This window comes from Streptomyces sp. SLBN-118 (genome assembly GCF_006715635.1).
Taxonomy (GTDB): Bacteria; Actinomycetota; Actinomycetes; order Streptomycetales; family Streptomycetaceae; genus Streptomyces.
Genome location: NZ_VFNP01000002.1, coordinates 910,896 through 1,022,370 on the forward strand (window position 1 = coordinate 910,896; position 111,475 = coordinate 1,022,370).

General features: G+C 69.9%; 107 protein-coding genes, 4 pseudogenes and 1 riboswitch (2 of these 112 only partly in view). Of the genes and pseudogenes, 56 read left to right on the forward strand and 55 right to left on the reverse strand.

Annotated features, from left to right (window positions below; all coding sequences use genetic code 11):
* Positions 1 to 1,233: the 5' portion of an ABC transporter ATP-binding protein gene (locus FBY35_RS22665; protein WP_142215828.1), read on the reverse strand. 579 nt of this gene lie to the left of the window's left edge; only the first 1,233 of its 1,812 coding nucleotides appear in the window; it begins with the start codon at positions 1,231 to 1,233; its stop codon lies off the left edge, out of view.
* 132 nt (positions 1,234 to 1,365) lie between these two features.
* Here FBY35_RS22665 and FBY35_RS22670 point away from each other — a divergent pair, with 132 nt between their 5' ends.
* Positions 1,366 to 1,809, forward strand: coding sequence for a MarR family winged helix-turn-helix transcriptional regulator (locus tag FBY35_RS22670; protein ID WP_142215829.1), 444 nt, complete (start codon positions 1,366 to 1,368; stop codon positions 1,807 to 1,809).
* Between the two features lie 139 nt (positions 1,810 to 1,948).
* On the opposite strand, the pseudogene FBY35_RS22675 reads toward FBY35_RS22670, so the two are convergent.
* Positions 1,949 to 2,177: pseudogene (locus FBY35_RS22675) on the reverse strand (peptide-N4-asparagine amidase); the annotation flags it as partial.
* Between the two features lie 156 nt (positions 2,178 to 2,333).
* On the opposite strand from FBY35_RS22675, the gene FBY35_RS22680 reads away from it, so the two are divergent.
* Together FBY35_RS22680 and FBY35_RS22685 are read left to right on the forward strand one after the other, a co-directional pair.
* A complete protein-coding gene (locus FBY35_RS22680; protein WP_142215830.1) occupies positions 2,334 to 4,142 on the forward strand; it encodes an ABC transporter ATP-binding protein in 1,809 nt (602 codons plus the stop codon).
* On the forward strand, positions 4,139 to 5,920 hold the full coding sequence (locus FBY35_RS22685) for an ABC transporter ATP-binding protein (protein ID WP_142215831.1): 1,782 nt from the start codon (positions 4,139 to 4,141) through the stop codon (positions 5,918 to 5,920). Before FBY35_RS22680 ends, FBY35_RS22685 begins: the two co-directional genes overlap by 4 nt.
* Before the next feature lie 13 nt (positions 5,921 to 5,933).
* On the opposite strand, the gene FBY35_RS22690 is transcribed toward FBY35_RS22685, so the two are convergent.
* A complete protein-coding gene (locus FBY35_RS22690; RefSeq protein WP_142215832.1) occupies positions 5,934 to 6,458 on the reverse strand; it encodes a hypothetical protein in 525 nt (174 codons plus the stop codon).
* Between the two features lie 63 nt (positions 6,459 to 6,521).
* Between FBY35_RS22690 and FBY35_RS22695 the strand changes: the two genes are divergently transcribed.
* The gene (locus FBY35_RS22695) at positions 6,522 to 7,139 is read left to right on the forward strand and encodes an RNA polymerase sigma factor (RefSeq protein WP_260848788.1); all 618 of its coding nucleotides are present in this window, start codon (positions 6,522 to 6,524) and stop codon (positions 7,137 to 7,139) included.
* Complete coding sequence (locus FBY35_RS22700; RefSeq protein WP_142215833.1) at positions 7,132 to 7,794, forward strand: hypothetical protein; 663 nt, start codon at positions 7,132 to 7,134, stop codon at positions 7,792 to 7,794. The genes FBY35_RS22695 and FBY35_RS22700 overlap by 8 nt, the downstream gene beginning before the upstream one ends.
* Before the next feature lie 41 nt (positions 7,795 to 7,835).
* Here FBY35_RS22700 and FBY35_RS22705 read toward each other — a convergent pair whose 3' ends face one another.
* A complete protein-coding gene (locus FBY35_RS22705) occupies positions 7,836 to 8,627 on the reverse strand; it encodes a metal-dependent hydrolase (protein WP_142215834.1) in 792 nt (263 codons plus the stop codon).
* Positions 8,628 to 8,748: 121 nt separating this feature from the next.
* Here FBY35_RS22705 and FBY35_RS22710 point away from each other — a divergent pair, with 121 nt between their 5' ends.
* From FBY35_RS22710 to FBY35_RS22720, 3 genes are read left to right on the forward strand one after another with little or no spacing between them, the layout of a single operon-like run.
* On the forward strand, positions 8,749 to 11,262 hold the full coding sequence (locus tag FBY35_RS22710) for an RNA helicase (RefSeq protein WP_260848789.1): 2,514 nt from the start codon (positions 8,749 to 8,751) through the stop codon (positions 11,260 to 11,262).
* A 38-nt stretch (positions 11,263 to 11,300) separates the two neighbouring features.
* A complete protein-coding gene (locus tag FBY35_RS22715; protein WP_142215836.1) occupies positions 11,301 to 12,176 on the forward strand; it encodes an acyl-CoA thioesterase II in 876 nt (291 codons plus the stop codon).
* A 31-nt stretch (positions 12,177 to 12,207) separates the two neighbouring features.
* Complete coding sequence (locus FBY35_RS22720; protein ID WP_142215837.1) at positions 12,208 to 12,696, forward strand: glutathione peroxidase; 489 nt, start codon at positions 12,208 to 12,210, stop codon at positions 12,694 to 12,696.
* Positions 12,697 to 12,756: 60 nt separating this feature from the next.
* Here the strand turns inward: FBY35_RS22720 and FBY35_RS22725 are convergent, their stop codons facing one another.
* Positions 12,757 to 13,983 (reverse strand): acyl-CoA dehydrogenase family protein, encoded by a 1,227-nt coding sequence (locus tag FBY35_RS22725; RefSeq protein ID WP_142218112.1) that lies wholly within the window; start codon positions 13,981 to 13,983, stop codon positions 12,757 to 12,759.
* 185 nt (positions 13,984 to 14,168) lie between these two features.
* Between FBY35_RS22725 and FBY35_RS22730 the strand changes: the two genes are divergently transcribed.
* Positions 14,169 to 14,828, forward strand: a complete 660-nt coding sequence (locus tag FBY35_RS22730; protein WP_142215838.1) for a TetR family transcriptional regulator — start codon at positions 14,169 to 14,171, stop codon at positions 14,826 to 14,828.
* Between the two features lie 59 nt (positions 14,829 to 14,887).
* On the opposite strand, the gene def is transcribed toward FBY35_RS22730, so the two are convergent.
* Positions 14,888 to 15,424, reverse strand: a complete 537-nt coding sequence (gene def / locus FBY35_RS22735) for a peptide deformylase (protein ID WP_142215839.1) — start codon at positions 15,422 to 15,424, stop codon at positions 14,888 to 14,890.
* A gap of 115 nt (positions 15,425 to 15,539) precedes the next feature.
* On the opposite strand from def, the gene FBY35_RS22740 reads away from it, so the two are divergent.
* The 5 genes from FBY35_RS22740 (at position 15,540) to FBY35_RS36500 (ending at position 19,998) form a co-directional block, all read left to right on the forward strand.
* Complete coding sequence (locus tag FBY35_RS22740) at positions 15,540 to 16,778, forward strand: MurT ligase domain-containing protein (RefSeq protein WP_142215840.1); 1,239 nt, start codon at positions 15,540 to 15,542, stop codon at positions 16,776 to 16,778.
* Positions 16,779 to 16,807: 29 nt separating this feature from the next.
* Positions 16,808 to 17,536, forward strand: a complete 729-nt coding sequence (locus FBY35_RS22745) for a type 1 glutamine amidotransferase (RefSeq protein ID WP_142215841.1) — start codon at positions 16,808 to 16,810, stop codon at positions 17,534 to 17,536.
* A gap of 153 nt (positions 17,537 to 17,689) precedes the next feature.
* On the forward strand, positions 17,690 to 18,715 hold the full coding sequence (locus tag FBY35_RS22750; RefSeq protein ID WP_142215842.1) for a 6-phosphofructokinase: 1,026 nt from the start codon (positions 17,690 to 17,692) through the stop codon (positions 18,713 to 18,715).
* A gap of 97 nt (positions 18,716 to 18,812) precedes the next feature.
* A complete protein-coding gene (locus FBY35_RS22755) occupies positions 18,813 to 19,766 on the forward strand; it encodes a cytochrome c oxidase assembly protein (protein ID WP_142215843.1) in 954 nt (317 codons plus the stop codon).
* Positions 19,767 to 19,839: 73 nt separating this feature from the next.
* Complete coding sequence (locus FBY35_RS36500; RefSeq protein ID WP_186357038.1) at positions 19,840 to 19,998, forward strand: hypothetical protein; 159 nt, start codon at positions 19,840 to 19,842, stop codon at positions 19,996 to 19,998.
* A 297-nt stretch (positions 19,999 to 20,295) separates the two neighbouring features.
* Here the strand turns inward: FBY35_RS36500 and FBY35_RS37390 are convergent, their stop codons facing one another.
* The gene (locus tag FBY35_RS37390; protein WP_260848790.1) at positions 20,296 to 20,838 is read right to left on the reverse strand and encodes an ATP-binding protein; all 543 of its coding nucleotides are present in this window, start codon (positions 20,836 to 20,838) and stop codon (positions 20,296 to 20,298) included.
* A 294-nt stretch (positions 20,839 to 21,132) separates the two neighbouring features.
* Here FBY35_RS37390 and FBY35_RS22765 point away from each other — a divergent pair, with 294 nt between their 5' ends.
* Complete coding sequence (locus tag FBY35_RS22765) at positions 21,133 to 21,840, forward strand: 1-acyl-sn-glycerol-3-phosphate acyltransferase (RefSeq protein WP_142215844.1); 708 nt, start codon at positions 21,133 to 21,135, stop codon at positions 21,838 to 21,840.
* Positions 21,841 to 21,962: 122 nt separating this feature from the next.
* Here the strand turns inward: FBY35_RS22765 and FBY35_RS22770 are convergent, their stop codons facing one another.
* The 8 genes from FBY35_RS22770 to FBY35_RS22805 all read right to left on the reverse strand — a co-directional run bounded on the left by FBY35_RS22770 (position 21,963) and on the right by FBY35_RS22805 (position 28,773).
* Positions 21,963 to 23,540 (reverse strand): alpha/beta hydrolase, encoded by a 1,578-nt coding sequence (locus FBY35_RS22770; RefSeq protein WP_260848791.1) that lies wholly within the window; start codon positions 23,538 to 23,540, stop codon positions 21,963 to 21,965.
* 147 nt (positions 23,541 to 23,687) lie between these two features.
* Positions 23,688 to 24,431 (reverse strand): urease accessory protein UreD, encoded by a 744-nt coding sequence (locus tag FBY35_RS22775; protein WP_142215845.1) that lies wholly within the window; start codon positions 24,429 to 24,431, stop codon positions 23,688 to 23,690.
* Entirely contained in the window at positions 24,428 to 25,105 is a 678-nt protein-coding gene (ureG, locus tag FBY35_RS22780; RefSeq protein WP_142215846.1) for an urease accessory protein UreG, read from the reverse strand. Before ureG ends, FBY35_RS22775 begins: the two co-directional genes overlap by 4 nt.
* A gap of 19 nt (positions 25,106 to 25,124) precedes the next feature.
* Positions 25,125 to 25,859, reverse strand: a complete 735-nt coding sequence (locus FBY35_RS22785; RefSeq protein ID WP_142215847.1) for an urease accessory protein UreF — start codon at positions 25,857 to 25,859, stop codon at positions 25,125 to 25,127.
* A 2-nt stretch (positions 25,860 to 25,861) separates the two neighbouring features.
* Positions 25,862 to 27,583 carry an urease subunit alpha gene (locus tag FBY35_RS22790; protein WP_142215848.1) on the reverse strand — a complete coding sequence of 574 codons (1,722 nt, stop codon included), beginning with the start codon at positions 27,581 to 27,583 and terminating at the stop codon, positions 25,862 to 25,864.
* Positions 27,576 to 27,887 (reverse strand): urease subunit beta, encoded by a 312-nt coding sequence (locus tag FBY35_RS22795; RefSeq protein ID WP_142215849.1) that lies wholly within the window; start codon positions 27,885 to 27,887, stop codon positions 27,576 to 27,578. Before FBY35_RS22795 ends, FBY35_RS22790 begins: the two co-directional genes overlap by 8 nt.
* 13 nt (positions 27,888 to 27,900) lie before the next feature.
* Positions 27,901 to 28,203 carry an urease subunit gamma gene (locus FBY35_RS22800; protein WP_142215850.1) on the reverse strand — a complete coding sequence of 101 codons (303 nt, stop codon included), beginning with the start codon at positions 28,201 to 28,203 and terminating at the stop codon, positions 27,901 to 27,903.
* 288 nt (positions 28,204 to 28,491) lie between these two features.
* Positions 28,492 to 28,773, reverse strand: a complete 282-nt coding sequence (locus tag FBY35_RS22805; RefSeq protein WP_142215851.1) for a type II toxin-antitoxin system Phd/YefM family antitoxin — start codon at positions 28,771 to 28,773, stop codon at positions 28,492 to 28,494.
* Between the two features lie 71 nt (positions 28,774 to 28,844).
* Between FBY35_RS22805 and FBY35_RS22810 the strand changes: the two genes are divergently transcribed.
* The 3 genes from FBY35_RS22810 (at position 28,845) to FBY35_RS22820 (ending at position 30,777) form a co-directional block, all read left to right on the forward strand.
* Positions 28,845 to 29,480, forward strand: coding sequence for an ATP-dependent Clp protease proteolytic subunit (locus FBY35_RS22810; protein WP_142215852.1), 636 nt, complete (start codon positions 28,845 to 28,847; stop codon positions 29,478 to 29,480).
* A 7-nt stretch (positions 29,481 to 29,487) separates the two neighbouring features.
* Positions 29,488 to 29,796 (forward strand): hypothetical protein, encoded by a 309-nt coding sequence (locus tag FBY35_RS22815; protein WP_142215853.1) that lies wholly within the window; start codon positions 29,488 to 29,490, stop codon positions 29,794 to 29,796.
* 345 nt (positions 29,797 to 30,141) lie between these two features.
* Positions 30,142 to 30,297: riboswitch (cyclic di-AMP (ydaO/yuaA leader) on the forward strand.
* Between the two features lie 3 nt (positions 30,298 to 30,300).
* Positions 30,301 to 30,777: a C40 family peptidase gene (locus FBY35_RS22820; RefSeq protein ID WP_142215854.1), complete on the forward strand. Its 477-nt coding sequence runs from the start codon at positions 30,301 to 30,303 to the stop codon at positions 30,775 to 30,777.
* A gap of 25 nt (positions 30,778 to 30,802) precedes the next feature.
* On the opposite strand, the gene FBY35_RS22825 is transcribed toward FBY35_RS22820, so the two are convergent.
* Positions 30,803 to 31,432: a LysE family translocator gene (locus FBY35_RS22825; RefSeq protein WP_142215855.1), complete on the reverse strand. Its 630-nt coding sequence runs from the start codon at positions 31,430 to 31,432 to the stop codon at positions 30,803 to 30,805.
* Positions 31,433 to 31,515: 83 nt separating this feature from the next.
* Here FBY35_RS22825 and FBY35_RS22830 point away from each other — a divergent pair, with 83 nt between their 5' ends.
* The gene (locus tag FBY35_RS22830) at positions 31,516 to 32,421 is read left to right on the forward strand and encodes a LysR family transcriptional regulator (protein ID WP_142215856.1); all 906 of its coding nucleotides are present in this window, start codon (positions 31,516 to 31,518) and stop codon (positions 32,419 to 32,421) included.
* Positions 32,422 to 32,477: 56 nt separating this feature from the next.
* Here the strand turns inward: FBY35_RS22830 and FBY35_RS22835 are convergent, their stop codons facing one another.
* Together FBY35_RS22835 and FBY35_RS22840 are read right to left on the reverse strand one after the other, a co-directional pair.
* A complete protein-coding gene (locus tag FBY35_RS22835; protein ID WP_142215857.1) occupies positions 32,478 to 32,909 on the reverse strand; it encodes an ATP-binding protein in 432 nt (143 codons plus the stop codon).
* Between the two features lie 223 nt (positions 32,910 to 33,132).
* Positions 33,133 to 34,278 (reverse strand): 8-amino-7-oxononanoate synthase, encoded by a 1,146-nt coding sequence (locus tag FBY35_RS22840; protein ID WP_142215858.1) that lies wholly within the window; start codon positions 34,276 to 34,278, stop codon positions 33,133 to 33,135.
* A 145-nt stretch (positions 34,279 to 34,423) separates the two neighbouring features.
* Here FBY35_RS22840 and bioB point away from each other — a divergent pair, with 145 nt between their 5' ends.
* From bioB to FBY35_RS22865, 5 genes are all read left to right on the forward strand, one after another.
* The gene (gene bioB, locus FBY35_RS22845) at positions 34,424 to 35,605 is read left to right on the forward strand and encodes a biotin synthase BioB (RefSeq protein ID WP_142215859.1); all 1,182 of its coding nucleotides are present in this window, start codon (positions 34,424 to 34,426) and stop codon (positions 35,603 to 35,605) included.
* Positions 35,598 to 36,893 (forward strand): adenosylmethionine--8-amino-7-oxononanoate transaminase, encoded by a 1,296-nt coding sequence (locus FBY35_RS22850; protein ID WP_142215860.1) that lies wholly within the window; start codon positions 35,598 to 35,600, stop codon positions 36,891 to 36,893. The genes bioB and FBY35_RS22850 overlap by 8 nt, the downstream gene beginning before the upstream one ends.
* 238 nt (positions 36,894 to 37,131) lie before the next feature.
* Entirely contained in the window at positions 37,132 to 37,845 is a 714-nt protein-coding gene (gene bioD / locus FBY35_RS22855; protein ID WP_142215861.1) for a dethiobiotin synthase, read from the forward strand.
* Positions 37,846 to 37,850: 5 nt separating this feature from the next.
* Entirely contained in the window at positions 37,851 to 38,189 is a 339-nt protein-coding gene (locus FBY35_RS22860) for a VOC family protein (RefSeq protein ID WP_142215862.1), read from the forward strand.
* 49 nt (positions 38,190 to 38,238) lie between these two features.
* The gene (locus FBY35_RS22865; protein WP_142215863.1) at positions 38,239 to 38,925 is read left to right on the forward strand and encodes a class I SAM-dependent methyltransferase; all 687 of its coding nucleotides are present in this window, start codon (positions 38,239 to 38,241) and stop codon (positions 38,923 to 38,925) included.
* On the opposite strand, the gene FBY35_RS22870 is transcribed toward FBY35_RS22865, so the two are convergent.
* Together FBY35_RS22870 and FBY35_RS22875 are read right to left on the reverse strand one after the other, a co-directional pair.
* Positions 38,926 to 39,297, reverse strand: a complete 372-nt coding sequence (locus FBY35_RS22870; protein WP_142215864.1) for a fic family toxin-antitoxin system, toxin component — start codon at positions 39,295 to 39,297, stop codon at positions 38,926 to 38,928.
* A 34-nt stretch (positions 39,298 to 39,331) separates the two neighbouring features.
* Positions 39,332 to 39,622, reverse strand: a complete 291-nt coding sequence (locus FBY35_RS22875; protein ID WP_260848792.1) for an antitoxin — start codon at positions 39,620 to 39,622, stop codon at positions 39,332 to 39,334.
* A gap of 146 nt (positions 39,623 to 39,768) precedes the next feature.
* Between FBY35_RS22875 and FBY35_RS22880 the strand changes: the two genes are divergently transcribed.
* From FBY35_RS22880 to FBY35_RS22900, 5 genes are all read left to right on the forward strand, one after another.
* Entirely contained in the window at positions 39,769 to 40,569 is an 801-nt protein-coding gene (locus FBY35_RS22880) for an ABC transporter ATP-binding protein (protein WP_142215865.1), read from the forward strand.
* A gap of 7 nt (positions 40,570 to 40,576) precedes the next feature.
* On the forward strand, positions 40,577 to 43,141 hold the full coding sequence (locus tag FBY35_RS22885) for an ABC transporter permease (RefSeq protein ID WP_142215866.1): 2,565 nt from the start codon (positions 40,577 to 40,579) through the stop codon (positions 43,139 to 43,141).
* Positions 43,142 to 43,223: 82 nt separating this feature from the next.
* Positions 43,224 to 43,652, forward strand: a complete 429-nt coding sequence (locus FBY35_RS22890) for a GNAT family N-acetyltransferase (protein ID WP_142215867.1) — start codon at positions 43,224 to 43,226, stop codon at positions 43,650 to 43,652.
* 167 nt (positions 43,653 to 43,819) lie between these two features.
* Complete coding sequence (locus FBY35_RS22895; protein WP_142215868.1) at positions 43,820 to 45,157, forward strand: hemolysin family protein; 1,338 nt, start codon at positions 43,820 to 43,822, stop codon at positions 45,155 to 45,157.
* On the forward strand, positions 45,154 to 46,167 hold the full coding sequence (locus FBY35_RS22900) for a hemolysin family protein (RefSeq protein ID WP_142215869.1): 1,014 nt from the start codon (positions 45,154 to 45,156) through the stop codon (positions 46,165 to 46,167). The genes FBY35_RS22895 and FBY35_RS22900 overlap by 4 nt, the downstream gene beginning before the upstream one ends.
* On the opposite strand, the gene FBY35_RS38115 is transcribed toward FBY35_RS22900, so the two are convergent.
* Complete coding sequence (locus FBY35_RS38115) at positions 46,164 to 46,517, reverse strand: holin (protein WP_222123180.1); 354 nt, start codon at positions 46,515 to 46,517, stop codon at positions 46,164 to 46,166. The two genes, FBY35_RS22900 and FBY35_RS38115, sit on opposite strands and share 4 nt — an antisense overlap.
* Positions 46,493 to 47,497 (reverse strand): maleylpyruvate isomerase family mycothiol-dependent enzyme, encoded by a 1,005-nt coding sequence (locus FBY35_RS22910; protein WP_142215870.1) that lies wholly within the window; start codon positions 47,495 to 47,497, stop codon positions 46,493 to 46,495. The genes FBY35_RS38115 and FBY35_RS22910 overlap by 25 nt, the downstream gene beginning before the upstream one ends.
* A gap of 59 nt (positions 47,498 to 47,556) precedes the next feature.
* Here FBY35_RS22910 and FBY35_RS22915 point away from each other — a divergent pair, with 59 nt between their 5' ends.
* The 3 genes from FBY35_RS22915 to mug are packed head-to-tail and all read left to right on the forward strand — an operon-like array spanning position 47,557 to position 50,374.
* Positions 47,557 to 48,336: an SGNH/GDSL hydrolase family protein gene (locus FBY35_RS22915; protein WP_142215871.1), complete on the forward strand. Its 780-nt coding sequence runs from the start codon at positions 47,557 to 47,559 to the stop codon at positions 48,334 to 48,336.
* A 59-nt stretch (positions 48,337 to 48,395) separates the two neighbouring features.
* Positions 48,396 to 49,829: an adenylosuccinate lyase gene (purB, locus tag FBY35_RS22920; RefSeq protein WP_142215872.1), complete on the forward strand. Its 1,434-nt coding sequence runs from the start codon at positions 48,396 to 48,398 to the stop codon at positions 49,827 to 49,829.
* Positions 49,826 to 50,374, forward strand: coding sequence for a G/U mismatch-specific DNA glycosylase (gene mug, locus FBY35_RS22925; RefSeq protein ID WP_142215873.1), 549 nt, complete (start codon positions 49,826 to 49,828; stop codon positions 50,372 to 50,374). Before purB ends, mug begins: the two co-directional genes overlap by 4 nt.
* 32 nt (positions 50,375 to 50,406) lie before the next feature.
* On the opposite strand, the gene FBY35_RS22930 is transcribed toward mug, so the two are convergent.
* Positions 50,407 to 50,835, reverse strand: coding sequence for a hypothetical protein (locus FBY35_RS22930; protein ID WP_142215874.1), 429 nt, complete (start codon positions 50,833 to 50,835; stop codon positions 50,407 to 50,409).
* Positions 50,836 to 51,103: 268 nt separating this feature from the next.
* Here FBY35_RS22930 and FBY35_RS22935 point away from each other — a divergent pair, with 268 nt between their 5' ends.
* On the forward strand, positions 51,104 to 52,261 hold the full coding sequence (locus tag FBY35_RS22935; RefSeq protein WP_142215875.1) for an ROK family transcriptional regulator: 1,158 nt from the start codon (positions 51,104 to 51,106) through the stop codon (positions 52,259 to 52,261).
* 46 nt (positions 52,262 to 52,307) lie between these two features.
* On the opposite strand, the gene FBY35_RS22940 is transcribed toward FBY35_RS22935, so the two are convergent.
* Both FBY35_RS22940 and FBY35_RS22945 read right to left on the reverse strand, forming a co-directional pair.
* Positions 52,308 to 53,072, reverse strand: a complete 765-nt coding sequence (locus FBY35_RS22940; protein ID WP_142215876.1) for a GntR family transcriptional regulator — start codon at positions 53,070 to 53,072, stop codon at positions 52,308 to 52,310.
* 248 nt (positions 53,073 to 53,320) lie between these two features.
* Positions 53,321 to 54,205 (reverse strand): RNA polymerase sigma-70 factor, encoded by an 885-nt coding sequence (locus tag FBY35_RS22945; protein WP_142215877.1) that lies wholly within the window; start codon positions 54,203 to 54,205, stop codon positions 53,321 to 53,323.
* 173 nt (positions 54,206 to 54,378) lie between these two features.
* Here FBY35_RS22945 and FBY35_RS22950 point away from each other — a divergent pair, with 173 nt between their 5' ends.
* Positions 54,379 to 55,209, forward strand: coding sequence for an alpha/beta fold hydrolase (locus FBY35_RS22950; RefSeq protein ID WP_142215878.1), 831 nt, complete (start codon positions 54,379 to 54,381; stop codon positions 55,207 to 55,209).
* A 36-nt stretch (positions 55,210 to 55,245) separates the two neighbouring features.
* Here FBY35_RS22950 and FBY35_RS37395 read toward each other — a convergent pair.
* Positions 55,246 to 56,085, reverse strand: a pseudogene (locus FBY35_RS37395) (DMT family transporter); the annotation flags it as partial.
* Between the two features lie 46 nt (positions 56,086 to 56,131).
* Here FBY35_RS37395 and FBY35_RS22960 point away from each other — a divergent pair.
* The 3 genes from FBY35_RS22960 (at position 56,132) to FBY35_RS22970 (ending at position 59,711) form a co-directional block, all read left to right on the forward strand.
* Positions 56,132 to 57,580, forward strand: a complete 1,449-nt coding sequence (locus tag FBY35_RS22960; protein ID WP_142215880.1) for a PLP-dependent aminotransferase family protein — start codon at positions 56,132 to 56,134, stop codon at positions 57,578 to 57,580.
* A gap of 300 nt (positions 57,581 to 57,880) precedes the next feature.
* Positions 57,881 to 58,219, forward strand: a complete 339-nt coding sequence (locus FBY35_RS22965; RefSeq protein WP_142215881.1) for a hypothetical protein — start codon at positions 57,881 to 57,883, stop codon at positions 58,217 to 58,219.
* 76 nt (positions 58,220 to 58,295) lie between these two features.
* Entirely contained in the window at positions 58,296 to 59,711 is a 1,416-nt protein-coding gene (locus FBY35_RS22970) for a GNAT family N-acetyltransferase (RefSeq protein ID WP_142215882.1), read from the forward strand.
* On the opposite strand, the gene FBY35_RS22975 is transcribed toward FBY35_RS22970, so the two are convergent.
* The gene (locus FBY35_RS22975; RefSeq protein ID WP_142215883.1) at positions 59,647 to 60,846 is read right to left on the reverse strand and encodes a PLP-dependent aspartate aminotransferase family protein; all 1,200 of its coding nucleotides are present in this window, start codon (positions 60,844 to 60,846) and stop codon (positions 59,647 to 59,649) included. The two genes, FBY35_RS22970 and FBY35_RS22975, sit on opposite strands and share 65 nt — an antisense overlap.
* 59 nt (positions 60,847 to 60,905) lie before the next feature.
* On the opposite strand from FBY35_RS22975, the gene FBY35_RS22980 reads away from it, so the two are divergent.
* Positions 60,906 to 61,409, forward strand: a complete 504-nt coding sequence (locus tag FBY35_RS22980) for an Lrp/AsnC family transcriptional regulator (RefSeq protein WP_142215884.1) — start codon at positions 60,906 to 60,908, stop codon at positions 61,407 to 61,409.
* A 38-nt stretch (positions 61,410 to 61,447) separates the two neighbouring features.
* Positions 61,448 to 63,130 carry a DUF885 domain-containing protein gene (locus FBY35_RS22985; protein WP_142215885.1) on the forward strand — a complete coding sequence of 561 codons (1,683 nt, stop codon included), beginning with the start codon at positions 61,448 to 61,450 and terminating at the stop codon, positions 63,128 to 63,130.
* A 110-nt stretch (positions 63,131 to 63,240) separates the two neighbouring features.
* On the opposite strand, the gene FBY35_RS22990 is transcribed toward FBY35_RS22985, so the two are convergent.
* Entirely contained in the window at positions 63,241 to 63,609 is a 369-nt protein-coding gene (locus FBY35_RS22990) for a rhodanese-like domain-containing protein (protein WP_142215886.1), read from the reverse strand.
* A gap of 20 nt (positions 63,610 to 63,629) precedes the next feature.
* On the opposite strand from FBY35_RS22990, the gene FBY35_RS22995 reads away from it, so the two are divergent.
* The 4 genes from FBY35_RS22995 to FBY35_RS23010 are packed head-to-tail and all read left to right on the forward strand — an operon-like array spanning position 63,630 to position 69,440.
* Positions 63,630 to 65,078 (forward strand): site-specific integrase, encoded by a 1,449-nt coding sequence (locus tag FBY35_RS22995; protein ID WP_222123162.1) that lies wholly within the window; start codon positions 63,630 to 63,632, stop codon positions 65,076 to 65,078.
* Positions 65,075 to 66,937, forward strand: coding sequence for a hypothetical protein (locus tag FBY35_RS23000; RefSeq protein WP_142215887.1), 1,863 nt, complete (start codon positions 65,075 to 65,077; stop codon positions 66,935 to 66,937). Before FBY35_RS22995 ends, FBY35_RS23000 begins: the two co-directional genes overlap by 4 nt.
* Complete coding sequence (locus FBY35_RS23005) at positions 66,934 to 69,048, forward strand: hypothetical protein (RefSeq protein WP_142215888.1); 2,115 nt, start codon at positions 66,934 to 66,936, stop codon at positions 69,046 to 69,048. Before FBY35_RS23000 ends, FBY35_RS23005 begins: the two co-directional genes overlap by 4 nt.
* A complete protein-coding gene (locus FBY35_RS23010) occupies positions 69,015 to 69,440 on the forward strand; it encodes a hypothetical protein (protein ID WP_142215889.1) in 426 nt (141 codons plus the stop codon). Before FBY35_RS23005 ends, FBY35_RS23010 begins: the two co-directional genes overlap by 34 nt.
* 46 nt (positions 69,441 to 69,486) lie before the next feature.
* Here FBY35_RS23010 and FBY35_RS23015 read toward each other — a convergent pair whose 3' ends face one another.
* Both FBY35_RS23015 and FBY35_RS37400 read right to left on the reverse strand, forming a co-directional pair.
* Positions 69,487 to 70,470, reverse strand: a complete 984-nt coding sequence (locus FBY35_RS23015; protein ID WP_142215890.1) for a phosphotransferase family protein — start codon at positions 70,468 to 70,470, stop codon at positions 69,487 to 69,489.
* A 268-nt stretch (positions 70,471 to 70,738) separates the two neighbouring features.
* Positions 70,739 to 70,867: pseudogene (locus tag FBY35_RS37400) on the reverse strand (rhodanese-like domain-containing protein); the annotation flags it as partial.
* 26 nt (positions 70,868 to 70,893) lie between these two features.
* Between FBY35_RS37400 and FBY35_RS23025 the strand changes: the two are divergent.
* Positions 70,894 to 71,052 (forward strand): annotated as a pseudogene (locus FBY35_RS23025) (Lrp/AsnC ligand binding domain-containing protein); the annotation flags it as partial.
* Here FBY35_RS23025 and FBY35_RS23030 read toward each other — a convergent pair.
* The 3 genes from FBY35_RS23030 to FBY35_RS23040 are packed head-to-tail and all read right to left on the reverse strand — an operon-like array spanning position 71,042 to position 76,014.
* Entirely contained in the window at positions 71,042 to 74,182 is a 3,141-nt protein-coding gene (locus tag FBY35_RS23030; protein WP_142215891.1) for an AAA family ATPase, read from the reverse strand. The pseudogene FBY35_RS23025 and the gene FBY35_RS23030 overlap by 11 nt on opposite strands.
* The gene (locus tag FBY35_RS23035; protein WP_142215892.1) at positions 74,179 to 75,345 is read right to left on the reverse strand and encodes an exonuclease SbcCD subunit D; all 1,167 of its coding nucleotides are present in this window, start codon (positions 75,343 to 75,345) and stop codon (positions 74,179 to 74,181) included. Before FBY35_RS23035 ends, FBY35_RS23030 begins: the two co-directional genes overlap by 4 nt.
* Positions 75,346 to 75,387: 42 nt before the next feature.
* Positions 75,388 to 76,014, reverse strand: coding sequence for a YigZ family protein (locus FBY35_RS23040; protein ID WP_142215893.1), 627 nt, complete (start codon positions 76,012 to 76,014; stop codon positions 75,388 to 75,390).
* Between the two features lie 76 nt (positions 76,015 to 76,090).
* Here FBY35_RS23040 and FBY35_RS23045 point away from each other — a divergent pair, with 76 nt between their 5' ends.
* Together FBY35_RS23045 and FBY35_RS23050 are read left to right on the forward strand one after the other, a co-directional pair.
* Complete coding sequence (locus FBY35_RS23045) at positions 76,091 to 76,498, forward strand: CoA-binding protein (RefSeq protein WP_142215894.1); 408 nt, start codon at positions 76,091 to 76,093, stop codon at positions 76,496 to 76,498.
* A gap of 144 nt (positions 76,499 to 76,642) precedes the next feature.
* Positions 76,643 to 77,506 (forward strand): alpha/beta fold hydrolase, encoded by an 864-nt coding sequence (locus FBY35_RS23050; protein ID WP_260848793.1) that lies wholly within the window; start codon positions 76,643 to 76,645, stop codon positions 77,504 to 77,506.
* A gap of 6 nt (positions 77,507 to 77,512) precedes the next feature.
* Here FBY35_RS23050 and fxsT read toward each other — a convergent pair whose 3' ends face one another.
* The 5 genes from fxsT to FBY35_RS23075 form a co-directional block, all read right to left on the reverse strand.
* Positions 77,513 to 81,490, reverse strand: coding sequence for an FxSxx-COOH system tetratricopeptide repeat protein (gene fxsT, locus FBY35_RS23055; protein WP_142215896.1), 3,978 nt, complete (start codon positions 81,488 to 81,490; stop codon positions 77,513 to 77,515).
* The gene (locus tag FBY35_RS23060; RefSeq protein WP_142218115.1) at positions 81,487 to 82,809 is read right to left on the reverse strand and encodes a TIR-like protein FxsC; all 1,323 of its coding nucleotides are present in this window, start codon (positions 82,807 to 82,809) and stop codon (positions 81,487 to 81,489) included. The genes fxsT and FBY35_RS23060 overlap by 4 nt, the downstream gene beginning before the upstream one ends.
* Before the next feature lie 106 nt (positions 82,810 to 82,915).
* Positions 82,916 to 85,195: an FxsB family cyclophane-forming radical SAM/SPASM peptide maturase gene (locus FBY35_RS23065; protein ID WP_142215897.1), complete on the reverse strand. Its 2,280-nt coding sequence runs from the start codon at positions 85,193 to 85,195 to the stop codon at positions 82,916 to 82,918.
* Between the two features lie 449 nt (positions 85,196 to 85,644).
* Entirely contained in the window at positions 85,645 to 86,208 is a 564-nt protein-coding gene (locus FBY35_RS23070) for a YbaK/EbsC family protein (protein WP_142215898.1), read from the reverse strand.
* A 44-nt stretch (positions 86,209 to 86,252) separates the two neighbouring features.
* On the reverse strand, positions 86,253 to 86,825 hold the full coding sequence (locus FBY35_RS23075) for a helix-turn-helix domain-containing protein (protein WP_142215899.1): 573 nt from the start codon (positions 86,823 to 86,825) through the stop codon (positions 86,253 to 86,255).
* A 110-nt stretch (positions 86,826 to 86,935) separates the two neighbouring features.
* On the opposite strand from FBY35_RS23075, the gene FBY35_RS23080 reads away from it, so the two are divergent.
* Positions 86,936 to 87,802: a DMT family transporter gene (locus tag FBY35_RS23080; RefSeq protein WP_142215900.1), complete on the forward strand. Its 867-nt coding sequence runs from the start codon at positions 86,936 to 86,938 to the stop codon at positions 87,800 to 87,802.
* A 15-nt stretch (positions 87,803 to 87,817) separates the two neighbouring features.
* Here the strand turns inward: FBY35_RS23080 and FBY35_RS23085 are convergent, their stop codons facing one another.
* Entirely contained in the window at positions 87,818 to 88,555 is a 738-nt protein-coding gene (locus tag FBY35_RS23085) for a DapH/DapD/GlmU-related protein (RefSeq protein WP_142215901.1), read from the reverse strand.
* A gap of 333 nt (positions 88,556 to 88,888) precedes the next feature.
* Complete coding sequence (locus tag FBY35_RS23090; protein WP_160159315.1) at positions 88,889 to 91,705, reverse strand: LuxR C-terminal-related transcriptional regulator; 2,817 nt, start codon at positions 91,703 to 91,705, stop codon at positions 88,889 to 88,891.
* A gap of 139 nt (positions 91,706 to 91,844) precedes the next feature.
* Here FBY35_RS23090 and FBY35_RS23095 point away from each other — a divergent pair, with 139 nt between their 5' ends.
* Complete coding sequence (locus FBY35_RS23095) at positions 91,845 to 92,324, forward strand: ATP-binding protein (protein WP_260848794.1); 480 nt, start codon at positions 91,845 to 91,847, stop codon at positions 92,322 to 92,324.
* 40 nt (positions 92,325 to 92,364) lie between these two features.
* On the opposite strand, the gene FBY35_RS23100 is transcribed toward FBY35_RS23095, so the two are convergent.
* The 3 genes from FBY35_RS23100 to FBY35_RS23110 all read right to left on the reverse strand — a co-directional run bounded on the left by FBY35_RS23100 (position 92,365) and on the right by FBY35_RS23110 (position 94,140).
* Positions 92,365 to 92,898 carry a gamma carbonic anhydrase family protein gene (locus tag FBY35_RS23100; RefSeq protein WP_142215903.1) on the reverse strand — a complete coding sequence of 178 codons (534 nt, stop codon included), beginning with the start codon at positions 92,896 to 92,898 and terminating at the stop codon, positions 92,365 to 92,367.
* Between the two features lie 59 nt (positions 92,899 to 92,957).
* Positions 92,958 to 93,605, reverse strand: coding sequence for a DedA family protein (locus tag FBY35_RS23105; protein ID WP_142215904.1), 648 nt, complete (start codon positions 93,603 to 93,605; stop codon positions 92,958 to 92,960).
* Positions 93,606 to 93,702: 97 nt separating this feature from the next.
* A complete protein-coding gene (locus tag FBY35_RS23110; protein ID WP_142218117.1) occupies positions 93,703 to 94,140 on the reverse strand; it encodes a DUF4442 domain-containing protein in 438 nt (145 codons plus the stop codon).
* A gap of 109 nt (positions 94,141 to 94,249) precedes the next feature.
* Between FBY35_RS23110 and FBY35_RS23115 the strand changes: the two genes are divergently transcribed.
* Positions 94,250 to 95,287: a hypothetical protein gene (locus FBY35_RS23115; protein ID WP_142215905.1), complete on the forward strand. Its 1,038-nt coding sequence runs from the start codon at positions 94,250 to 94,252 to the stop codon at positions 95,285 to 95,287.
* A gap of 22 nt (positions 95,288 to 95,309) precedes the next feature.
* On the opposite strand, the gene FBY35_RS23120 is transcribed toward FBY35_RS23115, so the two are convergent.
* From FBY35_RS23120 to FBY35_RS23135, 4 genes are all read right to left on the reverse strand, one after another.
* A complete protein-coding gene (locus FBY35_RS23120; protein WP_142215906.1) occupies positions 95,310 to 96,155 on the reverse strand; it encodes a spermidine synthase in 846 nt (281 codons plus the stop codon).
* A 4-nt stretch (positions 96,156 to 96,159) separates the two neighbouring features.
* The gene (locus tag FBY35_RS23125; RefSeq protein WP_142215907.1) at positions 96,160 to 96,999 is read right to left on the reverse strand and encodes a patatin-like phospholipase family protein; all 840 of its coding nucleotides are present in this window, start codon (positions 96,997 to 96,999) and stop codon (positions 96,160 to 96,162) included.
* 265 nt (positions 97,000 to 97,264) lie between these two features.
* Complete coding sequence (gene tuf / locus FBY35_RS23130) at positions 97,265 to 98,434, reverse strand: elongation factor Tu (RefSeq protein ID WP_142215908.1); 1,170 nt, start codon at positions 98,432 to 98,434, stop codon at positions 97,265 to 97,267.
* A 298-nt stretch (positions 98,435 to 98,732) separates the two neighbouring features.
* Complete coding sequence (locus tag FBY35_RS23135) at positions 98,733 to 99,443, reverse strand: DNA alkylation repair protein (RefSeq protein WP_142215909.1); 711 nt, start codon at positions 99,441 to 99,443, stop codon at positions 98,733 to 98,735.
* A 48-nt stretch (positions 99,444 to 99,491) separates the two neighbouring features.
* On the opposite strand from FBY35_RS23135, the gene FBY35_RS23140 reads away from it, so the two are divergent.
* The 4 genes from FBY35_RS23140 (at position 99,492) to FBY35_RS23155 (ending at position 102,705) form a co-directional block, all read left to right on the forward strand.
* Complete coding sequence (locus FBY35_RS23140; RefSeq protein WP_142215910.1) at positions 99,492 to 100,196, forward strand: TVP38/TMEM64 family protein; 705 nt, start codon at positions 99,492 to 99,494, stop codon at positions 100,194 to 100,196.
* A gap of 179 nt (positions 100,197 to 100,375) precedes the next feature.
* Positions 100,376 to 101,251 (forward strand): undecaprenyl-diphosphate phosphatase, encoded by an 876-nt coding sequence (locus FBY35_RS23145; protein WP_142215911.1) that lies wholly within the window; start codon positions 100,376 to 100,378, stop codon positions 101,249 to 101,251.
* A gap of 53 nt (positions 101,252 to 101,304) precedes the next feature.
* Positions 101,305 to 101,484: a hypothetical protein gene (locus tag FBY35_RS23150; RefSeq protein ID WP_142215912.1), complete on the forward strand. Its 180-nt coding sequence runs from the start codon at positions 101,305 to 101,307 to the stop codon at positions 101,482 to 101,484.
* Positions 101,485 to 101,547: 63 nt separating this feature from the next.
* On the forward strand, positions 101,548 to 102,705 hold the full coding sequence (locus tag FBY35_RS23155) for a methyltransferase (RefSeq protein WP_142215913.1): 1,158 nt from the start codon (positions 101,548 to 101,550) through the stop codon (positions 102,703 to 102,705).
* Between the two features lie 15 nt (positions 102,706 to 102,720).
* Here the strand turns inward: FBY35_RS23155 and FBY35_RS23160 are convergent, their stop codons facing one another.
* Complete coding sequence (locus tag FBY35_RS23160; RefSeq protein ID WP_142215914.1) at positions 102,721 to 103,344, reverse strand: flavin reductase family protein; 624 nt, start codon at positions 103,342 to 103,344, stop codon at positions 102,721 to 102,723.
* Positions 103,345 to 103,473: 129 nt separating this feature from the next.
* Here FBY35_RS23160 and FBY35_RS23165 point away from each other — a divergent pair, with 129 nt between their 5' ends.
* Positions 103,474 to 103,932, forward strand: coding sequence for a nuclear transport factor 2 family protein (locus FBY35_RS23165; RefSeq protein ID WP_186357039.1), 459 nt, complete (start codon positions 103,474 to 103,476; stop codon positions 103,930 to 103,932).
* A gap of 134 nt (positions 103,933 to 104,066) precedes the next feature.
* Positions 104,067 to 105,683: an apolipoprotein N-acyltransferase gene (gene lnt / locus FBY35_RS23170; protein WP_142215915.1), complete on the forward strand. Its 1,617-nt coding sequence runs from the start codon at positions 104,067 to 104,069 to the stop codon at positions 105,681 to 105,683.
* Here lnt and FBY35_RS23175 read toward each other — a convergent pair.
* Complete coding sequence (locus FBY35_RS23175; RefSeq protein ID WP_142215916.1) at positions 105,607 to 106,512, reverse strand: Gfo/Idh/MocA family protein; 906 nt, start codon at positions 106,510 to 106,512, stop codon at positions 105,607 to 105,609. The genes lnt and FBY35_RS23175 overlap by 77 nt on opposite strands.
* A 31-nt stretch (positions 106,513 to 106,543) precedes the next feature.
* Positions 106,544 to 106,729: a hypothetical protein gene (locus FBY35_RS23180; protein ID WP_142215917.1), complete on the reverse strand. Its 186-nt coding sequence runs from the start codon at positions 106,727 to 106,729 to the stop codon at positions 106,544 to 106,546.
* A 64-nt stretch (positions 106,730 to 106,793) separates the two neighbouring features.
* Between FBY35_RS23180 and FBY35_RS23185 the strand changes: the two genes are divergently transcribed.
* The gene (locus tag FBY35_RS23185) at positions 106,794 to 107,252 is read left to right on the forward strand and encodes a hypothetical protein (protein ID WP_260848795.1); all 459 of its coding nucleotides are present in this window, start codon (positions 106,794 to 106,796) and stop codon (positions 107,250 to 107,252) included.
* Between the two features lie 183 nt (positions 107,253 to 107,435).
* On the opposite strand, the gene FBY35_RS23190 is transcribed toward FBY35_RS23185, so the two are convergent.
* The 5 genes from FBY35_RS23190 to fabG form a co-directional block, all read right to left on the reverse strand.
* On the reverse strand, positions 107,436 to 107,909 hold the full coding sequence (locus tag FBY35_RS23190; protein ID WP_142215918.1) for a hypothetical protein: 474 nt from the start codon (positions 107,907 to 107,909) through the stop codon (positions 107,436 to 107,438).
* A 133-nt stretch (positions 107,910 to 108,042) separates the two neighbouring features.
* Positions 108,043 to 108,726: a uracil-DNA glycosylase gene (locus FBY35_RS23195; RefSeq protein ID WP_142215919.1), complete on the reverse strand. Its 684-nt coding sequence runs from the start codon at positions 108,724 to 108,726 to the stop codon at positions 108,043 to 108,045.
* A 68-nt stretch (positions 108,727 to 108,794) separates the two neighbouring features.
* Positions 108,795 to 110,375, reverse strand: a complete 1,581-nt coding sequence (locus tag FBY35_RS23200; RefSeq protein WP_142215920.1) for an ABC transporter substrate-binding protein — start codon at positions 110,373 to 110,375, stop codon at positions 108,795 to 108,797.
* 116 nt (positions 110,376 to 110,491) lie between these two features.
* Positions 110,492 to 111,253: an SDR family oxidoreductase gene (locus tag FBY35_RS23205; RefSeq protein WP_142215921.1), complete on the reverse strand. Its 762-nt coding sequence runs from the start codon at positions 111,251 to 111,253 to the stop codon at positions 110,492 to 110,494.
* Between the two features lie 17 nt (positions 111,254 to 111,270).
* Positions 111,271 to 111,475, reverse strand: the 3' end of a protein-coding gene (gene fabG, locus FBY35_RS23210) for a 3-oxoacyl-ACP reductase FabG (protein WP_142215922.1). 557 nt of this gene lie beyond the right edge of the window; only the last 205 of its 762 coding nucleotides appear in the window; its start codon lies off the right edge, out of view; it ends in the stop codon at positions 111,271 to 111,273.

Here is a 111,475-nt window from a genome sequence, read left to right on the forward strand (position 1 = left end):
GTCGTACAGCCGCGGGACAAGGTAGCTGAGCGTGGACTTGCCGGAGCCGGTCGGGCCGACGACGGCGAGGCTTCCGCCCGCCGGGACGGCCACGTCGATCCTGTCGAGCGTCGGCCGCGCCTGCTTGTCGTCGTACACGAAGTCGACCTCCTCGAACCGGACTTCGCCGCGGATCTTCTCCAGCCGGACCGGCTTCTCGGGTTCGGTGATGTCCACCGGCAGGTCGAGATACTCGAAGATCCGCTGGAAGAGCGCGAGCGAGGTCTGCATCTGCACTCCGGTGGAGAGCAGGCTCACGGCGGGGCGGAACAGGCCCTGCTGGAGCGAGACGAAGGCGACGAGCGTGCCGATCGATATGGCGGGCCCGCCCGACTGGACGGCGAGTCCCGCGGCCCAGTAGACGAGGGCGGGCATGGCGGCCATGACGATGCCGATGGTGGACATCCGCCACCGCCCGGCCATGCTGGAGCGCACTTCGAGGTCGACGAGCCGTTCGGACTCCTCGGCGAACGACCGGGTGAGCGAGTCGGCCCGGCCCATGGTGCGGCCGAGCAGGATGCCGCTGACGGAGAGGGACTCGGTGACGGTGGCGGCCATGGCGGCCATCTGCTTCTGGCGCTGCGTGGTGATCTTCTTGCGCTCACGGCCGACCCGGCGGCTGATCCAGACGAACAACGGCAGCAGGAGCAGCGAGACGGTGGTGAGCCGCCAGTCGAGCGCCAGCATCGCTACGACGGTGGCGACCACGGCCGTGAGGTTGGAGACCAGGGAGGTCGCCGTCGAGGTCACGGTCGCCTGCATTCCGCCGATGTCGTTGGCGATGCGCGACTGGACCTCTCCGGTGCGGGTTCTGGTGAAGAACGCGAGCGGCATGCGCTGGAGCTGGGCGTAGACGGCGGTGCGCAGATCGTGCATGACACGCTGGCCGACGGTGGTGGAGATCAGCGTCTGGAGCACGCCGAAGACGCTCGTCGTCACCGCGGTGAGGATCATGCCGAGGGCGAGCAGGCTGAGCAGCCCGGTGCGGCCCTGCGGAATGGCGGTGTCGAGGATCTCGCGCAGCAGGAACGGCGAGGCGACCGAGACGAGCGAGGCGGCTCCGACGAGCAGGCCGACGAGGGCGAGACGGCCGCGGTAGGGGCGGAAGAGCCGCAGGATACGCCGCACTTCGGCGGGCGGTTGCTCCCGATCGCGGGGTGGTGGTGTCCAGTTGGACTCGGCGTCGATACGCATGGGCTCCTTTGACCAGGGGCGAGACGGCAGGGACGGTGAGACAGCGGATGAGCAGATACAGCAAAGATTTCGAGAGCATAGCTCACTGTTACCTGTATTCACAATGAGCCCTGTCCTGATATTGTCCCCGCCATGAGCACCGACCCCGACGGCCTGCTGGCCGAGCAGCTCCTGCGGCTGACCCGACGGCTGCACCGCAGCCAGAAGCGCCAGCTGGAGTCGGCCGACATCGCGATCACACCCGCCCAGTCCCGCCTCCTGCGCACCCTCGCGCATTACGACGAGCCGCCCCGCATGGCCGATCTCGCGGCCCGGCTGGAGGTGGTCCCGCGCGCCGTGACCAGCCTGGTCGACGGCTTGGAGGCAAGCGGCTGCGTCCGCCGCGCACCCGACCCGACCAATCGCCGGGTGATCCGGATCGAGCTCACCGACACCGGCCTGGCCACGCTCCGGGCGCTGCGCAGCGCGCGCCGGGCGGCGGCCGAGGACGTTCTGGCTCCCCTGACCTCCGACCAGCGCGAGGTGCTCGGCGGACTGCTGTCCACCCTGGTCGACGGGGCGGGACCACGCTGCTGACGAGCCGCAGCCGCTGCGGCGGACTGCGCGCCGGGCGATCCGCGAGGTGGCGGCTCCCGTCGCGGCGCGCAGCCCGCTCGTGCTTCCGGAACCCAAGCGGGTGATCCGCCGCTGTCCGAGCGACGAGAGCGTCACCAGCGGTGGGCATGTACAGCGTGAAATCGCGGAACTGCGCCTCGGCGAGCGTCACATGACAGGACTTCGTGTCCGGGTGGTCGACGGGTGGCGCGGCGGTCACCGGATCGTGTTCAGTCGGTTCCGAATTCTACAGGTGGCTCATCGGCCGCGGCGGCGGGCCCGGCGCCGAGCAGCGATCCGGCCGCCAGCACGAGACCGGCGAGCATGGACATGATCTGTCGTTGTCTCATGCGCCAGGAGTGAAGCCTGCGGCGGGTCCCAGGGCCATAGCCCGTGTTCGATCTTGGCGGGTTGTGTGTGCTGCCGCACGAAAATCGATTGCGGGGCGGGGCTCCGAAAGGCGAACCTTGCACGGTTTCTGCCGCACTTTCGAGCTCTGGGACATCATGCAGATTCGCGATCTTCCATATCCCGACCCTGGTGTGGCCGATGCCAGGTCCGGGCCGCGTTTCCTGCTCTGGCTCGGGCGGAATCAGCTGGGCGGACAATTCAAGGCGCTGGCCTGGGGTCTGCTGCACTTCTGCGGTGTCGCTGGACTGCCGCTGGGCGTCGGCCGGGCCGTCCAGGCGGTCGTGGACCGCTCCGGCAGTGCCCTGGCAGTCGCAGGTGCGCTGATCGTCCTGTGCGGCGTTGCGATCACCTTCGGCGACACGATGCTGCACCGCGCCGCCGTCACCAACTGGATCACGGCCGCCGCACGGGTCCAGCAACTGCTGGCCCGTAAGGCGGCCGAGCTGGGCTCGGCGCTGACCCGACGGGTCGCGGCCGGCGAGGTGGTCGCGGTCTCCACGGGCGACGTGGAGAAGATCGGCTGGTTCGTCGAGGCGGTCTCGCGCTTCGCTGCCGCCGCCCTCACGGTGCTTCTGGTCTGCGTCGGCCTCGTCCTGTACGTACCGGCGCTGGGCACGGTAGTCGCGATCGGTGTCCCCGTGCTGGCTCTGGCGGTGCTGCCGCTGCTCCCGCGCGCCACCCGGCGCGCCGACATCCAGCGCGAGAAGGCGGGCAGGGCCACCGAGCTGGCCTCGGACACTGTCGCGGGACTGCGGGTCCTGCGGGGCATCGGCGGCGAGGAGCTGTTCCTCGGCCGCTACCGTCAGGCCTCCCAGGAGGTGCGCCGAGCGGCTGTCCGCAGTGCCCGCATGTGGTCGCTGATCTCGGCGATCCAGGTGCTGCTGCCGGGCCTGCTGCTGATCGCGGTCGTCTGGTACGGAGCCGGGCTCGCCCGGGACGGCCGGATCGAGGTCGGTGAACTGGTCACCGCCTTCAGCGCGGTGACGCTCCTGATGTACCCGTTGCGGCACTTCGAGGAGATCGCCATGTCGTACTCCTTCTCGCGGCCGTCCGCGAAACGGGCCGCGCGAGTGCTGTCACTGCGGCGGGCGACCGAACCCTCCGGCGTGGAGTACGGCCGGCCGAGCGGCGACCTGTACGACCCCGCCACCGGCGTCCTCGCGCCCGCGAGCCGGTTCACGGCCGTGGTGTGCGGCGACCCGGACGCGGCCGGACTGCTCGCCGAACGACTCGGCGGGCATCCGGCGGCCGACGTGGCGGGCGCGCCGTCCGTGCTGCTCGGCGGAGTGCCGCTGGACGACCTGGCGCTGGACGAGGCCCGTGCCGCCGTCCTCGTCCAGGACAAGGATCCGGTGCTGCTCTCCGGCACACTGCTGGAGCTCCTCGACGTCCCCTCGTCCGGGAAGGTGTCCGCCGAGGACGCCCTGCGGGCCGCGCAGTGCGGCGATGTGCTGGACGCGCTCGCCCAGGCGTCCGCCGACACCGACGGCGACCCGATGCGCACGCGGATCACCGAGCGCGGACGGTCGCTGTCCGGCGGGCAGCGCCAACGGCTCGCCCTGGCCCGGTCCCTGGTCAGCGACCCCGAAGTACTGGTCCTCGACGAGCCCACCTCCGCCGTGGACTCGCACACGGAGGCGCGGATCGCTGAGGGCATCAGGCGGCTGCGTACTGGCCGCACCACGGTTGTGTTCGCCTCCTCACCGCTGCTGCTGGACCGCGCGGACCGGGTGGTGTTCGTGCACGACGGCACGGTGGCCGCGGTCGGTCCGCACCGCGAACTGCTGCACACCGCGGCCGGCTACCGGGCGGTCGTCACCCGCGAGACCGAGGAAGAACAGCTCGGCGGCATCACCGCCACCGACGAACTGGAAGCACTGGAAGAGATCGAGGAGTCGGCATGATCGGCGTGGCGCCACCGGCGTACGACCCGGCGGCCCCGGAGACGGCTGCGACCCTGCCCGTCGGCACACCGGCGACCGTTCGGGCGTACGTCCGCGAACTGCTGCGACGGCACCGCAGGGACTTTGTGCTGCTGGTCTCGGTCAACGCCGTCGCGGTGATCGCCTCGATGGCCGGTCCCTATCTGCTGGGCCGGCTCGTCCAGGACCTGACGGACGGGGTGCGCGATCTCCATCTGGAGCGCACCGCCGCACTGTTCGCACTCGCGCTGGTCGTCCAGACCGTGTTCGTGCGGCTGATGCGGCTGCGCGGCGCGATGCTCGGCGAGGAGATGCTGGCGGACCTGCGCGAGGACTTCCTCGTGCGGTCGGTCGGGCTGCCCCCCGGTGTGCTGGAGCGGGCCGGTACGGGTGATCTGCTCTCCCGTATCACCACCGACATCGACCGGCTGGCCAACGCCATGCGCGAAGCCGTGCCGCAGCTGGCGATCGGTGTGGTCTGGGCTGCGCTGCTGATCGGCGCGCTCACCGTGACCGCGCCACCGCTGGCGCTCGCGGTGCTCGTCGCCGTTCCGGTGCTGGTGATCGGCTGCCGCTGGTACTTCAGGCGGGCGCCCTCGGCGTACCGCTCGGAGGCCGCCGGGTACGCGGCGGTGGCCGCGACACTGGCCGAGACCGTCGACGCCGGGCGGACCGTCGAGGCGCACCGACTCGGCGGGCGCCGGGTGGCACTGTCCGAGCAGCGGATCAGGGAGTGGACCGCCTGGGAGCGCTACACCCTCTACCTGCGGTCGGTGCTCTTCCCCGTCATCAACGTGACTCATGTGACGATCCTCTGCTCCGTGCTGCTGATCGGCGGCGCCTTCGTCCTTCAGGACTGGATCAGCGTCGGGCAGCTGACGACGGGCGCTCTGCTCGCGCAGATGCTGGTCGACCCGGTCAACCTGATCCTGCGCTGGTACGACGAACTCCAGGTCGCCCAGGTGTCGATCGCGCGGCTCGTCGGCGTGCGCGACATCGAACCGGACGCGGGCGATGCGTGCGTCGTGCCGGACGGCCGCGATGTCCGGGCGGACGAGGTGCACTTCGGCTACCGCGAAGGCGTGGACGTCCTGCACCAGGTGTCCCTGGCGGTGCCGCCGGGCACCCGGCTCGCCCTCGTCGGCCCTTCCGGCGCGGGCAAGTCGACGCTGGGCCGTCTGCTCGCGGGCATCTACGCCCCGCGGGCCGGACAGATCACGCTCGGCGCCGCCGAGCTGTCCCGGATGCCCGCCGAGCGCGTCCGGGAACATGTCGCCCTGGTCAACCAGGAGCACCACGTCTTCGTGGGCTCCCTCCGCGACAACCTGCTGCTGGCCCGTAGGGGCGCGTCCGACGCCGAGCTGCTGGCGGCGCTCGGCGCGGTCGACGCGGACTCGTGGTCGCAGGGACTGGACGACGGCCTGGACACCGAGGTCGGCTCGGGCGGCTTCGCCCTCACCCCGGCCCAGGCCCAGCAGATCGCGCTGGCCCGCCTGGTGCTCGCGGACCCGCACACGCTGGTCCTGGACGAGGCGACGTCACTGCTCGACCCGCGGGCGGCCCGCCATCTGGAGCGCTCGCTGTCGCGTGTCCTGGACGGTCGCACGGTGGTGGCCATCGCCCACCGCCTGCACACCGCGCACGACGCGGACGTGATCGCGGTGGTGGAGGACGGCCGGATCAGCGAACTGGGCAGCCATGACGCGCTGGTGGCGGCGGACGGGGCGTATGCGGCGCTGTGGCGGTCCTGGCACGGGTGAGCGGGGCCTCGGGTCAGTAGCCGTATTCGCCCTGACTAGGGGATGCAGGTGCCTTCTTGACCGCGTTGCCCTGCGCGTCGATGACATACCAGACCTTGGCGATGCCCTGACCCTTCACGTCTCCGGCCGAGTCGTCGCGCGCGTAGTAGTAGAGGGGGTGACCGGCGTACGTCGCCTGGGCCTTCCCGGCCACGTCCGTGGTGTTGATCAGGCTCTCTTTGGCGCCGGCACCTGCCTTGGGCTTGCCCTCCAAGGGGGGCCACAGTTTCAGGCACTGTGCGTCGCACTTCATCGAGTTCGTGTTCTTGCCGTCCGCGGTGAACAGATAGAGGGTGCGGCCCTTGCCGTCGACGAGGATGTCGCCGAGCGAGGTTTCGGCGATCTTGACGGTGGATGTGCCGCTGACCGTGGAGGTCCCCCTGACCGTGGAGGTGTCGCCGGCGCTCGATCCGCTGCCGCCGCCCCCGTTCCCGCAGGCAGCGAGTCCGACAGACGCAGCGAAAACGAGCGCGACCGCCGCGATGGTGCTCCTGCTCATGGTGTGCCGTCCCTTCCTTGACCCTCGTTGTACGCAGGGGCGGGGGCAACGGATTGCGCGGCGGTGCAATCCCTTCCCGGCGCGGTGACGTATCTATGCGATGTGGAGCTGTTCTCGCGCGCGGACCGTACGGACGACGCCTCACTGCTCGCCGGGCTCGCCATCGGCGACGAGGCGGCGTCGACCGCCTTCGTACGCCGCTTCCAGGGCGCGGTGTACGGCCTCGCGCTGTCGGTGACGGCTGAGGCGGGTCTGGCCGAGGACATCAGCCAGGAGGTGTTCGTACGGGCCTGGCGCGCCGCCGGGAGCTACGACGCACGGCGCGCTTCGGTGCTGACCTGGCTGCTGACCATCACGCGCAACGCCGCGATCGACGCGGTGCGGATCCGGCGGCCGACTCCCGTTCTGGACGACACCCTCGATCGGCTGATCGGTGCGACGCTTCAGGCCGAGGGCCCGGAGCAGCTCGCCCTCCGTGCCGTCGAGAGCAGACACGCCGCCGAACGGCTCCGCTCGCTGCCCACCGAGCAGGCCCGGGCCGTTGTGCTCGCCGTCATCGGCGGGTGCACCGCCGCCGAGGTCGGACGGCACGAGAACGTTCCGCTCGGCACCGCCAAGACCCGTATCCGTACGGGCCTGCGCAGGCTGCGTGACTCGCTCAGGGAGGAGAGCCGTGACTGACAGCCACCTGGGCGAGGAACAGCTGGTCGCCCTCGCGCTCGGCGATCTTCCGGACGAGCAGACGGCGATGCTGGAGCATCTGCGCGCCTGCCAGGTGTGCCGGACGGCGTACGAGGAGATCTCGGGTGCCGTGGACGCCGTGCTGCCCGCCGCGCCGGCCGTCCCACCCCCCGCGGGCTTCGACGCCAGGGTTCTGGAACGGCTCGATGTGAAGGGCCGCGCCGGCCCCGCGAGCCCCGTGCCGCGCCGCTCGCGCCGGATCGCGCTGCTGGTCGCCGCGGCCGCGGCGGCCGTCGGGCTCGGCGTCGGCTCGGCGGTCACGGCGAGCCTCGTCGACCGGGACCAGGCTTCCGTCGCGGTGAGCGAGGACGGCGCACGGCTCGTGACCCGCACCGGGTCCACGGTCGGCACGGTCGAGCCGAGCCGGGCCGGGGCCGAGCGGGTCGTCGTCATGCATGTCACCGACGCGCCACCTGGCATGCACTACTCGTGCCGACTCGTGCTGAAGGACGGCACGGCCCGTGCCGCGGGCTCCTGGTGGGTGCCCGACTCCGGTCGCGCGACATGGATCGCCTACGGCTCGGCGAACGCGATCGACCGCGTGGAGCTGGTCGCCGACGACGGCAGCGTGTGGTCCCACGCCGACCTGAACTGAATGAGCGAACTCACCGGACAGCTCGCCGGACAATGAGCTCGCTAGATGTAGCCCAGCGCGGCCGCGCCGCCCGCTCCGCCGAGCACCATGAACACCGGCATCAGCACCTTCAGCTCGATCCAGCTCCCGGCCCGGAACCGCATCGCCTTCGGCGGGCCCAGCGGGTACCAGCGCTTGCGGCCGACGGGGATGGGCCACAGGATCGGGCAGCCCGAGACCGTCAGCGCGTCGCCGATGTCGTGCACGAGCGCGCCCAGCACGATCGGCAGGCCCAGCCACAGGTACTCCTGGCCGGGGGCCGTGAACAGCCAGTCCGCGCCATTGCCCGGCTTGTCGAGCACTCCCGCCAGGATCCACGCGCTCGTGGCGCCGAGCAGCCAGACCAGTACATCGCTGGAGACCCGTGCCGCCCGCCACAGCAGGCCCTCCACCGCGAGCACCAGATGGATGAAGAGGATCACGAGGACCGCCCACCGGCCTCCGAAGATGGCCAGCGCCGAGGTGCCCCCGCCGATCAGGACCGCCCACAGCCAGGTGTGCGTGAGCGTGCGATGGCCGCCGGTCCTGCGCTTGTCGCCCTGCATCCTTGTCGCTTTGTAGACGGCGTACGACAGCTTGTCGACGACCTCGCACAGTCCGCGCGAGAGGGGCCCGAAGGCCCGCGAGATCGTTGCCGCCTTGTGGTCGAGATCCGGCGCCAGCGCCGCGCCGGCGCATATCAGCGCTCCGACGACGAGGACCGGCCACGGCATCGGATGGCCGGCGGCGGCTGTCGCCGCGCCCACCCCCAGCCAGGCAGCCGCCCCGGACAGTGAGTGCGCCGGTCCCATCATGTGCGTTTCCCGCCCCATTGCTCTTGTGGTGAAGCCCAGTTGACAGGGCAGCGTATCGCCCGTGATCTTGCCGTCGGCGTCCGGTTCCCTGATCCGGGGTGAAGGCAGGCAAGATGGGGGCGTGACCCTCATCGATCAGCTGCCGCCGGACAACAATCCCGATGTCCTCTTCGAAGCCTTCTCCTCATGGGCCGAAGGCCAGGGCATCACGCTCTATCCGGCTCAGGAGGAGGCGCTGATCGAGGTGGTTTCCGGGGCGAATGTGATCCTTTCGACCCCCACCGGCTCCGGTAAGAGCCTTGTTGCGGCGGGCGCGCACTTCACCGCTCTCGCAGGCGACCAGGTGACCTTCTACACCGCACCGATCAAGGCGCTGGTCTCCGAGAAGTTCTTCGACCTGTGCAAGCTCTTCGGCACGGAGAACGTCGGGATGCTCACGGGCGACGCGTCCGTCAACGCGGACGCCCCGGTCATCTGCTGCACCGCCGAGGTGCTGGCCTCCATCGCCCTGCGCGACGGCAAGCACGCCGATATCGGCCAGGTCGTGATGGACGAGTTCCATTTCTACGCCGAGCCGGACCGCGGCTGGGCCTGGCAGATCCCGCTTCTGGAGCTGCCGCAGGCACAGTTCATCCTGATGTCGGCGACCCTCGGCGACGTCTCCATGTTCGAAAAGGACCTGACCCGCCGCACGGGCCGCGAGACGGCCGTCGTACGGTCCGCGACCCGGCCCGTGCCGCTCTCGTACGAGTACGTCACGACGCCCATCACGGAGACGCTGACCGAACTGCTCGAAACCAGGCAGGCGCCGGTCTACATCGTGCACTTCACGCAGGCCCAGGCGGTCGAGCGCGCGCAGTCGCTGATGAGCATCAACATGTGCACGCGCGAAGAGAAGGACAAGATCGCTGATCTGATCGGCAGTTTCCGCTTCACCACCAAGTTCGGGCAGAACCTGTCCCGTTACGTACGCCATGGCATCGGTGTGCACCACGCAGGCATGTTGCCCAAGTACCGCCGTCTGGTAGAAAAGCTCGCGCAGGCAGGCTTGTTGAAGGTCATCTGCGGTACCGACACGCTCGGGGTCGGAGTCAACGTCCCCATCCGCACGGTGCTGTTCACCGCGCTCACCAAGTACGACGGCAATCGGGTGCGGACACTTCGCGCCCGCGAGTTCCATCAGATCGCCGGTCGCGCCGGGCGGGCCGGCTTCGACACCGCCGGTTTTGTGGTCGCCCAGGCTCCCGAGCACGTCATCGAGAACGAGAAGGCGCTCGCGAAGGCCGGCGACGATCCCAAGAAGCGCCGCAAGGTGGTCAGGAAGAAGGCCCCCGAGGGCTTTGTCGCCTGGTCGGACACCACGTTCGAGAAGCTGATCGCCTCCGAGCCGGAGCCGCTGACCTCCCGCTTCCGGGTCACCAACATCATGCTGCTCTCGGTGATCGCCCGGCCCGGGAACGCCTTCGAGGCGATGCGCCGCCTGCTCGAGGACAATCACGAGCCGCGCAAGGCGCAGCTGCGTCACATCCGCAGAGCCATCGCCATCTACCGCTCGCTGCTCGACGGCGGAGTGGTGGAGCAGTTGGACAAGCCCGACGCCGAGGGCCGCACCATCCGGCTCACCGTCGACCTCCAGCAGGACTTCGCGCTCAACCAGCCGCTGTCGACCTTCGCGCTGGCCGCCTTCGACCTGCTCGACCCGGAGTCCCCGTCCTACGCCCTGGACATGGTCTCCGTCGTCGAGTCGACGCTCGACGACCCCCGCCAGATCCTCGCCGCCATGCAGAACAAGGCACGCGGAGAGGCGGTCGGCCAGATGAAGGCGGACGGCATCGAGTACGAGGAGCGCATGGAGCGGCTCCAGGACATCTCGTACCCCAAGCCGCTGGAAGAGCTGCTGTGGCACGCGTACAACGTCTACAAGAAGTCTCACCCCTGGGTCGCCGACCACCCGGTCTCGCCGAAGTCCGTCATCCGTGACATGTACGAACGGGCGCTGACCTTCACGGAGTTCACCTCCTGGTACGAGCTGGCGCGCACCGAGGGCATCGTGCTGCGCTATCTCGCCGGCGCGTACAAGGCGCTCGACCACACCATCCCCGACGACCTCAAGACCGAGGATCTCGAAGACCTGATCGCCTGGCTCGGCGAGATGGTGCGGCAGGTCGACTCCAGTCTGCTCGACGAGTGGGAGCAGCTCGCCAACCCGGAGATCGAGACCGCCGAGCAGGCCCAGGAGAAGGCCGACCAGGTCAAGCCGGTCACCGCGAACGCACGCGCCTTCCGGGTGCTGGTGCGCAACGCGATGTTCCGCCGGGTGGAACTCGCCGCGCTCGACAGGGTCGACGACCTCGGGGAGCTGGACGCCGAGTCCGGCTGGGACGAAGACGCCTGGGGCGAGGCGATGGACGCGTACTGGGACGAGTACGACGAGCTGGGCACGGGGCCCGACGCCCGCGGGCCCAAGCTGCTGCTGATAGAGGAAGACGCCGAGCACAGTCTGTGGCGCGTCCGGCAGGTCTTCGCCGACCCGAACGGCGACCACGACTGGGGTATCAGCGCGGAGGTCGATCTGACGGCTTCGGACGAGGAAGGCCGGGCCGTCGTGCGCGTCACGTCCGTCGGGCAGCTCTGACACCGGCCCAACCACTGGGGAACACAGGAGGACACCCGATGACGAACCCGGCCGAGCGCCTGGTAGATCTGCTCGACCTGGAGCAGATCGAGGTCAATATCTTCCGCGGCCTGAGCCCCAACGAATCCCTGCAACGGGTCTTCGGCGGGCAGGTGGCCGGCCAGGCGCTGGTCGCGGCCGGCCGCACCACCGACGGCGAGCGGCCGGTCCACTCGCTGCACGCGTACTTCCTGCGGCCGGGCATCCCGGGCGTGCCGATCGTCTATCAGGTCGAACGGGTCAGGGACGGCCGCTCCTTCACCACCCGCCGGGTCACCGCGATCCAGCAGGGCAAGACGATCTTCAATCTGACCGCCTCCTTCCACCGGCCGGAGACGGGCAGCATCGAGCACCAGTTGCCGCCGCGGCTGGATTTTCCGGACCCCGAGACACTCCCCACGGTCGCCACGGAGATCCGTGAACACCTGGGTGCGCTGCCCGAGGCGCTGGAGCGGATGGAGCGGCGCCAGCCCTTCGACATCCGCTACGCCGACCGGCTGCGCTGGACGCCGGAGGAGCTCAAGGACGCGGACCCGCGCAGCGCGGTGTGGATGCGCGCGGTCGGCCCGCTGGGCGACGATCCGCTGGTGCACACCTGCGCGCTCACCTACGCGAGCGACATGACCCTGCTGGACGCGGTCCGTATCCCGGTGGAGCCGCTGTGGGGCAGGCGCGGCTTCGACATGGCCTCGCTCGACCACGCAATGTGGTTCCACCGGCCCTTCCGCGCGGACGAGTGGTTCCTCTACGACCAGGAGTCCCCGATCGCCACGGGCGGCCGTGGTCTGGCGCGCGGCCGTATCTACGACCTGGCGGGCAATCTGCTGGTTTCGGTCGTGCAGGAAGGTCTCTTCCGTCCGTGGGGTTCACAATGAACGTCGATTGCCCGCCCATGAGGAGATTTCCGTGACCCTGTACGACATCCCGCTGCGCACGCTCAACGGAGAGCCGACGTCCCTGGCCGACTACGAGGGCAAGGCCGTCCTGCTGGTGAACGTGGCCTCCAAGTGCGGTCTGACCCCGCAGTACGCCGGTCTGGAGCGGCTGCAGAAGCAGTACGGCGAGCAGGGCTTCAGCGTCGTCGGCGTGCCGTGCAACCAGTTCGCGGGCCAGGAGCCGGGCAGCGCGGAGGAGATCGAGTCCTTCTGCTCGGCGACGTACGGCGTGACCTTCCCCATGCTGGAGAAGACGGATGTGAACGGGGCCGGCCGGCACCCGCTCTACACGGAGCTGACGAAGGTCGCGGACGCCGAGGGCGAGGCCGGGGATGTCCAGTGGAACTTCGAGAAGTTCCTGATCGGCAAGGACGGCCAGGTCGTGTCCCGCATCCGCCCGCGCACGGAGCCGGAGGACCCGGCGGTCACGGCCGCGATCGAGGCGCTGCTCTCCGCGTAACGCGGTCGGGCGCCGGACGGGCTCGGTCGAGCGCGTCCGGCGCCGGAGCGGGGGAGAAACCTAGCGGATCGGCATGCCCGACAGGGTGCGGGCGATCACCAGACGCTGGATCTCGCTGGTGCCCTCGAAGATCGTGTAGATCGCGGCGTCGCGGTGCATGCGCTCCACCGGGTATTCGCGGGTGAAGCCGTTGCCGCCCAGGATCTGGATGGCCTGGGCCGTGACCTTCTTCGCGGTCTCGGAGGCGAACAGCTTCGACATCGAGCCCTCGGCCGACTCGAAGGGCCTGCCCGCCGCCGCCATCCACGAGGCGCGCCAGACCAGCAGCCGTGCCGCATCGATCTGGGTGCGCATGTCGGCCAACTGGAAGGCGACGCCCTGGTTGTCGATGATCGGGCGGCCGAACTGGCTGCGGGTCATGGCGTAGTCGAGCGCGACCTCGTACGCGGCACGGGCGGTGCCGACCGCCATCGCGCCGACGGCCGGGCGGGACGCCTCGAAGGTGGCCATCGCCGCGTTCTTCACGCGCTCGCCGCCCTTCTTCACGCTCTCGCGCCCCCGGGCGAGACGCTCGTCCAGCTTCTCCTTGCCGCCGAGCAGGCAGTGGCCGGGGACGCGGACGTCCTCCAGGACCACCTCGGCGGTGTGGGAGGCGCGGATGCCGTGCTTCTTGAACTTCTGGCCCTGCGAGAGGCCGGGGGTGTGCGGCGGGACGATGAAGGAGGCGTGGCCCTTGGAGCCGATCTCCGGGTCGACGACGGCGACGACGACATGGACATTGGCGATGCCGCCGTTGGTGGCCCACGTCTTGGTGCCGTTGAGCACCCACTCGTCCGTGGCCTCGTCGTAGACGGCGCGGGTGCGCATGGACCCGACGTCGGAGCCCGCGTCGGGCTCGGAGGAGCAGAAGGCCGCGAGCTTCACGTCGTCAACGTCGCCGTACATCTGTGGAATCCACGTGCCGATCTGCTCCTCGGTGCCGTTGGCGAGGACACCGACGGCCGCGAGTCCCGTGCCGACGATGGACAGACCGATGCCCGCGTCGCCCCAGAACAGCTCCTCCATGGCCACGGGGATGCCGAGTCCGGTGGGGTCGAAGAACTGCTGGGCGTAGAAGTCGAGGGAGTAGATTCCGACCTTGGCCGCCTCCTGGATCACCGGCCAGGGGGTCTCCTCGCGCTCGTCCCATTCCGCGGCGGCCGGGCGCATCACGTCCTTGGCGAACCCGTTCAGCCAATCGCGGACCTGCTTCTGATCATCGTTGAGCTCGAACGTGAACTCGGCCATGTTCCCCTCCAGCACTGCGGTGACGCTCGGCATGTTACTTGCGGTAACCAGAGTGTGTTACCGGCAAGTAGCCCGTGTCAACCGGCCATGGCCCGATCCCCTGGCCGGAGCGGCATGGTGTTACGTTGCGCAGGCGCCACGCAATCCCAGGCGTCGCGCAATCGCTCGGGCGGGGAGAAACATCTATGGAGACCACACAGCAGGCGGCGGGCCAACAGCGGACTGCCGACCAGCGGCGCCGGGAGCTGCTGGAGGCGGCCGACCGGGTGGTGCTCCGGGACGGGCCACAGGCGTCGATGAACGCCATCGCCGCGGAAGCGGGCATCACCAAGCCCATCCTGTACCGGCACTTCGGCGACAAGGGTGGCCTGTACCGCGCCCTTGCCAAACGCCACACCGACGCGCTGCTCGACGCGCTGCGGGCCGCAGTTGACGCCCCGGCCGACCGGCGCGAACGAGTCGAGGCCACGCTCGACACGTATCTCGCGGCGATCGAGGCGCGGCCACAGGTGTACCGCTTTCTGATGCACCCGTCCGAGGACCACCAGCCCGCGGACGCGGTCTCGGACGCGGTCTTCGACGTGGGCCGCCACTCGGCGCCGCTGCTGCGCCGGCTCGGTGAGGAGCTGGCGAAGGTCATCCACGACCGGGTCGACCTCGGACCGGGCAGCGAACAGCTGGCCCGGGTGTGGGGCCACGGCATCGTCGGCATGATGCACGCGGCCGGGGACTGGTGGCTGGGTGAACGCCCGTGCTCCCGGGCGGAGTTGGTCCGCTGCCTGGCGGACCTGCTCTGGGGCCGCCTGGCCGCGGCGGCCGACCGCGCTGGGGGGCCCGGTTTCTGACTGGGGCGAGGACATGCTGCCCAAGGCCGCATATGAGATCTGGGGGCCTGCCCCCGGACCTACCCCCACTTCGCCCGCCGCGCCGCCCGCAGCGCCCTCGCCCGGCGCCACCCCGTCAGCCGGTCCGTGTACACCAGCCCTTCCAAGTGGTCGCACTCGTGCTGAAGACACCGCGCGAAGAACCCGGTGCCGGCCACCCGCACCGGCTCGCCGTCCACCGTGACGCCCTCCACCACCGCGTGGTCGAAACGCTCCGTCCCGGCTTCGAGGCCGGGCAGCGAGAGACAGCCTTCCGGTCCGCGCACGGTGACCCCGTCAGCCTCCACCAGACGCGGGTTGACGATGTGTCCGAGATGGCGGACGTCCTCGTCGTCGGGGCAGTCGTAGACGAACACCCGCAAAGGGACGCCCACCTGGTTCGCGGCGAGGCCCACACCCTGCGCCGCGTACATCGTCGCGAACATGTCCTCGACCAGCTGCTTCAGCGCGGGCGAGAAGTCGGTGACGGGCTCACAGGGGGCGTGCAGCAACGGATCCCCGAGCAGGCTCATGGCCTTGACGAGTCCAGAACTGCCGGGGATGGGCCGGTTTCGCATGGCCGTAAGAGTACGGTCCGCCACGACCTCCACATTCTCCGGCGGTGCCGCCGTACGGGCGCCTGGCCGGACCTCGATAGGCTGGGCCGGACCGATGCAAGGAGGATCAAGGACGATGTCAGGCAACTCGGAGCCCCTGACGCCGCGCGCCAAGCTGGCCGTGACGGCAGGCAAGGCCGCCGCGGCGGTGTCGCGCGCCGCCGGACGCGGCAGCGGATCGGTGATCGGCGGCCGGGTCGCGCTCAAGCTCGACCCCGATCTGCTGGGGCGGCTGGCGCAGCACCTGGACGTCGTCCTCGTGTCGGCGACCAATGGCAAGACCACGACGACCCGGCTGATCGCCGAGGCCCTCCGGGCCAGCGGACCGGTCGTCTCCAACGCGCTCGGCGCCAATATGCCCGCGGGCATCACCTCGGCGCTGGCCGGTGGCTCCGACGCCAAGTTCGGTGTGATCGAGGTCGACGAGAAGTACCTCGCGGGCGTGGCCCGAGATGTGACGCCCAAGGCGATCGCGCTGCTCAATCTGTCGCGTGACCAGCTGGACCGCGCGGCCGAGACCCGGATGCTGGCCGAGAGGTGGCGTGAGGGTCTGGCCGGTACGAAGGCCATGGTCATCGCCAACGCCGACGACCCGCTGATCGTGTGGGCCGCCTCCTCCTCGCCCAACGTCGTATGGGTGGCCGCCGGCCAGGAATGGAAGGACGACGCCTGGTCCTGCCCGTCCTGCGGCGGTGTGATGCAGCGCCCCGGCGACGACTGGTTCTGCGGCGCGTGCGGGTTCCGCCGTCCCGCCCCCAGCTGGGTGCTCAGCGGCGACCATGTCCTCGACCCGCACGGCTCGGCCTGGCCGATCCACCTCCAGCTGCCCGGCCGCGCCAACAAGGCGAACGCCGCCACCTCGGCCGCGGTCGCCGCCTGCTTCGGCGTGCCGCCGCAGGTGGCCCTGGAGCGCATGTACTCCGTGCAGGCCGTCGCGGGACGCTATGACGTCGTCTCCTTCCTCGGCCGCGACCTGCGGCTGCTGCTGGCGAAGAACCCGGCGGGCTGGCTCGAAACGTTTTCCCTGATCGACCCGCCGCCGACCCCGGTCATCCTCTCGGTCAACGCCCGCGGCGCCGACGGCACGGACACCTCCTGGCTCTGGGACGTCGACTACACCCGGCTCGCGGGTCACCCGATCTTCGTGATCGGCGACCGCCGGCTGGACCTGGCGGTGCGACTCGAAGTCGCGGGCCTGGACTTCCGGGTGTGCGAGAGCGTCGATGAGGCCGTGCAGCTCTCCCCGCCCGGGCGGATCGAGCTGATCGCCAACTACACCGCCTTCCAGGACGTGCGCCGCCGCGTCGGCAACTGACCCGCGGACCCCGAAAAGGACTTATGAGCATGAGCGACAACAGCCTGCGTCTGGTCTGGGTCTACCCGGACCTGCTCAGCACCTACGGCGACCAGGGCAACGCGCTGGTCGTCGAGCGCCGGGCCCGGCAGCGCGGCCTGGATGTGATGCGCATCGACGTACGCAGCGACCAGCCGGTCCCCACCTCCGGCGACATCTATCTGATCGGCGGCGGCGAGGACCGGCCGCAGCGGCTCGCGGCCGAGCGGCTGCGCCGCGACGGCGGGCTGAGCCGGGCCGCGTCCAACGGCGCGATCATCTTCTCTGTCTGCGCGGGCTACCAGATCCTCGGCCACGAGTTCATCAACGACCTCGGTGAGCGCGAGGCCGGCCTGGGCCTGATCGATGTGATCTCCACGCGCGGCGAGGGCGAGCGGTGCGTCGGTGACGTACTGGCCGACATCGACCCGCGGTTGGGTCTGCCGCAGCTGACCGGTTTCGAGAACCACCAGGGAATCACGCATCTCGGGCCGACGGCCCGCCCGTTCGCCCGCACCGTCCTGGGCCGCGGCAACGGCACCGGCGACGGCACCGAGGGCGCGTACAACGAGACCGTCTTCGGCACGTACATGCACGGCCCCGTGATGGCCCGCAATCCGCAGATCGCGGATCTGCTGCTCAAGCTGGCCCTCGACGTGAACGCGCTGCCGCCGACGGACGACCGGTGGTACGAGGCGCTGCGCGCCGAGCGCATCGCGTCCGCGACCCAGCCCGCCTGACCGCAACCCTCTGACAGCCGGGCTGACAGAAAGCTGACGTCCACCAGTCGGACATCCGGTTCGGCCCCGTCACCCAGCGCCGGTAGGGTGGCGGGGATCCGACCGGACGACGTGGTCCGGGACTCTGCCCACGTTGTAAAGGTATTTCGGGCTATGCGCATTGGTGTGCTCACCTCCGGCGGCGACTGCCCCGGTCTGAACGCCGTCATCCGCTCCGTCGTACACCGCGCGGTCGTCGACCACGGCGACGAGGTCATCGGCTTCCACGACGGGTGGAAGGGCCTTCTGGAATGCGACTACCGCAAGCTGGACCTTGACGCGGTCGGCGGCATCCTGGCCCGTGGTGGCACGATTCTCGGCTCCTCCCGCGTCCAGCCCGCGCATCTGCGCGACGGTGTGGAGCGGGCCAAGGGGCATGTCGCCGAGCTCGGTCTCGACGCGATCATCCCGATCGGCGGCGAGGGCACCCTCAAGGCCGCCAACCTCCTCTCCGAGGGCGGGCTGCCGATCGTGGGCGTACCGAAGACCATCGACAACGACATCGCGTCGACGGACGTCACCTTCGGTTTCGACACGGCCGTCGGCGTCGCCACCGAGGCCCTCGACCGGCTGAAGACCACCGCCGAGTCGCACCAGCGGGTGCTGATCGTCGAGGTCATGGGCCGCCACACCGGCTGGATCGCACTTCACTCCGGCATGGCCGCGGGCGCGCACGCCATCGTGGTGCCCGAGCGTCCCTTCGACATCGGCGAACTGACCAAGCGGGTCGGCGAACGCTTCGAGGCGGGCAAGCGCTTCGCGATCGTCGTGGTCGCCGAGGGCGCCAAGCCGCGTGAGGGCTCCATGCAGTGGGACGAGGGCGGCAAGGACGTCTACGGCCACGAGCGCTTCGCGGGCGTCGCCCGGCAGCTGTCCATCGAGCTTGAGGAGCGCCTCGGCAAGGAGGCCCGTCCGGTGATCCTCGGCCATGTCCAGCGCGGCGGAACTCCGACCGCGTACGACCGTGTGCTCGCCACCCGCTTCGGCTGGCATGCTGTGGAGGCCGCGCACCGCGGCGAGTTCGGCATGATGACGGCGCTGCGCGGCACGGACATCACGATGGTGCCGCTTGCCCAGGCCGTGGAGACGCTGAAGACCGTCCCGGCCGAGCGCTATGCCGAGGCCGAGTGCGTGATGTGACGCACGAGCGTACGACTGGAACCGCCCCCGGCCGCAGCAGCGGCCGGGGGCGGTTCTAGTCTGGTCCGGACAACAGGCGCGAATCGGGAGCGGACGGATGGATCACAGCGGGCACGGCATGACGATGGATCTGCCGCCGTTCACGCTGGGGCGGGGACTCGAGTACTCACCGGACCCGTTCTTCCTCGTCGGCTCCGTGCTGGCTCTCGCGCTGTACGGCTGGGGCGTACTGCGGCTGCGAAGGCGCGGGGACAGCTGGCCGGTCGGCCGGACGATCTGCTTCACGGTCGGCGTGCTGAGCGTGGCCCTGGTGATGTGCACCAAGCTCAATGACTACGGCATGGTCATGTTCAGCGTGCACATGGTGCAGCACATGGTCATCAGCATGCTCTCCCCCATCGTGCTGCTGCTCGGGGCGCCGGTGACGCTGGCGCTGCGCGCCCTGCCGGTCGCGAGCCGTCGCGGCAGCAAGGGGCCGCGCGAACTGCTCCTGGCCCTGCTGCACAGCCGATACATGCGGATCGTCACGCACCCCGCCTTCACGATCCCGCTGTTCATCGCGAGCCTGTACGGGCTCTACTTCAGCCCCCTCTTCGACTTCCTGATGGAGTCGAAGACCGGGCATGTGGCGATGATGGTGCACTTCCTCGTGGTGGGCCTCGTCTTCTTCTGGCCGATCATGGGTATCGACCCGGGTCCGCACCGGCCGGGGTATGTGATCCGGATGCTGGAGCTCTTCGCGGGCATGCCGTTCCACGCCTTCTTCGGGATCGCTCTGATGATGGCGACCGAGCCGATGATCAGCGCGTACAGGAATCCGCCGGCCTCCCTCGGCATCGACGCGCTCACCGACCAGAACGCGGCCGGCGGTATCGCCTGGGCCTTCAGCGAGATCCCGTCCGTACTGGTGCTGATCGCTCTGGTCTTCCAGTGGTACGCCTCCGAACAGCGGCAGGCCAAGCGCACGGACCGGGCCGCGGACCGGGACGGCGACAAGGATCTCGAGGCGTACAACGCGTATCTCGCCTCGCTCCAGGCACGCGGACAGTAACCGGGCAGTAGCGCGATGACCGCCTCACGGGTGACCATGAGGTCGACGGCCGGGCCGTCGGAGGAGGGCGCGCATGTCCGGATCCACGAAGGCGATGGGAGTGCTCACCGTCGGGACCCTGGTGGTCGTGACGGCCTATACGGCGGCACTCGGAAGCAATGGCTGGCTCTGGTTCGGCTGGGTCTTGCTCGGCCTGGTGACGATCGGAGTGATCGCTTCACGCGGCAACTGACCCGGCGCACCGGGGACGGAACCGCTCAGAAGCGGAAGACGTCCCCGGTCGCGCGTCGAGTTCGGATGCGCCGGCGCACTTGTGCCGTGCCATTGCGCGGCCTCGCCAGGTGCTGCTGCGGCAAGGACTGCACTGCGGTGCGTCCGGGCTCCTGGGACTCGTGACCCGACGCAGGGGCCGGGCCGGACAGAGGCCAGGACAACCGCGGAGGCCGGCGAGGACAAGGGGCCGCGTTGGCGGAGCGCGCGTACGGGCGGTGCGAATCGCCCGTACGGCTCTTGCGCATGGCCCCTGCTGTCATCCGACCCCGGCGGCCGCGATCGCGCGGTCCGGCTCGCGTACCTCCTGCGGCACCGCGGCGTCCTCGCCCTCCGGTAGCGCCAGGCTCCTCGGCAGCGGCTTGAACTCGCGGACAGGGGGCATCGGAGCGCCTGCGGAAAGCAGGACGCGCTGGACTTCCTTGACGCGTCGGCTGAACCAGATCACCTTGCCGGTGGCGGTACCGCACGTGCCCCAGCTGTCGCTGAGCACGGCGACCGTGGCCAGTCCGCCCTTCGCGGGGGAGGAACTGGTCACCCGCGGCATCCTGCGGTCCTTGTCCGCGACGGATGCGATCAGGTGCCTTCCCGTCCAGCGCAGCTCCACCACGCACGCCTTGTCGCCCTTCACATGCTGGACGACGTTGCCGACGAGTTCGTCGACCGCGCGGCAGACTGGTGCGATGTGGTCCTCGAGACTCCAGTGCCGAAGATGCGCTGCGAGAATGCGCCGGATCTGGGGAATCCGTTCTGTCGATGCCTGCACTTCCAAGGTGTAGCGGCAGGCGGCCGTGACATGCATGACCGTTACTCCTCACCGCGACCTGGTCAGCTCTTCGGCTAGGGACCCCCGAGTGCGAAGAGTGAGCAAGTGTCGCTTCTGGGTCACCAACAAGATTGACCTCGGGCGGCCGAGACCGCAACACATCGCCCGACCGGAGCAAGAGACGGCGGTGGGCATCCCGTCATCACCAGTCCGAGTCAGACGCTTACGCCCGGTAAGACCTGCACCTAGACTGATCACCCCCGGCGTGCCCGATGACCTGGCACAACGCAGCCCCGAAGCCGATCCGGACCAAGTGAGGAGCACCCTCAATTGTTCTATTACGTGCTCAAATACGTCATTCTGGGGCCGCTGTTGCGGTTGCTGTTCCGGCCCAGGATCGAGGGACTCGAGCACATCCCCGCGGAGGGCGCGGCCATCGTCGCGGGCAATCACCTGTCGTTCTCGGACCACTTCCTGATGCCCGCGATCACCAAGCGGCGCATCACCTTCCTCGCCAAGGCGGAGTACTTCACCGGGCCGGGCCTGAAGGGCCGTCTGACCGCCGCCTTCTTCCGCAGCGCCGGACAGATCCCGGTCGACCGCTCCGGCAAGGAAGCGGGCCAGGCGGCGATCCGCGAGGGGCTCGGGGTGCTGAGCAAGGGCGAGCTGCTGGGGATCTACCCCGAAGGAACGCGTTCGCACGACGGCAGGCTCTACAAGGGCAAGGTCGGCGTCGCCGTGATGGCGTTGCGGGCGAGGGTGCCGGTCGTGCCGTGCGCCATGGTGGGCACCTTCGAGATCCAGCCGCCGGGACAGGTCCTGCCGAAGATCAAGCGGGTCACCGTGCGGTTCGGGGAGCCGATGGACTTCTCCCGGTACGAGGGCATGGAGAACGAGAAGGCCGCCATCCGCGCGGTCACCGACGAGATCATGTACGCGATCCTCGAACTGTCCGGCCAGGAGTACGTGGACCGCTACGCCGCCGAGGTCAAGGCAGAGCGGGAGCCGGCGAAGAAGTTCCCGCGGCGACGAAGCTGAGGATCGGCTCGGCGAACGCCTCTGGGCTTGCAACCGTGCCGCTGAGCGGCGGGCGCGCGGCGTGAGCGGCAGAAAGGAGGGGCGGCCGGAACCGGCCGCCCCTCCACCCGTATCGGCTGTGACTACGGCTTGGGCGTGGCGTGCGGGGTGCACGCCACGTCGCTGCTGTCCACCGTGCCGCTGACCAGGTAGGCATCCACCCGCTGGTTGATGCACGGGTTGACCAGACCGGTCACACCGTGCGAACCGGCGTCCTTCTCGATGATCAGACGCGAGCCCTTGAGGCGCTTGTGCAGCTCGACGGCACCGTCGAAGGGAGTGGCGGCGTCACGGGTCGACTGCACGATGAGCACCGGCGGCAGACCCTTGCCCGTCTTCACGTACAGCGGGTTGTGCTGCTTGGACGACCACGTGGCGCACGGAAGGTTCATCCAGGCGTTGGCCCACGTCATGAACGGGTAGTCCTTGTGGAGCCGGGAGTTGTCCCGGTCCCACTTCTTCCAGCTGGTCGGCCACTTGGCGTCCGCGCACTCGACGGCCGTGTAGACGGCGTTGCCGTTCTCCGAGGCGATGTTGCCCTTGGTGTCGGACAGGTCGGGCGCCGCTGCGTCGACCAGCGCCAGGGTGTCACCCGCGATGTACTTGCTCCAGGTCTGGGCGACGGGCACCCAGGAGGAGTCGTAGTACGGCGCGCTCTGGAAGAAGCTGATGAGCTCCGCCGGTCCGACGACCCCGCCGAGGGGGCTCTTCTTGGCGGTGGCCCGCAGCTTCAGCCACTGCTGCTCGACCTTCTCGGGGGTGTCCCCGATGTGGAAGGTCGCGTCGTTCTTGGCGACCCATGCCTTCCAGTCGTTCCAGCGCATCTGGAAGGCGACGTCCTGATCGAGGTTGGCCTCGTACCAGATCTTCTCCCGCGAGGGATTGACGACGCTGTCGACGATCATCCGGCGCACATGGCCCGGGAAGAGCGTCGCGTAGACCGCCCCGATGTAGGTGCCGTAGGAGACGCCCAGGAAGTTGAGCTTCTGCTCGCCGAGGGCGGCCCGGACGACATCCAGGTCGCGCGCGGTGTTCGGCGTGGTCATGTGCGGCAGCATCCAGCCGCTGCGCTCGGCGCACCCGTCCGCGTACTCGGCGGCGAGCTTGCGCTGGGCGCGCTTTTCGGCCTCGCTGTCGGGCACCGGGTCGGCCTTCGGTGCCTTCACGAACTCTTGCGGGTCGACACAGGAGATGGGGGCCGAGTGGCCCACACCCCGAGGGTCGAAGCCGACGAAGTCGTACGCCTTCGATGCGTTGGCCCAGAGCGGGTTCTTGTTGGTGACCCGGGTAGGGAAGCGCATGCCCGAGCCGCCGGGGCCGCCCGGGTTGTAGACCAGGGACCCCTGGCGCTCAGCCTTGGTGCCCGTGTTGCCTATTCGGTCGACGGCAATCTTGATCTGCTTGCCGTTGGGGCGTGCGTAGTCGAGCGGCACGCTCACCCATCCGCACTGGATGGGCTTGGCAAGTCCCCAGTCCGCCGGGCAGTCCGCCCAGTCGATCCCCTTCTTCGCGGCCCGCTCCGCGGCGACCTGAACACCACGTGCCTCGGACCAACCGCTGTGGCTGCCAGTGGCGTTGGCTGCCGGTGCGGTGATCGCGCCCGTGATGAGGGTGCCCGCGATCAGAGTGCCGGCCGAGCCGAGCACTGCTGTGCGTCTCACGTAGAACTCCCCCTTACTGTTGTCGAGTTCTCCGGGGATCCTTTCGTCTGTGGGGCTGCCGGGAACAGGTCGCACTGGTGTTTCTTTACCGAACCAATAACCGGTCAGTAGTGTCCCGCTCAGCGGTGCACCAAAATGACCGAGTTCTCACCGCTCAAGATGTTCCGCGTCCAGCACTTCATCGAGTACGAACCGGAGTTGGCGGGCATCCGGCGCCACGGCCGTGACCAGGTAGGCGGGACCGGCAAGCGGTGTCAGAACCGCGTACTCGTCCAACAGCCGTGACTGGACAGGCTTCTCCTCGAACTCGGGGTACACGACGAGAAGTTGACCGACCGCACGATGGCCGGCCAGGACCGCGCCGCCGTCCCAGCCACCGTGGGCGCCGGGGCCGTAGCTCAATTCCTGGTCCAGCAAGGGACGTCCGGCGCGGTGGACGGTGAGGCGGGTCGCGAGAGTGCCGGGCTCTTCGCCGTAGCGGCCGAGGATCTGTTCCTCGCGCAGCACCAGCCGTGCGCTCGCCGCCAGGTCGACGCGCGTACGCATCCGCAGATCGCTGCCGTACGCAGAGATGAGCTGCTCCGGCAGCCAGCGCAGTTCGGCATCCTCGCCGACAGTCAACGACACGTCGTAATGGGCCTGTTCAGCGGTGCGGCCGGGCAGCGCGATGGTCGCCGCGGCGGAGTCGATGTGGAGCCGCGTACCCTCGGCCGCCTCCGCCTCGATGGCCAGCCGGTCGCCACCGAGCGGTGCGCTCATCGCGCCGACGACGGTGACACGGACACAGGGGCCTACGGCGCGCGTGCGGCGCAGGGCGAGCGGTCCGTCGCCCGTCAGTACCGGCAGGCCGTCGCGGGTGGCGACGACACGGGCGGTTGCCTGGATGCTCATGCGGTCCAGGCGGCCAGCCGGTCGCGCACCCAGTCGGCGACCGGGCGCACGCCGTCCTCGCCCTTCAACGAGGTGAAGGCGACGGGGAGTTCGCCGCGCTGTTCCTTGGCGTCGCGTGCCATCCGGCCGAGGTCGGAGCCGACGTGGGGCGCGAGGTCGGTCTTGTTGACGACGAGCAGATCGGCGGTGGTGACACCGGGGCCGCCCTTGCGCGGGATGTCGTCGCCGCCCGCGACGTCGATGACGAAGATCTGGGCGTCGACGAGGCCCTTGGAGAAGGTTGCGGTGAGATTGTCGCCGCCGGACTCGACGAGGATCAGATCGAGCGGACCGACGCTCTCCTCCAGGTCTTCGACGGCTTCGAGGTTGGCGGAGATGTCGTCGCGGATGGCGGTGTGGGGGCAGGCTCCGGTCTCGACTGCCTGAATGCGCTCGGGCGGCAGTACGGCGTTGCGGAGCAGGAATTCGGCGTCCTCGCGGGTGTAGATGTCGTTGGTGACGACGGCGATGGACAGCTGGTCGCGCAGGGCGCGGCAGAGCGCCGCGACGGTGGCGGTCTTGCCGGAGCCCACCGGTCCGCCGAGCCCGATGCGCAGGGCGCGCCGGCTGCCGTCGGGGCGTACGGCGTCGGCACTCACGGCTGCCGGGCCCGAGGGCGAGTGGTCGAGATGCATGGTGCGGCTCCTTGAAGGCTTACGAGGCGAAGAGGCGAACGGGCCAGGCGGCGTGCGCCTCCGCCGTGATGTCGAGCAGCGGGGCGGACGCTGCGGGCAGTGCGTCGACACCGTCGCGCGCGGCGCGTGCGGCCTGTGCGGCGACCTCGTCCAGGGCGGGTGCGAGGTGGGCGAGGACGGCGGTGGCCTCGAAGGGGTCCAGGCTGAGGAGGCGTACGGCGGCGGTGGCCGGTCCGCCGACCGACTCGTACACGGCACAGTGCGCGGCGTCCTCGGGGCCGAGTCCGGCGGAGCGGGCGGCGAGCCCGAGGACGATCGGCTGGTGGGTGCCGCGCGGGAACGCCGCGGCGAGCGCGTCCAGTTCGGGACTCGGCCAGGTGGAGCGGGCGGCGCGCATCATCTGGCGGCCGAGCTTGCGGGCGGTGGCCCGCAGGGCGGGTGAGGGGGTACGGGCATCGGCGGCGGCGTCGAGCGCGAGGGGATCGAGACCGAGGGCAGCCGCGGCGGCGAGCCCCGCCGAGGTGAGACCCGTGGTGTGCAGCCGCCCCCGGCAGAATGCCTCCAGATCCCGGGCGTCGCGGATCCGGCCCGCGGTGACGGCCGCTTCTGCCCCGCCGGAGTGGGCGTGACCACCGGCGGGGAACCGGCCGTCGGCGAGGACGAGCAGCGCGGCGCGGGCAGCGGGCGCGGCCGGTCCGCCGGTGCCGGTGGCTCCGGCGGCTGCGGACGCTCGAATGCTGGAGTTATCGTCCATGATCAGAACAGGAAGTAGCGCTGGGCCATGGGAAGTTCGGCGGCCGGGGCCGGTTCGACGGTCTCGCCGTCGATCGTCACCGTGAAGGTGTCGGCGTCGACCTCGACCCGCGGGAGCGCGTCGTTCTCCCGCATATCGGCCTTGGTGACGCGGCGCGTGCTGGTGATCGGCACGAACTTCTTGCCCAGGCCGAGGCGTTCGGGCAGATCGTCCTCGATCGCAGCCCGGGCGACGAAGTTGAACGAGTTCGCGGCGGGCGCCTTGCCGAGCGCGCCGAACATCGGCCGCGGCATGACCGGCTGGGGCGTTGGGATGGAGGCGTTCGCGTCGCCCATCTGCGCGTACGCGATCTGGCCGCCCTTGATGACCAGGTGCGGCTTGACGCCGAAGAAGGCCGGATCCCAGAGCACCAGGTCCGCGAGCTTGCCGCTCTCGACCGAGCCGATCTCGTGGTCGAGGCCCTGCGCGACCGCGGGGTTGATCGTGTATTTGGCGACATAGCGACGTGCCCGGTGGTTGTCGGCACGGCCGTCTCCGGGCAGTGCTCCTCGCCGCTTCTTCATCACGTGGGCCGTCTGCCAGGTACGCATGATCACCTCGCCGACGCGACCCATGGCCTGGGCGTCCGAGGAGATGATCGAGATGGCGCCGAGGTCGTGCAGGATGTCCTCGGCCGCGATCGTGGAGGGCCGGATACGGGACTCCGCGAAGGCGAGGTCCTCGGGCACGGCCGGGTTGAGGTGGTGGCAGACCATCAGCATGTCGAGGTGTTCCTCGACGGTGTTGACGGTGTGCGGCCGGGTCGGGTTGGTGGAGCTGGGCAGGATGTGCGGCTCGCCGACCACGGTGATGATGTCCGGTGCGTGCCCGCCGCCCGCGCCCTCGGTGTGGTACGCGTGGATGGTGCGGCCCGCGATCGCGGCGAGGGTGTCCTGGACGAAGCCCGCTTCGTTGAGGGTGTCCGTGTGGATGGCGAGCTGGGCGCCCGTGTCCTCGCAGACGCTCAGGCAGGCGTCGATGACGGCGGGGGTCGCCCCCCAGTCCTCGTGGATCTTGAACCCGAGCGCCCCGCCGCGCAGTTGGGAGTGCATGGCCTCGCGGGACATCGTATTGCCCTTGCCGAGCAGTCCGATGTTCACGGGGAAGGAGTCCGTCGCCTCGAACATCCGGGCAAGGTGCCACGGCCCGGGGGTGATGGTGGTGGCCTTGGTGCCCTCGGCCGGTCCGGTGCCGCCGCCGACGAGTGTGGTGACACCGGTCGCCAGGGCCTGGTCGATGATGGTCGGCGAGATGAAGTGGACATGCGCGTCGACGGCGCCCGCGGTCACGATTCTTCCGTTGCCCGCGATGATCTCGGTCTCGGGTCCGATGACGAGATCGGGGTGTACGCCGTCCATCGTGTCGGGGTTGCCGGCTTTGCCGATGCCCGTGATGCGGCCGTCGCGGATGCCGATGTCCGCCTTGACGATGCCCCAGTGGTCGATGACGACCGCTCCCGTGATGACGGTGTCCGGTGCGCCTTCGGCCCGTGTCGTACGGGACTGGCCCATCGACTCGCGGATCACCTTGCCGCCGCCGAACACGGCTTCGTCGCCCGCGAGTCCGGGCCCGCCGGAACGGTCCTGCTCGATCTCGACGAGAAGGTCGGTGTCGGCGAGCCGGATCCGGTCGCCGGTGGTGGGGCCGAAGAGATCGGCGTAGACGGCACGATTCAGCTCAGGCATCGAGACCGCCTCCGACCTCTCCCCGCAGACCCGCGATGACGCGTCGGCCGGTGAAGGGGACGAGTTCCACATCGACGGGAATGCCGGGCTCGAAGCGCACGGCGGTGCCCGCGGCGATGTTCAGCCGCAGGCCGCGCGCGGCGGCGCGGTCGAATTCCAGGCCGGGGTTGGCCTCGGCGAAGTGGTAGTGGGAGCCGACCTGGACGGGCCGGTCGGCGGCGTTGACGACGCCGAGGCGGGTGACCTCACGGCCCTGGTTGAGGGACACGCGGCCCTCGGCGAAGAGGATCTCTCCGGGGATCATCGGCACTCTCCCCTCAGACGATCGGGTCGTGGACGGTGACGAGCTTGGTTCCGTCCAGGAAGGTCGCCTCGACCTGGACGTCATGGATCATCTCGGGGATGCCCTCCATGACGTCGGCGCGGGTGAGGACCGTACGGCCCGAGGCCATGAGTTCGGCCACGGTGCGGCCGTCCCTGGCGCCTTCGAGGATGTGCGACGTGATCAGGGCGACGGATTCGGGGTGATTGAGCCGCACCCCGCGCGCTCGGCGCTTCTGCGCCACGTCGGCGGCCACATGGATGAGCAGTCGTTCCTGCTCGTGCGGGGAGAGTTGCACGCGTCCACCTCACAGTCGTCCGGCTCGCCTGGGTGCAGCGGGACGCTAACCCACGGCACCACTGTGTTGACCAATGCGTGGGTGTCTCACGGCGAGCGGTTGAACGTTAGGCGGAAAGTTTTTCCGGCGCGTTAACTGATCTTGGTCTCACGCAGGTACACGCTGCAGCGGCGCTCACCTCGGGAACCATCGCCCGGCCCCGTCGGCCCGTACCGCGATCGACGAACGGGTCGTATACGGGGCGGCAGCGCCCGGGGGCGCGCGGCCCTTCCACGCGCTGCGGCGTGGTCAGCGGCGCTCGTCGGGGCGCCGGTGCTCGGCCGCGAGACCGAAGCGCCCCCGTTCACCGGTAGCGGACGCTGCCGAGCCGAGCGAGCAGACCGAGCTGATCACCTGCTCCTCGGCGGCCTCCTGATCCCGCTCCAGTCGTTCCAGGTCAGCGGCGGACACCAGCGCCACGAGTGGCTTCCCGTGCCGGGTCACGACGACGCGCTCCCCGCCGTAGACGACGCGGTTGATCAGTTCGGCGAGCTCTGCGCGGGCTTGCGTCACCGGAATCTCGTAGGCCATGCTCCCCATCATAACGGCCTGTACGTCCTGTACATTTCTTACAGATGGCCGTGCGAGAGGAGAAGGACGTCATGAACCGACCAGCCGCCCGCCACGTCCTGCCCCAGTTCACCGAGCGCACCAGTGCGGGCCACCGCACCCTCGATCCGTACTCGAAGCTGCTCGACGAGCGGATCATCTTCCTCGGCAGCGCCGTCGACGACACCGCCGCAGGCGATGTGATCGCGCAGTTCCTGCACCTCGAGTACGCGGCGCCGGACCGCGACATCTCCCTGTACATCAACTCCCCCGGCGGCTCACTCAGCGCCATGTCCGCGATCTACGACACGATGCAGGTGATCACCTGCGACGTGGAGACGACCTGCCTCGGGCAGGCCGCCTCCACCGCCGCGCTGCTGCTCTCCGCCGGGGCCCCGGGTAAGCGGATGGCGCTGCCCGGCGCCCGGATCGTCCTGCAGCAGCCCGCGCTCGAGGAGCCGTTGCAGGGCCGGCCCTCCGATCTGGAGATCCAGGCACAGGAGTTGCTGCGCCTGCGGACCCAACTCGCCGGGATGCTCGTACACCACACCGGCCAGACCACCGAGCGGATAGCCGCCGACCTGGAGCGCGACAAGATCTTTGATGCCGAGGCCGCCCTGGCCTACGGGCTGGTGGACCATGTGATCAAGAACCGCAAGACCTCGCTCTCCTCCGCCGGTTCGAGGTGAGCGCCGGATGCTGCCACCCGAACTGCCCCCGCTGCCCGCACTGACCCGCGCCGAGTGCGAGTTCGTCGACAGCTATCTGGAGGTGCTCGATCTGCTGGGCAGGATCAACCCGGCCCGCGCGACGCACACGTACGGCGCACTCCGCGCGGCACAGGCGCTGGTCGGACGGGCCGAGGCGCTCAAGAACGCCCTGACCCTGATGCACCTGCGCGGTGAGAGCGAGGTTCATGCGGCGACGCTGGCCGAAGCACTCAGAGTGCTCGACGGCGAGCGGCGGGCGCGACGGGTGACGATGCCGCCCGCGGCGATGAGTTGACGAAACACCCGCTTCCGCCTACGCCATCAGGGTACTGGTGTACATCCCCCATTCGATGCAGTCGACACACCGCCCGCGACTACGGACAACTTGCGCACTGTGACTACCGATCGGGCGGAATGCCTTGCTCCTGCGCTGGTGCGAGGCTCCTCAACTGTCGTGTACTCGTCTGCTAATCTCCCCTGTCCACCCGAACAGGTCAGCGGTGGCAAAGCTCACTTACGGACGCTTCAACTCGGAAATCCGGCGCGGCATGGGTCAAGATCCCTGGGACGACAAGCCCTCACCATCTCGGTGGGGCGGTCCGGGCGGACGCCGAGTCCTGCCGCCGCACCGGATGTCTGGTCGACAGAAGCGCTTCGGCAGGAGTGGAGGACCCAAGCAGGACGGGACAGCCGGACAGCCCGGCGGTCCCTTGGGGTGAAGCCGCAGCCGCGGCCGGGCATCTTCGTCCGTCCGAACCCGACAGGTCATCCTTCACAGGCGGCTGACGAAGGGTTGCGCATGAATCCGCAGATTCATGTCCCGTTGTTGATGACCAGGGCGGGCGCCGTGTCGGCACTGACCCTTGCCGCCGTCGGCGGCTCTCTGCTGGTCCCGGGCACCGTTCCCGAGGCCCATGCGGCAACGACCCGCGCGAAGGCTGCGCTCAAGGTGGCCGCCTCGAAGAGGGGGGCGCCCTACAGGTACGGCGCCGCGGGTCCCTCCCGGTTCGACTGCTCGGGGCTGACGCTTTATTCGTACAAAAGGGTGGGCAAGAAGCTCCCCCGTACGGCTCAGCAGCAGTTCAACAAGACCCGTCGTGTCCCGGCCTCCTCGAGGCAGCAGGGAGACCTGGTCTTCTTCCACTCCGGCAGCAGGGTCTACCACGTGGGCATCTACGCCGGCCGCGGCAGGATCTGGCACTCGCCGAAGACCGGCTCCTGGGTGAAGCTGGAGAAGATCTGGACCAAGAGCGTCTGGTACGGCCGGGTCCGCTGACGGACCGTCCTCCGGCGCCCCGGGGTCAGTGCGCGAGCGGCTCGGCGAGCAGGGTCACTCCCAGAGCCGTGAGCGCACCGCCGGTGACGCCTTCGACGGCCCGGGTGGTGCGCGGCCTGCGCAGCCACTTCCCGAGACGGTCCACGAGCAGGGCCACCGCCGGGAACCACAGCAGCGCCAGAGCGACGACGATCGACGCAAGCAGCAAGGTGCGCGGCAGTACCGCCGCACCGTCCGGAACGAACTGCGGGAGCAGGCTCAGGAAGAGAACGGGCGCCTTCGGGTTGAGGACGTTCGTGAGGAAGCCCTGGCGCAGGCTGCGGCCGATGCCCTGCGTGGCCGCGGCCTCGGGATCCTCCACCGCGAGCACCGGGCGCAGGGCGGAGCGTACGGCCCGTACGCCCAGGTAGAGCACATAGGCACCGCCCAGAATCTGCAGCGTGCGGAACAACACCGGAACGGCGACCAGAACGGCCGCGAGTCCGGCGACCGCCAGCGCGGTGTGCACGAGCAGTCCCCCGGCGACGCCGACCGCGCAGGCCACGCCCGCGCGCCGGGAGGCGAGCGCATTGCGTACGACGACGGTGAAGTCCGCGCCCGGCATGGCGACCATGCCCGCGGCGACCCCGATGAAGGCGAACAGTTGTGCGTCCATGGCCACCATCCTGGACCGGCCACAGCCTTAACGTGTACTTATAATGTTCTGGGTAGGCCTAAAGCAATGCTTAAGGGATTGCCATGTACGACCCGACACGACTGGCGGCGCTCGTAGCGGTCGCCGAGGCCGGCTCGATCACCCGGGCCGCGTCCCGCCTGGGCTACACCGCACCCGCCCTCTCCCAGCAGCTGGCCAAGCTGGAGCGCGAGGCCGGGGCGGCTCTTCTGGTGCGCAGTCATCGCGGGGCACGGCTGACCGCCGCGGGCGAGCTGCTCGCAGCGCGGGCCCGCCGGGTCCTGGACGAGATGGACCGGGCGCGGCACGAGCTGGCGCGGCTGTCCGGACTGGCCGGCGGGCGGTTGCGGGTGGGGACCTTCACCACGGTGGGTGTCCACCTGCTGCCGCCGGTCCTGAGCTCGTTCCGCCGGGCGCATCCGGATGTGGAACTGACCGTCGCGGAGTACGAGCCCCCGGACGGGGTCCTGGCAGTGGCGGCCGGCGAGGTGGATCTTGCGCTGACACACACCTACGAACCGGCCGAGCCTGCGCCGCCGCCCGCGGGTGTGGTCCTGGACCCGCTGCTGGTCGAGGAGTTGGTCCTGGTGACGGCGCCCGGCCATGCGCTCGCGGGCGGCTCGGGGCGGCTGCCGGTGGCCGATCTCGCCGGACAGCCGCTGATCAGCAGCGCGCCCTCGCATCCGCCCCGCAAGGGGGTCGAAACTGCGCTCGCCCGGGCCGGGGCGACCCCTGCGGTGGTGTGCGAGTCACCCGGCTACGCGCTGGTGTGCGCACTGGTCAGTGCGGGGATCGGGGTTGCGGTGGTGCCGGAGATGGTCGCGGCGATGTCGGCGACGCCGCTGGGCGTACGGCAGTTGGACCCGGCGGACTTCCGCCGGACGATCTCGGTGGTGCACCGGGGCGAGGAGTCCGGGCCCGCGGCGCAGTCTCTTCGGGCGCTGCTGCGGGGGGCGTTCGGCCGGGCGTGAACGCACGGGCCGGCCGGCAGGGGCACCGGCCGTCGGGCCGAAGTCTTCCGGCCGTCTCAGCTCTGGACCGGGGCCGTCCACGGAAGGGCGATCCAGACCGTCTTGCCGCCTTCCGGGGTCGGAGTGACCGAGAGCTGTCCGCCGCACTCCGCGGTGAGGCTGCGAATGATGACCATGCCGCGGCCGTTGTCCTGCCGGACCGCGGCCGGCAGCCGCTGCGGCCACCTGGGATGACTGTCGGTGACGCCGATGCGCAGTTCCTCGTCACGGTCGAGACGCAGGTCCACGGTGAACGTCGGGGACTGGCCGAAGGTGTGCTGGACGGCGTTCGTGGCGAGTTCGGAGACGATCAGCCGGACGGTCTCGAGGGCTTCGGTCTCGACGGGCAGGCCCCACTCGGAGACCACGTGTGCGGCGTATCTCCGGGCGGCGGAGACCGAGGCGGGATCGCTCGGCAGTGTGACGGAGGCTTCCTGATGGTCTGCCATGGCGAGCTGTCCCTTTCCCACCGTGGCCGCGCTCCGACTCGTAGCGGAATTGCGAGGACGGCCACGGATTGCGCTTCGCGCCAGAGTGCCACCTATCGTGCTTCCGGAGGTGACGATCCACCACTATATGCAGATACCTGTCGCTCAAAGCGGTGAACTCTGCTACGCGAGACCGTATTTGGACGCACAATCGCCCGTTGGCCGCGGTGGAGACAGGACGCCGTCAACTGACCGGCGCGGCCTCGATGATCGTCGTCGTGGCCCGCTCGATCTGCTGATCCGTCAGATCGGCCCGCGCCGTGAGCCGGAGCCTGGAGATACCGTCCGGTACCGACGGAGGGCGGAAGCAGCCGACCACGAGCCCGGCCGCACGGCAGTCCGCCGCCCAGCGCAGAGCCGCCTCCGGCGACGGCGCCTGTACGGAGACCACGGCGGCATCGGGTCGTGCGGCGGTGAGTCCCGCGTCCGTGAGCCTGCGGTGCAGCGTCGCGGCGACAGCGCGGGACCGGTCCGCCAGCGCCGGTTCGCGGCGCAACAGCCGCAGGCTCGCCAGGGCCGCTCCTGCCGCCGCCGGGGCCAGGCCGGTGTCGAAGATGAACGTACGGGCCGCGTTGACCAGATGGTCGATCACCCGGGCCGGGCCGAGGACCGCTCCGCCCTGGCTGCCCAGGGACTTGGAGAGCGTGAGGGTGGCGACGACACCGTCGGCGCCCGCGATGCCCGCGGCGTTCAGGGCTCCCCGGCCGCCTTCCCCCAGTACGCCGAGCCCATGGGCGTCGTCGACGAGCAGAGCGGCTCCGTACTCACCGCAGGCCTGAGCCAGATCGGCCAGCGGTGCGGCGTCGCCGTCAACCGAGAAGACCGAGTCGCTGACGACGAGTGCCCGCTGCCCCGGGTGCGTATGAAGTGTCTTGCGTACGGCGTCGACATCCGCATGCGGGACGATCTCGGTTTCCGAGCGCGAGAGCCGGCAGCCGTCGACGATCGAGGCATGGTTGGCCGCGTCGGAGACGATCAGCGCGCCGCGGCCGCCGAGAGCGGTCACCGCGGCGAGGTTGGCGGCATAGCCCGAAGAGAACACCAGCGCCGCCTCGGAGCCGCAGAAGGCTGCCAGCTCCCGCTCAAGATCGGCGTGGAGGGCGGTGCTGCCCGTGACCAGCCGGGAGCCGGTCGCCCCAGCGCCCCAGCGGCGGGCCGCCTCGGCCGCGGCGCCGGTGATCTCCGGGTGGCGGGTGAGGCCCAGATAGTCGTTGCTGGCGAGATCCAGCAGCTCGGACTCGGCGGTGCGCGGCCGGAGCGTGCGTACGAGGCCCGCGCGCTCACGGCGGCGCGACTCGTCGTCGATCCAGGCGAAAGGATCCTGGTGCATGGTGGTCCGGTCCTTTTGTAGGCAGCGCACAGACCCTAGCCGGGGTCACTCGAGGAGCGGATGTGGCCATGCACACACCTCAAACATGCTCTGTTGTGGAGTTCCTCCTTGGCCCTGGCGCATGCCGTAGGTAAGGATCAGCGCCATGGACCTGCTGAACACGCTGGTGGACAAGGGGCTGCGGCGCGAGCTGCCGACCCGTGAAGAAGCGCTCGCCGTGCTGGCGACCTCCGACGACGATCTGCTCGAAGTGGTGGCCGCGGCCGGCAAGGTGCGCCGCCAGTGGTTCGGGCGACGGGTGAAGCTGAATTATCTCGTCAACCTGAAGTCGGGGCTCTGCCCCGAGGACTGTTCGTACTGCTCGCAGCGGCTGGGCTCCAAGGCCGAGATCCTCAAGTACACCTGGCTGAAGCCGGACGAGGCCTCACAGGCGGCGGCCGCCGGTGTCGCGGGTGGTGCCAAGCGGGTCTGCCTGGTCGCGAGCGGCCGCGGTCCGACGGACCGGGATGTGGACCGCGTCTCGAAGACCATCGAGGCGATCAAGGAGCAGAACGAGGGCGTCGAGGTCTGTGCCTGTCTCGGACTGCTCTCGGGCGGACAGGCGGAGCGGCTGCGGGCCGCCGGTGCCGACGCGTACAACCACAACCTCAATACGTCCGAGGGGACATATGGGGACATCACGACCACGCACACTTTCGCCGACCGCGTGGACACCGTGCATCAGGCGCAGGCCGCCGGACTCTCCGCCTGCTCCGGCCTGATTGCGGGCATGGGCGAGAGCGACGAAGACCTGGTCGATGTCGTCTACTCGCTGCGCGAGCTCGATCCGGACTCGGTGCCGGTGAACTTCCTGATCCCCTTCGAGGGCACCCCGCTGGCGAAGGAGTGGAACCTCACTCCGCAGCGCTGCCTGCGGATTCTCGCCATGGTGCGGTTCGTCTGTCCCGATGTGGAGGTGCGGATCGCCGGTGGCCGCGAGGTGCATCTGCGCTCGATGCAGCCGCTCGCGCTCAACCTCGCCAACTCGATCTTCCTCGGCGACTATCTGACCAGCGAGGGCCAGGCCGGCAAGGCCGACCTCGACATGATCGCGGACGCCGGCTTCGAGGTGGAGGGCACGGACACCACGACGCTGCCTGAGCACCGTGCGGACGCCCTGGCCGGGGACGGCTGCGGTTCGCACTCCGGATCCGGCGGGTGCGGACCGTGCGGGGACGGCGAGCCCGCCGCGGCCGAGGCGCCCGTCGCCGAGGTCCCCGCTGCGCGCACGGATCTGGTGGCCGTACGCCGCCGTGGAGCGGGCACGGATCTCGCGCCCAATGCCTGAGTCCGCCTGCACCCCCGGCGAGCTGCTGGACCTGGACCGGGCGCACGTCTGGCATCCGTACGGCCCGATGCCGGGCCGCACGGACCCGCTGGTCGTGGAGTCCGCGTCCGGAGTACGGCTGCGGCTCGCCGAACCGGTCCACGGACAGCGTGAGTTGATCGACGGCATGTCGTCCTGGTGGTCGGCGATCCACGGCTACAACCACCCGGTCCTCAACGAGGCCGCGCACGACCAGCTGGGGCGGATGAGCCATGTGATGTTCGGCGGGCTCACCCACGAGCCCGCCGTCCGGCTGGCCGCGAAGCTGGTCGAGATCACTCCCGAACCGCTGCGCCACGTCTTCCTGTGCGACTCCGGTTCGGTCTCGGTCGAGGTCGCGGTGAAGATGTGCCTGCAGTACTGGCGCTCGGTTGGCCGGCCGCGCAAGCAGCGGCTGCTGACCTGGCGCGGCGGGTACCACGGCGACACCTGGCAGCCGATGTCGGTGTGCGACCCCGAGGGCGGGATGCACGAGCTCTGGTCCGGGGTGCTGCCGCGGCAGGTCTTCGTGGGTGCGCCGCCGGCGGATTTCGACGAGTCGTACGCGCAGGAGCTGCGCGAGGCCGTCGCGCGGGACGCGGACGAGCTGGCCGCGGTGATCGTGGAGCCGGTGGTGCAGGGGGCGGGTGGGATGCGGTTCCACTCCCCCGCGTATCTGCGCGTGCTGCGGGAGGCGTGCGACGAGCACGGGGTACTGCTGGTCTTCGACGAGATCGCGACGGGGTTCGGCCGCACAGGCACTCTGTTCGCGGCGGAGCAGGCTGGGGTCTCCCCCGATGTGATGTGCCTGGGCAAGGCGCTGACCGGCGGCTACCTGTCGATGGCGGCGACGCTGTGTTCGACACGGGTGGCCGAGGGCATCTCGCGCGGTGAGGTCCCCGTGCTGGCGCACGGCCCGACGTTCATGGGCAATCCGCTGGCGTCGGCGATTGCGTGCGCCTCGATCGATCTGCTGCTCGCGCAGGACTGGAAGCAGGAGATCAAACGTCTGGAGGCGGGCCTGCGGGACGGCCTCGCGGCGGCCGCCGGGCTGCCCGGTGTAAGGGATGTCCGCGTCCTGGGCGGGATCGGCGTCGTGCAACTGGACCACGAGGTGAGCATGGCGGCGGCGACGGAGGCGGCGGTGCGCGAGGGAGTGTGGCTGAGGCCGTTCAGGGACCTCATCTACACGATGCCGCCGTATGTGACAGGGGACGAGGATCTGGCGCGCGTGTGCGGTGCGGTGACCGCGGCGGCGGCCGCGGGCTGAGGCCGGGGGCCAGTTCTCCCTGGTGAAGAAGTAAGCGGGGCTGACGCCCCGCACCCCGGCGCCCGGTTGCAGCCTCGCGCCGCACGGCACGGCGCGCGCCCCTGCCGGGAGACCTGGCGCCGGGAGGCGTCACGGAGCGCCTGGCTCGCGGCGCGAGGCGGCGGGGGCAAACTGGCACACGGCGCAGGCCGGGTCGAGCCCCCGTCGTACAACCGATACAGAAAGGCAGCGCACAGCCATGGCAGTCATCGTCGTCACCGGGACCGGGACCGAAGTCGGGAAGACCGTCGTCACCGCCGCCGTCGCCGCGGCGTTTCGTGCGCATGGCCGGTCCGTCGCCGTGGTGAAGCCCGCGCAGACCGGGGTTGCCGTCGGGGAAGACGGTGATGTCGCCGAGGTGGTGCGGCTCGGCGGGGACGTGGTCGGGGTCGAGCTGGCGAGGTTTCCCGAGCCGCTCGCTCCTGCGACCGCCGCGCGGCGGGCCCAGATGGCGGCCGTCCGCCCCGCGGACGTGGTCGAGGCCGTGGAGAAGCTCGCCGCCGAGCATGACCTCGTACTGGTCGAGGGGGCCGGCGGGCTGCTGGTGCGTCTCGACGAGGACGGGGCGACCCTCGCCGACGTGGCCCGGCTGCTGGGCGCGCCCGTGCTCGTCGTCGCGGCGGCCGGGCTCGGCACCCTCAACACGACCGCGCTGACCGCGGAGGCCCTGCGCGCGCGGAAGTTGGAGCAGCTCGGTGTGGTCGTCGGGAGCTGGCCCGTCGAGCCGGATCTGGCCGAGCGGTGCAATCTCGCGGACCTGCCCGAGGCCGCCGGGGCGCCGCTGCTCGGAGCCGTGCCTCAGGGAGCGGGCGCACTGCCGCCCGCCGAGTTCCGTGCCCGCGCCGGGAGTTGGCTCGCGCCACGGCTCGGCGGCGCGTGGGACGTGGAGGCATTCGCCGCGGCCGTAGGCTGAATCGCGTGCGAGCCCGTGTCCAGGAGATCGTCTTCGACTGCCATGACCCCGCCCGCCTGGTGCGTTTCTGGGCGGCCCTGCTCGGCGGTGACCCCGCCGACCGGAGCGTGGACTGGTCGTACATCGATCCGCCCGGCTTCGTCCGCGTCGCCTTCCAGCGTGTGCCTGAGGGCAAGTCGGCCAAGAACCGGCTCCATCTCGATCTCGATGCGGGCGATGTCGACGAGGCCGCGGACAAGGCGGTCGCGCTCGGCGCCGTACGGCTGGGACCGGCCGTCACCGACGAGTACGGGCGCTTCCAGGTGCTGAGGGATCCCGAGGGCAACGAGTTCTGCTTCGTGTGACCGGGGGGAGAATGGCGGTGAGTGTCCCGCAGTCCCGAGGAGGCCCGCCATGCCCCGGAGCAGCACCAAAGTGCCGCAGTACGCAGTTCACCATCCTCTCTTCGCCCGTTTCTACGCCAGGTTCAGCGTGGCGGCCGACAAGAACGCGGGGATCATGGCGTGCCGCGAGGAGCTGCTGTCCGGTCTCTCCGGCCGGGTCATCGAGATCGGTGCGGGAAACGGTCTGAACTTTGCGCACTATCCGGCGGCCGTCTCCGAGGTTGTGGCACTCGAACCCGAGCGCACGCTGCGGCACTTGGCGACGCAGGCAGCGAGGCGCACCGAGGTCCCGGTGGATGTGGTGCCGGGTGCCGCCGAGGCGCTGCCGGTCAAGAGCGAGGCTTTCGACGCCGCCGTGGCGTCGCTGGTGCTGTGTTCCGTACGGGATCTGCCGCGCGCGCTCGGCGAGATCAAACGGGTCCTGCGGCCGGGGGGAGAGCTGCGGTTCTTCGAGCACGGCCTCGCCGGGACGAAGGGCATGGCCACAACCCAGCGCGCGCTGGACCGCACCGTCTGGCCGCTGTTGTTCGGCGGGTGTCACACGGCGCGGGACACCGTCGCCGCGATCGAGGCGGCGGGCTTCGAACTCGGCGTGTACCGCAGGCTGCAGATCCCCGAGCGGGGCCTGCGGCTGCCGCCTTCGTCGTGTGTGCTGGGGGTGGCGCGGCGGCCGTTCGTCAGCGACCCGCTGCGGTGATCAGTGGCTCCACTGCCGCAGCTCCTCGGCGATGGTCCGCACGTCTGCCTTGCTTTCCTTGACCAGGCGCGCCAGATCCCGTACCTGCACGGGCGAAGTGACGACCTTCAGGCCGCAGGCGACCAGATAGCCGTAGGCGACGGCGGAGGCGAACATCGCGTTGGAGTGCTCCAGCGCCGGTACGTGGAGGAGCAGCTGAAGCAGGGAGGCGGCGCGGGCGTGCGGGTCGTTGTAGACGGGGATGCCGAATATCTCCGCCTCGTGACGGCCGACGGCGGCGACGAGCGCCCCCCAGTCGGCGACCTGTGGATCGCCGGGGGTCTTGTGTTCGGCGACCATGAGCAGCCAGGCAAGGTCGATCGAGAGGTTCATACGGTGCGCGGCCGCTCCGGAGTCGTCGTCCGGTTCACCGCCGGCCCTTGCCCTGTTCCTTGGTGTACCCGGCGCCGTGCTCCGTGCTGTGCTCCTTGCTGTGCCCGGCGCCGTGCTCCGTGCCGAACTCCTCGGCGAACACGGACTCGTACTGCTTCATGAAGTCCGACGCCGCCTCGACGAAGGTGCGTCCCACCTCGCCCGCGTCCTGCTTGACGAGCTCCTCGATATAGCGGTTCACGCTCATCCCGCGCTGCGTCGCCCGCCGGCGCGCGGCCTGAGCGGTTGTCTCGTCCACTCTCACGTTCAGCTGAGTCTTCGCCACACCATCAAGCTAGCGTGCCAGTGCTAGCACCGGCAAGAGGGCCATCGCGTGTCCCTTACATCGACCCCGAGGACCGGACCTAGGATGGATGCCGACACTCCCCCGCCCGCTCTACCCTCCCCTCCTGTACGGGAACCGGAGCGGCCATGACACCGGAGGCGGCCTTGTCAACACCTGCCACTGCACCCACCCACGAGCAAGCAGCGGATGTACCGCTCGCGGCCAGGGCGCGGGCTCTGACCAAGGCATACGGCACCGGCGAGACGACCGTACGCGCCCTGGACGCCGTCGATGTCGACATCGCGCGCGGGCGGTTCACCGCGGTCATGGGACCCTCGGGCTCGGGCAAGTCCACACTGATGCACTGCCTGGCCGGTCTCGACACAGTCTCCGCCGGCCAGGTCTGGCTCGGCGACACGGAGATCACCGGACTGAAGGAACGCGAACTGACCCGGCTCCGGCGGGACCGGATCGGCTTTATGTTCCAGGCGTTCAACTTGCTGCCCACCCTGACCGCCGCCGAGAACATCACGCTCCCGATGGACATCGCCGGGCGCAAGCCCGACCGCGAGTGGGTGGAGCAGGTCATCGACACTCTCGGGCTTCGCGACCGCCTGGGGCACCGGCCGTCGGAACTGTCCGGCGGACAGCAGCAGCGCGTGGCCTGTGCCCGCGCGCTGGCCTCCCGGCCGGAGCTGATCTTCGCGGACGAGCCGACCGGAAATCTCGACTCCCGTGCCGGGGCAGAGGTGCTCGCCTTCCTGCGTGATGCCGTCGACCGGCTGGAGCAGACGGTGGTGATGGTGACACACGACCCGGGCGCCGCCGCCCACTCCGACCTGGTTCTGTTCCTTGCGGACGGAAGCATCGTCGACGTCATGCCGGACCCGACAGCAGAGGCGGTACTGGAGCGTATGAAGCGCTTCGACGCCCTGCGCAAGAGCTGAGGACACTGTGCTCAAGGCAACGCTGCGGAGCTTCTTCGCTCACAAGGGCCGACTACTGCTGTCGGCACTGGCCGTACTGCTGTCCGTGGCCTTCGTCAGCGGCAGTCTGATCTTCTCGGACACCGTCTCCCGTACCTTCGACCGGCTCTTCGCCTCCACGGCGGCGGATGTCACGATCTCGCCGAAGGAGGGCATCACCGAGAGCGTGCCGACCGGAGTCGTACGGACGGTGCCGGCCTCGCTCGCGGACCGCGTCGCTTCGGTCAACGGTGTCAAGGCCGCCCATGTCGACGTGGCGGTGCAGAACGTCACGGTCGTCAACGACAAGAACGAGGCGGTCGGGCCGACGACCGGCGCACCCACCATCGCCCGCGACTGGCGTCTGTCCGACCGCAGTCCGGTGAAGCTGACCAGCGGCCACGAGCCGAGCGGTCCGGGCGAGGCGCTGCTCGACAAGGACACCGCCGACAGGAAGAAGCTGGGCATCGGGGACACGCTCACCGTTCTCGCGCAGCCCGGTTCGTTCAAGGTCAAGGTTGTCGGGATCGCGACCTTCACCACCACCAACCCCGGTGCCGCGCTGGTCTTCCTGGACACCCCGACCGCCCAGACCAAGCTGCTGGGCCGGACCGGTGTGGCCACCTCGGTGTCGGTCGACGCGGCCGAAGGCGTGAGCGACACGGCGCTCAAACAGCGGATCGCCGCCCAGCTGGGCGACACGTTCGAACTGAAGACCGCGGAGGAGCAGGCCGAGTCGGCCGCCGCCCAGCTGGGCCCGTTCCTCGATGTCATCAAGTACGTGATGCTGGGCTTCGCGGGCGTCGCCGTACTGGTCGGCGTCTTCCTGATCGTCAACACCTTCTCGATGCTGATCGCCCAGCGCACCCGCGAGCTGGGTCTGCTGCGGGCGCTCGGCGCCGACCGCCGCCAGGTACGCAATTCCGTCCTCACCGAGGCACTGCTGCTGGGTCTGGTCGGCTCGACGCTGGGGCTGGCCGCCGGTATCGGGCTCGCGGCCGGGCTGATCGAGCTGATGGGGCTGCTCGGGATGAATCTGAGCGCCGCCGAGATGGTGGTGGGAGTGGCGACTCCGGTGTCGGCGTATGTGGTCGGGCTCGGCGTCACCTTCGTGGCCGCGTATCTGCCGGCCAGGCGGGCCGCCCGGGTGTCCCCCATGGCCGCGCTCGCGGATGCGGAAGTGGCCGGAGCGGGACGGCCGTTGAGGGTCCGGGCGATCGCCGGGGCCGTCGTGGGCGCGGCCGGTGCGGCCGCGCTCGCCGGATGCGCGGTGAGCGAGAAGACCTCGTCGGCGGCATCCCTGCTGGGACTCGGCGTGGTGCTGACGCTGATCGCCACGGTGGTTGCGGGACCGCTGCTGGTGCGCCCCGTGATCCGCGTGCTGGGCGGGGCCTTCCCCAGACTGTTCGGCTCGGTCGGCCGGATGAGCCAGCGCAACGCGCTGCGCAATCCGCGGCGTACGGGCGCCACCGCGGCCGCCCTGATGGTGGGCCTGGCACTGGTCGGCGGACTTTCGATCGCCAGCGCCTCGATGACCAAGTCCTTCGACAACCAGATCGACAAGACGCTGGGCGCCGACTTCGTCGTACAGAACGCCAACTTCCAGCCGTTCCCGCGGGAGATCACCGAGAAGGTGAAGGGCGTCGACAGCGCGGGCACCATTGTGCGGCAGCGCTTCGCGCCCCTCGCGCTGAACATGCCCGACGGCAAGCGGGTCGAGTCGACGGCGTCGGGCTACGACCCGCAGCTGGACGAGGCCGCACACATCACCTATGCGAGCGGGAACACGACGGCCGCGCTGGCGCCGGGCGCCCTCGCGATGGACCGCGATTTCGCCGAGGACCACAAGGTCCGCATCGGCTCGGTCCTGCCGGCCGAGTTCGCGGGCGGACAGAAGGCCCGGCTGACGGTCGGGGCGCTCACCGACATGGACCAGAGCGGCGGGCCCGGGATGCAGGGCGGGCTGTTCATGGGGCTGAGCACCGTCGAGAAGTATCTGCCGGGCGGGCAGGAGGCCGTGCTGTACGTCAACGCCGCGAGCGGCAGTGACGTCAAGGACCTGCGCAAGGCGCTGGAGACGGCCCTCGACCCGTATCCGCAGGTGCAGGTACGCGACCAGGCCGACTACAAGGAGCTGATCCGCCAGCAGATCGCCGTGATGCTCTATCTCGTATACGCGCTGCTGGGGCTCGCGATCGTCATCGCGGTGCTCGGAGTGGTCAACACCCTTGCCCTGTCGGTCGTCGAGCGGACCCGGGAAATCGGACTGCTGCGTGCCATCGGTCTCTCGCGGATCCAGCTGCGGCGCATGATCCGGCTGGAGTCGGTCGTCATCGCGGTCTTCGGCGCACTGCTGGGGCTGGCGCTTGGCCTGGTCTGGGGTGTGGCGGTGCAGCAGGTGCTGGCGCTGGAGGGGCTGAAAGCCTTCGCCGTGCCGTGGGGCACGGTCATCGCGGTGGTCGTGGGCTCGGTGATCGTGGGTCTTGCGGCGGCGGTGCTCCCGGCCCTGCGCGCCTCGCGGATGAACGTACTGGCCGCCATCGCACACGAATAGAAAGTGCGTCACGCGGGCGGCCCGTCTCAAACTGTGGGAAGTCGGTGGCGGGCCGCCGCCGGACCGTGTTTGGCTCCTGGCCATGATCGACGTGCACATACGCCCCGCCATGGCCGGGGAGGCGGAGAGCATCCTCGCCTTCTGGAAGCAAGCGGCCGAGGGTACGAGCATCACGGACGACGTGGACGGGCTGACCCGCCTGATCGAGCGGGACCCGGAAGCGCTGATCCTGGCCGAGTCCGGCGGCCTGCTGGTGGGCTCGGTGATCGCGGGCTACGACGGGTGGCGGTGTTCGCTCTACCGCCTCGCGGTGCTTCCTTCTCACCGCAGGCAGGGGATCTCGACGGCGCTGCTCGCGGCCGCCGAGCGACGATTCCTTACTGCGGGCGGCCGGCGAGGTGACGCCATGGTGCTGGAGGCCAACGAGCGCGCCCAGCGGGCGTGGGCATCGGCCGGGTACCACCGCGAGGACCACTGGCGTCGCTGGGTGAAGCCCTTTCCCCCTGCGTAGGGGCTCCCTTCGACACGGCACGCGGCCCTTTGCCGGTCCTTTACCATGGGTGGACTATCCACTCCCCTGTACGAAAGGTGTGAGCGTCCGCCCATGGGCGAGCCTCCCAGTAGCCGACATCGAGCATTCCTCCTGCCCCTGCCCGATCATGGGACGGAGGTGACCCGATGACCGAAGTGCTCCTGCTCGTCGTGGCAGTGCTGCTCGCGCTCGCCTGTGGCGGCTTCGTCGCAGCGGAGTTCTCCCTCACCACCATCGAGCGCGGGGACCTCGAAGCGGCCGTCGGGCGCGGGGAGCGCGGGGCGGCGAGCGCCCTCAAAGCCGTACGCAGCCTCACCTTCCAGCTCTCCGGCGCCCAGCTCGGCATCACGGTCACCAACCTGGTCGTCGGCATGCTGTCCGAACCCTCGATCGCGAAGCTGATCCGCGGCCCGCTCGAGGCGCTCGGCGTCTCCCCCTCGACGGCCTCCTCGGCCGCGCTTGTGATCGGCACCGGGCTGTCGACGATCGTGCTGATGGTCGTCGGCGAACTGGTCCCCAAGAACTGGGCGATCTCCTCGCCGCTCGCCGTGGCCAAGGTGGTGGCGCCCCCGCAGCGGGTCTTCACGGCCACCTTCAAGCCCTTCATCAGCCACCTCAACAACACGGCCAACCGCATCCTGCGCCGGCTCGGCATGGAGCCGACCGAAGAGCTGGCCTCCGTCCGCAGCCCCCAGGAACTGGTCGCACTCGCCCGCCACTCCGCCAAGAAGGGCGCGCTTGAGGCGGACACCGCGGAGCTGTTCGTCCGCACCCTCAAGCTGTCCGAACTCACCGCGGAGAACGTGATGACCCCGCGGGTCCAGGTCACAGCCCTCGACGTGCAGGCCACCGTCGAGGACGTCGCCAACGCCACCCGCGCCACCGGCCTGTCCCGCTTCCCCGTCTACCAGGGCAGCCTGGACTCCGTCGTCGGCGTCGCGCACATCAAGGACGTGCTCGCCCTCCCGGCCGTGCGCCGTCCGCGCCATCGCGTCACCGAGCTCCTGCGCGAGCCGCTGCTCGTACCGGAGACGCTGACAGTGGACCGGCTGCTCGACCGGCTGTCCGGCAAGAACACCATGGCCGTCGTCATCGACGAGTACGGCGGTACGGCCGGTGTGGTGACGCTGGAGGACATCATGGAGGAGGTCGTCGGCGAGGTGCGCGACGAGCACGATCCGCACGAGACTCCGGACCTGGCCCCGGCCGGCGAGGACGCCGACGGGCGCGCGCTCTGGTCGGCGGACGGTGCGGCGCGCACCGACCAGCTGGAGCGGGTCGGGCTGCGGGTGCCCGAAGGCCCCTACGAAACTCTCGCCGGCCTCATCGCCACCACCTTGGGGCGCATCCCCGCAGAGGGCGACCGGATCGAGCTGGCGGGCTGGCGTCTCGATGTGGTGGACGCTTCCGGGCGGCGGGCGGCCCGGGTGCTGATGCACGCACCGCTCCCCTCGGACGACACCACCGAGGAGGCCGGACGATGACCGCGATACAGCTCCTCATCGGCCTGCTCACCCTGGTCGTCAACGCCTTCTTCGTCGGTGCGGAGTTCGCCATGATCTCCGTACGCCGCAGTCAGATCGAACCGGAGGCGGAAGCCGGGAACCGCAGTGCGCGCAGCGTCCTGTGGGGCCTGGAGCATGTCTCGGCCCTGCTTGCCGCAGCGCAGCTCGGCATCACCCTGTGCACTCTGGTGCTCGGCATCGTCGCCGAGCCCGCCATCGCGCATCTCCTGGAGCCTGTGTTCGACGCGCTGGGTGTGGCACACGGCCTGATCCATCCGATCTCGTTCGTGATCGCACTGTCGCTCGCGACGTATCTGCACATGCTGCTCGGCGAGATGGTGCCGAAGAACATCGCACTGGCCGAGCCCGCGCGCAGCGCGCTGCTGCTCGGCCCGCCGCTGGTCGCGCTGGCCCGGGCGCTGCGTCCGGTGATCTTCACGGTCAACGCCCTCGCCAACGGGCTGCTCAAACTGCTCCGGGTGGAGACCAGGGACGAGGTGACGGCGACCTACTCGGACGACGAGCTGGCGCGGCTGGTCCGGGACGCAGGGGAGGCCGGTCTGCTCGACGACCGCTCGGCCGAGCGGTTGCGCGACGCCCTGGAGCTGGGGCGCCGGCCCGTACGCGATGTGGTGATGCCGGTCGAGCGGGTGGTGTACGCGCAGGTCGGAACGACGCCTGAGCAATTGGAGATGCTGGCGGCCGAGTCCGGGTTCTCCCGCTTCCCGGTGGTGGACCCGGGCGGGCCGATCCTTGGCTATCTCCATGTGAAGGACGCGCTGGACACGACTCCGCGCGATGTGCCGTTCCCCGTCACGGCGCTGCGCCCGATCGCGCGGGTACGGGCGGCGACGCCGCTGGACGACGTACTGACCGCGATGCGGCGCAGCCGTACTCATCTGGCGGCGGTGCTGGACGAGGACGGCACGCCGGAGGGGCTTGTGACGATGGAGGACGTGCTGCGGGAACTGGTGGGCAGGCCCCGCTAGCTCGTCCCGGTGGCGGGAGCGGTGGTGGCCGCGGTGCTCGGCGCGGTGGCGACCCGTTCCGTGGTCTCGTTGAGACCCGGGCCGGGCCGTCCGGCTTCGGCCGCGCCGATCGCGGTGAGTACGGCGAGGAGCGTGGCAACGCCCGCTGTGGCGACGGCGGCCTGCCATTCGACGTCGAAAAGGTTCGTGGCACCGGCGGTCAGGATGGCGACCAGGGACTGGGCGAAGTGCGCACGGCGCGCTCCGCGGTGGCTTTCCAGAAGTCTGCGGTGAACATGCTCTGGACAACTGCGGAACGCGTCGCTCCGAAAGACCGGCGGCAGTATTAGAACGCCGTCGCTGCCAGCCAGGCGTCGAGAACGGCGCGATCGCCGCTGATCGAGAAGCGTGCGTCGTCGGCGCGGTGGCGTCCGTAGACGAGCAGCAGCAGATCGCCCGCCGTTGCCTCGACGCCGGCCGAGGCTACCCGGGCGCTCTTGGTCCAGGCGTAGCCTCCGTCCCCGAAGGTGATCGTCCAGGCGGCACCGGTGTCCCCGGCCGTCAGCCTTACCGAGCCGTCCGCGAGGGCGGCGACCGGCTCGGCGATCCAGGAGTAGTACGGGAGGTTCTCCAGGAACTCCTCAATGCCGTCGGCGGCGGTGCCCGCTGAGATGCGCGGCTGAAGGCCCAGTGCGAGTTCGGCGTCGGCGAGGTGGACGACGGCTTCGAAGAGCAGCCGCCGCGGGAAGAAACGCACCCGCTGATCGGCTCCGTGGGACCACATCGGCGTGTCCGGGTCGACGGCGCGCAGCGTCCTCAGCGTGGCTTCGGCGCTACGGGCGAACCACTGCGGATAGGCCCTTGGGTCGTCGGGAAGTTCGAGTGAGACGTCCCGTGACCAGACGCGCTCGGCGGCCCGGGTCCGCACGAGATGCTCCATCCAGCGATGCGTTGCGCCCCGGTGCTTGACGAGGTCGGCGAGGGTCCAGCCGGGGCAGGTGGGAAGGAGCGTGGCCGGGTCCACGTCCCGTACGGTCTCGACGAACCGGCGCTCCAGATACTCGACCGAGTCGCAGTACAGCTCGTGCTCGTCGTCGTCGAGACCGAAGCGCTCGGGGATCCGCAGCAGATCGTCCCGCCAGGCTCCCCCGGGCCGGCGGGCGGCGCACTGGCGCACCAGCGCGGAGAGGGTCCGGCGGTCCCCGGGCGAGAGGCGCCCGAGCAGAAAGCCGGTGTTCTCCAGCCATTTCACAGCGGTGTCGGGGCCCAGAACGTCTTCGTCACAGGTGTCGATCGTGGTCACCAGATCGGCCAGCGCCTCGGCCAGCGCGTTCAGTAGCGCGTCACTCACAGAGCTCCCCTCCCGGTACGGAACCGACGGACCTTACCGCGCGGTAGGATCGCTCCGCCATGGAGATGAATGCTAATTACACTAGTTTTGTCGCGGTCGGTGATTCCTTTACCGAAGGCATGTCCGACCTTCAGCCCGACGGTTCCTACCGCGGCTGGGCAGATCTGCTCGCAGGCCGGATGGCCGCGCGCACTGAGGGATTCCGGTACGCGAATCTCGCCGTCCGCGGAAAGCTCATCGGCCAGATCGTGGACGAGCAGGTGGACGTGGCAGCCTCCATGCGGGCCGATGTGGTCACCCTGGTGGGCGGGCTCAATGACACCTTGCGCCCCCGGTGCGACATGGGCAGGGTCCGCGGCCTCCTGGAGGAGGCCGTCGGGAAACTCACGCCGTCCTGCCGTCAGCTGGTCCTGATGCGCAGCCCCGGCCGCAACGGTCCGGTGATGGAACGCTTCCGGCCGCGTATGGAGGAGCTGTTCGGCTACGTCGACGAACTGGCCGCCCGCCACGGCGCCCTGGTGGTGGACCTGTACGGCGCCGACGTGCTCGGCGACCAGCGGATGTGGGACGTGGACCGGCTGCATCTGACGGCCGAGGGGCACAGGCGCGTCGCCGAGGCGGTCTGGCAGACCCTCGGGCACGACGCGGAGGAGGACTGGCGAGCGCTGCTCCCGTCTGCTGTGCGGCCGGGCTGGGCGGCGCGGCGGGTCGGCGACCTGCGGTTCGCACGCCAATATCTGGGGCCGTGGATCGGGCGGCGGTTGACGGGCCGCTCATCGGGCGACGGCCGTCCGGCCAAGCGGCCCGAGCTGCTGCCGTACGTGGATCCGCGTTCGTAGCAAGCCACAAACCGGACCGGGGCGCTGGCCTGCGCAAACCGCCAGTAGAATCCGTACACGTGACAGCCAAGCCCCGCATCCCCAATGTCCTGGCCGGCCGCTACGCCTCCGCGGAGCTGGCCGTCCTGTGGTCCCCCGAGCAGAAGGTGAAGCTGGAGCGTCAGCTCTGGCTCGCGGTCCTGCGCGCCCAGAAGGACCTCGGCATCGAGGTGCCCGAGGCCGCCATCGCCGACTACGACCGGGTGCTCGACCAGGTCGACCTGGCATCGATCGCCGAGCGCGAGAAGGTGACCCGCCACGATGTGAAGGCGCGCATCGAGGAGTTCAACGCGCTGGCGGGCCATGAGCAGGTCCACAAGGGCATGACGTCTCGCGATCTGACCGAGAACGTCGAGCAGCTGCAGATCCGGCTTTCGCTTGAGCTGATGCGCGACCGCACGGTCGCGGTACTCGCCCGGCTCGGCAAGCTCTCGGGTGAGTACGCCGAGCTGGTGATGGCCGGACGCTCGCACAATGTCGCCGCGCAGGCCACGACGCTTGGCAAGCGCTTCGCGACCGCGGCCGACGAACTGCTCGTGGCGTACGGACGCCTCGAAGATCTGCTGGGCCGCCACCCGCTGCGCGGCATCAAGGGCCCGGTCGGCACCGCGCAGGACATGCTCGACCTGCTCGGCGGCGACGCCGCCAAGCTCGCCGAGCTCGAGCAGCGCATCGCCGGGCATCTCGGCTTCGCGCACGCCTTCACCTCGGTCGGTCAGGTCTACCCCCGTTCCCTCGACTACGACGTGGTCTCCGCGCTGGTGCAGTTGGCCGCCGCGCCCTCCTCCGTCGCCAAGACGATCCGGCTGATGGCCGGGCACGAGCTCGTCACCGAGGGCTTCAAGCCCGGCCAGGTCGGCTCCTCGGCGATGCCGCACAAGATGAATACCCGCTCCTGCGAGCGCGTCAACGGCCTGATGGTCATCCTCCGCGGCTACGCCTCGATGACCGGCGAGCTGGCGGGCGACCAGTGGAACGAGGGCGATGTCTCCTGCTCCGTGGTGCGCCGGGTCGCGCTGCCGGACGCGTTCTTCGCCTTCGACGGTCTCCTGGAGACCTTCCTGACCGTGCTCGACGAGTTCGGCGCCTTCCCCGCCGTGGTCGCCCGCGAACTGGACCGCTACCTCCCCTTCCTCGCCACCACCAAGGTGCTGATGGGTGCCGTACGGGCCGGGGTCGGCCGCGAGCTCGCTCACGAGGCCATCAAGGAGAACGCGGTCGCGTCGGCGCTGGCGATGCGGGAGCAGGGTGCCGAGCGCAATGAACTGCTCGACAAGCTGGCCGCGGACGAGCGGATTCCGCTGGATCGGGCGCAGTTGGACGCCCTGATGGCCGACAAGCTCTCGTTCACGGGGGCCGCGGCCGACCAGGTGGCGGCCGTGGTCTCCAGGATCGAGGAGATCGTCAAGCAGCACCCGGAGGCCGCCGGCTACACCCCGGGGTCGATCCTCTGACCCCCGAGGAGTTGGAGGCCGCTCGCGATCGCATCGTCCCGGATGTGGTCGCGGGCGGGCTCTCCGTGCTGTTCTGCGGTATCAACCCGGGCCTGATGACCGCGGCGACGGGCCATCACTTCGCCCGGCCGGGCAACCGCTTCTGGCCGGTGCTGCATCTGTCGGGCTTCACACCACGGCAGTTCAAGCCCGCCGAACAGGAAGAACTGCTCGGGCACCGATTGGGTATCACCAATGTGGTGGCCAGGGCGACTGCTCGCGCCGACGAACTGAGCGACGAGGAGTTCCGCGAGGGCGGTCGGCTGCTGACGGCCAAGGTCCAGCGGCTGCGTCCGCGATGGCTGGCGGTCGTCGGCGTCACCGCCTACCGCACGGCCTTCGGCGAGAAGAAGGCCCGGATCGGGCGGCAGGAGCGCACGATCGGTGAGACGAATATCTGGGCGCTGCCCAACCCGAGCGGGCTCAACGCACATTGGACCGCGCAGACGATGGCCGAGGAGTTCGGCCGGTTGCGCGAGGCAGCGGAAGCTGAAAGGGACGGTTAACTGCCGACCGGTTCGCCGGGGGACGGCTGTCTCTAGGGCGGCTCGGTCTCGGTGACCACGGCCAGCAGCTGGAACCTGGTCAGCCCAACGGCTATCCACCGGTCCTCGATCCGCCACAGATGCAGCCATTCCATCTGCTCGCTGAGCCTGCGCCACGGGTCGGGCACCTCTTCGTCCCTCTCGACGCGCAGCCGCGTACTGGCGAGGCTGAAGATGTCCGGCTCGCCCCAGCGCCGTTCGAGTACGTTCAGCAGGGCGCCGTGCTCCTGCGCACGCTGGTCGGCCGCTGCGTCCCCGTCCCCGTCCTCGTACCCGTCCGCTCCGTCGTCGCCGAACTGCCCGTTCAGCTCCGCCACGTGAAATCCGGGGCCTTGCGAGCCGACGTCCGACGGGCCGGGCTCCGCGGGGAACGCCCGGGAACGCAGCAAGTCGATCGTGTCGAGGTGCTGTGCCGTGGTCATGCCCCCCAGTAAACCGGCCCGCACTGACATTTGGCTGTCCGTCAGGCGTCGCGGCGGCTCAGCGCCCACCAGCCCGCCGCCACCGCGAGGGCCGTCCAGGCCGCCAGGACCGCCATACCGCTCCAGGGTCCCAGTGTCCCCGAGGGATCCTGCAGCAAGATCTGCCGGCCCGACCGACCGGACAGGATCTCGCCCCAGGATTGCTCGCCGCTGTCGCAGCCAGCGAGTACGATCCGGCACACACGCGCTCGAACTGGGAGGACACACGGTGGGGCGGCTGACCGGCGGAGACCCGTCGCTGCTGCGGCGGATCAATTCCGCGGTGGTACTCCATGCACTGCGGGGTGCTGACTCCCCCACGCTCACGGATCTGACCCGGATCACCGGCCTGTCCCGGCCGACCGTGGAGGGTGTGATCGAGGGGCTCATCGAGGGCGGGCTCGTCGTCGAGAGCGTCCCCGAGGAGGGCGGTGCCCGACGCCAGGGGCGCCCCGCCCGGCGGTTCAGGTTCCGGGCCGAGGCCGGTCATCTGCTGGGCGTCGAGATCGGGGCCCACCGGATCACCGCCCTGCTGTCCGGTCTGGACGGGCGGATCATCGGCGCCGGATCAAGGGAGGTCTCGGAGACTGCCTCTGCGGACGAGCGTCTTGAGCGGGTGCGGCAGGTCGTCGCCGATGTCCTGCGCAGGACCGGCGTCGCACGCAGCAGCCTGCGGGCCGTCGGGGTGGGCTCCCCCGGCATCGTGGAGGCCGACGGAACCGTACGGCTCGGGACCGCGCTGCCCGGCTGGACCGGGCTGGCGCTCGGAGAGCGGCTGCGCAGGTCGTTCCGCTGCCCTGTGCTGGTCGAGAACGACGCCAACGCCGCCGCTGTGGCCGAGCATTGGAAGGGCGCGGCGACCGAGTCCGACGACATCGTGTTCGTACTGGCCGGGCTCAGCCCGGGTGCGGGCTCGCTGATCGGCGGACGGCTGCACCGCGGTTTCGGGGGCGCGGCGGGCGAGATCGGGGCGCTGCATCTGCTCGGCCGCGAGGTGACCCCCGAGAAGCTGCTGTCGACGACCGACGAGCCGCTGCACCCGCTGGACGAGCAGGCGGTCGCCGAGGTTTTCGCCCATGCCAAGCAGGGTGACCCGAGGGCGCAGGAGGCCGTCGAGCGGTTCATCCAGCGGCTGGTTCACGATGTGGCAGCTCTGGTGCTGGCACTGGATCCGGAGCTGGTGGTCATCGGTGGCTGGGCAGCGGGGATCGACGGCGTGCTCGATCCGCTGCGCGACGAGCTGTCCCGGTACTGTCTGCGCCCGCCGCGGGTGACCCTGTCACTGCTCGGCGAGGCGGCCGTGGCGACCGGTGCGCTGCGCCTCGCGCTCGACCATGTCGAGGAGCAGTTGTTCGCCGTCGAGGGAACGGTGACGGCCCGCCGCTGAGCGTGAGCTCGGTCCGACGAGCCGTTGGTGGAGCAGAGTTCGGGGCTCAGGAGGCGCGGCGCTCCTGGTCGTGGGGGCTGAAGTCCAGATCGCCGGAGTCCCCGAAGGTCAGCCGGCAGGTGTCGGCGCGGTAGGTGGCCACCGAGACGGCGGCGGTCCTGCCCTCGGAGAAGTAGCGCGTGGTGACGACCAGGACGGGCGCGCCCGGCAGCCGGTCGAGTTCCTTGGCGTCGTCGGCGCGGGCAGAGCCCAGCTCCACCGCGCGGTCCTGTCCCTCGAACTCGAGGCGATGGAGCTCTCGCAGCACGGCGCGGGCCCGCGCGGCACCGGACGGAGCGTCGATCGCGGAGAGTTCGGGCACGGAGGAGTCCGGTATGTACAGGAGCTCGGCGGCGACCGACTGACCGTGGGAGACGCGCAGCCGGCGGACGGAGTGCGTCGGTTCGTCGGCCTCGGTCTCCAGCAGTCGCGCGACCGCGGCGGGCGGGAGGACCGTTTGGCAGTCGACGGACTGCCAGGAGTCCTGCCCGGTGCCCGGCCAGGCCTGCTCGGTGGTGGAGACGTCGACGCCCACACGTGGCGGCGCGACGGTGGTGCCGACGCCGCGACGGCGCTGCAACCTGCCTTCCAGCTCCAGCTGTTCGAGCGCCTGACGGAGTGTGGCGCGGGCGACTCCGAAGCGAGCGGCGAGATCTCGCTCGTTGGGAAGGATCTCCCCCACCGAGAAATCGGAGTCGAGTGCTTCGCCGATCACGGTCTTGAGGTGCCAGTACTTAGGTTCCGGCACCGAATCCAGCTGCGTGGTCCCCACCCTGATCCTCCGCAATCGCCGTTCCAGCGGCGGCTATTCCGCGCCCTTGTTTATTAAAGGTTCCTGCACTATCTCTGCGACCATAGGACGGTACATGTACTTGGTCAAGACCAATCCTGCGGACGTTACGCAACGGAACCGGACGGATTCGCAGAGCGTTCACGGGACGTTCGTACCGCGTGACACACGCGCAGCAAAAGACCCCGTGGCCGGTTCTGGCCACGGGGTCTGACGTGGGAAAGGACGCTCTATGCCGGGGTCAGCGAGGTGAGCTTGTCGGGGTTGCGGATGATGTAGACGCACTGGATCCGACCGTCCAGCACCTCCAGTTGGAACACGCTGTCCGGCTTTCCGCCGGAGAGCACAAGGAGCGAGGGCGCACCGTTGAGTTCGACGAAGCGGAAGCCCATCTCCGGGATCGGCTGGCGCGTCACTGCGAACAGGAAGCGTCCGACCTTGTCCGCGCTCTCCATGACCCGCAGCGGGGCCTTGGCCTTGCCGCCGCTGTCGCCCACCAGGCGCACGTCCGGTGCCAGCAGACTCAGCAGCGACTGAAGGTCTCCGCCTGAGGCGGCGGCCAGGAAGCGTTCGGTGAGGTCGCGGCGTTCGGTGGGGTCGACGTCGTAGCGGGGCCTGCGCTCCTCGACATGGCGGCGGGCGCGGCCCGCGAGCTGCCGGACGGCCGCCTCGGACCGGTCGAGGGTGGTTGCGATCTCCGCGTACGGGAATCCGAAGGCCTCGCGCAGCACGAACACCGCGCGCTCAAGCGGCGACAGCGCCTCCAGCACGACCAGGACGGCGAGGCTGACGGATTCGGCGAGTACAGCCTGCTCCGCGGTGTCGGGGACGGTGTATCCGAAGTCGGTGGCGAGCGGTTCGGGCAGCCAGGGGCCGACATACGCCTCGCGGCGCGACTGGGCCTGGCGCAGCCGGTCGATGGCGAGGCGGGTGGTGATCCGTACGAGATAGCCGCGCGGCTCCCGGACGTCGCTGCGGTCCTCGGCCGACCACCGCAGCCAGGCCTCCTGAACCACGTCCTCGGCGTCGGCCACCCGGCCGAGCATCCGGTAGGCCACGCCGGTCAGAACGGGCCGGTGCTCTTCGAAGACGTCCGTCACGGTGTCGATTGCCACGCCCCCATCCCAACCCATCGCTCTGCACCTGTCCAGCCGGTTCGGGGTGCGGTGCACGACACAGGGAGCCCCGCGTAGGCTCGCCCCCTTGAACTGGAAGCTACTGAGCGGTAATTGTTACTGACAAGCCGTCCAAGACGTCTTCACGCGGGCGACACCAGGGAGCAGCAAGCATGGCCGAGAAAATCTCGTTCTCCATCGAGTCCGCCCGTGGCAGCCGGGCACTGTCCGTCAGGTACGAGCGTGCGGGCACGGGCGAGCCGCTGCTGCTGCTCCATGGAATCGGGCACCACTGGCAGGCCTGGGAGCCAGTCATGGGAATCCTGGCGGCAGAGCGCGATGTCATCGCCATCGACCTGCCCGGCTTCGGCACGTCCCCCGCGCTTCCGGACGGTGTTGCGTACGACCTGACCACCGTCGGCTCGGTCCTCGGTGCGATGTGCGAGGCGCTGGCGATCGAACGCCCCCATGTCGCGGGGAACTCGCTGGGCGGGCTGCTCGCCCTGGAGTTGGGCCGGGAGAAGCTCGTCCGGTCGGTCACGGCCCTCTCCCCCGCCGGCTTCTGGTCACCGGGCGAGCGCCAGTACGCCTTCGGGATGCTGCTCACCATGCGGCGCGCGGCCCAGGCGATGCCGCTGCCCCTGATCGAGGGACTGTCCCGGTCGATCGCCGGGCGGGCGGCACTGACCAGCAGCATCTACGCGCGGCCCGGGCGGCGTTCACCCGAGGCGGCGGTCGCGGAGACCCTCGCCCTGCGCGAGGCCACCGGTTTCCACCAGACGCTCGCCGCCGGCCGCAGCATCATGTTCACCGACGATGTGCCCGATGTGCCGGTCACCATCGGCTGGGGCACGCGGGACCGGCTGCTGCTGCGCCGCCAGGGCATCCGCGCCAAGCACGTCATCCCCTCTGCCCGGCTGGTACGACTGCCCGGCTGCGGCCATGTCCCCATGAACGACGATCCCGCGCTGGTCGCCCGCGTGATCCTGGACGGCAGCCGCTGACCGCTTGTTGAACACGCCCGAGCCGAGCGCGGCGCCCACCCCGACCAGTACGCCGCCCGCCGCCTGGGGCGCGCCGAACGAGCCCGTCCCGACGAGCGGCGCGCTCAGGGCGGCGGCGACGGGGATCACTCCGGAGAAGAGCGTGGCGCGCTCGGCGCCGATGCGCTGCACACCCATGTACCAGGTGACGAATCCGACGACCGTGACGACGGCCGCCTGCCACAGCAGTGCGAGCGTCTCCGCCTGCGCCGGCGCGCGCACAAAGCCGGCGCCGTCGAGCACAAGGCCGAGGACCGTGGATTCGACGGCGGCGATGCCGCAGACCGTGGCGGTGAGCAGCTTGGGGCCGAGCGGGCGCAGTACGGGAGTGGCGAGGACGGCGAAGCCGACCTCGCCGGCCAGCGCCCCCGCCGACCACACGATGCCGATCAGGTCGGTACGGCCCCACCCCTGGACGGTGAAGGCTCCGGCCGCCACCAGCAGCGCTCCGTACAGGACGGGCCGGGCGGGCCGCCGACCGTCCAGGAGCGGGACGAGCACAGCGACGATGACGGGCGCGCAGCCGACGAACACGCCCGGAACGGCAGGCTCCGAGGTGCGTTCAGCGGCCAGGATCGCCAGGTTGAATCCGACCATGCCGACGGCGGCGAGTACGGCGAGCCGTGCCCATTGCGACCGGCCGAGGGCCCGCAGTGGCGCGAGCCCGGCCCGTCCGCCGAGCAGCGGCAGCAGGAGCAGACAGGCCAGGGCGTAGCGCAGCGCCTGACCGCCCGCGTACGGATAGTCCCCGAGGACGCTGTTGGCGGTGAAGGAGGCGCCGACGAGGACGTAGGCGAAGCTGACGAGCAGCGCCCCGCGCAGGGAATTCGCGTTCATGTGGCGACGCTATGGATCGGGGCGGACCCGGTTAAGGTCCACTTCCATGACATCATCGGGGACCACTTCGGCCGCCGGCGGATCTTCACGGGGCGAGGCCTGGAACACCGCCTGGGAACTGCTGCTGCCCGCAGCCGCCGCCCCGGCCCGGCAGCGCGGGCGCGCCCTGCAGTCGGCGCTGCGCGACGCCGTGCGGTCCGGACGGCTCGCGGCCGGCACTCGGCTGCCGTCCAGCCGCGAGCTCGCCGCCGATCTGGGCGTCTCACGTGGCCTGGTCACCGAGGCGTACGAACAGCTGACCGCCGAGGGGTATCTGCGCAGCGACCGGGGCGCGGGCACCTGGGTGGGCGACGCGGCGCGCACGGCTGTACGCGGGGCGCGGGACCTGGCGCCGCGCACTCCCGGCGCACGGGTGGACTTCCGTCCCGGGACGCCCGATCTCTCGCTCTTCCCGCGCGCCGCGTGGACCGCCACGCACAAGTCCGTGCTCGCGCGGCTGCCGCACCGGGCTCTGGGCTATCCCGATCCGCGCGGACTGCCTGAACTGCGCACCGCGCTGGCCTCGTTGCTCACCCGGCGGCGCGGCGTGGTGGCCGATCCGGAATCTCTGGTGGTGTGTTCGGGCGTCGCGCAGGCGATGACGCTGCTCGGATTCGTCCTGCACGGGCACGGCCTGCGGACGGTTGGTGTCGAGGACCCGGGAAGTCCCGATCACGGGTCGCTGTTCGCGGCGGCCGGGCTGAGTACGACACCGCTGCCGCTGGACGGCGAAGGGCTCGCCACCGGGTCGCTGGAACGTTCCGGTGTCCGTGCCGTGGTGACCACTCCGGCCCACCAGTTCCCGACCGGGATCGCCTGCTCGGCGAGGCGTCGCACCGAACTCCTCGACTGGGCACGGTCGGTGGACGGCCTGATCGTCGAGGACGACTACGACGGCGACTTCCGCTACGACCGCGCTCCCGTCGGGGCTCTCCAGGGGCTCGACCCGGACCGCGTCGCCTACACCGGATCGGTCAGCAAGTCCCTGGCGCCGGGGCTGCGGCTGGGCTGGCTGGTGGTGCCCGCCCGCCTGGTGGACGAGGTGGTCGAGCGCAAACGCACCATGGATCTCGGCAACCCCGCCCTGGACCAGGCACTCCTCGCGGAGTTCGTCGACCGCGGCGGCTACGACCGGCAGTTGCGCCGCTGCCAGCGCGCCTACCGGGAGCGGCGGGACACCGTTGTCGCGGCGCTGACGGAGCACTTTCCGGGCTCACAGGTCAGCGGCATCGCGGCCGGGCTGCACATCATCGCGACACTCCCGGAGCGCTACGGTCCCGAGCCCGGGTTTGTCCAGCGCGCAGGGGCGGCCGGTGTCGCGGTGCGCCCGCTGGCCGACTACCGGGTGGCGAGCGCCGAGGCCACCGGCGTACGCCTGGTGCTCGGGTACGCGCACCTGGCGCCGTCCGACATCGTGCGCGGGGTGCGCCTGATGGCCGAAGCGGTCATGCCATAGGGCGCGTTGTTCACTTGGGGTTCGCGCCCCGGCCGTGGCCGGACGCCAGGCATGGCTCGGCACACCCGTCCGACCTGCCCCAGGAGGCCAAGCGATGTCGCACAGCCCGCGCAGTTCGTCCCCCGACCGCCGTTCCGTACTGCGCGGCACAGTCGCAAAGTGCTTCAGCCCGGGCGCGTGGGGCAGTAGTACGCGGCCGCCGGCGCTCCCACCAACCGGAGTGCCGGGGCCGGTCCCCGTGCCGGGCTGGACGGCCTGCTGCTCGGCCGCGATCTGGCCGAGCTGGTGGGGCTCGGTCTGGTGAAACCCAACCGGCTGGCCGAATCGGCCCGTATGGCGGCCGCGACCGGTGCGTATGCGACAACCTGGTCCGCGCTCGCCGGGGCGCTGCCCGGACTGCTGACGGCGCGGACACCTTCGCGCGGCCTGGGAGAGCTACTGGGCGTGGCCGCCGACTGCGTCGAGCGCTGCGGGACGGCCGCAGTGTTTTCAGTGGGCCTGGAAGGGATACCCGGGCTGGCAGAGCTGGCAGCCCGCCGGGGCTCTTCCCAGCTCATCGCCCAGGCGTCCCGGCTACTGAAAGCCATGAACCAGGGAGCCGAACAGTCCACGCCACAAACGGCAAGAAATGGCATATAGCGAACCAGATCCGGGCTTAACCCATCAGTCACAAAGCGTTCGTGATCACGCAACACCATGCGGTCACAGTGGTGGCATGACTGATGTGACTTCTGCGAAGACCGCCCGCCGTCCACACCACTGGCGGCGGGATCTCGTCGAGTTGGCGGCCATGTTCACCGCCGTAGCTGTCGCCGATGCCATCGCCAACATGGTCGGGCACGGTCCCGACGGCCCGTTCCTGCTCATCACCTCGGCCGTGGCGCTCGTCGCGACGGCTGGCTTCCACACATGGTGGGCACGACGCCACAGCCATGCCCCTCCGGTGCACGTGTCCGATACCGCCGGTGAGGCCCGGCTGGGCGCCGCGGCACGGGAGGCCGCCGGGCCCGAGCTCGCCGCGCGCGGCGGCGAGCTGTTCGAGACCTCGCTGTGGCGGATGCGTACCACCGTGCAGGACACGCCCGGCAGCCTGGCCGCGCTGTGCACCGCCCTCGCCCGGCATCAGGTGGACATCCTGACCCTGCAGACGCATCCGCTCGCCGAGGGCACGGTGGACGAGTTCCTGCTGCGTGCCCCGGCCCCCCTCCAGGCGAGGCAGCTGGGCCTGGAGATCTCCGCGGCGGGCGGCCGCAACACCTGGATCGAGCGCGCCGACGCCCACGATCTCGTCGACACCCCCACCCGGGTGCTCGGCCTCGCCACCCGTACCGCCCTGGACGCGGCCGAACTGCCGCTCGCGCTGCGCCAGTTGCTCGGCCGCTGCACCATCCACTCACTGCCCGCCGTCAGCCTCTCCGGCCGGCCGACGGGCGAGACGCCTCCCGTCGAGGGCGTGCTGGAGGAGACGGTGATGCGGCTGCGCGACCCGAACGGCGGCGCGATCACCGTCGAGCGGCCCTATCTGCCCTTCACCCCGACGGAGTTCGCCCGGGCGCGGGCCCTGGTCGAGCTGGATGCCCGCCTCGGCCCCCGCATCCCGCGCAGCGAGGACGTCCTCACCCTCCCCGAGGGCAATGAGATCATCGTGCGCCGCGCCGACCAGGACGATGTCCAGGCGGCGAAGGCCATGCACGACCGCTGCTCCGACCGCACTCTGAGCCTGCGCTACCACGGCCCGGTCAACGACGCCGACCGCTATCTCAATCATCTGCTCAGCCCGCGCTTCGGCCGCACACTCGCCGTGCAGACGGTCTCCGGCAAGCTGGTCGCCCTCGGCCACCTGCTGTGGGACGGCGACGAGACCGAGGTCGCCCTGCTCGTCGAGGACGACTGGCAGCGCCGCGGCATCGGCACGGAGCTGCTCGGCCGGCTGGTCGACATGGCCGTCGAGGCCGGCTGCGAGAGTGTCTACGCCGTGACCCAGTCGTCCAACACCGGCATGGTCGCGGCCATGCGCGGTCTCGGGCTGCCCCTCGACTTTCAGATCGAGGAGGGCACGCTGGTGATCACCGCCCGACTGGACGCGACTGCTGTACGCTCCCGCGCTCGCTTCGAACAGGTCGAACGCTGAGGGCCTCCGTCAGGTCGCGCCACAGATCCTCGACGTCCTCCAGCCCCACCGACAGCCGCAGCAGCCGGTCGCTGACGCCCGCCGAGCGCCGGTCTCCCTCCGCCACAATGCGGTGACTGATGGAGGCCGGGTGCTGAATAAGGGTGTCGACGCTGCCGAGACTGACCGCCGGAGTGATCAGCCGTACGTTCGCGATCACGTCGTGCGGGTCGCCGTACACCTCGAAGGAGACCATCGCGCCGCCGATCCGCGGATAGTGGACGCGGGCGACGCGCGGGTCGGCCGCCAGGCGGCAGGCCAGGTCGGCGGCGGTGGTGGAGGCGGCCCGTACCCGTACCGGAAGGGTCGACAGTCCCCGAAGCAGCAGATATCCGGCCATCGGGTGCAGAACGCCGCCTGTCGCGAAGCGCACCTGGCGCAGCCTGCCCGCGAATTCCTCGTCGCAGGCCACCACTCCGCCCATCACATCGCCGTGTCCGCCCAGATACTTCGTGGCACTGTGCAGCACGATCCGGGCGCCGTGCTCCACCGGCCGCTGGAGTACGGGCGTGGCGAAGGTGTTGTCGACGAGCAGCGGCACGGAGCCGCAGGCGTGCCGCACGGCCCGCAGGTCGACCTCCGCCAGCGTCGGGTTCGCGGGCGTCTCCACCATCACCAGACCGGTGTCCGGCCGGATCGCCGCGGCGATGCCCGCCGGGTCGGTCCAGGTCACCTCGGTGCCCAGCAGCCCGGCGGCGAGCAGATGGTCGCTGCACCCGTACAGCGGACGCACCGCGACCACATGGCGCAGCCCCATGCTCGCCCGTACCAGCAGTACGGCGGTCAGCGCCGCCATGCCGCTGGCGAAGGCGACCGCGCTCTCGGTCCCCTCCAGCCTGGCCAGAGCGGTCTCGAAGCGGGCCGTGGTCGGGTTGTCCAGCCTGGCGTAGACGGGCGGCCCCTCCAGGCGCGCTCCGGTGGCGGCGAACTCGTCGATCCGTTCCGCTTCGGCTGCGGCGTCGTAGGACGGGTAGGTGGTCGACAGATCCAGCGGCGGGGCATGCAGACCGAGCTGCGCGAGATCCTCGCGTCCGGCGTGGACTGCTTCGGTGGCCAGCGCCCGGGGTGGGTGGGCGGCGAAGGCTGCGTTCTCCATGCGCGCACTGTGAACACTCACCGGCAGGTGTTGGCCATGGCCCGTGCTACGTTCGGCGAATGGCTGAAACTGTCGCTCTCGACCCGGTGGATCTTCAAATACTCCGCCTGCTGCAGAACGACGCCCGGACCACCTACCGCGATCTGGCGGCGGAGGTCGGAGTCGCTCCATCCACGTGCCTTGACCGGGTGGCGAGGCTACGCCGCTCCGGTGTGATCCTCGGACACCGGCTGGCCCTCGACCCGGCCCGGCTGGGGCGGGGGCTGGAGGCACTGCTCTCCGTACAGGTCCGTCCGCACCGGCGTGAACTGATCGGTCCGTTCGTCGAGCGCATCCGGGCCCTGCCCGAGTCCCGTGCCCTGTTCCACCTCACCGGCCCGGACGACTACTTGGTGCATGTGGCTGTGGCGGACACCGCGGATCTGCAGCGGCTCGTGGTGGACGAATTCACCTCCAGGCGCGAGGTCGCCCGGGTCGAAACCCGGTTGATCTTCCAGCAGTGGGACTGCGGCCCGCTGCTGCCTCCCCCGACAGGTGGCTGTCAGGCCGCCGGGGCTCGATGATGGTGACGCGGAGGCCCCGCTCGTATGAGGATGTGCGCATGTCAGTCACCCTCAGCAGCCAGCTGCCCCGCCAGGTCGCCGACTCCTATGTCGACGCACTCATCGAACTCGATCCGACGATTGGCACATATCTCGGGGTCAAGGAGAGCTCGGGTCTCCTTCCGGACTACTCCCCCGCAGGTCAGGAGGCATGCGCCGAGCTTGCACGCGAGACGCTGGCCAGGCTCGACCATGCGGAGAAGCTGCCGGGTGCCGAGAGCGACGCCGAGCGGCGCTGCGCGCGGCTGCTGCGGGAGCGTCTGACGGCGGAACTCGCTGTTCACGAGGCGGATGAGGGTCTGCGAACAGTGAGCAATCTGCGCTCACCTGTGCATTCGGTGCGCGAGGTGTTCACCGTGACGCCCACCCAGAGCGATGAGGACTGGGCCGCCGTCGCACAGCGGCTGCGTGCCGTGCCGCGCGCGCTCGAGGGTTACCGCACCTCGCTGGAACTGGGACTGGAGCGCAAGCTGCTGGCCGGCCCACGTGCCACGCAGACGAATATCAGCCAAATTACGGAGTGGATTGGCACGGACCGGAGTTGGTTCGGCACCTTCGTGGCGGACGGCCCCGCCACGCTCCGTACCGAACTCGACGCCGCGGCCCGCTCGGCGACCGAAGCCCTGGTCGAGCTGCGCGACTGGATGCGCGATGTGTACGCACCTGCCCTGGCGGACGCGCCCGACACAGTGGGGCGCGAGCGCTATGCCCGCTGGTCGCGCTACTTCAACGGTACCGACCTCGATCTCGACGAGGCATACGCGTACGGCTGGTCCGAGTACCACCGGCTGCTGGCCGAGATGAAGACCGAGGCCGACAAGATCCTTCCGGGCGCCGGGCCCTGGGAGGCGCTCGCACACCTCGATGTGCACGGCGAGCACATCGAAGGCGTCGAGGAGGTGCGGGTCTGGCTGCAGAAGCTGATGGACGAGGCGATCGAGGCGCTGGACGGCACACACTTCGAACTCGCCGAGCGGGTACGGAAGGTCGAGTCCCGGATCGCTCCCCCGGGCGGCGCGGCGGCGCCGTACTACACCGCCCCCTCGGAGGACTTCACCCGCCCCGGACGCACCTGGCTGCCGACCATGGGCGAGACACGCTTCCCGGTGTACGACCTGGTGTCGACCTGGTACCACGAGGGCGTCCCCGGCCACCATCTTCAGATCGCGCAGTGGGTGCATGTCGCGGACCAGCTCTCCCGCTACCAGGCGACCGTCGGCGGGGTGAGCGCCAACGCCGAGGGCTGGGCGCTGTATGCGGAGCGGCTGATGGACGAACTCGGGTTCCTGCCCGACCCGGAGCGCAGGCTCGGCTATCTGGACGCGCAGATGATGCGGGCATGCCGGGTGATCGTGGACATCGGCATGCATCTGGAGCTGGAGATTCCGGCGGACTCGCCGTTCCACCCGGGCGAGGTCTGGACGCCGGAGCTGGCGCAGGAGTTCTTCGGCAGTCACAGCGGGCGGCCCGCCGACTTCGTGGAGAGCGAGCTGACGCGGTATCTGTCGGTGCCGGCGCAGGCGATCGGCTACAAGCTGGGCGAGCGGGCCTGGCTGCTGGGCCGGGAGAAGGCGCGCAAGGCGCACGGCGACGCGTTCGACGCGAAGGGGTGGCACATGGCGGCGCTGTCGCAGGGTTCGCTGGGGCTGGACGATCTGGTCGACGAGCTGTCCAAGCTCTGAGCACTGCTTCGGACCGGTTCCGACCAGTTCGGACCGTGAGTGAGACGGCGGCGGGGCCCGGGGACGAGACACCCCCTGAGCCCCGCCACCGGGTCGAACGTCGAGGGTCGTCAGCAGCCGCAGTCGTCCGCGTCGACGGGCGCCGTCAGCGGGTCGGCCTCGCGCCTGCGGCTGCCCTCCCAGGTCTCGAACTCGAAGCCCTCACGCGCCCAGTACTCGAAGCCTCCGAGCATCTCCTTGACCTGGTAAGCGCAGTTCGGCGAGAGCGAGCGCGGCACGGGTCGCCTGTTGCAGCCCGGGCCCCAGCAGTAGGTGACAACCGGCACCTCCTTGTCGAGCAGTTGCCCGGCCTGCTCAGGTATCAGCGCGGTCGGCAGATGGATCGCAGCGGGGACGTGCCCCTGGTCCCAGGACTCGGTCGAGCGCGAGTTTATCCGGGCAGTTTGGCAGCGTCTCAGTGACGCACGAAGTGTGTTGATTCCGCTACGGTCCGCGACTCATGGAAGTCTTTTTCACTCAGCGGGATCTGCTACGGGAGCCGGGCCCACGTACGGACTTGGTGGCCGTTCTGGACCGGGAGCCTGTACGCGAGGGGATGCCGTTCATCCTCGACGCGGGCGGCTCGTACGAGCTGCACCTGAACCGGTTCCTTCGGGCTCTGCCGACGCTGGGCTGCCGCTCGGCGAACAGCTGGGAGGGCTACACCCGCGATCTTGCCCTGTGGGGGCGGTTCTTGGGGGAGGTACGCGGTCGGTCGGTGTGGGATGCGGACCGGGCGGACTTCGACGCGTTCTACGCCGCGCGCCGCCTGTCGCAGCCACCTTTTCGGGTGACGGCGAAGACCTGGAACCGGGCCGCGGCGGCGCTGGACAAGTTCTACCGGTGGGCGATGGACGAGCGCCTGGTGGTGTCCGCGCCGTTCGGCTACCGCGAGATGACTGTTGCGGGGCGGGCCTCGGGGCGGCTGGTGGCGGAGGCCAAGGAGAAGGGGGCCGGTGGCACCTCGGTGAAGTTCCTGTCGCTGGAGCGCTACCGAGTCTTTCGGGATGTGGGATTGCGGGGGCTGCGGCCGGACGGCTCGGAGGACCCTGCCTGCCGGGTGCGCTGCGGGGCGAGGAACGCGGCGTTCGCCGATGTGCTGGTGACCACGGGGATGCGGCTGGAGGAGGGCGGCAGTCTGCTGCTGCCGGAGCTGGCCCGGCTGCGGCCGCTTCCGGAGGAGCGTTCGGCGCGGCTGGATCTGGCGGTGCTCACGACCAAGGGGGACAAGGGGCGGGCGGTTTGGATGCCGTTGCGGGTGCTGCGTCGGGTGACGGAGTACGCGGAGGTGGAGAGGGCGGTGTCGCTTGCCCGTGCGGCGGCTCGGGGAGGGTGGCCGGGTCGTGGGTGGATCGAGGCATGTGAGGTGGGTCCGCTGGGTGGCTGGGTGCGGGCGGCGTCCGGCCGGTGGATCTCGGTGCGGTGGGCGGACCTGGCGCCGGAGGAGCGGATGCGGCTGGTGGAGGTTGATGACGCCGGGAAACGCGTGGGGCCGCTGGCGTTGTGGCTGAGCGAGCGGGGCACGCCGGTGGCGCTGAACTCGTGGGAGTACGCGTTCACGCGGGCCTGCGCGCGCACGGCGGCGGCCGGGATGCCGGTGGAGGCATCGCCGCATACCTGCCGGCACACGTTCGCCGTCCACATGCTCACTCAGCTGGTCCGGGGGCAGATCGCGGCGATGCGGTCGGGCCAGGCGGAACTGCGGATGGGCGCCTACCAGCGGGTGATGGGGGACCCGCTGCGGATCCTGCAACGGCTGTTGGGGCATACCCACATCAGCTCGACCTACGTCTACCTGGACTCCTTGGCGGAGGCTCAGGAACTCATCGACGAGGCGGTCGTGGAGATGGCCGGGCGGCTCACGGAGGACAGCATTGACGATCTGTCGTCCCTGGTGGGTGCCTGGTGAGCGGGCTGAGGCGGCCACGCCGCGCAAACTTCGCGCTGCCGCTGGCCGAGGTCGAGCAGGCGGGCGAGGACATCTCGCCGCTGGCCTTCCGGATTCCGTTTCCCGGCCGCCCGTCGACCTTGGTGGACCTCACAGACGCGAAGTGCCCAGTGTTCGCGAGGGAGTTGGCGGCGACGATCCGGTCGATGGCACAGGTGGGGCGGCGGATCGCCTCGCGCGGCTCGGTGCAGTCATACACCCAGGTCGCGCGGAAGATGGACATGTTCTTCGCCCTGCGGGCGGGCGGGGGCGCCGCCGCCTGGACGGCCGGGCGGATCACGCCCCAGGACGTCGACGACTTCGAGACCTGGCTCTACGACACGGCGCCGACCGATCGGACGGCCTATTCGCTGCTGACGATCGCGCTGACGATGCTGCGCGAGATCCGCGACGCCCGGCCGGAGACGCTGAGCCCAACCTTGCATGATCGGCTGATGTTCGTCGGGCGTCGGCCCCGCCCATCGTTCGACAAGCGGGTGGATGCCTATTCTCCGCAGGTCGCGCAGGCCCTGCGGGAGGCATGCCGCCGCCACATCCGTGAAGCGGTACGTCGGCTGACGGTTGAGGCGGACGCCCTGGTGGCCGCAGGCGAAGATCCGTTGGTCAATGGGTGGGGTCGGCGGGCGAACGTGCTGTGGTACTTGGATCGCCACGGTCCGTTGCCCGTCCGGCAGTTGATGGCCTTCCGCACCCGCCGGGCCGGCATGGGGCCGGAGCCTTGGGAGGGCAGGCAGCGCGAGCTGCACCACGCTGTGTTCCCGACGGCGGAGGACTTGGCGGCCCTCTACCTGCTGCTGGTCCTGTCCACGGGGCTGGAGCCGGAGTGCGCGCTGGAGTTGTCCGTGGACTGCCTGAAGAACCCGACTCGCGGCTATGTCGAGATCGAGTACATCAAGCGGCGTCGACACGGCCGTGAACTGAACCGGATGCGGGTACGTGACGGAGGAGTAAGTACACCGGGCGGACTGATCCGACTGGCCCTGCGGCTGACCCGGCGGGCCCGGGTGCATGCCTGGGACGATTCAAAGTCGGCGTTGTGGATCTACTGGCAGGACCGAACCGGGAGGATCAGCGGCGGCCAGCGGCACTTCCGGCCCCGGCATGCGGCCGGCTTGTTCTGCGAGCGCTACGACCTGCGCGACGAACACGGTGACCGGTTGGCCGTCCAGCTCAAACGGCTCCGCAAGACCTACAAGGCTGAGTACTACCGGGCAACCAAGGGTCAGCTCCCCCTGCTGGCGCGCGGCCACTCGACAGAGGTGGCAGCCACCCACTACGCCGACATTCCGGCGCTTCGGCCGCTGCACGAGGCCGCGGTCGCCGACGGCCTGACACAGGCCCTTGAGGAGGCGGTCCAACTGCGGGTGATCCCGCCGCAGCGGGAGGCCGAGTTGCAGCAGGACGCCGCGGCCGCGGCGAAGCAGCTCGACGTCGGGCAGGAGGAGGCGAAGCGGCTGCTGGGCGGGGAGATGGACCTGTGGCTGTCGTCCTGCCGGGACTTCTTCAACTCCCCGTTCGGCAGTGCTGGCCAGGCCTGCCCGGTTCCCTTCTGGAGCTGCCTGAACTGCTCCAACGCAGTGATCACCTCGCGAAAGCTGCCCGCCGTCCTGGCCTACCTGGACCACCTCGAAGACCAGCGCCAGGGAATGCCCGCCGAGGCGTTCGAGCTCGTCCACGGCCGCACCCGGCAGCGGATCCTGACACAAGTCCTGCCCGCGTTCCCCGACGCGGTCCTCACCGAGGCCCGCGCGATCGCCGAAGCCACCCGCCCGCTGGAACACCTGCCGCCCCTGCTGGGCGGGATCGGAAGCCGCCAATGACTCCCACGATCATCACTGCCCCGAGCGCGGAGCCCCTTGTCTCGGCGCACGTCGCCGCTGACGCCTCGGTCCTGGCCGGCCGCCCGCTGACGGCGTGCGCCGGGCCGGGCCCGCGGTTCGCCGAGGACACCTGGAACATGGCCGCGGCCTACCATCTGCCCAACCATCACCACGGGCAGAGCACGATCCCGTTCGCCACGATCAAGGACCCCATCTGGCGGCTGACCGCGAAGGAGTACGCCTACAACCGGCTGACCGAGATCACCGAGGGGTGCAAACGGCTGCCGTCGGTGGTCACCGTCTGCCGGGAGTTCAGGGAGCTGCGCAAACTGTTCGTTTTCCTCTCCGACCGCTGTCCAGGGCTGCGACTGCGGGAGCTGACCGACGACACCGTGCTGGACGCCTTCCTGCACCACCGCGTCGAGGCCGGGAGCACCAAGCCGGAGAACTACGCACAGGAACGCGGTCGGGTGAAGTGGTTCCTGACCCTGCTCTTCCGCACCCGCAAGTCGCTCACCTTCGACCGGCTGGAGCGGCTGCCCTGGGACGGCCGGGCCTCGAAGGACATCGCGGGCCACCGCCCCCAGGAGAACACCACCCAGCGCATCCCGCCGCAGGTGCTGGCCCCCTACCTTCGAGGCGCCCTGTTCTACGTCCGCATCGCCTCGAAGGACATCCTCGCCGCCCTGGCGGAGCAAGAACGCATCCGCCAGCCCATCGAAGACGTCAAAAGCCCGACGCGGGTCCGGCTGGAGGCGTTCATCGAGCGGCGCCGCCAGGAAGGCCGGGGCATGCCTGCCCGGCCCACAGAGATCAACCTGCCCGCCAACCACCGCACCGGCAGCGACGGCGGAGTGAACCGCAAGCTCGTCGCCCAGCTCGCCCGTATCAGCTACAACTCCGTGGACCAGCCGGCGAACGTCGAGCTTCTGCGGCAGGCCGCCGCCGAACTCGGCCTGGAGGAAGGCGGCATGGACACCGAGATCAGCGTCGACGAGGAAACCGGCCGACCCTGGCGGCCGCGATTCCACTCGAAATCCCTGCTGATCGAGGTCCGCATGCTGCTGGCCGCCTGCTACGCGGTCACGGCCTATCTCTCCGGGATGCGCGACTCCGAGGCTCAGTCCCTCAAGCCTGGCTGCCACTTCACCGAGCCATCCGAAGACGGGGTGATCGAGCGCCACAAGCTCCGCGGCACGGTGTTCAAGGGCCGGCGGCCCACCGGGGATGAGGACACCTGGGTGGTCATCGAGCCGGTCGCCCAGGCGGTCGCCGTGCTGGAGAACCTCACGGACTGCGATCGGCTGTTCATCCGACACGGCTTCCGCCATAGCAGGGAGGGCATCGCCAACACCATCAACGACCTGCTCAACGCCTTCGCCGACCGAATCACCGAGGTCCGCCCGCACGACCCCATCCCACTCATCGACGGGAAGGAGTGGCGTTTCACCACCCGGCAGTTCCGTCGCACGGTCGCCTGGCACATCGCCTACCAGCCGTTCGGGGTCGTCGCGGGCAAGATTCAGTACAAGCACATGAAGGTCGCGATGTTCGAGGGATACGCCGGCAGCTCAGCCTCCGGCTTCCGCAAGGAGGTCGAGAACGAACAACACCTGGCCCGGCTGGAGCACTTCCTCGATCAGTACGAGGACTTCAAGGCCGGAGTGCGGATGCCACCCCGGCTGGCCACGGAGTTCGCCCGCGTCCGTGACGAACTCGGCGACTTCCCCGGCCATACGATCGATGCCGCACGGCTGCGGGCCATGCTCTCCAGCCCGGCCCGCACCTACTATCCGGGCGTCCTCAACGACTGCTACTTCGAGGCCTCCACCGCCCTCTGTCTCTCGCGCCGCCCGGCCACCGGCCCGGACACGGAGCCGGTGATGAACCACTGCCAGCCAGCGAAGTGCCCAAATTCCTGCGTACTACCGCAGCACCGCCCCGCGATCGACAAGGTCATCGACGACGCCCGTCAGCTCCTGACCATCCGCCGCCTGACCAGCCTGCAGAAGACCGCCCTGCACCAGCAGATCGAACAAATGCGGCGCATGCGCGACCAGACCGAGGAACCCGCCCGATGTGCGTCACCCCCGCCATCCACTCCGCCCTGATCCAGGCCATGGACCGGCTGCTGGCCGGCACTCCGCAGCGCAGCGACGGCAGCCTCACAGTCGCCACCCTGGCCCGCGAGGCAGGCATCTCCCGGGCCAGCGCCTACCGGGCGGGCGAGGCCTTGGAACTCTTCCGGCAACGCATCGACGAACACTCCAGCGGCCCAGACGTCCCAACGACCCTGCGCGAACGCATCCGCGAACTACAAGGTGAACTCCGCGAAGCGCGTCGAGCCCGACACGACGAGATCAGCGGCCTTCGCCGGTCCGTCGACACGCTCGCCCAGCACGTCCAGGCCCTCACCCTCGACAACCAACGGCTGCGGGCCGAACTCGTCCGGAAGGGCACCATTACCTCGCTTCCGACGGCCACCGCACCATCTGCCGGGTGAGTACACGGTTGACTGACCGCCGCCGGACTACGCTGATCGCGAGTTCTCAGCCGTACTGGCTGAAGAGCGCTTGGAGGTATTCCTCCAAGCGCTGGGCGAGCACGAGCGGCGTCAGGTCCGCCCTCCCGAGTTCACGCCACGGCTCGGCTACCTTCTCTGCGTCGGGCGCAAAGGCCAAGGCATCCAGCACGCGCCAGTACAGGTGATCAGCCGGGTCATCGCTGAGCGTTCCACCGGCTGCGATGTAGTGATCCGCCAGCCGCACGCCGACATGCACTCCGTGCAGCAGAGCAAGGGCGGTGGAGCAGTGGGCCACATCCAGGTCAGCGGGTCCCCAGGACGTCTCCACCCAGTCCACGACACCCGTGATCGCCAGATCGGCTCCTTCTCCTGAGAAGAGCACGTTCCCCGGGTGGAAGTCGCGGTGCAGGAAACAAGGTTGGTAGGCGGGCGGCGGACGGCGGATCACATCCACGGCACGCTGCCACACATCCGGCTGTTTCGGTTGCTTGGGAACCTGCACTCGCTCTGGGCTGGTCCAAGCCTGATAGGTGCGCGGCCGAACTTCTTCTGGCACGACCAACCTGTGAATCGCTACCAACTGCCGGGCTAGGAGTTCGGTCTTTCGCTCGATGTCCTCCCCGTCCAGCCTGACGCTCCCTGACAGCAACGACATCAGTAGCGACGGATGGTCACAGTGCTCGGCTGCGGCATCAACACCACGAAGAGAAGCGGCTGGCACGTTCGTATCCGCGAGCAGACGAAGGATGTCCGCTTCCCGCGTGAGCAGTCCCAGTGCGTGCTTCACGAAGAACGGCTTGACGAAGGACCGAAGGACGACGGAGTACGGCCCACCCTCTCCCTCAACATCGAGACGGCGCATCTGTGATGTCCAGCCCCCTCGCAGCGTTGCCACTGCACGGATCCGGTCTCCGGGGCACAAGCTCCGCTCCACCCACAGGCGGGTGTTGGACCAGCCAAGGTCGTCGATGTCAGCCTCGACAACCGCCGTGCTCTCGCCTTCAGCCATGGCAGCAGCCTAATGATCAGGAAGGTGCAGCCCGAGGCGAACCTCCAAAAGCAGCCACCTACAAAGTCCACACATGCACCATCGACGACCAGGCTGAACAGACCCTCCATCACTGCCGGGCCGAGAAGTGCCCCCGCCGGCTGTCTCTCCGTCACTTCCACTATCGGACGGCGCCTCCGGGCGGAGACAACGTGCTCGATCGAGTGAATCTCCCCCGCACGTCCACAGAGACAGATTCGCTGGTGAGACAGGTATCTGCCCGGATAACGGTGTCGAGGACGACGAATCCGGGGTCGCCTCCGGCCGCGAGTGCCGAGGCGACATCGGAGACATCGGCGTGGAAGGCGAGGCTCGCTCCGAAGTACGCGGCAGCAGCGGCGGGCAAGGCCACGGGCACGCGGAGGACGGCATTCGCAGTGTTCGGCGTCGCATGTCACCGGCGACGACTGCTTCGTCCTCAAGGTCGCGACGCGCTCGATGACCCATCTCGAGGAAGTCTCCGGAAAGATCGGCGCGCTGGGGTCGGTCACCACCAGCGTCGTCCACTCCTCGCCACTGCCCCGGCGCGCGATCAGCCGCTGAGCGGTGCCGAGCGGAGCAGCGCGACAGAGCCCCGCCGCTCCTTGACGATCTCCAGTTGGACAGGGATCCGGCGGCGCAGATCGGCGACATGACTGACGATGCCGACGCTGCGGTCCCGTTCGCGCAGCGAGTCGAGGACGTCGAGCACCTCGTCCAGGGTCTGCTCGTCCAGGCTGCCGAACCCCTCGTCGATGAAGAGGGTGTCAAGCCGTACGCCCCCGGCCTCGTCCGTGACGACATCGGCGAGGCCGAGCGCCAGGGCGAGTGAGGCGAAGAAGGTCTCGCCGCCGGAGAGCGTCGCGGTGTCGCGTTCGCTTCCGGTCCAGGCGTCGACGACATGCAGACCGAGCCCGGAGCGCTTGCCGCCGGACCGGGTGTCGCTGTGCACCAGGGTGTAGCGGCCTGACGACATGCGCTGCAGCCGTACGGTCGCCGCGGCCGCGACCTGTTCCAGGCGGGCCGCGAGCACGTACGACTCCAGGCGCATCTTGCGTTCGTTGTCGGCGGATGTGCCGGCGGTGAGAGCGGCGAGCCGGGCAACCCGGTCGTACCCCTCGCGCAGCGGGCCCAGCCGGAGTACTTCCGCCGCGGCCTGGCGCGACAGCTTCGCCAGCTCTGAGCACCGCTCGCGGGCGGCGGCGAGCAGGGAAGCGGCATCGCGAAGTGCCCGCTCGGCATTGTCGTGGGCGGCTCGGACGGCTTCCGGGTCGGCGGGCGGATGCTCCGCGGCTCTGCGGGTGTCCGCCTCGGCCAGCCGGTCGGCGACGGCGGCCGCCTCAGTCTGCCAGGCGTCGATGCGGTGCTGCAGGTCGCGCTGCTCAGCGGCTGAAAGCAGAGCGGCCGCGGCGGCGCGCGGCGTGTCGAACCCGGCCCGGAACGCGGCGTCGGCCAGCCGGTCGTCGGCCTCCTTCAGCCGCTGCGCGGTGAGGTCGAAGGACCGTACGGCGTCGGCGGCACCGGCGAGCAGGCGCACTCTGCGCTCCAGCAGCGCGGCATGCTCGGCGACGCTGCCCGCGTCACCCCGGGCCCGGGCCACCTCGCTTTCCAGGGCGGCCTGTTCCCGGTCGAGTCCTTCGCGCTGCGAGGTCCGCGCCGCGACGCGCCGCTCGGCCTGCTGCTGTACGGCGAGGCGCTTCTCGTGCTCGCGCTCGGCGCGGTCGAGCGCCTCACGCGCGTCGTGCATACCGGAGGCGACGTGGTGCGCGTGACGGTGCTCGCGCTCCAACTCCTCGACGAGAGCGAACAGTTCGGCGGCACCAGGGTCCGTGCCGGTGCCGTCCGACGCATCACCCGGCCGACCAGCCGCGGCATCAGTCCCCGTACCCGCGGTCACCGGCTCCCCACCATGCACCGCGGGGCCCGGATCCCCGACCGGCTGTGAGCCCGGGGACTGTGTGCGCGCCTCGTCCCGCGCAGTCGTGAATGCCTCGCGCACTACCGCCAGTTCACGTTCTGTGTCTGTCTTGTCCGCGTCCGCGCGTGTGTAGTCCCGGTACGCCGTGTCCTCGGCCGCGCGGTCGACGTGCTCCGCGCCCGCCCGCGCCGGGGCCGGATGCTCGGCCGAGCCACAGACCGCGCAGGGTGCGCCGGGGACCAGACCTGTGGCCAACTCCGCCGCGATGCCCCGCAGTCGGCGTTCCTTCAGGTCGAGCCAGCTCTCGCGGGCGGCGCTCGCGCGCTCGCGAGCCGTACGCAGCCGCTCCTCCATCTGTGCTGTGCGTGCCGCCAGTTCGTCCCGTTCACGGGCCGCCCGGGCCCTGCGGCGCGCGGGGTCGATCTTCCCCGCAAGGTGTTCCGCGCGCGTCGCCGCCTCCTGCGCAGCCGCGATCCGTTCCTGGTAGGTCCGCCGGACCGTGTCCCAGTCCGCCAGCCAGCTCGCCGCGTCCTGAAGAAGGTCCTCGTCCGCCCGGGCCTGACGGTCGAGGTCCGCCCGCTCGCCGGTGAGCTCCGCGCTGCGCCGCTCCGCGCGGCGGGCCGCTTCCAGGCCGCCCAGTTCCTGGCGCAACTTCCGCTCCAGGGCCGTCAGCTGATCCGCGCCCGCGTCCCTGAGCTCAGGCGGCAGCCCGGCGCGCGCCCGGTCACGGTCGCCATGCGCGGCGCCGTGCTCCCGCTCGGCGTCGTCCCGCAGTCTCAGGGCGGGCTCCACGAGCTCCGCCTTGCGGGCCCGCTCCAGTGTGGCCCGGAGGTGGTCCCGCTCGGGACGCCGCGATTCCAGGGCTTCGCCCCGCGCTCGTGCGTCCTCGTATCTCGACTGCAGCCTGGCCAGTTCGTGCTCGGCGTCCAGGGCGTGGCGAGCAGCCGCCTGCCGGCTTTCCGCCGCGGCCAGGGCGCAGTGGGCGATGTCCAGCCCCTCTCGGGCACCCGAGCGGGCGACGGCCGCCCACTCCAGGGCGGCCGTGGCGAGTCCGGGATCCCCCGGCTGCTGCCGCGGGGGCGGCCAGTCCCCCGCCGCCGTGCCCGCGGCCTGCTCCATGCGGTGGGCGATCGCGAGGAGGCGTTCGTCACCGGCTCTCACCTGTTGTTCGGCGGCGCGCCGCCGGTCCGCCAGGCGCTCCTCGACCGCGGCGAAGCGGCGTGTGTCGAAGAGCCGCCCGAGCAGCTTGCCGCGCGCCTCCGCGTCGGCGCGCAGGAAGCGGGCGAAGTCCCCCTGCGGCAACAGCACCACCTGGCAGAACTGGTCGCGGCTCATCCCCAGAAGCTGCGCGATCTCCTCACCGATCTCCTGGTGGGAGCGGCTCAGCGCCTTCCACGCGCCTTCCTGGGCGTCGTATTCGCGCAGCCAGCTCTGGGCCCGTTCGGTCGTGAACCCTTGTCCGTTCTTCTTGGGGCGCAGCTGGGCAGGCCGTCGCCGGATCTCCAACCGCCGTCCCCCCACGGTCAGTTCGAGGCAGACCTCGGTAAAGGTCCCCGCCGCCGCGTGGTCGCTGCGCAGCGAGGCGCCGGGAGACTGCCGCGCGCCGGGCACCGCCCCGTACAGGGCGAAGCACACGGCGTCGAGGACGGACGTCTTGCCCGCTCCGGTCGGGCCGTGCAGGAGAAAGATCCCGGCCTCGCAGAGCGCGTCGAAGTCGACTTCCTGGGCGGCTGCGAAGGGGCCGAAGGCGGTGAGGCTCAGCCTGTGCAGTCTCACCCGGCCACCTCGCGTACGCCGCCGTCCACCCGTACGTCGTCGAAGGCGCCGCGCAGGACGGTGCGTTCCGGACCGTCCGGCCCGCTGCCGCCCCGCACATGGGCCACGAAGTCCTCGGCGATCTGCTGGTCGTCGCGTCCCTTCAGCCTCTGTGCGTACGAGACGATCTCGTCCACGTCGGACCGCTCGGGCTCGAAGACCAGGCTGAGGGTGTACGGGAACCGCTCGGCCAGGCGCGCCATCGGCTCGGCCGGGCGGACGGCGTCGGTGAGGGTGGCCTCCACGAACGACTCCTCGTGAGCTGCGAGCGCCGGGTCATCGAGCAGTTCTTCGAGCGGTCCGCGCAGCCGGGCGAGCGGCCGCGGCACGGGACAGTCGATGCGTTCGGCCTCGATCTCACCGTGCGCGCCGAGGTCGATGAGCCACATCGTCTTGCGGTGGTTGGTCTCCGAGAAGGAGTAGGCCAGCGGTGAGCCGCAGTAGCGCACCCGCTCGGTGATGGTCTGGCAGCCGTGCAGATGACCGAGGGCGGCATAGTCGACGCCGTCGAAGACCCCGGCGGGCACCGCGCAGACGCCTCCGACGGTGATGTCCCGCTCGCTGTCGCTCTCCTGACCGCCCGCCACGAAGGCGTGGGCGAGGACGACGGATCTGGTCCCCTGCTCCCGGGTCGCGAGGTCGGCGCGCACCCGCTCCATCGCCGCGCCGATGACGGGCTCATGTCCCGCCTTCTCGGTCCTGAACTCGTCCTTCACCAGGGCGGGTTCGAGATACGGCAGTCCATAGAAAGCCACCTGGCCGTGCGGGTCCTCCAACAGCACCGGTGTGGCGCATCCGGCCGGATCGGTCCGCAGATGGATCCCGGCGCGCTCGATCAGCCCCGACCCGACACCGAGGCGGCGCGCCGAGTCATGGTTCCCGGAGATCATCACGGTGGGCACACCGGCGGCGGCGAGCTGGTGCAGCACCCGGTCGAACAGCTCGACGGCGGCGAGCGGCGGCACCGCCCGGTCGTACACATCTCCCGCGACCAGCACCGCGTCCGCATCGCGATCGCGGACCGTCGCCACCAGGTGGTCGAGGAACGCGGCCTGGGCGTCGAGCATGTTCACCCGGTGGAACGAGCGTCCCAGGTGCCAGTCCGACGTATGCAGGAATCTCATGATCCCCGAGCGTATCGGTGGGGTCTGACATCACGGGCGGCTTCAGGCGTCTCCATACGCCTCGCCCCCCAGCTCCAGTCCTGCCGTCCCCGCCGTGGCGTCGGCCAGCCAGCCGCGGAAGGCGTCCACATCGGCGTCCGGCAGCCCGATCTCGATCGTCACCGCATCCCCGTACCGCACCTCGCGCACGGTGCGACCGGTCGCCCGCAGATCGTTCTCCAGCTTGCCCGCCCGCTGGTGGTCGACGGTGACGGTGGCCAGCCGGAAGCGCAGCCGGGTGATGGTGCCGAGCTCGTCCAGGGCCTCGCCGACGACTCCGCCGTACGCCCTGATCAGCCCGCCCGCGCCGAGTTTCACGCCGCCGTAGTACCGGGTCACGACGGCCACGGCATATCGAACATCGCGCCGCATCAGCATCTGCAGCATGGGCACACCCGCCGTGCCGCCGGGCTCGCCGTCGTCGCTCGCCTTCTGTACGGAGGCATCGGCGCCGATGACATACGCGAAGCAGTTGTGTGTGGCGGTCGGGTGCTCCCTGCGGATGCGTGCGACGAAGGCCTGCGCCTCCTCCTCGGTCGCGGCGGGCGCGAGCGCGCAGATGAAGCGCGATCTGTTGATCTCGGTCTCGTGCACGCCCTCGCGGGCGACCGTCCGGTACTGCTCCTGCATCCGGCCACCCTATGCGCCTGCCCAGGACAAGAACGCGGAGGGGAATGCTCCGCGCGGGCCGCCCGTTGTCGGGTGCATGGACGCAGACACAGAGACGATTCGCAGGATCCTCACCTCCACGGGCGACACCTGGGCGGTGGTCGGCCTGTCGAGCAACCGGTCACGGGCGGCGTACGGGGTCGCCGACGTCCTGCAGCGCTACGGCAAGCGCATCGTCCCGGTGCACCCCAAGGCGGAGACGGTCCACGGCGAGGAGGGGTACGCGACGCTCGCGGACATTCCCTTCGACGTCGACGTGGTCGACGTCTTCGTCAATTCGACCCTCGCGGGTCAGGTCGCGGACGAGGCGGCGGCGATCGGCGCGAAGGCGGTCTGGTTCCAGCTGGGCGTGATCGACGAGGACGCCTATGAGCGCACCCGGGCGAGCGGCCTGGACATGGTGATGGACCGCTGCCCGGCGATCGAGATCCCCCGGCTGGGCTAGGGGGTGTCTTCCGGATCAGGCCGGATCAGCGAGCGGGGTCTGGTGCGTGCAGTTCCGCGAGCGGACTCGGGTTGTTCGGGTATGTACCACGTCCCCGGCAGGCGCCCATACTTGCGCGTACCGACCACACGGGGGAGGCACCAGTTGGGGCAGCTGATTCGCACCCGGGACGGCCGGACTCTTGCCGTGGAGCACCAGGGGAATCCACACGGCAGGCCGGTCTTTCTCTTGCACGGCACCCCGGGAAGCCGGCTGGGACAGGCTCCGCGCAGCGGACTGCTGTACCGGATGGGGGTGCATCTGATCACCTTCGACCGGCCCGGGTACGGCGGGTCGGACCGATTACCGGGGCGGCGGGTCGCCAATGCCGCGAACGATGTCGAGACGATCGCCGACGAGCTGGGGCTCGACGAGTTCGCCGTCGTGGGGCGCTCCGGCGGAGCGCCGCATGCGCTGGCCTGTGCGGCTCTGCTGCCCAAGCGCGCGACGCGGACGGCTGCGCTCGTCGGGCTGGCCCCTCGGGATGCCCAGGGCCTCGACTGGTTCGAGGGCATGACCGAGTCCAACGTCCGGGAGTACATCAACGCGGCAGCCGGCCTTGGGCAGCTGGCCGCAGCACTGCGCTTCCGCGCGACAGCGATCCGGGCGGACCCGGCGGGCTGGGTCGCCGACATGCTCCGCCTGCTGCCGGAGTCCGACCGCGGGATCGTCGCCGATGTCGGAATTCAGTCCATGCTGGTACGCAACTTCAAGGAAGCGTTGCGCAGTTCGGCCGACGGCTGGGTCGACGACATCATGGCGTTCAGCACGGACTGGGAGTTCCGCCCCGAGGACATCAGAGCGCAAGTCCTGCTCTGGCACGGCGAGGACGATGTGTTCGCCCCCGTGCAGCACACGCGGTGGCTGGCCGAGCGGATTCCCGGCGCGCAGCTGGCGGTGAAGCGCGGGGCGGCTCACTTCGGTGCGCTGCAGGTCCTCACGCGTATCTTGAGCTGGGCCACCTCCTGAGCGACCTCAGACCGGCTGTGGTTCGAGGTCGCGGTTGACGCGCCGCCAGGCGAGTGCCGCCTCGGTGATGGGATGCTTCACGCCCAGTTGTTTGGTGGCGGATGCGAGGGTCTCCGTACGTAGGTGCTGAGCCGCTTCTTCTTTGCCTGCCGAACGCAGTGTGATGGCGAGATTGGTCCGGCAGGCCAGCACATCCGGGTGCGTCGGCTCGTACCGCTCCAACAGCCCGTCCAGCGCGGCTCGTTCCCAGTGCTCGGCCTTGTCGTGCTGCCCCAGGTCACCGTAGGAGTTGGCGAGATTGATCGCTGCGCACAGCGTGAAGGGATGGCGTGCGCCCAGCGCCCTCTCCAGCGCCGTACGGATCCCTTCGCCGGCTTCTGCCGCCTGAGCCGCGGCGTCGAGACCCCGCTGGTAGATGGTCACGTTGTTGCGGCAGGCCAGGGTGAAGGGATGGTCGTTGCCCAGCGTCTCGCGGTACCCGTCCAGGATTTGCAGGGCGAGATCCAGCGCCGCCTGTTTGTCTCCGACCGCCGAGTAGTCGGCGGCCAGGTTGAGCCCGCAAGCGAGAGCGTCGGGCACCTTGGGGCCGTACCGCCCCCGGTAGCGCTTGTACGTCTCCTCCGAGATGCGTTTCGCCTCGTGCGGTTCACCGGCCTTGCGCAGCGAGACCGCAAGGGACTTGGCGGTGCGCAGAACTTCCGGCACATCGGTGTTGAGTACGCGCTCGAACGCGGCCACGACCTCGCGCAGGACCTGTACGGAGGACCGGTACTCGCCGGTTTCCCGCAGGTCACGCGCGAGGTGACCCTTGGTCGTCAGGGTGAACGGATGGTCTTCTCCGAGCACTTCGCTGCGGCGCTCCACCGTCTTCTCGTCCAGCCTCCGCGCTCTGTCGCTGTAGCCGGTGAGCCGGTAGTCGATCGCGAGGTTGTTGGCCGCCATCAGAGTCCGTGGATGCTTCTCGCCGAATATCTGGCGGAATCCGTGATAGATCCGCCTGTCCCGCTCCAGCGCCTCGTCGAACCTCCCCAGGCCTCGCAGATCGGCGGCCAGGCTGCCGGTGGTGATCAGAATGCTGGGATGGTCGTCGTTCGGGTGGTCCTCGTGGAACACCTGGATCTGGCGGGCCAGGGTGTCCTCGTCCATGGCGTGGGCCTCGTGGTACTTCCCTTGTGCGCGCAGGGCGTTGGCCAGCTCGAAGCGCATGTTCAGGGTCTGGAGGTCGTTCTCGCCCAGCTCACGGGACCAGGTCTCGTTCAGCTGCGATCCCAGGACCCGCGCGGCCTCGAGTTCACCGCGCTTGAGCAGATAGCGGACTCGGTCGACCATCAGCTGCCGTACGTTCTCCTCGTCGCAGTCCGCGATGCCCGACGGATCGAGGTGGGGCCAGATCAGTTCGAAACTCGGCCAGCTCTTGGGGTCGTTGACGGGATTGTCCCTGTCCGCCCGCTCCGTCGGCCGGGCCTCGGCGAGAACGCGATGCACTTCGTGCTTCGCCCTTTCCTGTTCCTCCGGCGAGAGCCCGGCCCGGACCGCTGCCTGTACCAGACGGTGGATCTGGATTCTGCTGTCCTCCGGGTCATGGTCCACCTTGGCCAGTGCGAACCGGTTCAGGGTCTCGATGACCTTGCCCAGCATGTAACTGTCCCGCAGGTCGGGGTCGTAGGGCAGAAGCGACTGACGCATCGAGTCGCTCCAGATCAGCTGCGTCGAGATCGGCTCCGCGGAGAAGAACGAGCACAGCTCCAGCAGCCGTACCGCTGCCCTGGACTCCTCCCGCAGCCGCGCGATCGAGATGTTCCAGGTCGCGCCGATCCGCAGGGAGTAGTCCTCGGGCTTGCCGAGGGAGAGGACCTTGGTGCTCTGCTCTTTCAGCTGCTCCACATACGAGTCCACCGGAGTGGCCGTCTCGGCGAGCCAGGCAGCCGCCACCTCCACCGCCAGGGGGAGGTCACCAACGGCTTCGGCGACCCGGCCGGCATCCCGGGAGGCCAGTTTCGACACCCGGCGGCACAGGTGCTCGACACTCTCCGGGCGTGTGAAGACCTCGACTTCCATCGGTTCCAGCCGTGTCGATCGCGGCTTGTTGCGGCAGGTGGCCAGGACATGGCCGTAGATGCCGGGGGACACCGGGCCGGTCTCCTCGGGGAGCAGCTTCAGCGCCCCGTCGAGATCCTCCACATTGTCGAAGATCAATAACCAGCGGGAGTACGGTTCGCCCCTGCGCAGTGCCTGTACCGCGGCCTCGGCCGCCTCGGCGACCACGTCACCGGCCCTGAGGCCGAGCTCCGCGGCCAGCTCCGCAAGGGAGGACACCACACGATCGGGCTGTTCGGCCTCCACCCACCACACCAGGTCGTAATCGGCCCGGAACCGGTGGGCGTACTCACGGGCCACTTGCGTTTTCCCAACGCCCCCAAGTCCGTAGAGGACTTGGGGGAAGCGCTGGCCGGAGCGGGTGTCGCCGCGCAGCTGGTCGCGCAGTCGGTCGAGGACGGAGGCACGGCCGGTGAACCAGGAGTGGCGGGGCCGCAGATTCCAGACCTTGGGTACGGACCCCGGGTAGCGCACTCCGGCCGCCACCGGCCTGGACCCGGCGGCTCGTTCCCCCCGGTCCAGCGCGGACAGCAGCGCGGTCGCCGCATCCTCCTCGTCGAGCCGCACCAGGTCGATGCCCCGGATGCTGATGGGCAGATTGCGGCGTACCTCACCGACGCGGACCGGGACCAACTGGCGGCGGCCGGCGGAGGAATCGAGACTTGTGGAGGACTCCCAGAGACTCCCGTCCGGCTGAGCGTCGAGAAAGGCCTGCGAGACCACGGCGACCACGGTGTATGCCCCGGTGGACCCGAATTCCGCTTCGACGTCCGCGACCCGTCCCGAACGGATGTCCACCGGCACCACGTTGAATCCGCTGCGGCTCAGGACCGATGCGAGCCAGTCGGCCCACAGCCGGTCCTCGGCCACATGGGGCAGCACCACATTGGACTGCGGAACAGGTGGTCGCCGCGTATAGGACTTCACATGGGCGCGCCGTTCCCCCTCGTCGATCGGTGGCAGCGTACTCACCAGCCCATCGGTGAGCACTGAGGTGAGCCGCTCGCAGGCGGTGAGCATCGAACTTGAAATGTTCGGGGCGTCACCGAAGGTCGCGAGGATTTCCTCGTACGCGTAGAACGGCCGGTAGGGAACCTCGACCGATCCCCAGTAATTGGCGAGTTCGTCCCTGCTCAGGCCGGCAGGAAGTCCGGGGAAGCTCTCCCTGGCCAGTGCGCGTCCGGCGTCGGCCTTCTCCTTCTCGCCGTCGTCTATCCGCATCGGAACCGGCAGAATGCGGATGTGCTTGTCGTGGTACCGCTCTGCGATGTCGCGGGCCACTTCTGATGCGCCGTTGATGCTCTGGTCGCTCAGGGTGAAACAGACCACCAGGACCTGCGGCATCTGGACCGTGCAGATATCCGCTATGTCGCTGAGTCCGGTCCTGCTGTCGATCAAGGTGTAGTCGTAGTGACGGCGCATGTCCGCACGCATCGCATCGAAGAACTGACCACCTCCGAAACGCTCGTAGAAGTCGTCCCAGTCCATTCTTCCAACGGTCGCCGAATAATCGCGATTGCGCCGCCCTGCGGAGAGGAAGTCCAGGCTGCCGCCCTGCGGAAAGGCCCAGTCGAGGGAGGTCGCGTGCGGCCTGACCCGCGCGTACTCACGGTGCCAGTCGGGTTCGCGCTGCGCGGGCCGCCGTGCCTCCTCCTGGTACTCGGTGATCAGATTGATCAGCCCGGGAGTGGCTTCCAGGACGGGGAGATCGAGAAACGGGTGGAAGAAGCGGTGCAGGCCCGGTGCTTCCAGGTCCCAGTCGACGGCCAGTACCCGGTAGCCGTTCGCCGCGAGGATCCAGGCGACGTTGGCCAGCGCCATGGTGCGCCCCGTGCCGCCCTTGTACGAGTAGAAGGTGACGATGGTGCCTTCGCGATTCGCTGTCATGGCGACTCCTCCCCCTTGTCGGCGTTGCCTTGTGACTGCTCCGTCTCACGAGCGGTGCTTGCGGGAACTGCCGCTCCGTAGCCGATGCCGGACGGAAGCACCCGTGGGATCGGAGCGCTGGGCCCCTGCGGCGGATAGGTCCTCGCATGGGCCGCGTAATGCCTCTCCGCCGACTTCACGGCGCCCGGCAGCTCCTGACTGAACGCCTCCAGTGTGGGCAGTCCACCACTCGACGACCGATGCCCGCCACTCGCTTCCGGCCGCGGAGCCAGAGACTCTTCCGTGGCCGCACTCAACTCCTCCTCCCGCTGGCGCGAATCGGGGTCCTCCCGATTCCAGGGGATCATGATGCTGATCCACGGCCGGTCCTCGGCGCACAGACGCCGCACCAGCTCCCTGTGGTGCGGCGCGTCGAGGGCCCAGCGGTCCAGCAGCAGCAGGCCCGGCGCCCGTGGCGGCCCCGGAGCCAGGAGGCGCTCCGCCTCGGTCTCGAAATCCCCCACGCTCACCCGGTAATCCAGGTTTCTGACGAGATCGACGGCGTGGTCGGCGATCGGCCTGGAGGATTTGGGATGGTACGGATTCCAGTCGCGCGGGTGGGTGCCGTAGCAGTCGGAGCCGCGGTCCTGCGGAAGGCTGGAGCGGGAACAGGCGAGGACCGACACCTCCATCTCCCGTGGACGGCCGGGAGGTCCGAACGCGCTGGGCATCGACCCGTAGTCCTGGCGGGGATCGCCCTCGGACATCTGTGTCTGCTCCGCCACGCTCACGATGCGCTTCGCGAGGAGATAGACCGCGCGCTCGTACTGGTCCCGTAAGTATCTGAGCTTGATCAGCCCGTAGAAGCCCTCGTCCGCATAATCCTCCCCGAAGGTCGCATGATTGAACTGCAACCGCTCGGCCGGATGCGGCAGTTGCCTCGCCGGCACCGGAACCCACAAGGCCGGAACGATCCCCGTCACCGGGCTGCTGTTGCTGCGTGCCTGATGGTGGGCCGCGCGTTTGGAGAAAACAAACCATTCACGGCCGCACTGTTCACTCAGGAAGTAGCGCGGCGAATACAGCGGCACAAAGACCCTGCAGTACGCCAGGGCCTCCGACAGCCGCTCCTGCCAGCCTTCCCCGGGCTGCATCTGCTGATCGAGGAACCCGGCCGAGGCCCCGGCCGGAAGCGAGGTGAGCTGGCGTACGTGGTCGCACAGATCACTGTGCAGCCTCTTCACCCAGATGTTCGGGTCTTTGTCCTTCGGATGATTCTTCGGCGTGTGTGCATAGCTGAGGAAGAAGTATGGCTCTGATCCATCTCCCCCCGCCCCCATGGCTCCAAGCAACGACGTCTCCCCCGGTCCATGTCGATGGATCCCTCAGTGTAGAAACGCCAATTACTCAGCGGAACAGCGCGAACACGCCTGGCCGCGTTTCCCTTCAGTCCATCGAGTGGAGCCTGTCGGCCATCCCCGAGACAAATCGCTCACCGAGCGGCGTCAGCGCGCCTGATCCGGCCAGCTCCTCGATCGCCTTGGCTGCCTGTTGCCGCCGGTCGGCGCCCTGTGCCTGGGCCGTGCGTGCGGACTTGCCGTCCGCAGTGCGCCCCCGCACGCGCCAGAAGTCCGCCACTGCGAGCAGTGCGTACGCCTCCTGCATCAGGCCGACGAGCGGCCCTGGGCAGAGATCGTGACGGTCCAGTACCGCCCCCAGCTTCATCCGCTGGAATTCACGGATGATCAGCAGTGCCAGCCGGTCCGGCGCGCCGGGCCTGACCGACCCCACCGCCCCGAATGCTTCCCTGGACGCGGCGCCGACATCGCCGCCGTCCGGAGAGTGAAGCGGCGTGATGACCGGCAGTCCGGCCGCCAAACCCGCTCCGAACAAGGGAAGTTGACGCTGAATCAACGACCAGGCGCCGGTCAGGTCCTCCGCCCACAGCTTCGCCTCGGCGACGGACAGGCGCTGAGCCACGGGACACTCATAAACGTCTCGCAGTGGGTCGGTGTCCTCCAACGCCACGGTCCAGCCCGGAAGTTCGACCAGCCGCACGGGCCGCCAGTGCGGAGTGAGTCCGTCCACCCCCTCCTCCCAGGCGATCCGCAGCATCCGGCCCGCAGCCCGTAAGGAAAAGCCCTCAACGTCCATGGCCACCTCCGCGTGGCCGGATTCGTGTCCGAGGGTCACCGCACCGATGCCTGGCAGCCGCAGCAGTCCGTCGCTGACCGGGACGACAACCGAGACGTCGCTCCGCGCCCTCATCGCACTGGCCGCCGCGAGCTCGGCGAGACCTGCCGCGATGGTCCCCGAACCCCAGCCCTTCAGGATGCGCAGGGCCCATGGACGCGTATACGGATGAGCCAGCACCGCATCCACCGCATGCGGGGCATCCTGATCCAGCTGCCTCAGCAGCTGCCATGCCGCCGCAGCAGCCTTGTCGCCGGCCGGGGCACGTTCGCCCACGGCGGCCAGCAGTTCGCGGTTGAGGCCGAGTTGGGCGGCCACCAGGCGCCCCACGATTTCCGCGCTGCCGAATCCCGTGGCCAGTTCGTCGAGGTCCGCGGCTTCCCCTGAACCCAGGGGCCCCGCAGGCTGCCGCGCCGCGGCGGCTTCCCTGTCGCGGATGCCCGTGATCAGTGCCATCAGATCCGGGCAGAAGACGGAGGGATTGTCGAAGCCGCTTCCGGTCCGGTAGCGGTGGGCATAGAGGCCACCCCCGCAGGAGGTGACCACTGGGCAGGCTCGGCACTGATCGCTCAGCTGCTCGACTCCCAGCTGGCGGGCAAGCAGTCCTGGATGTTCCAGCACCTCGTCCACGGAGTTCGCGAAGACGTCCATGCCGGTGACAGGTGCGCCGTCATAGGCCGTTTTGAGGCTGTCGGCCTGTTCGAAGGTGCCGTCGGTCTCGATGACCACAAGATCCGCGGGTGCCAGTCCCAGCGACTCGGTCAGGCTGCTCTCACCGCGCAGCGTGCGCAGTACGGAGTCGAAGATCCGCACGGGGACCGGCCGCCCGGAACCGTCCCAGCGCCGGTAGACGGCATCGAGCCAGTCCGCGTAGGGCGTCGCCGACGCCCCCGGCCGCGGGGGCGGTACGTCCCAGGTCGCATGGGGCAGAAGGAAGTCGATGCGCGGCGGGCGCAGGGCGACGAGGGCGTCGTAGACCGCCAGCGGGTCGTTCTCGACATCGATCGTGCACAGAAGTCCCGCGAACAGCCTCCGATACGTGGGCCGGTTGAGGAGATCCACTGCACGCAGCACCTGCGGATGGCTGCTGCGGCCGTCGGCATAGCGCCGATGGCGGTCGTTTGATGCCTTGTCACCGTCGAGCGATACGCCGACTTTGATGTCCAGCTCGGCGAAGAGATCACAGAAGCGCTCGTTGAGGAGCACTCCGTTGGTGTGAATGCGCAGATCGAGGGCGCACACACCGTCCAGGGCGCTGTACAGCTCCTCGGCGGCCTTCCTTAATCGGATGGGCCCGGCCAGCAGGGGCTCACCGCCGTGCAGCACGACCTGGACCAGTGAAAGCCTGTGGGCCCGGGCATGCTCGGCGATGCGTGCCGCCGTCTTCTCCATGGCCTTCTCGGGCATTGCCCTGGGCCGGCCGCGCCAGCTCGAGTCCGCGTGCTCGTAGACATAGCAATGATCACACGCGAGATCACAACGGCTATGCACCTTGAGCACGAACTGGCTCAACGACGGGAGTGGCCGGTCCACGGCTCTGCTCCGTTCAGTCACTCAGATCGATGACTGAAAGGATGCACTCTTCGGACTTGCCCCATCACTGGTCGACAGAAGTCGACGGACGGACGCTGACAGGTCCCCACCAGCGTGGCCAATGGCCTGTTTGGCCAGCGGCTCCCGATGGGTAACCTGCTGACGGGGTGCGGCCTCGGGCCTGCCGACCGCGGAGACAAGGGCAGTGTCCATTGAGCGCCTTTCAGTATGGATGGCTCATGGAACGCAGGAACGCGCACCAGTGAGACTATTGTGAAGCAATACTGCCTATTCGGACATTTCGCGCAACACGTGTCCCCATCGGCGCCAACGAATGTCAAGCGCTTCGGTTCTCGATTGCCTCATCAGGCCAGCCATTCGGGCGACACGCGCGGGCGCGCGTACCAGAGTAAGAGGCAGCCGCACACCGACGCCATGGCCTGCGCTACTCAAGACGTCTCGATTCCGAGACGTTCGACGACGACCGCGCCCGGCAACTCCACGAACGCCTTCCCAGGCACGATCAGCTTCCCGCGCCGGCGCCCGCTTCCGATCAGCACCCACTCCGTGTCGACCACCGCGGAGTCGACGAGCAGCGGCCAGTCGGCGGGCAGCCCGATGGGTGTGATGCCGCCGTACTCCATCCCCGTCTCGCCGACCGCTGTTTCCATCGAGGCGAACGAGGCCTTGCGGGCGCCCAGTTGCCTGCGGACGGCGCCGTTCACATCGATCCGCGTACTCGACAGGACCACACACGCCGCGAGCGTCGACTCGCCGCCCCGCTTGCCCGAGACGACCACACAGTTCGCCGACTGTTCGAGCAGGTCCTGCCCGTAGTGCTCGACGAAGGCGGCGGTGTCCGCGATCTCCGGGTCGGTGTCGACGTAGATCAGCTGCTCAACGGGGATGTCGCCGTGCCACGCCCGTACGGCGTCGGCGACGGGCGCTGTGAGTAGTTCGAGGCAGTCGACCGCGGGCCGGGCGTCGTCGAAAGTGCCGATGGGAGCGTGCATGGGATCACGCTAACAGCCGCTCCCGCACCGGCGGTTGAGGCGCCTCAGCGCACCGGCGGGATCGAGACGGCCATCGTCATCTCCACCGGCTCGTCCCCTTCGTTCCGGTAGGCGTGCGGGACGCTCGCCTCGAAGGTGGCGGACGTGCCGGCCGGTACGGTGTGGGACTCGCCGTCGACGACGAGGGTGAGCTCGCCGGCGGTCACATGGAGCAGCTCGACCGTGCCGTCCGGATGCGGGTCGGACTCGCTGGTGTCGCCGGGCATCAGCTTCCAGCCCCACAGTTCGAGCGGCCCGCGGCGCTCCGTGCCGACCAGCAGGGTCGTGAAGCTGCCGGTCGATGTGGACCACATGCGGACGGCCTGTTCCGGGGGTACGAGGCGGACCTGCGGGCCCTGCTCGTAGTCGAGAAGCGTGGTGATGCTGACGCCGAGGGCGTCGGCGAGCTTCACCGTGGTCCCGACGCTCGGATTCGTACGCGCCTGCTCGATCTGGATGATCATGCCCCGGCTGACGCCCGCCCGGGCGGCGAGGGCATCGAGCGTGAGGCCCCGCTCACCGCGCCAGCGCTTGAGATTGCGGGCGAGCGACTGCGTGAGCTGGTCGAGGTCCGACACATTCCGTCCAAGCGTCCGGCGCCGTCCAATATTCTGGATGACAGAGTTCAATACATTGCACTACCGTGTGGTGCACCCATCGTTCACTGCACTGTACTGCGAGGCTCGCCATGACCGCACTGTTCGCCCTGGCCACCAGCCTCCTGTGGGGGCTGGCCGACTTCGGCGGCGGACTGCTGACACGACGCACGCCGGCGCTCACAGTCGTCGTCGCCTCGCAGTCGATCGCGGTGGTGGTACTGGGCGCCGTCGTCGTCGCCACCGGCGGCTGGGCAGAGGCCGGACCTCAGCTCTGGTACGCCGCCGCGGCGGGCGCCGTCGGCCCCGTGGCCATGCTCTCCTTCTACAGGGCGCTCGCGCTCGGCCCGATGGGTGTGGTCTCCCCGCTCGGCTCACTGGGCGTCGCGGTCCCCGTCGCCATTGGTCTGATCCTCGGCGAGCGGCCCGGGCTGCTGCAGGTCGCCGGAATCGCCGTCGCCGTGGCCGGAATCGTGCTGGCGGGCGGCCCCCAGCTGCGCGGGGCGCCCGTGCAGCGTCAGGCCATCCTGCTGACCCTTCTCGCCGCCTTCGGTTTCGGCGCGGTGATGGCCCTGATCTCCCAGGCCTCGACCACGATCACCGGTCTCTTCCTCGCCCTGTTCGTACAGCGCGTCACGAATGTGGCGGTCGGCGGCGCGGCCCTGTTCGTATCGGTGAAGCGGGGGGCGCGGGCGCTGCCCGAGGACGACGGGATGCGGGCCGTGTGGGCCTCGATCCCGGCGCTCGCCTTCGTCGGCCTGGCCGACGTCGCGGCCAACGGCACGTACTCCATCGCCGCGCAGCACGGCCCCGTCACCATCGCCGCCGTACTCGCGAACCTGTACCCGGTGGTGACGGTCCTCGCCGCACTCCTGCTGCTCAAGGAACGGCTGCGTGCGGTTCAGGCGACAGGCGCGGGGCTCGCGCTGATGGGCACCGTCCTGCTGGCCACCGGCTGATCGGCGCCCCCTGCGTCAGCTCTCCTCCAGCTCCGCGAGCGCCAGCAGCTGCTCGGGGGTGATGCCCTCCGGGATGGGCACGGGAGCGGGCGTACGCAGCGGGGGCTGCCAGCCGCGCACCGGGTCCCAGCTGCGTACGACCCGGGCGGGTGCCCCGGCAACCACCGAGTGGTCGGGGACCTCGCCACGTACGACGGCGCCCGCCGCGACCACCACATTGCGGCCGAGCCGTGCACCGGGAAGGATCACCGCACCCGTGCCCAGCCAGCAACCGGGGCCGATCTCGACCGGCTCGGTGCGGGGCCACTGCCTGCCGACGGGCTCATGGGGGTCGTCGTAGCTGTGATTGGTCGAGGTGATGTAGACATACGGCCCGCAGTACGTGTCCGAGCCGATGGTCACCCTGGCGTCGGCGATGACGTGGCTGCCGCGGCCGAGAACCACGCCGCCGCCGAGCGTCAGGATGGGGTCGGCGCCCAGGTCGAGACCGGGCATCATCCCTGCCGTGAGGGTGACTTGTTCGGCGACGATGCAGTGGTCGCCGAGTTCGATCCACGCCTCGCCGAAGACGGTGCCCTGCGGGAAGGCGAGCCGGGTGCCCGAACCGAGCCGGCGAAAGCGCAGCCGGCCGGGGTGCTCCGCGGTGACGGCACCTGTTTCCTGCACCCAGCGCCAGCCGCGCTGGACGGCGCGCGCGAGGACGCGCCGCCGCCAGGCGGCAAGCGATGAGAACGTGTTTCTGTTGCGGGGCACGCGCACACGGTAGTCGGCCCGCCCGGCCTGATCACGGCGGTGCGCTGTGATGTTCGCCCCACCCCGCTTCACACAAGGTTCTTGATCACCCGTCAGCGAGGACTCGACGTGCCCGGGGCCGGACCCCCCTGCCTCGGCGAGGCGGCCACCGCGGTGGGGACGTGGCGCGCGCTCGCCCGGCCTTCCGGCATCCCGGGCACAGCACCGAAGCGAGCACTCTGGCGGCCGCGACGGGACACGGCAACGGTGCGTTCCGCATTTCGGTGCCTGGAAGCTATGCCGTGGACCGGCGGGCGCCTATCCGTGAACGCGATCTACGGATACGCAAATAAATCAGCCCGGACGGTTGTTTCGGGACCGGCTGAGCTGCTGCCGGGACTGCGATTCGAGCTTTCTGCGGGCCCGGGAGACATGCTGCTCCACGGTGCGCGGCGACAGATGCAGCGTAGCGGCGATCTCACGGTTGGTGAGCCCCGCGGAGGCCAGATCCACGACCTCCTGTTCGCGCGGGGAGAGCTGGTCCCCGTAGCTCGGGCGCCCGCGGCGACGCTGTTCGGCGGGGGGCTGATGGGCGCGGAGCGTCGCCCGCACACGTGCCGCGTCCCAGCCCGCCTCCAGGTCGGTGAGTTGCTGGACGCACAGGGCCAGCTCCTCGACGGCAGCTGCGGTTTCGGAGCTCGTGCCCGCCGCCAGCACGCACTGCGCGGCGGCCTCGCCTGCGAGGATCGCCGCGTACGGGCGGGGCATCTCGGTGTACATCGCCGCCGCTTCACGGAAGTGGGGCACCGCCCGCACCGGTTCGCCCGCCGTCTCCAGCAGGACGCCACGACACCACTGGAGCGCGGCAGCGGCCGACGGCACGAGATTGCCCTTCAGACCCGTCTCGAACTCGGTGACCATGTCCGAGGCCACCTGCCCGCGGCCGGCGCGTGCGGTCGCCTCGACGGCCCAGGGTGCGAGTTCCGAAGCCCACACCCAGACGCCCTTGTCACGCAGTCGGTCCCAGGCGTCGGCGGCTTCCGAGGCCGCGGTGTCGATGTCGCCTCGGGCGAGCGCGGTACGCACCAGCGCACCGGCGGCCGCCGCCACATGCGGCAGCGGCGAGCCGGCGGGCAGCGGATGCCCGTCCCCCGACAGCCAGGCCGCCATCTGCTGCCATTCGCCCTGGGCCAGGGCGAGCATGCCGAGGACGACCCGGGCGTCGGCCGCCGGCCCGGGCATGACACCCGTCTCGGCGACGAAGGCCCGCGCCCGGGCGGCCAGCCCCTCCCAGCGTCCGTTGAACCAGTCCAGGAGCAGGACGCTGCCACGCCCGTCCTGTTCGACATACGAGGCTCCGCTGCGGGCCGCCAGCTCCAGCCCCTCGTCCAGCAGGTCCCCCACGCGCTGAAGGTGTCCCAGCCACAGGAAGGCGTCCGCCGCATTCACCAGTCCGCGCGCCACGTGCGGGAGCCGCTCGGGGTGATCGGTCTCCGCGCGCAGCTGTTCCAGCACGTCCCAGGCCGTGGGGTCACCGGTCTCCAGCTGTATCGCGATGCAGTTGGCGGCGACCGCCGTGCGCACTTCGGGGTCGTCACTGCGGGCCGCCGTCTTCTGGACCTTCTCCAGCCAGTGCAGATTGCGTTCCAGCGGGACCGCGGACATCACAGGCATGGCCAGCGCCGACATGGCGCGCGCCGCGAGGGCGGGCCGTTCCGCCAGTTCATCGGCCGCCTGCTCCAGTTCCACCCAGCCCTGCAGGCCCATGCCGGCCTGGTTGTACAGGACAAGGCCCAGGTCGAGCCGGATCTGACCGCGTACGGCGGGGGGCAGGGACTGGTCGTCGAGGATCTGGCGCAGTACTTCGACGGTCTGGTCGGTGTGCAGCCCCAGCACCGCGCTGTGGGCCAGCAGGGGGGCGAGGCGGGCGCGCACCTCGCGCGGGACCGACGGATGGGACAGGGCCTGTTCGAGCAGGTCCATCGCCGTCTGGTGCTCACCGGCCTCGGCACACTGCAGGGCGGCCCGCTCGACCGCCTTCAGCCAGCCGCGCAGCTGGCCACCGCGATGCCGGTGGGTGGCCAGTCGGCCCCACGGCACGGGGTGGCGGCGGGCGAGGACGGCGGCCGCCCTGCGGTGCATGTCCTGGCGCAAGGGGCCCGGCAGCTCCTGGTAGACGGCCGTGCTCGCGAGCGGTGAGGGGAATCCGTACACATCGCTGCCGGTCTCCTGGAGTACGGCTGCGCGCAGGGTGGCCATCAGGGCCTCACGGCCGGTTTCGGCAGGCAGCGCGGCAACCGCGTACAGGTCCTCGGCAGTGCTGGGCTCGTCCAGTACCGCCGCCGCCCTGGGGACGGCCCGGTGCTCGGGCGGCAGCGCGGCCAGCCTGCCGAGAACCAGCTCAGCCAGCCGTACGGGAGTGCCCGTGGCGTCCACGTCCCGTGCGGTGTAGCGCTCCCTCCGGCCGCAGACGTCCTCCAGCTGGCGCACCAGGTCGACGACGACCTGCGGGACTCCCGCGGAGCGCTCGTGGATGCGGGCGACCAGTTCCGGCGGGCAGCTCTCGGGGCCCAGCCGCTCCTCGACCAGTCTGCGCACCTGTTCGGCGTCCAGCGGTTCAAGACGTATCCGAAGCAGGGAAAGCCGGGCCGGGTAGCTCACGGGTCTGCCCAGGACCAGACCGGGTTCGCCCAGTTCCTCGGGCCGGTAGACGAGCACGGCCGCGAGTCCGGCGGGCGGTCGTTCCAGCAGCCGCCGCAGCAGGTCCTGGCTGCCCGGATCGGCGCGGTGTACGTCTTCGGCTATCAGCAGTACGGGGCCGCCGGATTCGAGCAGGGGCGCCAGTTCCTCGGCCAGCGCGGCCGCGTCCGGGTAGATCCGCGGCGGCAGCGGGGGAGCTTCGATGCGGGCGCGTCCGGTGGGCCGGTCGTTGCCCGTCTCGGGGCGGGGCGGACGGGCCGGGTGATGTGCCAGGGCGGTGCCGGTGGCGGTGAAGCTCAGGATGACGCATGGCCGTGTGCCCGACCCGGCGGCGTCGAGCAGCCGGTCGACCAGTCGGCTCTTGCCGGTTCCTGCTTTTCCTTCGATCAACAGGAGGGCCGGCCGGCCGGTGGGACGGTCGAGGGTCTGTTTCAACCATCTTTCCCAGGCGTCGTCACTGAGTGTGTTCACCGGCTCACCCTCCTCGACATTTCCGGGCATTTCATTTCTTTGGGTATCCGTACTTCAGTCTCCCCAATTGCGCCCACTGTGCGCCGCCCACGAGGTTAGACCCAGCGCCCGGGCACCACCCGGGCAAAAGGAGCCGACAGTGATCGCATCAACAAAGGAGTCCCCCCACCCTCCGCCTTCCGGCCGGATGCCGCACGGCGGACTTTCGGGACTCGCCCAGTGTGCGATGTCGGCGACGCCGGAAGCCGCGCGCACGCTGAGGCATTTCGCCCGCGCCGTCGCGCAGCGGTGGCGGCTGCACGACGACTTCCACGAGGCACTTGCGGTGATCGTCACCGAGCTGGTCAGCAATGTGGTGCTGCACAGCGGCAGCCCGTGGGTCGCAGTCGCCATCAGGGTCCGTGGGAACACCCTGACGACCGAGGTCAGGGACGGCGGGAGCTGGAAGCACCGCTCGGTTCGGCGGCAGGAGCCGCTGGACGCCCACGCCGACCTCGGTCACGGCCTCCGGCTCGTCGACGCCTTCGCGACACGGACCAGCACGCGCAGGCTGGAAGCCGGCAGCGTGGTGGCGGCCGAGATTGTCATGCCCGCCTCTTCCGGCGGACCTCCGGTGTAGCGGCCCGCGGCCGCGTCGAGGGACGGAAAACGGCGGGAGTTCAGCCGGTTTCCGTCGCCTCCCGGTGCTCCTTGGCCAGCAGCAGGTACATCGAGGCGTTGAGCTTGATGCCCTCGCGCTCCTCTTCGGTCAGCTCACGCTTGATCTTGGCGGGCACGCCCGAGACGAGCGAGCCGGGCGGTACCCGCATCCCCTGCGGCACAAGCGCCTGGGCGGCGATCAGCGAACCGGAGCCGATGTGCGCGCCGTTGAGAACGGTCGCGCCCATGCCGACCAGGACGTCGTCCTCCACGGTGCAGCCGTGCAGCACCGCGTTGTGGCCGACGGTGACGCGCTCGCCGACGGTGACCGGGAAGCCGGGGTCGACATGGACCGTGCAGTTGTCCTGGACATTGGTGCCGGCGCCCAGGACGATCGGGCCGCAGTCCGCGCGCAGCACCGTGTGGTACCAGACGCTGGAGCCCGGGGCCATGGTGACCTCACCGATCACGACCGAAGTGGGGGCGGTGAAGGCGTCGGGCGCAATGCTCGGCTCCTTGCCGCCCACTGCCGCGATCAGTGCCTGACCTGCCATGGCCGTCTCTCCTTGATGCTTCTCGTCCCGGTGCGTCTCGTGTGCTCTCGTCGTGCGGGTCAGTCGGAGGCGGGCACGGGGTCCGGCTCCGCCTTCGCCTGCGCGGCCGCCTTCTTGGCGCGGCTCTTGAGCACCAGCATCGAGGTGAGGCCGATGAGCACGGCGAGGACGAGCCCCAGCCAGGAGAACCGCTTCAGCCAGGCCTCGGCCACGACACCTACCGAGTAGATGACGGCGGTCGTGCCGCCCGCCCACAGGATTCCGCCGAGGACGTTGGCGATGAGGAACTTCCAGTACGGCATGCGCAGCACGCCCGCGAGGGGCCCGGCGAAGATACGCAGCAGGGCGACGAAGCGGCCGAAGAAGACGGCCCACATGCCCCACTTCTCGAAGGACCGCTCGGCCATGGCGATCTGCGCCTCACCGAAGTGCTTGGGGAACTTCCCGCCGAGCCAGGCCAGCAGCGGTCTGCCGCCCTTGCGGCCGATGGCGTAGCCGATCGAGTCGCCGATGACGGCGCCGGCCGAGGCACAGGCTCCGAGGATGTACGGATTGATCTCACCGTGCTGCGAGGCGAGCAGGGCCGAGCTGACGAGGACGATCTCGCCCGGCAGCGGAATGCCAAGGCTCTCGAGGCCGATGACCACCCCCACCAGGAGGTAGATGCTGACCGCCGGGACGGTCTCGAGCCACTCCTGGACGTGCAACGCCGCATCCTCCCGAGGTCACCGGGCACGGGCTGCCCGGCGTGCGCCCGCGTCGGCGCACGCCGGGCAGCCTACCTCGGGCGCTCGGGAGGTGCGCTCAGGCGTTGGGGCGCAGCGTCCACACGACCGTCATCTCCCCGGTCACCGCGCCGTCCGCGCGCTGGATGGCGATCTCGACGGGGAACTCCGGACGCTCCCCGGCGTCCAGTTCGGCAACCACGTCTGCGATCGGGCGGCCGAGCGTGGCGGTGGCGGTGACGACGCCCATCGCCAGCTTCTTGTAGCCGATTTCCGCCTTGACGGCGAGCGGTACGGCACGGTTCAGCTGGTCGCCGAAGGCGGCGAGGACGATGGCGCCGCTCGCGGTCTCGGCGAGCGTGAACATCGCCCCGGCGTGCGGTCCACCGACGTGGTTGTGGAAGTCGCTCTGGTCCGGCATGCGTACGACAGCACGCTCGGCGGTGGTCTCCAGGAACTCCAGGTTGAGGGTCCCGGCCATGGGGACCGTCGCGGCGAGCATCTCGCCGACTGACATCTGATCAGCGCTCATGGGACGCGATGTTACCCATGAGTAGCAGCCTTGGCCATCCCTGGGCGGGGGCGGACGTGGCACGTGTGGTGCCACACCTCTATCGTTACTCGCCATGTGGCCAGGACAGCAGCCGCCCGGGGGCGAGCAGAACCCGCAGGACCAGAACCCGTACCAGCAGCCGGGGTACCGACAGCCGAATCCCTATCAGCAGCCGGGATACCAGCAACCTGGTTACCAGCAGCCGGGTTACCAGCAGCCCAATCCGTACCAGCAGCCGACGGTGCCGCAGTACGCCGTGCCCGGCCAGCCGCCCGGTGCGCCCCAGCCGCCGCAGGACAACAAGAAGAAGACGACCGTCATCGCGATCGTCGCTGCCACGGCGGTCGTCGCGGCCGCGGTCGTCACCGGCGTCATCGTGCTGAAGGACGACGACAAGGGCACCGGCGACGAGGGCAGCAAGGTCAGCGCCTCGAAGACGCCCGCCACCAACAAGCCCAGCACGCCGCCCGCTTCACCGACCGACAACCCGCGCGGCGGCGAGGACGCCAAGCCGCTCATCGCGGGCTGGAAGGTCGTCACCAATCCCAAGCGCGGCACCCAGTTCGACGTCCCGCCCGCCTGGGAGGTCGCCGGCTCCGGCATGAGCACCTTCTTCGAGGACGAGAAGAAGAACGACGGCTCGCCCGTCGTCGTCATGTCGGCCCCGGCCCACTACAAGTCCAAGTGGTGCACGTTCGACACCGACAAGGACGGCAAGCCCGAGCAGTGGGGACTGAGCACGACCGGCACCAAGGGCGGCAAGGGCGCGACCGACACCGCCACCGGCGCCTACAACGAAGCGGGCAACTGGGTCTGGGCGGGTTACGCGCAGAAGGAGCCCAAGGGCACGGTCAAGATCACCAAGGCCAAGCCGTACACCACCAAGTCGGGGCTCTCCGGCAGCGTTGCCACGGCCACCGCGCTCGGCGTGAAGAAGACCAACAAGTGCAGCACCGACGGCAAGTCGATCGCGTTCACCTTCAAGAACAGCAAGGGTGACTTCGCGAGCTGGGTGCTGTACGCCAACACCGGCGTCAAGGACGAGGTCCCGGACGCGACCATCGCGCAGATCCTCAGCACGGTCCGGCTCGCGGGAACGCCCTCCGACTGATCCGGCGTCCGCCCCTGCCGTCTCAGCCGATGCTGAAAGCACCGTCGGGCGGCTCGGGCGACGCCACCGCGTCCGCGTCCCGTACGACACTCGCGTCCCCGATGAGCCGGGTCAGCGACGCGCCGTGCTCCAGCCGTGCCGGGAAGGCGTCGGCGGAGATGCGGCGGGCGAGGGGCGCCGTGTCGATGGGGCCCTGCGAGGCGAGCAGCAGCGCGTTGCCGAAGCGCCGACCGCGCAGTACGGACGGTTCCGCGATCAGCGCGAGCTCAGCGAACACCGTGGCGAATGTGGCGAGTTGGGAGCGGAGGAAGGCGAAGGGTGCGCCGTCGGCGAGGTTGGCGGCGTATATTCCGTCCGGCCGCAGGACGCGTTCGGCGGCGCGCGCGTACTCGACCGACGTGAGATGGGCAGGTACCCGCGAGCCGCCGAAGACATCGCCGATCAGCATGTCGACACAGTCCGCGGGAGCCGCCTCCACCCAGGCCCGGGCATCGGTGCCGTGCACCTCGATGCCCGAGCCCGCGGGCAACGGCAGTCGCTCGGCCACGAGGGTCAGCAGCCCGCGGTCAGCCTCCACGACGTCCTGGCGCGAGCCCGGCCTCGTCGCGGCCACGTAGCGCGGCAGGGTCAGCGCCCCGCCGCCCAGATGCAGCACATCGAGCGGCGCGCCCTCGTCCGCGGCGCAGTCGACGACATGGCCGAGACGCCGCGCGTACTCGAACTCCAGATGGGTGGGCGCATCCAGGTCGACATACGACTGGGGCGCGCCGTCCACCGTCAGCAACCAGGCTCGGTCCCGGTCGATGTCGGGCATCAGCCTGGCGGTGCCGCTCTCGACCTGGCGGATGACGGGTAGCTGCTCGCTCACCGTCTCATTGTGCCCACACCGCGGCGACGGCCTTGACGTGCGCGGCGGCCTGGGCCAGCCCGGCACGGGCCGCGGGAGCACGTAGCGCCGGGTCCAGCCGGCCGCGGCCGAACGCCTTCCTGGCGGTGGCGTCGGGGGTGATGACCGCGACGCGGGCGCCGGCGGCGGCGAGCTGTGCGGCCTGGGCCCGGGGCGAGGCCATCGCCTTGGTGCCGTAGGCGATGGGCGCGAGGACGACCACCCGCTGGTATCCGGCGGCGAGGTGGGCGTTGGCCGTCGTGTGCACTCCCCCGTCGATCCATGTGCGGCCTTCGATGGTGACCGGCGGCCAGACGCCCGGGACCGCGCAGCTGGCCGCGACCGCGTCCACCAGCGGTACGCCGCTGTCCTTGTCGTAGGTCTTCAACGCGCCCGTGAGCGCGTCAACGGCGGTGACGAGCAGGCGCCGCTCGGGCCATGCGTGCGAGAGGAGCCGCCCGGCGATCACCTCGCGGCGGGACGCCACGCCGACGGTGCCGGCAAGCGCAAGCCTGCCGAGCTTGCGTCCGTACTCCTCGGGTGTACGGGACGTGAGGATCGCCCGTGCGTACGTCAGCGTCAGCGAAAGACCGAACCGGGCCGCGCTCTCACCCTCGGGTGAGGCGAGCTGGCGCTCGTACAGCTCGGCGATGCCCAGCCTGCCGGATGCGACCTGGGCGGCGACGACCGCGCCCGCGGAGCTGCCGACGAGGAGGTCGGCGGTGCTCAGATCCACGCCCGAGGCGGCGAGTCCGTGGAGGATGCCGATCTCCCAGCCCACACCGGTGATTCCGCCGGCGCCGAGTACAACTGCCGTGTCCGTCATGGGAGTCAGTCTCGCGCGGCTGCGTCCCGCGGGGCGCGGAGGGGTGGATGACGCGGGGGCTGGTGCCCCCTGCGTCCTGGCGCGACGGCTTCGCGGCGAAGCCCGGTGCCGCCCTCCCGGGGGCGCGGGCGGGAGGGACATGCGCCACCCACACCCTGGCGACCCGGCCTCGCTGCGAAACCGGCACCGTTCTCCCGCAGCAGCGCGGGCACGGCGGCGGGGCCGGACCCGGCCTCGCGGCGAAGCAGCCGGCCCGCCCCCGCGCTTACGCGAGTTCCGTCACCGTCCCCGCGCCCACCGTGCGGCCACCCTCGCGGATCGCGAAGCCGAGGCCCGGCTCCAGAGGGATGTCACGGCCCAGTTCGACGGTCATCATGACCGTGTCGCCGGGCCGGGCGACCGCCGCGGCGCCGAGGTCGATGTCGCCGACGACGTCTGCCGTCCGGATGTAGAACTGCGGGCGGTAGCCGGTGGAGACCGGTGTCGTACGGCCGCCCTCGCGGGCGGACAGAACGTACACCTGCGCGGTGAAGCGCCGGCTCGGCACGACGCTGCCGGGCGCCGCCACCACATGGCCGCGGCGGACAGCGTCGCGCGCCATGCCGCGCAGCAGCAGGGCGACGTTGTCACCGGCCTCCGCGGACTCCATCGGCTTGCCGAAGGTCTCCAGACCCGTGACGACCGTCTCGGTGTCGGCGCCGAGAACCTGGACACGGTCGCCGACGCGGACCGTGCCCCGCTCGACGGCGCCGGTGACGACCGTGCCGCGCCCGGTGATGGTGAGTACGTTCTCCACCGGGAGCAGGAACGGCGCGTCCGTGTACCTGACGGGCATCGGCACATAGGTGTCGACGGCGTCGAGCAGCGCGTCGACGGCGGCCGTCCAGCGTGGGTCGCCCTCCAGCGCCCTGAGTCCGGAGACCCGTACCACCGGCGCCGCGTCGCCGCCGTACCCATGGGCCGTCAGCAGCTCGCGGACCTCCAGCTCCACCAGGTCGGTGAGCTCGTCGTCGCCCGCGTCCGCCTTGTTGAGGGCGACGACGATGTGGTCGACGCCCACCTGACGGGCGAGCAGGACGTGCTCCGCGGTCTGCGGCATGACCCCGTCGAGCGCCGAGACGACAAGGATCGCCCCGTCCAGTTGCGCGGCTCCGGTGACCATGTTCTTGACGTAGTCGGCATGGCCCGGCATGTCCACGTGCGCGTAGTGCCTGGTGTCGGTCTCGTACTCGACGTGCGCGATGTTGATGGTGATGCCGCGCTGGGCCTCTTCGGGCGCCCGGTCGATCCGGTCGAACGGCACGAAGGTGCCGGTCCCGCGCTCGCTGAGGACCTTGGTGATGGCGGCGGTGAGTGTGGTCTTGCCGTGGTCGACGTGGCCCATGGTGCCGATGTTGAGGTGCGGCTTGGTGCGCACGTATGCCGTCTTGGACATGACTGATTCCTCGGTTTCCTCGGAACTCGAAGCGTGATGGGACCCCTGGGCCTCGCCGACCCTCCCCCTGGGGGGTCCGCCGGTCGATCCGGGAAGGGTCAGCTTCGGGCGCCGTCGAGGGGCGCTGCGGCAGCGGCGGCTGCGGGGAATGCGGCAGCCTTCGGCGCGTCCGCGACTGCGGACGGCGATGCGAGGAAGGCGTACCGGAACATGTCGACGATGATCGCTCAGGGCGCTTCGCCGCGTCGAATGGTTTTCCCTGCGCGGGAGTTGTGCCGGGAGTTCAGAGTTCAGCAGCTCACAGGTTCTTGAGTGCTTCACGCACGGACAGCGGCGCCAGCCGGTCCCGGTGCCGCTCGACGAAGTGGCGTACCGCGTCCGGATCGGTCTTGCCGTACTCGCGCAGGCACCAGCCGATCGCCTTGCGGATGAAGAAGTCCGAGTGGTCGGCGCGGCGCAGGCAGTAGGCGAAGAGCCGTTCGGTGTCGGTCGCGTCCTTGTAGCGGAGCTGATGCAGCAGCGCCGTGCGCACGACCCACAGATCGTCGTCCTCGATCCAGCGGTCCATGACGGACTTCAGCCCGGGATCGGCGCTCACGAGCGGTCCGACGACATGTGAGGCGAGCGCGTCGACGGTGTCCCACCAGGAGACGGTGACGACGAGATGACGTACGACGGGCAGAAAGCCGGAGGAGCAGCGCTTCACATGGCGGCGCAGATAGTCGACGGCGAAGTAGTGGTATTCGCGCTGGGGCAGCTCCCAGCAGCGCAGGGCGATCGCCGTGCAGTCGGCCTCGTCGGGGACCGCGGTTCCGTCCAGCACACTGCGGGAGAGGTCGCGGCGAGTGCCGGTACAGAGCCCGAGAAAGGGCGCGATGCCCTTCATGTACGCGGCGGCCGACTCGGCCCTCCCCGCGTCGGCGCCGGTCGGATACACGGCGGTGAGGCGCGCGAGCACAGTGTCGGCGAGATCGCTGCGAGGGAAGACGGGCGGTTCGACCGGGGTCATGCCGCTCACATTACGGCGATCACATCCCGTGTCGGCTACTCTCCCCGGATGCTCGACCCCGTCCCCCGCCCCGCATCGGGCCTCGCCGTGCGCTGCACGAGGGCACTGCTCTCACCGTGGTCGCGGCTGTCGCTTCTCGTGGCGATGCTGGCCGCCGCCGCGGTGACGGTCGTGTTGTACGAGCCGCAGCGGCTGCTCTCTGCGGGCTGGCCGCCGCAGCTGAGCGGAGCCGCGGCCGTGGTGCTGTTCGGCGTCGCGTACGGGGCGTGCACCGCGGCCTTCGTGCCGCGCCCGCTGCTCAACCTGGCGGCGGGCACGCTCTTCGGCTCACAGGCGGGGTTTGTCTCGGCGCTCGCCGGGACGGTGCTGGGTGCGGGTATCTCGTTCGCGCTGGGGCGGCTGCTCGGGCAGGACGCGCTGCGGCCGCTGCTGCGGGGGCGCTGGCTGATGGCGGCCGACACCCAGCTGAGCAGGCACGGCTTCCGCTCGATGCTGGCGCTGCGCCTCTTCCCCGGCGTGCCGTTCGCCGCGGCGAACTACTGCGCCGCCGTCTCCCGCATGGGCTATGTCCCCTTCCTGCTGGCGACGGCGCTCGGCTCGATCCCGAACACGGCGGCGTATGTGGTCGCGGGCAGCAGGGCCGGCTCGCCGACGTCCCCGGCGTTCGTGGTCGCGATGGGTTTCATCGTGGTGACGGGGCTGGCCGCGGCCTGGATCGCCTGGTGCAAACGGCACCGGCTGCGGGAGCGCTAGGTGTATTGACCTGTGAGGTTGGGGACGCGGCTGGCGGGTGGTTTGCCTGCGAGCGCGGCTGACAGGGGCTGCGGGATGTGCGCCAATCGGGGGACGCTACGCTTCCTGGGACCTGGCGCATGATCGGGAACGCTACGCGCCGTCAGACCGTGATCATTTCTTGGGTGGCGTAGTTTTCGATGTCTTGGTTCGAATCATTCATCCTCGGGCTCGTCCAGGGGCTGACCGAGTTCCTGCCGATCTCCTCCAGCGCGCACCTGCGGCTCACCGCCGCATTCGCCGGCTGGGAGGACCCGGGCGCCGCCTTCACCGCGATCACCCAGATCGGCACCGAGACGGCCGTCCTCATCTACTTCCGCAAGGACATCGCACGCATCGTCTCCGCCTGGTTCCGTTCCCTGACGAACAAGGAGCTGCGCAGTGACCACGACGCCCAGATGGGCTGGCTGGTCATCGTGGGCTCGATCCCGATCGGTGTGCTCGGCGTCACGTTCAAGGACCAGATCGAGGGACCGTTCCGAGATCTGCGGCTGATCGCCACAACCCTGATCGTGATGGGCATAGTCCTCGGCATCGCCGACCGTCTTGCCGCCCGTGACGAGGATGGCGGCAAGCACCGGGCCGTCAAGCAGCGCAAGACGCTGAAGGAGCTGGGTGTCAGGGACGGTCTGATCTACGGTGCCTGCCAGGCGATGGCCCTGATTCCGGGCGTCTCGCGCTCGGGCGCGACCATCAGCGGTGGTCTGCTGATGGGCTACACGCGTGAGGCGGCGGCTCGCTACTCGTTCCTGCTGGCCATCCCGGCCGTGCTGGCCTCGGGCGTCTTCGAGCTGAAGGACGCGAGCGGGGGCGGGCATGTGGACTGGCCGCAGACCTTCTTCGCCACGATCATCGCCTTCGCCGTGGGCTACGCGGTGATCGCCTGGTTCATGAAGTTCATCACTACGAAGAGCTTCATGCCCTTCGTGATCTACCGCATCCTGCTGGGAATCCTGCTGTTCATCCTGGTCGGAACGGATGCACTGAGCCCGCACGCGGGTGAGTCGGCCGGCTGAGGCCCGTAGCCGCGGGGCTGACGGCTGTCGTACCCAGGCCTTAGCCTGTCCGCATGTCCCCCTTGTCCCGCGAGTCAGAAACCGCGTTGTCCGCCGCCGAGCTCAATGCCCGGATCCGAGAGCTGTGGGCGGACGGCGAGCTGCCCGACGACCGCCGCCCGGAGTACGAGGCGCTGGTGGTGGAGTGGGCCGCGGCCGCGCTCGTGGACGTGGACGTGGAGCACGCCGCCTGAGCGCAGGGCGGGCGGGCCGGGAGCGCTCGGCGTGATCGTGGGCTCGGCTAGCCTGAGTGCACGATGAACCGTTTGACCACGTCATGGGGCGGCTTCGAGCTCGCCCGCTTCCCCGAGGACCCCCGCGACCCCCTCCGCGCCTGGGACGCCGCCGACGAGTACCTCCTGCGCCAGCTCAAGGGAATCGACGACGCCCCTTCCACGGACCTGAACGGCACGCTGGTCGTCGTCGGGGACCGCTGGGGTGCCCTCGCCACCTCGCTCGCGGCCCACCGGCCCGTACAGATCACGGACTCCTTCCTCGGCCAGGAGGCAACCCGGGCGAATCTGGCCCGCAACGGCATCGAGGTGGACTCGGTACGCCTCCAGTCGGTCAGGGACCTGCCGCCGGAGCGGATCGACGCACTGCTGATCCGGGTGCCCAAGAGCCTCGCCCTGCTGGAGGACCAGCTGCACCGCCTTGCGCCCGCTGTGCACGCGGACACGGTCGTCGTGGGCGCCGGGATGGTCAGCGAGATCCACACGTCGACGCTGAAGCTGTTCGAGCGGATCCTCGGTCCGACCAGGACCTCGCTCGCGGTGAAGAAGGCGCGGCTCATTTTCTGTACGCCCGACCACAGACTGGCCCGTACCCCGAGCCCCTGGCCGCTGCGCTATGCGCTGCCCGCCGATGTGGGCGTCCTCGCGGGCCGGACCGTCACCAATCACGCGGGCATCTTCTGCGCCGAGCGCCTCGACATCGGCACCCGGTTCTTTCTGCGGAGCCTGCCGGAGCTGCACGGTCCTCAGCGGGTCGTCGATCTGGGCTGCGGCAACGGCGTGGTCGGCACGGCGGCCGCGCTGGCCAATCCGGCGGCTTCGCTCACCTTTGTCGACGAGTCGTTCTCGGCGGTCGCCTCGGCCGAGGCGACGTACCGCGAGAACGTCCCGTCGGACGCGAAGGCGGAGTTCCTGGTCGGCGACGGTCTGTCAGGTGTGCCGGACGCGTCCGTCGATCTGGTGCTGAACAATCCACCGTTCCACTCGCACCGGGCGACGACGGACACGGCCGCCCGCCGGATGTTCGGCGGGGCGCGCCGTGCCCTGCGGCCCGGCGGCGAGCTCTGGGTCGTTGGAAACCGCCACCTCGGCTATCACGTGAGGCTGCGCCGTCTCTTCGGGAACTGCGAAGTCGTCTCCAGTGACCCGAAGTTCGTGGTGCTGCGGGCCGTCAGCCGGTAGCCGCCGCGGTCATTTTCAGCGGCCCAGGCCGTCGGCGCCGTCCTGCCACTCGGCGTACGGGACACGGGAGATCTCGCGTACGCCTCCGAGCGTGGCCCATTCGTCCTTGCCCAGCCGGGTGAGCGGCGCCAGCTTCGTCACCTCGGGGTGCCCGCTCGCCATGACGTCACGGCTGACCGCGGCATGGACGACGCGGCCGAAGACGACCGTCGAGTCGCCGAGCCGTACGGTGCTGTGCAGTTCGCATTCCAGAGCCACCGGGGAGGCCGCGACCCGTGGAGGCTTCACGCGCAGACTCGTCTCGCGGGCGATGCCCACCGCGTCGAACTCGCTGGTGCCACGTGGAAAGTCGGTGGCGGTGGCGTTGATCTGCTCGAAGAGCGGCTCGGGCGCGAAGTTGACCACGAAGTCCCCGGTGTCCTCGACATTGCGCAGCGAGTCCTTGCGGCCGACCGAGGTGAACTGCACAACGGGTGGAGCCACGCACGAGATCGTGAAGAAGGAGTGCGGGGCGAGATTGTCCGTGCCGTCGGCCGATGTGGTGGAGACCCAGGCGATGGGCCTCGGGACAACGGTGGCTGTCAGCAACCGGTAGAAGGCCTCGGCGTCGCACTGGGCCGGGTCGTAGTCGATGCGCATGAGGGCAGTATGGCCCCGGAACGCGGAAGGCACGGAGATCGACCGTTTGCCGAACAAGAGCGGGTGAAGAGCGGGTGACCGGTGTGCACAGCTCTTGGCCTTGAGCCTTCTCTGCCCGAAACTGACCCGATGACGCAGCGCGTGGATCTCGCGACGGTGATGGACCGGCTGGCCATCGACGAACTGATCACCAGTTATGCGGTGGCGGTGGACGATTCCGACTGGCACGCCTACCGGGCGCTGTTCGCCCGCGAAGGGCGCGCGGACTACCGCAGCTCGGGCGGCATCGAGGGGCCGGCCGCCGAAGTCGCCGACTGGATGGCGGAGGCGATGCGTCTGTTCCCGGTACGCCAGCATCTCATCGTCAACCGGCGGCTGCACATTCAGGACCTGGGCGGCTACCCGGGCGACCGTGCCGAGGTGCAGGCCGACTATGTGAACCCGATGCGTCTGGAGTCGGGGGACGACTTCGTCTCCGGCGGGCGTTACACCTTCGGCCTGCTGCGTACGGACGCCGGCTGGCGGCTGCACACGGTGGTGATCCACGAGAAGTGGCGGCGTGCTCCGGAAGCGCTTGGCGGCGCCTGACGCCTCCAAGGCGGTGTCGTCAAAGTCCCGTCTGCCCCCTGGCGCCCAGGGCCCACTGTTCTTGCAGGTCCCGCACGCGCACACTGGAGATGACACCGCTCGCGGTCACTGCGAGCCGGACGAGGAGGCGCAGTATGCGGATTCCGGTCGGCCGGCCCGGCTGGGCTCGCGCGCGGCAGTTCGCTGTGTCGTCGCGCGGGCGTGCCGTCGCCGCGGTGGCCGCCGGTGCGCTGCCCGCGCTGGCCTTTCCCGAACCCTCGCTGTGGTGGTTCGCGTATGTCTCGCTGGTGCCGTGGATGCTGCTGGTCCGGGGCGCGCCGACGGGCCGTCGGGCGGCGGTCGAGGGCTGGCTGGGCGGCATCGGCTTCATGATCGCCGTGCATCACTGGCTGATCCCGAGCCTGCATGTCTTCATCGTGCTGATCGCGGCGCTGCTCGGGCTGCTCTGGGCGCCCTGGGGGTGGCTGGTGTGGTCGCTGCTCTCCGGCAGGCGGAGGCGTGCGCGGGCTGCCTCGGCTGTGGCGGTGGTGCCTTCGGGCTGGCTGATGATCGAACTGGTCCGCTCGTGGGAGGGGTTGGGCGGACCCTGGGGGTTGCTGGGGGCGAGCCAGTGGCAGGTCTCCCCCGCTCTGCGGCTGGCGTCAGTGGGTGGCGTCTGGCTGGTGAGCCTGCTCGTGGTGGCGGTGAACACCGCCGTGACGGTGCTGATCGCGGTGCCTCGCGCCCGGACTGCCGCGGTGGGCGGCGGGGTCCTGTGTGCGCTCACCACGACCGCGGTGTGGATCTGGCTGCCGCAGCCGGAGCCGTCGGGGCATGCCCGTGTCGCGGTCGTGCAGCCGGGCGTCGTCGACGGTGTCGACAGCGTGGAGCGGCGCTTCGCACGCAGTGAGGAGCTGACCCGCCAACTGGCCGGACAGGACATCGATCTGGTGGTCTGGGGTGAGAGCAGCGTCGGCGCGGATCTGCGTGAACGCCCCGATCTGGCGGCCCGTACGGCGGTGCTCTCGCGCACTGTCGGCGCGGAGCTCCTGGTCAATGTGGACGCCCGGAGCGAGGACGCCGACGGCCGGGCGGGGATCTTCAAGAGCTCGGTCCTGGTGGGCCCGCAGGGTCCGACCGGGGACCGCTACGACAAGATGCGGCTTGTCCCCTTCGGTGAGTACATACCGGCGCGCGGGCTGCTCGGCTGGGCGACCTCGGTGGGCAGGGCTGCTGGCGAGGACCGGCTGCGCGGCGGCCGCCCTGTGGTGATGGTGCTGCCCGGCGAGGGCAGGGGCGGACTGCGTCTGGGGCCGCTGGTCTGCTTCGAGTCGGCGTTCCCCGACATGAGCAGGACGCTGACCCGGGACGGCGCGCAGCTGCTGATCGCGCAGTCGTCGACCTCGTCGTTCCAGGGCAGTTGGGCGCCCGAGCAGCATGCCTCGCTGGCGGCCCTGCGGGCTGCCGAGAGCGGCCGGCCGATGGTGCACGCCACCCTCACCGGCGTCAGCGCGGTGTACGGACCCGACGGCAGCCGGGTCGGCCGCCTGCTCGGTACGGACAGCAGCACCGCCGCCGTCTACGACGTCCCGCTGGCCCGCGGCACCACCCCGTTCGTGAGGTTCGGCGACTGGCCGCTCTACGGAGCGCTGGCGGTCCTCGCCGCGCTCTGTGCCGCCGAGGGTGTGCGCTCGCTCAGGAGGCCTGCTCCAGAGCCCGCAGCACCACCTGTTCACACAGCTCATGAGTCCGAAGCGCGTCCTGGGCGCTGAGGAACTTCCCGGCGCGTACGGCGTCGATGAAGGCCAGCACGGACTGCTCGATACCGCGCTGGCGGGCCACCGGCACCCAGTCGCCCCGCCGTCGTACGCTCGGCTGCCCCTTGTGGTCGACGACGTCCGCGAGATTGCGGACCTCGCGCTTGGTGTCCTGGCCCGACACCTCGAGGATCTCCTCGGTGGAGCCGCTCATGCGGTTCATCGTCCCGATGGCGGTGAACCCGTCGCCGGACAGCAGCAGTACGACATGGTGCATCAGCCCGTCGACGATCCGGGCCCGTACATCGGTGCGGTCGACCGGTCCGGGTGCCAGGAAGCGCAGGGTGTCGACGACATGGATGAAGTCGTCGAGAACGAGGGTGCGAGGATCCTCGGCGAGACCGACGCGGTTCTTCTGCATCAGGATCAGCTCGCGCGGGTGCTCCAGGCACTGGGCGTAGCCGGGCGCAAGACGGCGGTTGAACCCGACGGCCAGACTGGTTTCACGCTCTTCACCGAGGGTCACCAGCCGCTCGGACTCGGCCAGTTCGTATGCGAGCGGCTTGTCGACATACGTCGCCACACCCGCTTCCAGCAGCCTCGTCACGATCTCGGTGTGCACGGCGGTCGGTGCGTGGACGAAGGCGGCGTCCATGCCCTGGGCGAGCAGCGAACCGAGGTCGGTGTGGCAGCGCTCGGCGGGGATGTGGTGGGCCGCTGCGATCCGCGCGAGGGTGGCGGGGGTCCGGGTCTGCAGATGCAGTTCGACCCCGGGGAGGGTGGTGAGCACGGGCAGATAGGCCTTCTGCGCGATGTCGCCGAGCCCGATGCAGCCGACCTTCACAGGGGCCTCCCTTGGCGCTGTGCCGGTTGTCCTACGCGTACGTCGTGTGCTCCGGCAGCATACGTGCGCTGCGGCGGCCGCCGGTCGCCTTGGCATGGGCGGCGTCACCGATGAGCGCGGTCCGCCCGCGGCGGAAAGAGGGAGGCCGGCCGATGATGTGGTGAACGTCGTCGCACAGCATCCGGTCCGGCTCCGCGGGCCGGCTGCCCGCCGTCACCCGTGTGGACCATTGTCTGCTCGTACGCCGGTGAACGCGCGGCGCGCACAGCAGAGTTGACCCCGTGCACCGAACGAGAACAACCGTCCTGGCCGGGATGGCCGCCTTCGCCCTGTCCGGCTGCGTCGTGCTGACCGGATGCGTGACCGTTGAGCCCCCGCCCGCACCGCCACCCTCACCACCGCCGGGGAGCGGCCTCCCGGCGCAGGTCGTGGAGCCGCAGATCGCGCAGGAACCGGCACGAGAGGCCCTTGCGCCCCCGTCGGCCGAGAAGACCACGCCGCCGGCCGCTCGCGCCGACGACGCCGCGCGGGGGCAAGGCCCCCTGCCGCCGAAGCCGGACCACGCGGAGGGGCCCGCCCTGCCGCGCGGAAGACCCGCGCGCCCGGGAACGCCCGCGCGGCCTGTCGCACCGGTGCCGACCGTCGTCCCCCCGAACGTCTGCGAGCTGAGCCAGGACTACGGCCACTGGCGCCCCGGCAGCCCCGAAGCCCGGATCTGCCGGGAGGTGTACGGGGACTAGGGTGTCGTTTGGATCAGGCCGGCTCAGTGAGCGGCCCGCCGCGGAGCGGCTGATGTCACCGCGGTGCGTGCGATCGCGAGGCGGAGGAATGGCCGACGCGGAGCGTCGGCGACTGACGACGACGCGGCGGGGGTGCGCACCAGGGCACGCGAACCCGGCAAGATCCGAACGACAGACCCCAGCTCACTCCCCCCGCAGCCGCCCCTCAAGCCGCTCGATCGCGGCCCTGACGCCGTTTCCGTATCCGTCGTCCCCCAGGGCGTCCGTCGCCGCGCGAGCCCGGTCGAGATGGACCCGTGCGGCCTCGGGGCGTTGGAGCTTCACATAGTCGGCGGCGAGGTTGAGGTGGAGCGAGGGGTAGAAAGCCTTCACCGCGAGCGCCGCCTCGTGCCGGGCCAGCCGCTCCTCGCTCAGCCCCTCCGCCGCGGCCAGCGCCCGCAGATCCCAGGCGAGCTCGTCACCGGGATCTTCCTGTGTGTCCGCCATGTAGTGCGCAAGGGTGCAGCGGTGCAACGCGTCCCCGGCATCGCCGATCTCCGACCAGAGGGCGCCGAAGCGATTGCGAGCCTCCTCGCGGTCTCCGCCGTGCAGCAGCATGATCGCCTGCCCGATCCGGGTCATGACGGCGTCCTCCGACGCCTCCTGCTGCTCCATCACTGCGGCCTCCCACGTCCATGCGGCGATTGCGTGAAATGCGACGATCCACGGATCACGACGCTAGCCGCCGCCGGTGACAATGCGGCACAGGCTCGGGCACGGGCCCGAGCCTGTCAGCCGGGTGCGCGAACGCTCAGCCGAGGTTCGGGATCCGCCAGTCGATGGGCTCGTGCCCCTGGGCGGCGACCGCCTCGTTGATCTTGGTGAAGGGGTGCGAGCCGAAGAACTTCTTCGCTGACAGGGGCGAGGGGTGGGCTCCCTTCACCACCACATGGCGCGTCTCGTCGATCAGCGGCAGCTTCTTCTGCGCATAGGCACCCCAGAGCACGAACACCGCGGGATCGGGCCGCGAGGCCACGGCACTGATCACCTTGTCGGTCACCTTCTCCCACCCCTTGCCCTTGTGGGAGTTGGGCTCGCCTGCCCGCACCGTCAGCACGGCGTTGAGCAGCAGGACACCCTGCGCGGCCCACGGCATCAGATAGCCGTTGTCCGGAATGGGGTGGCCCAGCTCGGCCTGCATCTCCTTGTAGATGTTCCGCAGGGAGGGCGGGGTCTTCACCCCCGGCCGCACGGAGAAGCAGAGGCCGTGCCCCTGCCCCTCTCCGTGGTACGGGTCCTGGCCGAGAACCAGGACCTTGACGCGTTCGTACGGTGTCGCGTCGAGGGCGGCGAAGACCTCCTCGCGCGGCGGATAGACCGGCCCCTTGGCCCGCTCCTCCTCGACGAACTCGGTGAGCTCCTTGAAGTAGGGCTTCTGCAGCTCTTCGCCGAGGACGCCGCGCCAGGACTCGGGCAGCATGTCGGTGTCGGTCACGTCAACAACCTCCGGAATGGGACCAGTTCTCGACCACAGAACCTACCGGGGGCCACTGACAACGGGGTCTACCAGCTGGCCTTGCGGTACAGCTGCCACATCTGCATGAACGTCTGCGGGTTGATCGCGAGTTCGCCGCCGCCGATCTCCTCGCTGGAGGCGACGTACATCTTGCCCTGCCACAGCGGCAGCAGCCGAACGTCGTCGCCGAAGATCTCCTGTGCCCGCTCGAACTGCTTGGTGACCGCACCGCGGTCGCTCTCGCGCCGGGACGCGGGCAGCAGCTGATCGGTGATCTCGGGGCTCTCGTACGGCATGCTGAGCGCGTTGTTCTTGCCGACGAACGGCGCCACGAAGTTGTCCGGGTCCGGGAAGTCGGGGAACCAACCGCGTCCGAAGACGGGGTACTCGCCGGCCTGGTACGCCTTCCTGAAGTCCTTCTCCAGCTTGCCCTCCACCGTGACCTTGAACAGGCCGGTGGCGTTGAGCTGCCGCTTGAGCTCCTCGAACTCGGCCTTGGAGGCGGAGCCGTAACGGTCGGAGGAGTACCCGAACCTCAGCGACACCGGCTTGGTGATACCGGCGTCCCTGAGAATGGTCCGTGCCTTCTCCACGTCCGGCTCGCCATAGCGGTCGAAGAACTCGGTCGTGTGGCCGGAAATGCCCTTGGGGACCATGGAGTACAGCGGCTCGGCCGTGCCCTGGTAGACCTTGGCGACCAGCGCGCCGCGGTCGACGACCTGGGCGATCGCTCGGCGCACGGCCAGCTTGCCCGCCATGGGGTCCTTGGAGTTGAAGACCAGGTAGCGGATGTCGGCGCCGACCGTCTCGACGAGCTGGAGGCCGTCGTACTCCGGCTGCTTCGACTGGAACTTGACGACCTCCTGCGCGGTCAGACCGCGGTAGATCGCGTCGATCTTCTTCTTCTTGAGCTCGCCGACCATGACGTCGGAGTCCTGGAAGTAGCGGATGGTGACGGAGTCGTTCTTGAGCTTCGCGAACCCTTCGTACTTGGAGTTCTTGGTCAGCTCGGCCCGGTCGCCCTTCTCATAGGAGCTCAGGACATACGGCCCCGAACCGGTCAGCCCGCCGTCCTCGCGGAGCTTGTCCGCCGGGTACTCATTGGGCGGGACGACGGACATGGCGGGCGTGGCCAGGATGAAGGGGAACGTGGCGTCCGCGGTCTTGAGTTTGAACTTCACGATGCGGTCCCCGGCGATCTCGACCTTGTCGAGAGAGCCGAGCAGACCGTTGGGGCCACCCTGCACATCGATCTTCTGGATCCGGTCGATGGAGTACTTGACCGCCGCGGCGTCGAGCTTGTCGCCGTTGGAGAAGGTGAGGCCAGGCTTGAGCTCGCACTCGAAGAGCTTGTTGCTGGCATCGGCGAAGCGGCAGGACTTCGCGGCGTCGGGCTGCGGCGCCGCGCTGCCGGCCGGGAAGCTCACCAGCGTCTGGAAGACATTACTCAGCAATTCCCATGAGCCGTCCCAGGCTGCGGCCGGATCGAGGGTGGTGGGCTCACTCATCGTACCGACCGTAATCTTCTGCTCGCGCTCGGTGCTCTCACCCGAAAACAGGCTGCATCCGGCCAGCAGAGATATGGACGCTAGGGCTGCAGCGGCCTGCAGGCAGGTCCGGTAGAACACGTGCACGCTCCTCGTTCAGCCATGGGTCGGCCGACCATACCGCAGCGCCCTGCCGGGTCAATCCGATGGGCCCGGCAGGGCACTTCACACATTCAGGAACAAAAGCCCCGGGGTGCTCAGTGCACTCCGGCATTGAGGAAGATACCCCCGTCGACGACCAGCGTCTGCCCCGTGATCCAGTCCGATTGGTCAGAAGTCAAAAAAGCCGCCGCTCCACCGATGTCCTGCGGCATACCGAGGCGCGCGAGTGGGTACGCCGCGGCCGCCTCTTCCTCCCTGCCCTCGTACAGGGCTTGGGCGAACTTGGTCTTGACCACTGCCGGTGCGATCGCGTTGACCCGGACACCCGGCGCGAACTCGTGCGCCAGCTGCAGGGTCAGGTTGATCATCGCCGCCTTGCTCATGCCGTAGGAACCGATGAAGGGCGAAGGAGCGAGACCGGCGACGGAGGCGATGTTCACGATCGCACCGCCGTTCTCCTTCTGCCATGCCCTCCAGGTCTGCTGGGCGAAGCCGAGCGCCGAGATCACATTGGTCTCGTACACCTTGCGTGCCACATTCAGGTCGAGATCGGCCATCGGCGAGTAGACCGGGTTCGTGCCGGCGTTGTTGATCAGGAAGTCGACGCGCCCGAAGGCCTCCATGGCGCGCTCCACGGCTGCCGCCTGGTGTGCCTCGTCGTGGGCCTTGCCCGCCACGGCAATCACCCGGTCGGCGCCCAGCCTCTCCACGGCCTCCTTGAGCGCGTCCTCACCACGGCCGGTGATGCACACTCGGTCACCGCGGGCGACGAGCGCCTCGGCGACGCCGTAGCCGATGCCGCGGCTCGCACCGGTGATCAGTGCGACCTTTCCGCTGTCCTGCACTTCTGCGGTCATGTCAGTCGTCTCCCGGTTCAATTGAGCGGTCCGCCGGCCACGTACATGACCTGGCCGGAGACAAAGCCGGCCTCGTCGCCCGTGAAGAAGGCGATTGCGTTGGCGATGTCCTCGGGGAATCCGACGCGCGCGACCGGGATCTGGGTGGCGGCAGCGGCCTGGAACTCCTCGAAGCCCATGCCGACGCGGGCGGCCGTCTGCGCCGTCATCTCGGTGACGATG

Excerpts from the sequence above, each read along its gene's own strand:
- FBY35_RS22670 (WP_142215829.1), top strand. The coding sequence starts at position 1,366 with ATGAGCACCGACCCCGACGGCCTGCTGGCCGAGCAGCTCCTGCGGCTG.
- FBY35_RS22680 (WP_142215830.1), top strand. The coding sequence starts at position 2,334 with ATGCAGATTCGCGATCTTCCATATCCCGACCCTGGTGTGGCCGATGCC.
- FBY35_RS22685 (WP_142215831.1), top strand. The coding sequence starts at position 4,139 with ATGATCGGCGTGGCGCCACCGGCGTACGACCCGGCGGCCCCGGAGACG.
- FBY35_RS22690 (WP_142215832.1), bottom strand. The coding sequence starts at position 6,458 with ATGAGCAGGAGCACCATCGCGGCGGTCGCGCTCGTTTTCGCTGCGTCT.
- FBY35_RS22705 (WP_142215834.1), bottom strand. The coding sequence starts at position 8,627 with ATGATGGGACCGGCGCACTCACTGTCCGGGGCGGCTGCCTGGCTGGGG.
- FBY35_RS22715 (WP_142215836.1), top strand. The coding sequence starts at position 11,301 with ATGACGAACCCGGCCGAGCGCCTGGTAGATCTGCTCGACCTGGAGCAG.
- FBY35_RS22725 (WP_142218112.1), bottom strand. The coding sequence starts at position 13,983 with ATGGCCGAGTTCACGTTCGAGCTCAACGATGATCAGAAGCAGGTCCGC.
- FBY35_RS22730 (WP_142215838.1), top strand. The coding sequence starts at position 14,169 with ATGGAGACCACACAGCAGGCGGCGGGCCAACAGCGGACTGCCGACCAG.
- def (WP_142215839.1), bottom strand. The coding sequence starts at position 15,424 with ATGCGAAACCGGCCCATCCCCGGCAGTTCTGGACTCGTCAAGGCCATG.
- FBY35_RS22740 (WP_142215840.1), top strand. The coding sequence starts at position 15,540 with ATGTCAGGCAACTCGGAGCCCCTGACGCCGCGCGCCAAGCTGGCCGTG.
- FBY35_RS22745 (WP_142215841.1), top strand. The coding sequence starts at position 16,808 with ATGAGCGACAACAGCCTGCGTCTGGTCTGGGTCTACCCGGACCTGCTC.
- FBY35_RS22750 (WP_142215842.1), top strand. The coding sequence starts at position 17,690 with ATGCGCATTGGTGTGCTCACCTCCGGCGGCGACTGCCCCGGTCTGAAC.
- FBY35_RS22755 (WP_142215843.1), top strand. The coding sequence starts at position 18,813 with ATGGATCACAGCGGGCACGGCATGACGATGGATCTGCCGCCGTTCACG.
- FBY35_RS36500 (WP_186357038.1), top strand. The coding sequence starts at position 19,840 with ATGTCCGGATCCACGAAGGCGATGGGAGTGCTCACCGTCGGGACCCTG.
- FBY35_RS37390 (WP_260848790.1), bottom strand. The coding sequence starts at position 20,838 with ATGCATGTCACGGCCGCCTGCCGCTACACCTTGGAAGTGCAGGCATCG.
- FBY35_RS22775 (WP_142215845.1), bottom strand. The coding sequence starts at position 24,431 with ATGAGCATCCAGGCAACCGCCCGTGTCGTCGCCACCCGCGACGGCCTG.
- ureG (WP_142215846.1), bottom strand. The coding sequence starts at position 25,105 with ATGCATCTCGACCACTCGCCCTCGGGCCCGGCAGCCGTGAGTGCCGAC.
- FBY35_RS22785 (WP_142215847.1), bottom strand. The coding sequence starts at position 25,859 with ATGGACGATAACTCCAGCATTCGAGCGTCCGCAGCCGCCGGAGCCACC.
- FBY35_RS22790 (WP_142215848.1), bottom strand. The coding sequence starts at position 27,583 with ATGCCTGAGCTGAATCGTGCCGTCTACGCCGATCTCTTCGGCCCCACC.
- FBY35_RS22795 (WP_142215849.1), bottom strand. The coding sequence starts at position 27,887 with ATGATCCCCGGAGAGATCCTCTTCGCCGAGGGCCGCGTGTCCCTCAAC.
- FBY35_RS22805 (WP_142215851.1), bottom strand. The coding sequence starts at position 28,773 with ATGGCCTACGAGATTCCGGTGACGCAAGCCCGCGCAGAGCTCGCCGAA.
- FBY35_RS22810 (WP_142215852.1), top strand. The coding sequence starts at position 28,845 with ATGAACCGACCAGCCGCCCGCCACGTCCTGCCCCAGTTCACCGAGCGC.
- FBY35_RS22815 (WP_142215853.1), top strand. The coding sequence starts at position 29,488 with ATGCTGCCACCCGAACTGCCCCCGCTGCCCGCACTGACCCGCGCCGAG.
- FBY35_RS22820 (WP_142215854.1), top strand. The coding sequence starts at position 30,301 with ATGAATCCGCAGATTCATGTCCCGTTGTTGATGACCAGGGCGGGCGCC.
- FBY35_RS22825 (WP_142215855.1), bottom strand. The coding sequence starts at position 31,432 with ATGGACGCACAACTGTTCGCCTTCATCGGGGTCGCCGCGGGCATGGTC.
- FBY35_RS22830 (WP_142215856.1), top strand. The coding sequence starts at position 31,516 with ATGTACGACCCGACACGACTGGCGGCGCTCGTAGCGGTCGCCGAGGCC.
- FBY35_RS22835 (WP_142215857.1), bottom strand. The coding sequence starts at position 32,909 with ATGGCAGACCATCAGGAAGCCTCCGTCACACTGCCGAGCGATCCCGCC.
- FBY35_RS22840 (WP_142215858.1), bottom strand. The coding sequence starts at position 34,278 with ATGCACCAGGATCCTTTCGCCTGGATCGACGACGAGTCGCGCCGCCGT.
- bioB (WP_142215859.1), top strand. The coding sequence starts at position 34,424 with ATGGACCTGCTGAACACGCTGGTGGACAAGGGGCTGCGGCGCGAGCTG.
- FBY35_RS22850 (WP_142215860.1), top strand. The coding sequence starts at position 35,598 with ATGCCTGAGTCCGCCTGCACCCCCGGCGAGCTGCTGGACCTGGACCGG.
- bioD (WP_142215861.1), top strand. The coding sequence starts at position 37,132 with ATGGCAGTCATCGTCGTCACCGGGACCGGGACCGAAGTCGGGAAGACC.
- FBY35_RS22865 (WP_142215863.1), top strand. The coding sequence starts at position 38,239 with ATGCCCCGGAGCAGCACCAAAGTGCCGCAGTACGCAGTTCACCATCCT.
- FBY35_RS22870 (WP_142215864.1), bottom strand. The coding sequence starts at position 39,297 with ATGAACCTCTCGATCGACCTTGCCTGGCTGCTCATGGTCGCCGAACAC.
- FBY35_RS22880 (WP_142215865.1), top strand. The coding sequence starts at position 39,769 with ATGACACCGGAGGCGGCCTTGTCAACACCTGCCACTGCACCCACCCAC.
- FBY35_RS22890 (WP_142215867.1), top strand. The coding sequence starts at position 43,224 with ATGATCGACGTGCACATACGCCCCGCCATGGCCGGGGAGGCGGAGAGC.
- FBY35_RS22895 (WP_142215868.1), top strand. The coding sequence starts at position 43,820 with ATGACCGAAGTGCTCCTGCTCGTCGTGGCAGTGCTGCTCGCGCTCGCC.
- FBY35_RS22900 (WP_142215869.1), top strand. The coding sequence starts at position 45,154 with ATGACCGCGATACAGCTCCTCATCGGCCTGCTCACCCTGGTCGTCAAC.
- FBY35_RS22915 (WP_142215871.1), top strand. The coding sequence starts at position 47,557 with ATGGAGATGAATGCTAATTACACTAGTTTTGTCGCGGTCGGTGATTCC.
- FBY35_RS22930 (WP_142215874.1), bottom strand. The coding sequence starts at position 50,835 with ATGACCACGGCACAGCACCTCGACACGATCGACTTGCTGCGTTCCCGG.
- FBY35_RS22950 (WP_142215878.1), top strand. The coding sequence starts at position 54,379 with ATGGCCGAGAAAATCTCGTTCTCCATCGAGTCCGCCCGTGGCAGCCGG.
- FBY35_RS22960 (WP_142215880.1), top strand. The coding sequence starts at position 56,132 with ATGACATCATCGGGGACCACTTCGGCCGCCGGCGGATCTTCACGGGGC.
- FBY35_RS22970 (WP_142215882.1), top strand. The coding sequence starts at position 58,296 with ATGACTGATGTGACTTCTGCGAAGACCGCCCGCCGTCCACACCACTGG.
- FBY35_RS22975 (WP_142215883.1), bottom strand. The coding sequence starts at position 60,846 with ATGGAGAACGCAGCCTTCGCCGCCCACCCACCCCGGGCGCTGGCCACC.
- FBY35_RS22980 (WP_142215884.1), top strand. The coding sequence starts at position 60,906 with ATGGCTGAAACTGTCGCTCTCGACCCGGTGGATCTTCAAATACTCCGC.
- FBY35_RS22985 (WP_142215885.1), top strand. The coding sequence starts at position 61,448 with ATGTCAGTCACCCTCAGCAGCCAGCTGCCCCGCCAGGTCGCCGACTCC.
- FBY35_RS22995 (WP_222123162.1), top strand. The coding sequence starts at position 63,630 with ATGGAAGTCTTTTTCACTCAGCGGGATCTGCTACGGGAGCCGGGCCCA.
- FBY35_RS23005 (WP_142215888.1), top strand. The coding sequence starts at position 66,934 with ATGACTCCCACGATCATCACTGCCCCGAGCGCGGAGCCCCTTGTCTCG.
- FBY35_RS23010 (WP_142215889.1), top strand. The coding sequence starts at position 69,015 with ATGTGCGTCACCCCCGCCATCCACTCCGCCCTGATCCAGGCCATGGAC.
- FBY35_RS23015 (WP_142215890.1), bottom strand. The coding sequence starts at position 70,470 with ATGGCTGAAGGCGAGAGCACGGCGGTTGTCGAGGCTGACATCGACGAC.
- FBY35_RS23035 (WP_142215892.1), bottom strand. The coding sequence starts at position 75,345 with ATGAGATTCCTGCATACGTCGGACTGGCACCTGGGACGCTCGTTCCAC.
- FBY35_RS23040 (WP_142215893.1), bottom strand. The coding sequence starts at position 76,014 with ATGCAGGAGCAGTACCGGACGGTCGCCCGCGAGGGCGTGCACGAGACC.
- FBY35_RS23045 (WP_142215894.1), top strand. The coding sequence starts at position 76,091 with ATGGACGCAGACACAGAGACGATTCGCAGGATCCTCACCTCCACGGGC.
- fxsT (WP_142215896.1), bottom strand. The coding sequence starts at position 81,490 with ATGACAGCGAATCGCGAAGGCACCATCGTCACCTTCTACTCGTACAAG.
- FBY35_RS23060 (WP_142218115.1), bottom strand. The coding sequence starts at position 82,809 with ATGGGGGCGGGGGGAGATGGATCAGAGCCATACTTCTTCCTCAGCTAT.
- FBY35_RS23070 (WP_142215898.1), bottom strand. The coding sequence starts at position 86,208 with ATGCACGCTCCCATCGGCACTTTCGACGACGCCCGGCCCGCGGTCGAC.
- FBY35_RS23080 (WP_142215900.1), top strand. The coding sequence starts at position 86,936 with ATGACCGCACTGTTCGCCCTGGCCACCAGCCTCCTGTGGGGGCTGGCC.
- FBY35_RS23100 (WP_142215903.1), bottom strand. The coding sequence starts at position 92,898 with ATGGCAGGTCAGGCACTGATCGCGGCAGTGGGCGGCAAGGAGCCGAGC.
- FBY35_RS23110 (WP_142218117.1), bottom strand. The coding sequence starts at position 94,140 with ATGTCAGTCGGCGAGATGCTCGCCGCGACGGTCCCCATGGCCGGGACC.
- FBY35_RS23115 (WP_142215905.1), top strand. The coding sequence starts at position 94,250 with ATGTGGCCAGGACAGCAGCCGCCCGGGGGCGAGCAGAACCCGCAGGAC.
- FBY35_RS23125 (WP_142215907.1), bottom strand. The coding sequence starts at position 96,999 with ATGACGGACACGGCAGTTGTACTCGGCGCCGGCGGAATCACCGGTGTG.
- tuf (WP_142215908.1), bottom strand. The coding sequence starts at position 98,434 with ATGTCCAAGACGGCATACGTGCGCACCAAGCCGCACCTCAACATCGGC.
- FBY35_RS23135 (WP_142215909.1), bottom strand. The coding sequence starts at position 99,443 with ATGACCCCGGTCGAACCGCCCGTCTTCCCTCGCAGCGATCTCGCCGAC.
- FBY35_RS23140 (WP_142215910.1), top strand. The coding sequence starts at position 99,492 with ATGCTCGACCCCGTCCCCCGCCCCGCATCGGGCCTCGCCGTGCGCTGC.
- FBY35_RS23145 (WP_142215911.1), top strand. The coding sequence starts at position 100,376 with ATGTCTTGGTTCGAATCATTCATCCTCGGGCTCGTCCAGGGGCTGACC.
- FBY35_RS23150 (WP_142215912.1), top strand. The coding sequence starts at position 101,305 with ATGTCCCCCTTGTCCCGCGAGTCAGAAACCGCGTTGTCCGCCGCCGAG.
- FBY35_RS23155 (WP_142215913.1), top strand. The coding sequence starts at position 101,548 with ATGAACCGTTTGACCACGTCATGGGGCGGCTTCGAGCTCGCCCGCTTC.
- FBY35_RS23160 (WP_142215914.1), bottom strand. The coding sequence starts at position 103,344 with ATGCGCATCGACTACGACCCGGCCCAGTGCGACGCCGAGGCCTTCTAC.
- FBY35_RS23165 (WP_186357039.1), top strand. The coding sequence starts at position 103,474 with ATGACGCAGCGCGTGGATCTCGCGACGGTGATGGACCGGCTGGCCATC.
- lnt (WP_142215915.1), top strand. The coding sequence starts at position 104,067 with ATGCGGATTCCGGTCGGCCGGCCCGGCTGGGCTCGCGCGCGGCAGTTC.
- FBY35_RS23205 (WP_142215921.1), bottom strand. The coding sequence starts at position 111,253 with ATGACCGCAGAAGTGCAGGACAGCGGAAAGGTCGCACTGATCACCGGT.